General features: G+C 58.1%; 90 protein-coding genes and 4 pseudogenes (2 of these 94 only partly in view). 48 read left to right on the top strand and 46 right to left on the bottom strand.

Features of this window, described 5'->3' with window-relative positions; all coding sequences use genetic code 11:
- The 4 genes from pstA to ACA048_RS29055 all read right to left on the bottom strand — a co-directional run.
- Positions 1–1,651, bottom strand: partial view of a phosphate ABC transporter permease PstA gene (gene pstA / locus ACA048_RS29040; RefSeq protein WP_497627307.1) — the 5' portion only. It extends 20 nt beyond the left edge of the window; the window shows 1,651 of its 1,671 coding nt (coding positions 1–1,651); the start codon lies at positions 1,649–1,651; its stop codon lies off the left edge, out of view.
- Between the two features lie 15 nt (positions 1,652–1,666).
- On the bottom strand, positions 1,667–3,949 hold the full coding sequence (locus tag ACA048_RS29045) for an ABC transporter permease subunit (protein ID WP_497627308.1): 2,283 nt from the start codon (positions 3,947–3,949) through the stop codon (positions 1,667–1,669).
- Between the two features lie 223 nt (positions 3,950–4,172).
- Positions 4,173–5,174: a phosphate ABC transporter substrate-binding protein PstS gene (locus tag ACA048_RS29050; RefSeq protein WP_477795543.1), complete on the bottom strand. Its 1,002-nt coding sequence runs from the start codon at positions 5,172–5,174 to the stop codon at positions 4,173–4,175.
- A gap of 261 nt (positions 5,175–5,435) precedes the next feature.
- Entirely contained in the window at positions 5,436–6,734 is a 1,299-nt protein-coding gene (locus tag ACA048_RS29055) for an MFS transporter (protein ID WP_497627309.1), read from the bottom strand.
- Positions 6,735–7,097: 363 nt separating this feature from the next.
- Here ACA048_RS29055 and ACA048_RS29060 point away from each other — a divergent pair, with 363 nt between their 5' ends.
- Both ACA048_RS29060 and ACA048_RS29065 read left to right on the top strand, forming a co-directional pair.
- Entirely contained in the window at positions 7,098–7,502 is a 405-nt protein-coding gene (locus ACA048_RS29060) for an acyl-CoA thioesterase (protein WP_007942704.1), read from the top strand.
- A 56-nt stretch (positions 7,503–7,558) separates the two neighbouring features.
- Positions 7,559–8,458: a D-hexose-6-phosphate mutarotase gene (locus ACA048_RS29065; RefSeq protein ID WP_497627310.1), complete on the top strand. Its 900-nt coding sequence runs from the start codon at positions 7,559–7,561 to the stop codon at positions 8,456–8,458.
- 84 nt (positions 8,459–8,542) lie between these two features.
- Here the strand turns inward: ACA048_RS29065 and ACA048_RS29070 are convergent, their stop codons facing one another.
- The 5 genes from ACA048_RS29070 to ACA048_RS29090 all read right to left on the bottom strand — a co-directional run bounded on the left by ACA048_RS29070 (position 8,543) and on the right by ACA048_RS29090 (position 12,418).
- Positions 8,543–9,079 (bottom strand): DUF3299 domain-containing protein, encoded by a 537-nt coding sequence (locus ACA048_RS29070; RefSeq protein ID WP_497627311.1) that lies wholly within the window; start codon positions 9,077–9,079, stop codon positions 8,543–8,545.
- 88 nt (positions 9,080–9,167) lie between these two features.
- Entirely contained in the window at positions 9,168–9,413 is a 246-nt protein-coding gene (locus ACA048_RS29075) for a GlsB/YeaQ/YmgE family stress response membrane protein (RefSeq protein ID WP_497627312.1), read from the bottom strand.
- Between the two features lie 267 nt (positions 9,414–9,680).
- Positions 9,681–10,763, bottom strand: coding sequence for a 5-(carboxyamino)imidazole ribonucleotide synthase (locus tag ACA048_RS29080; RefSeq protein ID WP_497627313.1), 1,083 nt, complete (start codon positions 10,761–10,763; stop codon positions 9,681–9,683).
- 11 nt (positions 10,764–10,774) lie between these two features.
- Positions 10,775–11,266 carry a 5-(carboxyamino)imidazole ribonucleotide mutase gene (gene purE / locus ACA048_RS29085; RefSeq protein WP_497627314.1) on the bottom strand — a complete coding sequence of 164 codons (492 nt, stop codon included), beginning with the start codon at positions 11,264–11,266 and terminating at the stop codon, positions 10,775–10,777.
- A 234-nt stretch (positions 11,267–11,500) separates the two neighbouring features.
- Positions 11,501–12,418: a LysR substrate-binding domain-containing protein gene (locus ACA048_RS29090; protein ID WP_497627315.1), complete on the bottom strand. Its 918-nt coding sequence runs from the start codon at positions 12,416–12,418 to the stop codon at positions 11,501–11,503.
- Positions 12,419–12,598: 180 nt separating this feature from the next.
- Here ACA048_RS29090 and aspA point away from each other — a divergent pair, with 180 nt between their 5' ends.
- The 7 genes from aspA (at position 12,599) to ACA048_RS29125 (ending at position 25,254) form a co-directional block, all read left to right on the top strand.
- Positions 12,599–14,023, top strand: a complete 1,425-nt coding sequence (aspA, locus tag ACA048_RS29095; RefSeq protein WP_027926288.1) for an aspartate ammonia-lyase — start codon at positions 12,599–12,601, stop codon at positions 14,021–14,023.
- Between the two features lie 475 nt (positions 14,024–14,498).
- Complete coding sequence (locus ACA048_RS29100) at positions 14,499–15,950, top strand: alanine/glycine:cation symporter family protein (protein ID WP_497627316.1); 1,452 nt, start codon at positions 14,499–14,501, stop codon at positions 15,948–15,950.
- A gap of 92 nt (positions 15,951–16,042) precedes the next feature.
- Positions 16,043–17,047, top strand: coding sequence for an asparaginase (locus ACA048_RS29105; RefSeq protein WP_497627317.1), 1,005 nt, complete (start codon positions 16,043–16,045; stop codon positions 17,045–17,047).
- Between the two features lie 167 nt (positions 17,048–17,214).
- A complete protein-coding gene (locus ACA048_RS29110) occupies positions 17,215–18,213 on the top strand; it encodes an AraC family transcriptional regulator (RefSeq protein ID WP_497627318.1) in 999 nt (332 codons plus the stop codon).
- A gap of 176 nt (positions 18,214–18,389) precedes the next feature.
- Complete coding sequence (locus ACA048_RS29115; RefSeq protein WP_497627319.1) at positions 18,390–19,421, top strand: histone deacetylase family protein; 1,032 nt, start codon at positions 18,390–18,392, stop codon at positions 19,419–19,421.
- Positions 19,422–19,433: 12 nt separating this feature from the next.
- Positions 19,434–20,549 carry a polyamine ABC transporter substrate-binding protein gene (locus ACA048_RS29120; RefSeq protein WP_497627320.1) on the top strand — a complete coding sequence of 372 codons (1,116 nt, stop codon included), beginning with the start codon at positions 19,434–19,436 and terminating at the stop codon, positions 20,547–20,549.
- Between the two features lie 154 nt (positions 20,550–20,703).
- On the top strand, positions 20,704–25,254 hold the full coding sequence (locus ACA048_RS29125; protein WP_497627321.1) for a dermonecrotic toxin domain-containing protein: 4,551 nt from the start codon (positions 20,704–20,706) through the stop codon (positions 25,252–25,254).
- 5 nt (positions 25,255–25,259) lie between these two features.
- On the opposite strand, the gene pdxR is transcribed toward ACA048_RS29125, so the two are convergent.
- A complete protein-coding gene (gene pdxR, locus ACA048_RS29130; RefSeq protein WP_497627322.1) occupies positions 25,260–26,807 on the bottom strand; it encodes a MocR-like pyridoxine biosynthesis transcription factor PdxR in 1,548 nt (515 codons plus the stop codon).
- Between the two features lie 90 nt (positions 26,808–26,897).
- Here pdxR and ACA048_RS29135 point away from each other — a divergent pair, with 90 nt between their 5' ends.
- Genes ACA048_RS29135 through ACA048_RS29145 form a run of 3 tightly spaced genes read left to right on the top strand, consistent with a single transcriptional unit; the run spans position 26,898 to position 28,666 of the window.
- Positions 26,898–27,521, top strand: a complete 624-nt coding sequence (locus ACA048_RS29135) for an FMN-binding negative transcriptional regulator (RefSeq protein WP_497627323.1) — start codon at positions 26,898–26,900, stop codon at positions 27,519–27,521.
- A 9-nt stretch (positions 27,522–27,530) separates the two neighbouring features.
- Positions 27,531–27,977 carry a GNAT family N-acetyltransferase gene (locus ACA048_RS29140; RefSeq protein WP_497627324.1) on the top strand — a complete coding sequence of 149 codons (447 nt, stop codon included), beginning with the start codon at positions 27,531–27,533 and terminating at the stop codon, positions 27,975–27,977.
- A gap of 17 nt (positions 27,978–27,994) precedes the next feature.
- Complete coding sequence (locus ACA048_RS29145) at positions 27,995–28,666, top strand: GNAT family N-acetyltransferase (RefSeq protein WP_497627325.1); 672 nt, start codon at positions 27,995–27,997, stop codon at positions 28,664–28,666.
- A gap of 65 nt (positions 28,667–28,731) precedes the next feature.
- Here the strand turns inward: ACA048_RS29145 and ACA048_RS29150 are convergent, their stop codons facing one another.
- Positions 28,732–29,010, bottom strand: a complete 279-nt coding sequence (locus tag ACA048_RS29150; RefSeq protein ID WP_497627326.1) for a helix-turn-helix domain-containing protein — start codon at positions 29,008–29,010, stop codon at positions 28,732–28,734.
- Positions 29,007–29,585: pseudogene (locus ACA048_RS29155) on the bottom strand (HipA domain-containing protein); the annotation flags it as partial. The pseudogene ACA048_RS29155 and the gene ACA048_RS29150, both read right to left, overlap by 4 nt.
- 273 nt (positions 29,586–29,858) lie before the next feature.
- Here ACA048_RS29155 and ACA048_RS29160 point away from each other — a divergent pair.
- A pseudogene (locus ACA048_RS29160) lies at positions 29,859–32,368 on the top strand (autotransporter family protein).
- 76 nt (positions 32,369–32,444) lie between these two features.
- Here ACA048_RS29160 and oadA read toward each other — a convergent pair.
- Together oadA and ACA048_RS29170 are read right to left on the bottom strand one after the other, a co-directional pair.
- Positions 32,445–34,253 carry a sodium-extruding oxaloacetate decarboxylase subunit alpha gene (gene oadA, locus ACA048_RS29165; protein ID WP_497627327.1) on the bottom strand — a complete coding sequence of 603 codons (1,809 nt, stop codon included), beginning with the start codon at positions 34,251–34,253 and terminating at the stop codon, positions 32,445–32,447.
- 11 nt (positions 34,254–34,264) lie between these two features.
- Positions 34,265–35,680, bottom strand: a complete 1,416-nt coding sequence (locus tag ACA048_RS29170) for an acetyl-CoA carboxylase biotin carboxylase subunit (RefSeq protein ID WP_046030798.1) — start codon at positions 35,678–35,680, stop codon at positions 34,265–34,267.
- A 192-nt stretch (positions 35,681–35,872) separates the two neighbouring features.
- On the opposite strand from ACA048_RS29170, the gene ACA048_RS29175 reads away from it, so the two are divergent.
- Positions 35,873–36,835, top strand: coding sequence for a LysR family transcriptional regulator (locus ACA048_RS29175; protein ID WP_497627328.1), 963 nt, complete (start codon positions 35,873–35,875; stop codon positions 36,833–36,835).
- Here ACA048_RS29175 and ACA048_RS29180 read toward each other — a convergent pair.
- From ACA048_RS29180 to ACA048_RS29190, 3 genes are all read right to left on the bottom strand, one after another.
- Positions 36,777–36,986 (bottom strand): PA3496 family putative envelope integrity protein, encoded by a 210-nt coding sequence (locus ACA048_RS29180; protein WP_497627329.1) that lies wholly within the window; start codon positions 36,984–36,986, stop codon positions 36,777–36,779. The genes ACA048_RS29175 and ACA048_RS29180 overlap by 59 nt on opposite strands.
- A 204-nt stretch (positions 36,987–37,190) precedes the next feature.
- Positions 37,191–38,057 carry a transcriptional regulator HexR gene (gene hexR, locus ACA048_RS29185; protein WP_497627330.1) on the bottom strand — a complete coding sequence of 289 codons (867 nt, stop codon included), beginning with the start codon at positions 38,055–38,057 and terminating at the stop codon, positions 37,191–37,193.
- Positions 38,058–38,192: 135 nt separating this feature from the next.
- Positions 38,193–41,063, bottom strand: a complete 2,871-nt coding sequence (locus ACA048_RS29190) for an EAL domain-containing protein (protein ID WP_497627331.1) — start codon at positions 41,061–41,063, stop codon at positions 38,193–38,195.
- Positions 41,064–41,321: 258 nt separating this feature from the next.
- Here ACA048_RS29190 and uvrD point away from each other — a divergent pair, with 258 nt between their 5' ends.
- The 4 genes from uvrD (at position 41,322) to ACA048_RS29210 (ending at position 45,822) form a co-directional block, all read left to right on the top strand.
- The gene (gene uvrD / locus ACA048_RS29195; RefSeq protein ID WP_497627332.1) at positions 41,322–43,505 is read left to right on the top strand and encodes a DNA helicase II; all 2,184 of its coding nucleotides are present in this window, start codon (positions 41,322–41,324) and stop codon (positions 43,503–43,505) included.
- A gap of 147 nt (positions 43,506–43,652) precedes the next feature.
- Positions 43,653–44,093: an EamA family transporter gene (locus ACA048_RS29200; protein WP_497627333.1), complete on the top strand. Its 441-nt coding sequence runs from the start codon at positions 43,653–43,655 to the stop codon at positions 44,091–44,093.
- A 177-nt stretch (positions 44,094–44,270) separates the two neighbouring features.
- On the top strand, positions 44,271–45,143 hold the full coding sequence (locus tag ACA048_RS29205; protein ID WP_497627334.1) for a Tim44 domain-containing protein: 873 nt from the start codon (positions 44,271–44,273) through the stop codon (positions 45,141–45,143).
- Between the two features lie 271 nt (positions 45,144–45,414).
- Positions 45,415–45,822, top strand: a complete 408-nt coding sequence (locus ACA048_RS29210) for an SMI1/KNR4 family protein (protein WP_007943369.1) — start codon at positions 45,415–45,417, stop codon at positions 45,820–45,822.
- A 21-nt stretch (positions 45,823–45,843) separates the two neighbouring features.
- Here ACA048_RS29210 and ACA048_RS29215 read toward each other — a convergent pair whose 3' ends face one another.
- Positions 45,844–47,607, bottom strand: coding sequence for a cation:proton antiporter (locus ACA048_RS29215; RefSeq protein ID WP_497627335.1), 1,764 nt, complete (start codon positions 47,605–47,607; stop codon positions 45,844–45,846).
- Positions 47,608–47,808: 201 nt separating this feature from the next.
- Here ACA048_RS29215 and ACA048_RS29220 point away from each other — a divergent pair, with 201 nt between their 5' ends.
- On the top strand, positions 47,809–48,291 hold the full coding sequence (locus tag ACA048_RS29220; protein WP_027926265.1) for an acyl-CoA thioesterase: 483 nt from the start codon (positions 47,809–47,811) through the stop codon (positions 48,289–48,291).
- A gap of 124 nt (positions 48,292–48,415) precedes the next feature.
- Here the strand turns inward: ACA048_RS29220 and pdxY are convergent, their stop codons facing one another.
- Entirely contained in the window at positions 48,416–49,288 is an 873-nt protein-coding gene (pdxY, locus tag ACA048_RS29225; protein WP_497627336.1) for a pyridoxal kinase PdxY, read from the bottom strand.
- A 120-nt stretch (positions 49,289–49,408) separates the two neighbouring features.
- On the opposite strand from pdxY, the gene ACA048_RS29230 reads away from it, so the two are divergent.
- Positions 49,409–49,822 (top strand): DUF3301 domain-containing protein, encoded by a 414-nt coding sequence (locus tag ACA048_RS29230; protein ID WP_123433186.1) that lies wholly within the window; start codon positions 49,409–49,411, stop codon positions 49,820–49,822.
- Here the strand turns inward: ACA048_RS29230 and ACA048_RS29235 are convergent.
- Entirely contained in the window at positions 49,819–50,784 is a 966-nt protein-coding gene (locus ACA048_RS29235) for a CobW family GTP-binding protein (RefSeq protein WP_497627337.1), read from the bottom strand. The two genes, ACA048_RS29230 and ACA048_RS29235, sit on opposite strands and share 4 nt — an antisense overlap.
- 27 nt (positions 50,785–50,811) lie before the next feature.
- Between ACA048_RS29235 and ACA048_RS29240 the strand changes: the two genes are divergently transcribed.
- Positions 50,812–51,168, top strand: coding sequence for an NADH:ubiquinone oxidoreductase (locus ACA048_RS29240; RefSeq protein WP_497627338.1), 357 nt, complete (start codon positions 50,812–50,814; stop codon positions 51,166–51,168).
- Between the two features lie 4 nt (positions 51,169–51,172).
- Here ACA048_RS29240 and ACA048_RS29245 read toward each other — a convergent pair whose 3' ends face one another.
- Both ACA048_RS29245 and zigA read right to left on the bottom strand, forming a co-directional pair.
- Complete coding sequence (locus ACA048_RS29245; protein WP_497627339.1) at positions 51,173–51,823, bottom strand: DUF1826 domain-containing protein; 651 nt, start codon at positions 51,821–51,823, stop codon at positions 51,173–51,175.
- Positions 51,823–53,031 carry a zinc metallochaperone GTPase ZigA gene (gene zigA / locus ACA048_RS29250; RefSeq protein ID WP_497627340.1) on the bottom strand — a complete coding sequence of 403 codons (1,209 nt, stop codon included), beginning with the start codon at positions 53,029–53,031 and terminating at the stop codon, positions 51,823–51,825. The genes ACA048_RS29245 and zigA overlap by 1 nt, the downstream gene beginning before the upstream one ends.
- A 100-nt stretch (positions 53,032–53,131) precedes the next feature.
- Here zigA and folE2 point away from each other — a divergent pair, with 100 nt between their 5' ends.
- A complete protein-coding gene (folE2, locus tag ACA048_RS29255; RefSeq protein WP_497627341.1) occupies positions 53,132–54,034 on the top strand; it encodes a GTP cyclohydrolase FolE2 in 903 nt (300 codons plus the stop codon).
- Positions 54,035–54,094: 60 nt separating this feature from the next.
- Here the strand turns inward: folE2 and ACA048_RS29260 are convergent, their stop codons facing one another.
- The gene (locus ACA048_RS29260) at positions 54,095–54,616 is read right to left on the bottom strand and encodes a DUF3617 domain-containing protein (RefSeq protein WP_497627342.1); all 522 of its coding nucleotides are present in this window, start codon (positions 54,614–54,616) and stop codon (positions 54,095–54,097) included.
- Between the two features lie 131 nt (positions 54,617–54,747).
- On the opposite strand from ACA048_RS29260, the gene cls reads away from it, so the two are divergent.
- Positions 54,748–56,187 (top strand): cardiolipin synthase, encoded by a 1,440-nt coding sequence (gene cls, locus ACA048_RS29265; protein ID WP_497627343.1) that lies wholly within the window; start codon positions 54,748–54,750, stop codon positions 56,185–56,187.
- Here the strand turns inward: cls and cfaB are convergent.
- From cfaB to hflK (ACA048_RS29290), 5 genes are all read right to left on the bottom strand, one after another.
- Positions 56,184–57,371 carry a C17 cyclopropane fatty acid synthase CfaB gene (gene cfaB / locus ACA048_RS29270; protein ID WP_497627344.1) on the bottom strand — a complete coding sequence of 396 codons (1,188 nt, stop codon included), beginning with the start codon at positions 57,369–57,371 and terminating at the stop codon, positions 56,184–56,186. The genes cls and cfaB overlap by 4 nt on opposite strands.
- A 286-nt stretch (positions 57,372–57,657) precedes the next feature.
- Positions 57,658–59,568 (bottom strand): cation-translocating P-type ATPase, encoded by a 1,911-nt coding sequence (locus ACA048_RS29275; RefSeq protein ID WP_497627345.1) that lies wholly within the window; start codon positions 59,566–59,568, stop codon positions 57,658–57,660.
- Positions 59,565–60,623 (bottom strand): protease modulator HflK, encoded by a 1,059-nt coding sequence (gene hflK, locus ACA048_RS29280; RefSeq protein WP_497627346.1) that lies wholly within the window; start codon positions 60,621–60,623, stop codon positions 59,565–59,567. The genes ACA048_RS29275 and hflK (ACA048_RS29280) overlap by 4 nt, the downstream gene beginning before the upstream one ends.
- Positions 60,620–61,660, bottom strand: a complete 1,041-nt coding sequence (gene hflC, locus ACA048_RS29285) for a protease modulator HflC (protein WP_497627347.1) — start codon at positions 61,658–61,660, stop codon at positions 60,620–60,622. Before hflC ends, hflK (ACA048_RS29280) begins: the two co-directional genes overlap by 4 nt.
- Entirely contained in the window at positions 61,657–63,612 is a 1,956-nt protein-coding gene (gene hflK, locus ACA048_RS29290; RefSeq protein WP_497627348.1) for a protease modulator HflK, read from the bottom strand. Before hflK (ACA048_RS29290) ends, hflC begins: the two co-directional genes overlap by 4 nt.
- A 215-nt stretch (positions 63,613–63,827) precedes the next feature.
- Here hflK (ACA048_RS29290) and lpdA point away from each other — a divergent pair, with 215 nt between their 5' ends.
- Positions 63,828–65,228 (top strand): dihydrolipoyl dehydrogenase, encoded by a 1,401-nt coding sequence (lpdA, locus tag ACA048_RS29295; protein WP_497627349.1) that lies wholly within the window; start codon positions 63,828–63,830, stop codon positions 65,226–65,228.
- A 107-nt stretch (positions 65,229–65,335) separates the two neighbouring features.
- On the opposite strand, the gene ACA048_RS29300 is transcribed toward lpdA, so the two are convergent.
- Entirely contained in the window at positions 65,336–65,809 is a 474-nt protein-coding gene (locus ACA048_RS29300; protein ID WP_027926238.1) for an Lrp/AsnC family transcriptional regulator, read from the bottom strand.
- A 145-nt stretch (positions 65,810–65,954) separates the two neighbouring features.
- Here ACA048_RS29300 and ACA048_RS29305 point away from each other — a divergent pair, with 145 nt between their 5' ends.
- Positions 65,955–66,584 (top strand): LysE family translocator, encoded by a 630-nt coding sequence (locus tag ACA048_RS29305; protein ID WP_497627350.1) that lies wholly within the window; start codon positions 65,955–65,957, stop codon positions 66,582–66,584.
- A gap of 3 nt (positions 66,585–66,587) precedes the next feature.
- Here ACA048_RS29305 and ACA048_RS29310 read toward each other — a convergent pair whose 3' ends face one another.
- The 7 genes from ACA048_RS29310 to ACA048_RS29340 form a co-directional block, all read right to left on the bottom strand.
- Positions 66,588–68,705 (bottom strand): hypothetical protein, encoded by a 2,118-nt coding sequence (locus ACA048_RS29310; protein WP_497627351.1) that lies wholly within the window; start codon positions 68,703–68,705, stop codon positions 66,588–66,590.
- A complete protein-coding gene (locus ACA048_RS29315; RefSeq protein ID WP_497627352.1) occupies positions 68,692–69,888 on the bottom strand; it encodes a DUF3142 domain-containing protein in 1,197 nt (398 codons plus the stop codon). Before ACA048_RS29315 ends, ACA048_RS29310 begins: the two co-directional genes overlap by 14 nt.
- Positions 69,889–69,953: 65 nt before the next feature.
- Positions 69,954–70,790 carry a class I SAM-dependent methyltransferase gene (locus ACA048_RS29320; protein ID WP_497627353.1) on the bottom strand — a complete coding sequence of 279 codons (837 nt, stop codon included), beginning with the start codon at positions 70,788–70,790 and terminating at the stop codon, positions 69,954–69,956.
- The gene (locus tag ACA048_RS29325; RefSeq protein ID WP_497627354.1) at positions 70,784–71,938 is read right to left on the bottom strand and encodes an acyltransferase family protein; all 1,155 of its coding nucleotides are present in this window, start codon (positions 71,936–71,938) and stop codon (positions 70,784–70,786) included. The genes ACA048_RS29320 and ACA048_RS29325 overlap by 7 nt, the downstream gene beginning before the upstream one ends.
- A complete protein-coding gene (locus tag ACA048_RS29330) occupies positions 71,935–72,825 on the bottom strand; it encodes a class I SAM-dependent methyltransferase (RefSeq protein WP_497627355.1) in 891 nt (296 codons plus the stop codon). The genes ACA048_RS29325 and ACA048_RS29330 overlap by 4 nt, the downstream gene beginning before the upstream one ends.
- Positions 72,822–74,126, bottom strand: a complete 1,305-nt coding sequence (locus ACA048_RS29335; RefSeq protein WP_497627356.1) for a glycosyltransferase — start codon at positions 74,124–74,126, stop codon at positions 72,822–72,824. The genes ACA048_RS29330 and ACA048_RS29335 overlap by 4 nt, the downstream gene beginning before the upstream one ends.
- The gene (locus ACA048_RS29340) at positions 74,120–75,700 is read right to left on the bottom strand and encodes a glycosyltransferase (protein WP_497627357.1); all 1,581 of its coding nucleotides are present in this window, start codon (positions 75,698–75,700) and stop codon (positions 74,120–74,122) included. Before ACA048_RS29340 ends, ACA048_RS29335 begins: the two co-directional genes overlap by 7 nt.
- A gap of 429 nt (positions 75,701–76,129) precedes the next feature.
- On the opposite strand from ACA048_RS29340, the gene ACA048_RS29345 reads away from it, so the two are divergent.
- From ACA048_RS29345 to ACA048_RS29380, 8 genes are read left to right on the top strand one after another with little or no spacing between them, the layout of a single operon-like run.
- Positions 76,130–77,044, top strand: a complete 915-nt coding sequence (locus ACA048_RS29345) for a GDP-mannose 4,6-dehydratase (RefSeq protein WP_497627358.1) — start codon at positions 76,130–76,132, stop codon at positions 77,042–77,044.
- Entirely contained in the window at positions 77,041–78,012 is a 972-nt protein-coding gene (gene gmd / locus ACA048_RS29350; RefSeq protein ID WP_497627359.1) for a GDP-mannose 4,6-dehydratase, read from the top strand. The genes ACA048_RS29345 and gmd overlap by 4 nt, the downstream gene beginning before the upstream one ends.
- 3 nt (positions 78,013–78,015) lie before the next feature.
- On the top strand, positions 78,016–79,458 hold the full coding sequence (locus tag ACA048_RS29355; protein ID WP_497627360.1) for a mannose-1-phosphate guanylyltransferase/mannose-6-phosphate isomerase: 1,443 nt from the start codon (positions 78,016–78,018) through the stop codon (positions 79,456–79,458).
- Positions 79,459–80,256: an ABC transporter permease gene (locus ACA048_RS29360; protein ID WP_497627361.1), complete on the top strand. Its 798-nt coding sequence runs from the start codon at positions 79,459–79,461 to the stop codon at positions 80,254–80,256.
- Complete coding sequence (locus tag ACA048_RS29365) at positions 80,256–81,509, top strand: ABC transporter ATP-binding protein (RefSeq protein WP_497627362.1); 1,254 nt, start codon at positions 80,256–80,258, stop codon at positions 81,507–81,509. The genes ACA048_RS29360 and ACA048_RS29365 overlap by 1 nt, the downstream gene beginning before the upstream one ends.
- Complete coding sequence (locus tag ACA048_RS29370) at positions 81,506–82,873, top strand: glycosyltransferase family 4 protein (protein ID WP_497627363.1); 1,368 nt, start codon at positions 81,506–81,508, stop codon at positions 82,871–82,873. Before ACA048_RS29365 ends, ACA048_RS29370 begins: the two co-directional genes overlap by 4 nt.
- Complete coding sequence (locus tag ACA048_RS29375) at positions 82,857–83,987, top strand: glycosyltransferase family 4 protein (RefSeq protein WP_497627364.1); 1,131 nt, start codon at positions 82,857–82,859, stop codon at positions 83,985–83,987. The genes ACA048_RS29370 and ACA048_RS29375 overlap by 17 nt, the downstream gene beginning before the upstream one ends.
- Positions 83,988–85,118: a glycosyltransferase family 4 protein gene (locus ACA048_RS29380; protein ID WP_497627365.1), complete on the top strand. Its 1,131-nt coding sequence runs from the start codon at positions 83,988–83,990 to the stop codon at positions 85,116–85,118.
- Positions 85,119–85,192: 74 nt separating this feature from the next.
- Here the strand turns inward: ACA048_RS29380 and ACA048_RS29385 are convergent, their stop codons facing one another.
- From ACA048_RS29385 to ACA048_RS29400, 4 genes are all read right to left on the bottom strand, one after another.
- Positions 85,193–87,223 carry a 2Fe-2S iron-sulfur cluster-binding protein gene (locus ACA048_RS29385; protein WP_497627366.1) on the bottom strand — a complete coding sequence of 677 codons (2,031 nt, stop codon included), beginning with the start codon at positions 87,221–87,223 and terminating at the stop codon, positions 85,193–85,195.
- A 62-nt stretch (positions 87,224–87,285) separates the two neighbouring features.
- A complete protein-coding gene (locus tag ACA048_RS29390) occupies positions 87,286–87,912 on the bottom strand; it encodes a glutathione S-transferase family protein (RefSeq protein ID WP_497627367.1) in 627 nt (208 codons plus the stop codon).
- A 129-nt stretch (positions 87,913–88,041) separates the two neighbouring features.
- Positions 88,042–88,944 (bottom strand): LysR family transcriptional regulator, encoded by a 903-nt coding sequence (locus ACA048_RS29395; protein ID WP_497627368.1) that lies wholly within the window; start codon positions 88,942–88,944, stop codon positions 88,042–88,044.
- A gap of 71 nt (positions 88,945–89,015) precedes the next feature.
- Entirely contained in the window at positions 89,016–89,351 is a 336-nt protein-coding gene (locus tag ACA048_RS29400) for a hypothetical protein (protein WP_497627369.1), read from the bottom strand.
- A 415-nt stretch (positions 89,352–89,766) separates the two neighbouring features.
- Between ACA048_RS29400 and ACA048_RS29405 the strand changes: the two genes are divergently transcribed.
- From ACA048_RS29405 to ACA048_RS29425, 5 genes are read left to right on the top strand one after another with little or no spacing between them, the layout of a single operon-like run.
- Positions 89,767–91,239, top strand: coding sequence for a c-type cytochrome (locus tag ACA048_RS29405; RefSeq protein WP_497627370.1), 1,473 nt, complete (start codon positions 89,767–89,769; stop codon positions 91,237–91,239).
- Between the two features lie 49 nt (positions 91,240–91,288).
- Positions 91,289–93,064, top strand: a complete 1,776-nt coding sequence (gene ctaD / locus ACA048_RS29410; protein ID WP_497627371.1) for a cytochrome c oxidase subunit I — start codon at positions 91,289–91,291, stop codon at positions 93,062–93,064.
- On the top strand, positions 93,061–93,753 hold the full coding sequence (locus ACA048_RS29415) for a cytochrome c oxidase subunit 3 (protein ID WP_497627372.1): 693 nt from the start codon (positions 93,061–93,063) through the stop codon (positions 93,751–93,753). The genes ctaD and ACA048_RS29415 overlap by 4 nt, the downstream gene beginning before the upstream one ends.
- A gap of 6 nt (positions 93,754–93,759) precedes the next feature.
- Positions 93,760–94,473: a heme-copper oxidase subunit III family protein gene (locus ACA048_RS29420; RefSeq protein WP_497627373.1), complete on the top strand. Its 714-nt coding sequence runs from the start codon at positions 93,760–93,762 to the stop codon at positions 94,471–94,473.
- Between the two features lie 13 nt (positions 94,474–94,486).
- Entirely contained in the window at positions 94,487–94,804 is a 318-nt protein-coding gene (locus tag ACA048_RS29425) for a cytochrome C oxidase subunit IV family protein (RefSeq protein ID WP_497627374.1), read from the top strand.
- 32 nt (positions 94,805–94,836) lie between these two features.
- Here the strand turns inward: ACA048_RS29425 and ACA048_RS29430 are convergent, their stop codons facing one another.
- From ACA048_RS29430 to ACA048_RS29440, 3 genes and pseudogenes are all read right to left on the bottom strand, one after another.
- Positions 94,837–95,397: a magnesium transporter gene (locus ACA048_RS29430; protein WP_497627375.1), complete on the bottom strand. Its 561-nt coding sequence runs from the start codon at positions 95,395–95,397 to the stop codon at positions 94,837–94,839.
- Positions 95,398–96,203: 806 nt separating this feature from the next.
- Positions 96,204–96,677, bottom strand: a complete 474-nt coding sequence (locus tag ACA048_RS29435; protein ID WP_497627376.1) for a GNAT family N-acetyltransferase — start codon at positions 96,675–96,677, stop codon at positions 96,204–96,206.
- Positions 96,678–97,003: 326 nt separating this feature from the next.
- A pseudogene (locus ACA048_RS29440) lies at positions 97,004–98,590 on the bottom strand (ABC transporter ATP-binding protein); the annotation flags it as partial.
- A 468-nt stretch (positions 98,591–99,058) separates the two neighbouring features.
- Between ACA048_RS29440 and ACA048_RS29445 the strand changes: the two are divergent.
- Entirely contained in the window at positions 99,059–99,913 is an 855-nt protein-coding gene (locus ACA048_RS29445) for a hypothetical protein (protein WP_497627377.1), read from the top strand.
- Positions 99,914–100,343: 430 nt separating this feature from the next.
- On the opposite strand, the gene ACA048_RS29450 is transcribed toward ACA048_RS29445, so the two are convergent.
- Complete coding sequence (locus ACA048_RS29450) at positions 100,344–101,846, bottom strand: UvrD-helicase domain-containing protein (protein WP_497627378.1); 1,503 nt, start codon at positions 101,844–101,846, stop codon at positions 100,344–100,346.
- Positions 101,847–101,992: 146 nt separating this feature from the next.
- Between ACA048_RS29450 and ACA048_RS29455 the strand changes: the two are divergent.
- The 8 genes and pseudogenes from ACA048_RS29455 to ACA048_RS29490 all read left to right on the top strand — a co-directional run.
- Positions 101,993–102,193: pseudogene (locus tag ACA048_RS29455) on the top strand (SAM-dependent methyltransferase); the annotation flags it as partial.
- Positions 102,194–102,327: 134 nt separating this feature from the next.
- Positions 102,328–102,987 (top strand): hypothetical protein, encoded by a 660-nt coding sequence (locus ACA048_RS29460; RefSeq protein WP_497627379.1) that lies wholly within the window; start codon positions 102,328–102,330, stop codon positions 102,985–102,987.
- An 85-nt stretch (positions 102,988–103,072) separates the two neighbouring features.
- A complete protein-coding gene (locus ACA048_RS29465; RefSeq protein ID WP_497627380.1) occupies positions 103,073–103,384 on the top strand; it encodes a hypothetical protein in 312 nt (103 codons plus the stop codon).
- A 662-nt stretch (positions 103,385–104,046) separates the two neighbouring features.
- Entirely contained in the window at positions 104,047–104,562 is a 516-nt protein-coding gene (locus ACA048_RS29470; RefSeq protein ID WP_497627381.1) for an Hcp family type VI secretion system effector, read from the top strand.
- Positions 104,563–104,693: 131 nt separating this feature from the next.
- The gene (locus tag ACA048_RS29475; RefSeq protein WP_497627382.1) at positions 104,694–106,736 is read left to right on the top strand and encodes a type VI secretion system Vgr family protein; all 2,043 of its coding nucleotides are present in this window, start codon (positions 104,694–104,696) and stop codon (positions 106,734–106,736) included.
- Positions 106,726–107,463, top strand: a complete 738-nt coding sequence (locus ACA048_RS29480; protein ID WP_497627383.1) for a DUF4123 domain-containing protein — start codon at positions 106,726–106,728, stop codon at positions 107,461–107,463. Before ACA048_RS29475 ends, ACA048_RS29480 begins: the two co-directional genes overlap by 11 nt.
- A complete protein-coding gene (locus ACA048_RS29485; RefSeq protein ID WP_497627384.1) occupies positions 107,463–112,181 on the top strand; it encodes an RHS repeat-associated core domain-containing protein in 4,719 nt (1,572 codons plus the stop codon). The genes ACA048_RS29480 and ACA048_RS29485 overlap by 1 nt, the downstream gene beginning before the upstream one ends.
- Before the next feature lie 14 nt (positions 112,182–112,195).
- Positions 112,196–112,531, top strand: a complete 336-nt coding sequence (locus tag ACA048_RS29490; protein ID WP_497627385.1) for a DUF7716 domain-containing protein — start codon at positions 112,196–112,198, stop codon at positions 112,529–112,531.
- 100 nt (positions 112,532–112,631) lie between these two features.
- On the opposite strand, the gene ACA048_RS29495 is transcribed toward ACA048_RS29490, so the two are convergent.
- Positions 112,632–113,300: a TniQ family protein gene (locus tag ACA048_RS29495; protein ID WP_497627386.1), complete on the bottom strand. Its 669-nt coding sequence runs from the start codon at positions 113,298–113,300 to the stop codon at positions 112,632–112,634.
- A 380-nt stretch (positions 113,301–113,680) separates the two neighbouring features.
- Positions 113,681–113,908, bottom strand: a complete 228-nt coding sequence (locus ACA048_RS29500; RefSeq protein ID WP_497627387.1) for a BPSL0761 family protein — start codon at positions 113,906–113,908, stop codon at positions 113,681–113,683.
- Between the two features lie 721 nt (positions 113,909–114,629).
- Here ACA048_RS29500 and ACA048_RS29505 point away from each other — a divergent pair.
- Positions 114,630–115,343, top strand: the 5' portion of a protein-coding gene (locus ACA048_RS29505) for an HNH endonuclease (protein WP_497627388.1). 69 nt of this gene lie beyond the right edge of the window; 714 of the gene's 783 nt are visible here — the first part of the coding sequence; it begins with the start codon at positions 114,630–114,632; the stop codon falls past the right edge of the window.

The raw sequence follows: 115,343 nt of genomic DNA on the forward strand, positions 1-115,343 counted from the left end.
ATTTCTCGCGCAGGTGGTTTCGGATGTATACAGCCGACAGGTTGAGCGTGGCGATCACCAGCACCAACAACAGCGCCGTGGCGTACACCAGCGGCCGTGCGGCTTCGACGTTCGGGCTCTGGAAGCCGACGTCATAAATGTGGAAGCCCAGGTGCATGATCTTCTGATCGAGGTGAAGGTACGGGTAGTTGCCGTCCAGCGGCAGCGACGGCGCCAGTTTCACCACACCCACCAGCATCAACGGCGCTACTTCACCGGCGGCGCGCGCCACGGCGAGGATCATGCCGGTCATCATCGCCGGGCTGGCCATCGGCAGCACGATCTTCCACAAGGTTTCAGCCTTGGTCGCGCCGAGGGCCAACGAACCTTCACGCACGGTGCGAGGAATCCGCGCCAGACCTTCTTCGGTGGCCACGATCACCACCGGCACCGCCAGCAATGCCAGGGTCAGCGAGGCCCAGAGCAGACCCGGCGTACCGAAGGTCGGCGCCGGCAATGCTTCAGGGAAGAACAACCGGTCAACCGAGCCGCCCAGCACGTAGACGAAGAAGCCCAGACCGAACACGCCGTAAACGATGGCCGGTACACCTGCCAGGTTGTTCACGGCAATCCGGATAATCCGGGTCAACGCGTTCTGCTTGGCGTATTCACGCAGGTAGACCGCCGCCAGCACGCCGAATGGCGTCACGATCATCGCCATGATCAGCGTCATCATCACGGTGCCGAAAATCGCCGGGAAGATCCCGCCTTCGGTGTTCGCTTCACGCGGGTCGTCGCTGAGGAATTCCCAGATCTTGCTGAAGTAGAAGCCGATCTTGGTCATCGTGCCCATGGCATTCGGCTGGTAAGCGTGAACCACCTTGCCAATGCTGATTTCAATCTCTTTACCGTTCGCATCGCGGGCCGTGAGGCTGTCGCGGTTGAACTGGGCGTGCAAGTCATTCAGACGGGCTTCGATGTCTTGATAACGTGCATTCAGCTCAGCGCGTTCGGCATCCATGTCTGCTTGCGCAGCGGCGTCGAGGTGGCCGGCCAGTTCCAGTTTGCGGCCGTGCAGACGAATGCGCTCCAGACCCGCGTTGATTGCGCCGATGTCGACCTTTTCCAGGGTCTTGAGCTGTGCCGCAAGCTTGTTCACCCGATCAACACGCGCCTGCAGTTCCGGCCAGGCCGCTTCGCCTTCAGCGATGACTTTGCCGTCCTGTTTGACGTTGACCAGGTAACCGTAGAAGTTGCCCCATTCGCGACGCTCGATGGTCATCAACTCGGGTGGCGTCTTCTGGTTAGTCAGCCACTCGCCGACGATCCAGGTGAAGTCGTTGCCGTTCAAGTCACGGTTGCCAACCTTGATCAGCTCACGCGTCATGAACTCCGGGCCCTGATCGGGCACCGGCAGGCCAGCGCTTTTCAGGCGCTCACGCGGCACTTCTTCCTTCTGTACCACTTCACCAATGACCAGGTGATTGGCCTGGCCCGGCACGTCGTAGCTGGCGTGAATCAAATCCGCCGGCCAGAAGTGACCCAGACCGCGCACGGCAATCACGGCCAGCAGGCCAATGGTCATGATGACCGCGATGGACACCGCGCCACCGCTGATCCAGACGCCGGGGGCGCCGCTCTTGAACCATCCATTCAGGGAGTTCTGTTTCACAGACTTCTACCTTTCTTAAAGCGACGAGTATTTCTTGCGCAGACGCTGACGAATCAGTTCTGCGAGGGTGTTCATGACGAAGGTGAACAGCAGCAGCACCAGCGCCGAGAGGAACAGCACGCGGTAGTGGCTGCCGCCGACTTCCGACTCGGGCATTTCCACCGCGACGTTGGCAGCCAGTGTGCGCAGGCCTTCGAACAAGTTCATTTCCATGACCGGGGTGTTACCGGTGGCCATCAACACGATCATGGTTTCACCGACCGCACGGCCCATGCCGATCATCAACGCCGAGAAAATACCCGGGCTGGCGGTGAGAATCACCACGCGGGTCATGGTCTGCCACGGCGTGGCGCCAAGGGCCAGGGAACCGAGGGTCAAACCGCGAGGCACACTGAATACGGCGTCTTCGGCAATGGAGTAGATGTTCGGGATAACCGCGAAGCCCATGGCCAAACCAACCACCAGTGCGTTGCGCTGGTCGTAGGTGATGCCCAGGTCGTGGGAGATCCACATGCGCATGTCACCGCCGAAGAACCAGGTTTCCATGTACGGGCTCATATACAGCGACAGCCAGCCCACAAACAGAATCACTGGAATCAGGATCGCGCTTTCCCAGCCGTCCGGCACTTTCAGGCGGATCGATTCAGGCAGACGACTGAAGACGAAGCCCGCCACCAGAATGCCGATCGGCAGGAGCATCAGCAGGCTGAAGATGCCCGGCAAATGCCCTTCCACATACGGCGCAAGGAACAGGCCGGCGAAGAAGCCGAGGATCACCGTCGGCATCGCTTCCATCAGCTCGATCACCGGTTTCACCTTACGGCGCAAGCTCGGGGCCATGAAGTACGCGGTGTAAATCGCAGCAGCGACGGCCAGCGGTGCAGCCAAAAGCATGGCGTAGAACGCGGCCTTCAAGGTGCCGAAAGTCAGCGGAGACAAGCTCATCTTCGGTTCGAAGTCGGTATTGGCAGCGGTCGATTGCCAGACGTATTTAGGCTCGTCGTAGTTCTCGTACCAGACCTTGCTCCACAACGCGCTCCACGACACTTCCGGGTGCGGGTTGTCCAGCAGAAGCGGCTGAATCTTGCCGCCCGCTTCGACGATGATGCGGTTGGCGCGTGGCGACATGCCGAAAATGCCTTGGCCTTCCACGACCTGATCCACCAGCAAGGTGCGGTGAGCAGTACTGTGGAACACGCCAAGCTTGCCGGATGCGTCGAGGGCGACGAAGCCTTTGCGACGTTCTTCGGCGCTGATTTCAACAATCGGCGTGGTGCCCATCTGGAAGGTGCGAATCTGCTTCAGACGCTGCTCGCCATCGGGGTCGCGCGCCATGAACCACTGGGCCAGACCACCTTTGGAGTCGCCGAGGATCAGCGAGATACCGCCCACCAGTTGCGTACTGGCAGTGATTTGCGCATCGCCGTCTTCAAGCAGTTTGTAGCGACCGTTGAGGCTCTTGTCGCGCAGGCTGAACACGTCGGCCTGAGCACGTCCGTTAATCACGTACAGCCACTGCTGACGCGGGTCGACGAAGATGTTCTTCACCGGCTCGTTCATCTGCGGCAGGTCGATACGCTTCTGCTCGTTGGTGACTTCGCCAGTCATCATGTTTTCTTCGCTGGTCAGCGATAAAACATTGAGTTGCGAACCCGTGGCGCCGACGAGCATCAGTGTCGAATCGTTGGCATTGAGGCTGACATGCTCCAGCGCACCGCCGGCCTCGTTCAGCGTGATCGGGGTTTCGCCGTACGGGTATTCGATGGCCGGCGAGATGGTTTTCTTGCCGTCCGGGTAGCTGACTTTATACGTGTGACGGAACACCAGGGCCTGACCGTTGGACAAGCCTACCGCCACCAATGGATGTCCCGGTTGATCTTCACCGATGGAGGTCACGTGAGTGCCGGCCGGAACAAGCAGGTCGACGCGCTTGAGTTCAGCGCCACTGTCGATATCAAAGAACAGCGCCTGGCCCTTGTCGGAAACCCGCATGGCGACCTGGTTCTGTTCTTCGAGGGAGATCAACAACGGCTTGCCGGCGTCTTGCATCCAGGCTGGCGTGATGGCGTCCTTGGCAGTCAGGTCGGCACCCTGGAACAGTGGCGCAACGACGTAAGCGAGGAAGAAGAAGATCAACGTGATCGCGCCGAGAACGGCGAGGCCGCCCACGAGGACGTACCAGCGAGTCAGGCGATCTTTGAGCGCGCGAATGCGGCGCTTGCGTTGTAGCTCAGGCGTATTGAAATCAATTCGCTTGGGGGGATTCGTAGTCATGGTGGAATTGGCCAGATCATTCATGCGCACACCCTAGCGATCCTGTATGACAGAAAGATGACAATGCAGTGACGCAACAAATCCGCCGCCAGCGGGGACTGGCAGCAGACCGGAAATTTGGGGAGGCCGGGTCACCTGCGTGATGACCCTGACCTTGTAGGAGCAAGGCTTGCCCGCGATGGGAGCGACACGGTTTCAAAGGTGAAACGCGGCGCCCCCATCGCGAGCAAGCTCAGTTCCTACTGTGTTACTTTTTTGCGACTTCAGCGCCGCCTTCCGCAAGACCCAGGTCAGCCAGTGCTTTGGCAGCAACTTTGGCCGGCAGTGGGATGTAACCGTCTTTCACCACAACTTCCTGGCCCTGTTTGGACAGAACCAGTTTCACGAACTCGGCTTCCAGCGGCGCCAGAGGCTTGTTCGGGGCTTTGTTGACGTAGACGTAGAGGAAACGCGACAGCGGGTATTTGCCGTTCAGTGCGTTTTCTTCGGTGTCTTCGATGAAGTCAGTGCTGCCTTTCTTGGCCAGAGCCACAGTCTTCACGCTAGCGGTTTTGTAGCCGATGCCCGAATAACCGATGCCGTTCAGCGAGGAGCTGATCGACTGTACGACCGAAGCCGAACCTGGTTGTTCGTTGACGTTTGGCTTGTAGTCGCCTTTGCACAGGGCTTCTTCTTTGAAGTAGCCGTAGGTGCCGGATACCGAGTTACGGCCGAACAGTTGAACCGGCTTGTTGGCCAGGTCACCGGTCACGCCCAGGTCACCCCAGGTTTTGACGTCGGTTTTAGCGCCGCACAGACGAGTGGACGAGAAGATCGCGTCGACTTGTTCCATGGTCAGGTGCTGGATCGGGTTGTCTTTGTGCACGAACACAGCCAAGGCGTCCACGGCAACCGGGATAGCGGTTGGCTTGTAGCCGTACTTCTGCTCGAAGGCAGCCAGTTCGGTGTCCTTCATCTTGCGGCTCATCGGGCCCAGGTTAGAGGTGCCTTCAGTCAGCGCAGGTGGCGCAGTGGCGGAGCCAGCGGCCTGAATCTGGATGTTTACGTTCGGGTATTCTTTTTTGTAGTTCTCAGCCCAGAGGGTCATGAGGTTGGCCAGAGTATCGGAGCCGACGCTGGACAGGTTGCCCGACACACCAGTGGTCTTGGTGTAGCTCGGGATAGCAGGGTCAACAGCGGCGAACGCGTTGGCAGTCGCAACGCCAGCAGCGACAAAAGTCATTGCCGCCATCAAACGCTTCAGTTTCATGCCTTACTCCTAGCAGATAGGGTGTGTTAAGTCGGGGCCAAGTATCAGCAGGCCGTGTGAACACTCTATGGCTGAAATATGACAATTGGATGAAAGGCCATTATTCGATGTTTTGAAGGGATACCGCGTTATCGTTCTTCGCGGGTAAGCCCGCTCCCCCATTGGCTCTGCGCCCGAACACAGAATATGTGTCCAATTGAGTCAACTGTAGGAGCCGGCTTGCCGGCGAAAGCGTCAGTGCAGTCAATACAAAGAGCCGGCTTAACGCCCCTTCTTCCAGAGATAACCACCCACCACAATCCCGACCCCGCAAATGATCGCCACATAGTAGGCAGGCCCCATCGGGCTCTCCTTCAGCAGCAACGTCACCACCATCGGCGTCAAACCACCGAAAATCGCATAGGCCAGGTTGTAGGAGAACGACAGCCCGCTAAACCGCACCACTGCCGGGAAGGCTTTCACCATGACATACGGCACCGCGCCGATAGTGCCCACCAGCAAACCGGTCAAGGCGTACATCGGAAACAGCCAGTCCGGGTGATTGAACAGGCTGTGATAGAACGTCCATGAACTCAGCAGCAACGCGGCACTGCCAAACACAAACACGCGACCCGCACCAAAACGGTCAGCCAAAGCGCCGGACGCCACGCACCCAAGGCTCAGGAATACAATCGCCACGCTATTGGCCTGCAACGCGGTGGTCGGCGCGAAGTGGTAAACCGTCTGCAACACGGTCGGGGTCATCAGGATGACCACAATGATGCCGGCGGACAGCAGCCAGGTCAGCAGCATGGAAATCAGGATCGCCCCGCGATGGTCGCGCAGTACGGCGCGCAGCGGTACTTCTTCGGCCAGGGCTTTGCGCAGTTGCAGCTCGGCGAACACTGGGGTTTCGTGCAGCCAGCGGCGCAGGTAGACCGAGAACAGGCCAAACACGCCGCCCAGCAGGAACGGGATCCGCCAGGCGTAATCGGACACTTCCACCGGGGTATAAATGCTGTTGATCGCCGTGGCCACCAGCGAACCCAACAAGATGCCCGCCGTCAGACCGCTGGTCAGGGTGCCGCAGGCGTAGCCGATATGCCGTTGCGGGACGTGTTCGGAAACGAAGACCCACGCGCCCGGAACTTCACCGCCAATCGCCGCGCCCTGAATCACCCGCATCAGCAACAACAGAATCGGTGCCCACATGCCGATCTGCGCGTAAGTCGGCAGCAAACCCATGATCAGGGTCGGCACCGCCATCATGAAAATGCTCAGGGTGAACATCTTCTTGCGCCCCAACAGGTCCCCGAAGTGCGCCATGACGATGCCGCCCAACGGCCGCGCCAGGTAGCCGGCAGCGAAAATGCCAAAAGTCTGCATGAGGCGCAGCCACTCGGGCATATCCGCCGGGAAGAACAGTTTGCCGACCACCGTGGCGAAGAACACAAAGATGATGAAGTCGTAAAACTCCAGCGCACCGCCCAAGGCAGACAGCGATAAAGTCTTGTAATCGTTGCGGGTCAACGGACGTGCGGGCTGGTTCGGCTGCGCGATGCTCGAGGGCGCTGTGGTCATGGCAAGGGCTTCTCTTATAGTCGGATCTGCAACCCCAACAACGCTGGCGGAGGCTTGGGCAGGTCCGGCACGATAGCAAATTGTTCGAAAAAGCACATAGAGGTGCGTTTTTGACGGTCAAAATGAGAACCGGATGGTCGTCTCGGAGTCTACCGACCGATATACTGGCGATCTTGCAACACTTTGAAAGGATTGCTGTGCGAAGACGCTGCTGGCTCTACCAGTCGATTTCGCAGAGTTTCCCTTTAGGCGCCTTACGAGAAACGTGACGAACGTAGTATGTTCGGGCTGAATCGTTTTTCTTGAAAGCGGCTATTCACCTGAAGTACCAATGAAGAGTCACGGGTCAGAGGCCCCCCCGGCATGATAGAGCTCGAACAAGAAGATCCAATCCCGCAAGGCGACCTGGCCCTGCAAATCACCGCGCTCCCTCGCGAGACCAACGGCTTTGGCGATATTTTCGGCGGCTGGCTGGTGGCGCAAATGGATTTGGCCGGCACCGCCATGGCCAGCAAAGTCGCTGGCGGGCGCGTTGCCACCGTTGCGATCGACCGTATGGCGTTCCTGGTTCCAGTCGCGGTAGGCGCCCAGCTCTCCTTTTATACCCAGGCGCTGGAAATCGGCCGCAGCTCAATCAAGATGATGGTTGAGGTCTGGAGCGACGACCCGCTGTCCAGCGAGTGGCGTAAAGTGACTGAAGCCGTGTTTGTGTTCGTCGCCATCGACGGTAGCGGTCGCACCCGTTCGGTTCCGCCGCGCGCGCGTTAAACGCTGCGGGCGTTTTACGGTCCATTGCATCATTGTTCCCGATCGAGAGTTGTCCCATGAACACGCCCAACGTTGAAGCCGTGAAACTGGATGAACTGAACTGCTGGCGCATCCGCCACGGTCAGGCCGAATTGCTGGTCGCCCAGCAAGGCGCGCACATCCTCAGTTATCAATTGGCCGGCCAACCGCCGCTGATCTGGCTCAACGACGAGGCGGTGTTCAAGGCCGGCAAAAGCATCCGCGCCGGCGTGCCAGTGTGCTGGCCGTGGTTCGGCAACCTTGCACGCAATCCGCAGAGCGTTCAGGCGATGCGTGTCAGCGACGAAGCGCCAAGCGCCCACGGTTTTGTCCGGGCGATGGATTGGGAGCTGGGCGGCATCGAAGCCGAAGGCGAAAGCCTCAAGGTGGAATTTGTCCTGCCCTACCCTGAAGGTGGCTTTGCGGGCTGGCCGCATCAGGTGGATTTGAAGCTGAGCATTCGTCTGGATGAGCAACTGCATATCAGCCTGACCAGCCATAACCAGGGCACTGACACCGTCACCCTCAGCCAGGCGCTGCACAGCTATTTCGCAGTCAGCGATGTGCGCAATGTGCACGTTGAAGGGCTGGATGGCTTGAGCTACATCGAGACGCTGGATGACTGGAAAACCGTCACCCAGACCGGTGATTTGCAGTTTACCGGCGAGACCGATCGCATCTACCTTAATACGCCGACAACGCTGAGCATCGTCGATCCAGCGTGGGAGCGGCGCATCGAGCTGACCAGCAGCGGATCGCGCGCGGCGGTGATCTGGAACCCGTGGATCGAGCGTGCAGCGGCGTTCAGCGATATGGCTGACGATGGCTGGCAGCGCATGCTGTGCATTGAAACGGCGAATGTGATGGGTGATGTGGTGACATTGGCGCCAGGTGCCAGTCATACCCTCGGCGTCAGCATCGGCAGCAAATCCCTCTAAAAGCTTCGCGGGCAAGCCTCGCTCCTACAGGACGGTGAGTAATTGTAGGAGTGAGGCTTGCCCGCGATTGGTTTTACCTGACGCTTACAAATCCGATTCTTTTACTACCCGAACCTTCGCCGCATCCAGCGCATACGCCGCATCGGCCAGGTCGTTGTTGACCTTCTCGATCTTCAACGTGCCGGTCACCCACAGCGGCGTGTAGATGTCATCCAGCTTCAACCCCTTCGGATACCGCACCAGCACCAACTGATTGGGCGGCGGTGGCGGCACGTGGATGCACGCGCCGGGATACGGCACAAGGAAGAACAGCGTACTGCGGCCTTTCGCGTCGGACTCCAGCGGAACCGGATAACCACCGATGCGGATGTTCTTGTCGTTCATCGACGGCACGGTTTTGGTCGAGTACATCACCGCCGGCAAGCCCTTGCTCTGCTTCATGCCACCCTTTGCGGTAAAGGTGCCATCGCCTTCGGGCGTGTTGTGGTCGATTTCGGGCATGGCTTCCAGGGCTTTTTGGTCCGACTTGGGCATCAGTTCGAGCCAGTCGGTTTCCGGCAGTTCGCCGGCATGGGCCAAACCACTGCCCAGTAAAAGGAGAGTCAACAGAAGACGGCGCATTGAGGTGCTCGGTAAAGGAAGGGCGAAAAATCGCCGAGCATTCTAGCCCTCTCTGCATGCGGCGCAGAGGGGGCTTTGTCGCTTCGGATCAGTTCTTTTTGATCAGGCCGTAGATCACCAGCAACACCACGGCGCCCACCAGCGCGCCGATAAAGCCCGCGCCTTCGCCCGCATGGTAGATGCCCAGAGCCTGGCCGCCATAAGTGGCCGCCAGCGAACCGCCGATACCGAGCAGGATGGTCAAGATCCAGCCCATGTTGTCATCGCCCGGTTTCAGGAACCGAGCCAGCAGGCCGACGATCAAGCCGATAAAGATGGTTCCAATAATTCCCATGGCATTTCCCTCTGATTGATTTGGCGTGTCCTGTCTCACCAATAATGTTTCTCTTTTGACGAGTGGCTGTTGTTGCCAGGCAAGGCGCCGCGACGAGTCATAGCTGGCTATGGCGAGGAGCGGCAACGCAGCATGGCGACAACAGACGCCGTCAAAAAGGAACAGTATTGGTGAGACAGGACACCTAGCCCAAAGCCTAGTCAGACTTTGGCATCCTGCCATGAGAGAACGGCGGCACCTGAATGGTTCCGCCGCTGCCACATGAAACTATTCGGCGATGAGCGCTTCGACCTTGAGGATCTGCTGCTCTAGCGTGGCCTTGTCAGCGCAGCGCAAGTTGGCGTGACCGACCTTGCGACCGGCCTTGAACGCCTTGCCGTAGTGGTGCAGATGGCAATCGGCAATCGCGATCACCTTCTCAACCGGCGGTACAACGCCGATGAAGTTGAGCATCGCGCTTTCGCCGACCTTGGCCGTCGAACCCAACGGCAAACCGGCAACGGCCCGCAGGTGGTTTTCGAACTGGCTGCACTCGGCGCCTTCGGTGGTCCAGTGGCCGGAGTTGTGCACGCGCGGGGCGATTTCGTTGGCCTTGAGGCCACCGTCGACTTCAAAGAACTCGAACGCCATGACGCCGACATAATTCAGCTGCTTGAGCACGCGGCTGGAATAGTCCTCCGCCAGGGCTTGCAGCGGGTGGTCGGTGCTGGCCACGGACAACTTGAGGATGCCGCTGTCGTGGGTGTTGTGAACCAGCGGATAGAACCGGGTTTCACCATCACGAGCGCGCACGGCGATCAGCGACACTTCACCGGTGAACGGCACGAAGCCTTCCAGCAGGCAGGCAACGCTGCCCAACTCGGCGAAAGTGCCGACCACATCTTCAGGTTTGCGCAGGACTTTCTGGCCCTTGCCGTCGTAACCCAAGGTGCGGGTTTTCAGCACGGCCGGCAGACCGATGGAGGCGACTGCGGCGTCCAGATCGGCTTGCGACTGAATGTCGGCGAACGCCGGGGTCGGAATCCCCAGGTCCTTGAACATGCTCTTTTCGAACCAGCGATCACGAGCGATGCGCAGGGCTTCGGCGCTCGGGTAAACCGGAACGAATTGCGACAGAAACGCCACGGTTTCGGCCGGGACGCTTTCGAACTCGAAGGTCACCAGATCGACTTCATCGGCCAGTTGACGCAGGTGGTCCTGATCGCCGTAATCGGCCCGCAGGTGTTCGCCCAACGCGGCTGCGCAAGCATCCGGCGCGGGGTCCAGGAAAGCGAAACTCATACCCAGCGGGGTGCCCGCCAGCGCCAACATGCGACCCAACTGGCCGCCACCGATTACACCGATCTTCATCGTCAACAACCTCAGGCGATGCGTGGGTCTGGATTGTCCAGCACGCTGTCTGTCTGCTCAGCGCGGAACGTTTTCAGCACGTCGTGGAACTGCGGGTACTTGGCGCCCAGGATGCTCGCCGACAGCAGCGCGGCGTTGATCGCGCCAGCCTTGCCGATGGCCAGGGTCGCAACCGGGATGCCAGCCGGCATCTGCACGATGGAAAGCAGCGAATCGACGCCGGACAGCATCGCCGACTGCACCGGCACGCCCAGCACCGGCAGGTGGGTCTTGGCCGCACACATGCCAGGCAAGTGGGCCGCGCCACCGGCCCCGGCGATGATGACCTCGATGCCACGCGCCTCGGCTTCTTCAGCGTACTGGAACAGCAGGTCCGGGGTACGGTGGGCAGAGACCACTTTCACCTCGTAAGGGATGCCGAGCTTTTCCAGCATATCGGCGGTGTGGCTAAGGGTGGACCAATCGGACTTGGAGCCCATGATCACGCCAACCAGTGCACTCATCGTCGTGCCTCTTCTCTCTGGGCGCCCGCAGGCGCGTCAAAAAACAACAAGCCACGCAGGATGCGTGGCTTGATTGTACGAATTATGGCCGGGCGAACCGGCCGAAGGCCGCGCAGTATACCGTAATGACGCAGATAAACAGCCCCCGTTGCGACCATCTGTCATACGGCGCAAAGCCCCGGTTTTATTGACTTAAAGGTCAAACAAATACAACACAATTCCCCTTCAGCGGTCTCAAGTGCCCGTCGTGCCCTGGGCTGCACCGCCTTCAAGCTTGCGCCACAGTAATCGCACGTTGGCCTTGCGCACCAGCGCGCAGCGATACAGGCGAATTTCCAGCGGCACATGCCATTGCGGGCCACCACAGACCACCAGTTCTCCGCGAGCCAGCTCGGCGCGAACGCTCAGTTGTGGCACCCAGGCAATGCCCAAGCCTTCCAGCGCCATGCTTTTCAGGCTGTCGGCCATGGCTGTTTCGTAAATGGTGGTGAAGCGCAGTGCACGCTGGCGCAGCAGCATGTTCACCGAACGTCCGAGAAACGCGCCGGCGCTGTAGGCGAGCAAAGGCACGCTGGCTTCGCCCTCCAGATCAAACAGCGGCTTACCCTCGGCATCAGCGGCGCACACCGGCAGCATCTCAGTGTGGCCAAGGTGCAGAGACGGAAAGATTTCCGGGTCCATCTGCAACGCTGCATCGGGATCGTAAAACGCCAACATCAAATCGCAACCGCCCTCGCGCAAGGCATGCACCGCGTCACCGACGTTAGTTGCCACCAAACGCGTCGCGATATTCAGGCCTTCGTTGCGCAACTGCGCGATCCAGCGGGGAAAGAAACCCAGCGCCAATGAGTGAGCGGCAGCGACTTGCATCACTTCGCCCTGCCCGCCTTCCAGGTGATGAAGATGGCGCAGCACTTCACCCAGCTGTTCGACCACGGTCCGCGCCGTCACCAGAAACAATTGCCCCGCCGCCGTCAGCTCGACGGGCGTGCGCGAGCGATTGACCAGTTGCAGCCCCAGCGCGGCTTCAAGGCTGCGGATACGTCGGCTGAAGGCCGGCTGCGTCACGAAGCGTCGTTCCGCAGCCTGGGAGAAGCTGCGGGTGGCGGCCAGGGCGCTGAAGTCCTCAAGCCATTTACTTTCCAGATTCATCACGCCCTCCCGGACACGCACCCATTTAGGTCACACGCTCGCCGCACACACGGCGTCACACCGACATTATGCCGAATGTGCATAGGCCAGTGTTTAACAGCATTGGCCGAAATTTTTCCACAAGCCTAGCATTTGCAGTGTTCCGGCACAGACCGGGTCCATATCGAGATGATTTCTATCATGTCCTCCGCTGCATCTTTCCGCACAGAAAAAGACCTGCTTGGCGTACTCGAAGTACCTGCGCAAGCGTATTACGGCATCCAGACCCTGCGAGCGGTGAACAACTTCCGCCTCTCGGGCGTTCCGATTTCGCATTACCCGAAGCTGGTGGTCGGTTTGGCGATGGTCAAACAGGCCGCCGCTGACGCCAACCGCGAACTGGGTCACCTGAGCGAAGCCAAGCACGCTGCCATCAGCGAAGCCTGTGCACGTTTGATCCGCGGCGATTTCCACGAAGAGTTCGTGGTGGACATGATTCAAGGCGGCGCTGGCACGTCAACCAACATGAATGCCAACGAAGTCATCGCCAACATCGCGCTGGAGGCCATGGGTCACCAGAAAGGCGAATACCAATACCTGCACCCGAACAACGACGTGAACATGGCGCAGTCGACCAACGACGCCTACCCGACCGCGATCCGCCTGGGTCTGCTTTTGGGTCACGACGCACTGCTGGCCAGCCTCGACAGCCTGATCCAGTCGTTCGCCGCCAAAGGTGAAGAATTCAGCCACGTTCTGAAGATGGGTCGTACCCAGCTGCAAGACGCTGTGCCGATGACCTTGGGCCAGGAATTCCGTGCATTCGCCACGACCCTGGGCGAAGACCTGGCGCGCCTGAAAACACTGGCACCTGAACTGTTGACCGAAGTGAACCTGGGCGGTACCGCGATCGGTACCGGCATCAACGCCGACCCGCGTTACCAGCACTTGGCCGTTCAGCGCCTGGCACTGATCAGCGGTCAACCGCTGGTTCCGGCCGCCGACCTGATCGAAGCCACGTCTGACATGGGCGCCTTCGTACTGTTCTCCGGCATGCTCAAGCGTACCGCGGTCAAACTGTCGAAGATCTGCAACGACCTGCGTCTGCTGTCCAGCGGCCCACGCACCGGCATCAATGAAATCAACCTGCCAGCGCGTCAGCCAGGCAGCTCGATCATGCCAGGCAAGGTCAACCCGGTTATTCCGGAAGCTGTTAACCAGGTGGCGTTCCAGATCATCGGTAACGATCTGGCCCTGACCATCGCGGCCGAAGGCGGCCAGCTGCAACTGAACGTGATGGAACCGCTGATCGCGTTCAAGATCTTCGACTCGATCCGTCTGCTGCAACGCGCCATGGACATGCTGCGCGAGCACTGCATCACCGGCATCACGGCCAACGAAGAGCGCTGCCGCGAACTGGTCGAGCACTCGATCGGCCTGGTCACCGCGCTGAACCCGTACATCGGCTATGAAAACGCCACCCGCATCGCCCGTATCGCCCTCGAAAGCGGCCGTGGCGTGCTGGAACTGGTGCGCGAAGAAGGCTTGCTCGACGACGCCATGCTCGCCGACATCCTGCGCCCGGAAAACATGATTGCTCCGCGTCTGGTTCCGCTTAAAGCCTGAACCGATGCGTTACTTGTAGCACCGCTCACCAGGTCGAGGGACTAGACACCTCTCACCTTTTGAGGGCTTGGGGATTTATGCCCCAGGCCCTTTTTTTTAATTATTTGCAGGCCCGACCGTATAGGTCGTGCCTGGCTCGACTTCTGTAGGAGCACGGCTTGCCGGCGATGGGGCCCTCAAGATCGCCATCGCTGGCAAGCCATGCTCCTACAAGAGAAAGGGACCTCGCTTCGATTCTTGCACCACAATCGTGCAGACGGACGGCACTCTCATCGGTATAGTGCCGCCCCTCTTCGCATGAGCGGTCGTCGGTAACGAGGCCCAAACCCATGCGAAACCCGAACTAATAACAAACCTGCGAAACGGGACCGGGACGAACGCGCGCCTCACCTGTTGTGCCACGCGCACAGCGGTGTAACGCGATGTTTCTGGCTGCCCAACATTTGCCTACACAAAAAACAGCGAGGAATAATCCATGCTCGAAGTCATTAACGACTTCCTCTCAGGGAAAGTACTGATCGTGCTCATTGTCGGGCTCGGTAGCTACTTCACGATCCGCTCGCGTTTCGTACAATTGCGTCACTTCTTCCACATGTTCTCGGTGTTCGGCGACAGCCTTAAAAGCAGCGCCGGGCAACTCAGTTCGTTCCAGGCCCTGATGCTCAGCCTTGCCGGGCGTGTCGGTGCGGGCAACATCGCGGGTGTCGGTATTGCCGTGACCCTTGGCGGGCCAGGTGCGGTGTTCTGGATGTGGGTGACCGCGCTGGTCGGCATGTCCAGCAGCTTCTTCGAATGCTCCCTCGGCCAGCTCTACAAGCGCTGCGATTCCGACGGCACCTACCGTGGCGGCCCGTCCTACTACATTCAGCATGGCCTGCAAAAACGCTGGCTGGGCATGATCATGGCGTTCCTGTTGCTGGTGACCTTCGGGTTTGCCTTCAACGGCCTGCAATCCCACGCCGTGACTCACTCGCTGAACAACGCCTTCGGCCTCGACACCACTTACACCGGCATCGCGCTGGCGGTATTGCTGGGGCTGGTGTTCATCGGCGGGATCAAGCGCATCGCCAAGGTTGCTGACCTGTTGGTGCCGGTGAAAACCCTGGTGTACATCGGCGTGACCATCTATGTGATCGTGCTGCAATTCGATCATGTGCCGGCGATGTTGATGACCATCGTCAAAAGCGCTTTCGGTCTCGACCAGGCGTTTGGCGGCCTGATCGGCAGCGCGATTGTCATGGGCGTGAAGCGTGGCGTGTTCGCCAACGAAGCGGGCCTGGGCAGTGCACCTAACGTGGCAGCAGTCGCGTCGGTCGAGCACCCGGTGGCACAGGGTGTGGTTCAAGCGTTCAGCGTGTTCCTCGACACTTTCGTGATCTGCACCTGCACCGCGTTGCTGATCCTGCTCTCGGGCTTCTACACCCCGGGCTTCGAAGGCGACGGCATTGCCCTGACCCAAAACTCGCTGGCCGCCGTGGTCGGTGACTGGGGCCGGATGTTCATTTCCGTGGCCCTGTCGTTGTTCGTGTTCACCTCGATTCTCTACAACTACTACCTGGGCGAGAGCAACCTGCGTTTCCTGATCGGTGAAAACCGCAAGGCGCTGATCGGCTACCGCGCCCTGGTGTTGGTCTTGATCTTTTGGGGTGCCATCGAGAACTTGAGCACCGTGTTTGCCTTCGCCGACATCACCATGACCATGCTGGCGTTTGTGAACCTGATCGCGCTGTTCCTGCTGTTCAAAGTCGGCATGCGCATCCTGCGTGACTACGATGACCAGCGTGCTGCCGGGATCAAGACGCCGGTGTTCGATTCGAGCAAGTTCCCGGATCTGGACCTGGACCTGAAAGCCTGGCCGGCCAACCCGCCAGCGGCTGCCGCCAGGGCTGAAGCCGAGCCACAAGGCGTACCCGCAGCGCAACGCTGATCGGTTAAAGTGCAGAATCCCATGTGGGAGCGACGGTGCGACGATTCGACCTGCTCGCTCCCACAGGAACTCATTGTTCTCGGAGAACCTCCATGAATTCCTCGACCTACCCTGCCGCCCAACACGTCATGGTGCTTTACACCGGTGGCACCATCGGTATGCAAGCCAGCGCTCACGGCCTGGCCCCGGCGTCCGGTTTCGAAGCGCGGATGCGTGAATACCTGCACAGCCAGCCTGAGTTGGTGGTGCCGCAGTGGCGTTTTCGCGAGATGTCGCCACTGATCGACAGCGCCAACATGTCCCCGGCGTACTGGCAGCAACTGCGCGAAGCCGTGGTCGATGCGGTTGATGTGCAGGGCTGCGACAGCGTGCTGATCCTGCACGGCACGGACACCCTGGCCTACAGCGCAGCGGCCATGAGCTTTCAGTTACTCGGCCTGCACGCCCGTGTGTGTTTCACCGGTTCCATGCTGCCGGCCGGCGTGACCGACAGCGATGCGTGGGAAAACCTCGGTGGCGCGTTGGTTGCCCTCGGCCATGGCCTGGCACCGGGCGTCCATTTGTACTTCCACGGCGAACTGCTGGACCCGACCCGTTGCGCCAAGGTACGCAGTTTTGGTCGTCATCCGTTCAAGCGACTGGAACGTCAGGGTGGCGGTGTGAAAGCCCCTTCGATTCCGACACAGCTGAACTACAACCAAAGCAGGCAACTGGCGAAGGTCGCGGTGCTGCCACTGTTCCCCGGCATCGGCGCCGACATTTTGGACGGCGTGCTCGACAGCGGCATTCAGGGTCTGGTGCTGGAGTGCTACGGCAGCGGCACCGGGCCGAGTGACGACCCTGAGTTTCTCGCCAGTCTGGAACGGGCGCGGGACAAAGGTGTTGTGGTAGTCGCCGTGACGCAGTGCCACGAAGGTGGTGTTGAACTGGACGTGTACGAGGCCGGTAGCCGTTTGCGTGGCGTTGGCGTGCTTTCAGGTGGAGGCATGACTCGTGAGGCCGCGTTCGGCAAGTTGCATGCGCTACTCGGTGCCGGGCTGGATAACGCAGAAGTGCGTCGTCTCGTAGAACTCGACCTCTGCGGCGAACTCATCTGACACACCACAACCCCCTGTAGGAGCCGAGCTTGCTCGCGATAGCGGTATTTCAGTCGAGATCAATGGTGACTGACATACCGCTATCGCGAGCAAGCTCGGCTCCTACAGGTTCTTCGCTCGGCATATAACTTGCTGCGTTCCAGCCATTCCACGGCTGGAAGCCATCCATGCTCCACTCCCACCTCACCACCCTCAACGCCGTCTCCCTGGTGCTCAACGCCTTCAAGGACCAAGGCCTGTCCAGCGAAGCCTTGCTCGCCGGAAGCGGCATCAGCGCGGCGGACCTGAACCGGGCGGACACACGCATCACCACCAATCAGGAGATGCAGGTCTGTGCCAACGCTGTGGCGCTCCAGCGCGATATCGGTCTCGAATTGGGCCGGCGGATGCACGTTTCGTCCTACGGAATGCTCGGTTATGCGCTGCTCACCAGTGCCACCTTCGGTGACGCTTTGCGTTTGGCAATACGCTATCCGGCGCTGTTGGGAACACTTTTCGAGCTGAGCCTGGAAGACAACGGCGAGCGTGTCTGGTTCGTGGCGGCGGATTACCGGGAAAGCCCGGCGATGGCGGTGTTCAATGCCGAATTCTGTCTGGTGTCGTTGAAGGTCATCTGTGACGACCTGCTCGGCCACCCGTTGCCGCTGCTGGCCGCTCGCTTCGAACACACCGCGCCGGACTATCAGGCAACCTATGCCGAACACTTCGATTGCACGCTGAACTTCGAAGCGCGGGACAATGCGTTCGCCTTCGACCGGCACTGGCTCGACCAACCCTTGCCGCTTGCCGATGTCATCACCCATCAGACCATGGCCGAACGCTGCCGCAAACAGAACACCGAGTTCACCGGTCGCCAGGCCTGGTTGGGGCGAATTCGGCAATTGCTCAGCGCGCAATTGAATGCAGCACCGGGGCTAGAAGGGTTGGCCGAGCAGATGAATTGTTCGGCGCGGACATTGCGCCGACACCTCAAGGATTCGGGGTGCAGCTATCAGGAATTGCTCGATGAGCTGAGATTTGAGCAGGCCAAGCAGATGCTCTGCGAGGATCAGTTGCCGATCTACCGGATCGCCGAGGCATTGGGTTTCAGCGAGACCGCGAGCTTCCGCCATGCGTTTGTGCGCTGGAGCGGTGTGGCGCCCAGTCAATTCCGGCCACACCGATAACCCCACAGATTCAGCATTCCCCACCCCAAAAGTGGAAATACCCGCACCATCAAGGGGCGAATTTCGGTCAAACCTTTTGGCCATATCAATCCCCTTTTGGCCTTTCCTGCCGTTCTCCCAAACGCCGCCTCCCGCAAGACTGTGTTCAACCGAATCAGCCTGCGGAGAACAAGAAAATGCTGACGATCTACTCGGACGATCACCACCTGCACCACGGCCGTTGCGAATTGATAGACGGGCAACTCAAGCCCTGCTTCGAAATGCCGTCGCGCGCAGACCATGTATTGCAACGCGTAAAGAACCAAAACCTCGGCCCGGTCGAAGCGCCGCAGAATTTCGGCCTCGACCCGATCGCGCGCATCCACAGCCGTGACTACCTCGACTTCTTCAAGGGAGCATGGGCACGCTGGACCGAATTCAACACCGACGGCGACTTGCTGCCCTATACCTGGCCGGCCCGAACCCTGCGCGCCATCAAACCCACCAGCCTGCACGGCCAGCTCGGCTATTACAGCTTCGACGGCGGCGCACCGATTACCGCCGGTACCTGGCAAGCAGCGTACAGCGCGGCGCAAGTGGCGCTGACCGCCCAAGCGGAAATCCAGCGCGGCGCGCGCAGTGCCTTCGCCCTGTGCCGTCCACCGGGACACCACGCCGCCAGCGATTTGATGGGCGGTTATTGCTACCTCAACAACGCCGCCATCGCCGCCCAGGCCTTCCTCGATCAGGGCCACAAAAAGGTCGCGATCCTCGACGTCGACTACCACCACGGCAACGGCACGCAGTCGATTTTCTACGAGCGCAGCGACGTGCTGTTCACCTCGATCCACGGCCACCCGGAAGCCGAATTCCCATTCTTCCTCGGCTATGAAGACGAGCTCGGCGAAGGCCCGGGTGAAGGCTTCAACTTCAACTACCCTTTGCCCGCCGGCAGCGGTTGGGACACATGGAGTGCAGCGCTGGATCAGGCCTGCGAGGAAATCGAAAACTACGGCGCCGACATTGTCGTCGTCTCCCTGGGTGTTGATACGTTCAAGGACGATCCCATCTCCCAATTCAAACTCGACAGCCCGGATTACCTGGCCATGGGCGAGCGTATCGCGCGCCTCGGCAAGCCGACGCTGTTCGTGATGGAAGGCGGCTACGCGGTCGAAGAAATCGGCATCAATGCCGTAAACGTTCTCGAAGGTTTTGAAAGCGCCCAATGAGGAATTAGAACAATGAATCATCTCAAGCGTTTTATCGCTCCCGTGCTCTTCCCCACGATGCTGTGCGCCACGATGCTCAGTGGCGCCGTTCACGCTGAAGAGCGAACGTTGCGCGTCTACAACTGGTTCGACTACATCACCCCCAAAGCGCTGGAAGACTTCAAGGCGCAGAACACTCAGACCAAACTGGTCTACGACATTTTCGACACTAACGAAGCGCTGGAGGCCAAGCTCCTGACCGGCAACTCCGGTTACGACGCGGTGGTGCCGTCCAACGTGTTCCTCGCCAAGCAGATCGAAGCCGGTGTGTTCCAGCCGCTGGACCGCAGCAAACTGCCGAACTGGAATCACCTCGATCCGAAATTGATGAAGCTGATCGAAGCCAACGACCCGGGCAACAAATTTGCCGTGCCCTACATGTACGGCACCATCCTGATCGGCTTCAACCCGGACAAGGTCAAAGCCGTGCTGGGGGAGAACGCGCCGGTGGACAGCTGGGACCTGATCTTCAAGGAAGAGAACATCAGCAAGCTCAAGCAGTGCGGCGTCGCCCTGCTCGACTCGCCGTCGGAGATCCTGCCGCTGGCCCTGCAACACCTCGGCCTGGACCCCAACAGCAAGAAGCCGGCGGACTACGACAAGGCTGAAGCGCTGCTGATGAAGATCCGCCCGTATATCACCTACTTCCATTCTTCGAAGTACATGGCCGACATCGCCAACGGTGACATCTGCGTCGCAGTCGGTTATTCCGGCAGTTTCTCCCAGGCCGCCAACCGCGCCAAGGAAGCCAAGAACGGTGTGATCGTCGACATGCGCTTGCCCAAAGAAGGCGCGCCGATCTGGTTCGACATGCTCGCCATTCCCAAAGGTGCGAAGAACCCGGAAGACGCCTACACCTTCATCAACTATTTGCTGCAACCCCAAGTGATCGCACCGGTCAGCGACTTCGTCGGCTACCCGAACCCGAACAAGGACGCCACCGAACTGGTCGACCCGGCGATCCGCAACAACCCCAACCTGTACCCGACCGAAACGGCGATGAGCACGCTGTACACGCTGCAACCCCTGCCGCGCGATGCCGAACGTGCGCGCACCCGAGCCTGGACCAAGATCAAGTCCGGGACCTGACAGCTTGCTGAAATTGAAGACCCGCCAATGAGCGCGGGTCTTTTTTTGCCCGCGATAACTATCTACCACCTTTGGCCTTCGACAGCCCTCTACCTTGACCCGATACCGCGCGGCCCAGTGGCCAGCGTCCTCATTCGGCACAAAGGAAATGGCTATGCCCGATACCTCCTCTACCCGCTCCGAAGATGTATTGACCCAACTGGTCACTGGCCCCTCGCTCAGGGAAGTGGCGACGAACGCACTGCGCACGGCCCTCGACGCCGCGTATCCAAGCCTTGATATCGATCCGGTCCAGGCCATGGTCGTGACGCCAACCTGGACCGTCAGCGGGAACCAGGTCACGCCCGGCCTGCGCCGATTCGAGTCGCTGACCGACGCATTGGTGCGGCTCACGCTGTCGGCGCAGACCGCGACCTACATTGACGGGGAACACTTCCTGACCCTGCAACCGGGGGTAGCTCCAGCGATCCAGTTGCCCGTCAAGATCGACGACATTGGCCGGTTGATCAACCAACTGGCCCCCCTGCTGTTTGTGTCCTACCAAGAGCAACAACTTGATTACTGGAACCAGCAGACAGAAGACGAAACACCACGCTGGCATCAACTCTCGGGCTCACTGCACAACCTCTGGAACATCGAGCAGGTTTCAGGCTGGGATGAGGATCAAAAGGCCATGGCACTGGGCTTGTTCAACAACCCGGATACAGCCACCCGACAGCGCAACGACCCCTACAAATCAAGGGCCTGCCTGATCGACATCGATGAGCCGGACAAGCATCTGTGGCTGCTGGACCTGGCGGTGCTGGTGGGTACGCTGGGCAAACGCACATTGGTGATCAGCCACTCGATTACAGAGGGTTTCAAGCATTACGACTCGCTGGAATCATTGGGTGAAACGTTGTCCGAACGCATTAAGTTCCCGTCGAGTTCGCGCACGTTGCAATGGCGTCTGTATGAACCCATCGGCAGTTTTTTCGACCATCAAGCCTGCGCGCTGATCGCCCTCGAAATTGCTGCCATCGGCGAGCTTCAAGATACGATTACGAAAGGAGGACTTACGCGTCGAGCAAGGACCGCTGCCGGAAACAGCAAGGACTTTGACGAAGAGCGCTTCAGCCGGATCGAGCGCTTGTTGCCTGACTGGCTGCTCAATGCTCAACCGGCGGACCTGACCCGCTACAGCCGACACTTGATGGACCTGGCCCTGCTTCGGGAACAACACGCGGGCAAAACGTTTCGGGATGACATTCCACCGCTCCCGGCATTTACGCTGCAAGCTCTGAAAGACCAAGTGTTAAAGGATCACCCACAGGCAACTGACGCGAGGCTCGAAACTATCGAACTCAGTATCACCAGTCCGGTGATCCTGGGTGCCATCGCCGTGCCGGGCAAGACCGAAATCGTCACGCTGTCGCTGACCGATCTGGCCCTCCAGAATCTGATCGCCGTGCCTTTGGGTAACAAGACCGTTCGCCGTACCGACGGCAGTCCCGTTGAATCCTGGATGACGCCTGCCTACCTGGAAAGACTGGTCACCGAGGTCAACATAGGTGAAACCTATCCCGCGCTGATCAAACGCAAGTTGCTCGGTGACACAAAGGAAACACAACGCCGGCAAGACCTGTTCGCCAGTCATCTGCGCATCCAGCTGCCACTTCAGGCGCTGCAGCACAAAATTCGTGGCGAGGCCGGCATCGACGATCAGGGATACCGATATGTGGTAGCGGCGATGCAAGAAAAGCCCGACGACCGTTTTGTGGACGGCCTGGAAATCATCATTCGTCCGCTGGCATTCATTCCCGGAGGCCGCACAGACAACAAGGCCGACGTGGTTGCCAACATGTTCGTTATCGGCCCCCGTCTCGCCGACAGAGGGCCCTGCCTGCTCTTTCGCCCGTTGCTGGATCCCCCGCTTTTACAATATCCCCGCGAAACCAACCTGCTATATGCGATCAAACATAACCAGACGCTTCGCCAGTCAGTGCTGGCCTGGTTACCGGATGACGTGCGCTTCAACTACTCACAATACGTATTCCCCGGCCAACTGCCTTCCATCTGGACACTCTCGCAATGGCTGGTCGATCCAACGTCGGCCCTCGGCATGATGGGTGCCGTCACGCTGGGGGCAACGCCACTGGCGCAACCTTCACTGTCGACCCTGTTCACCACCAATGCCAACGCGATGATTACCCTGGCGGATCGGCAGACGGTTTCCAATGCACAAAGTCGTTGGCAGACCCTCAAACAGGGGGCATGGGCACTGTTCAACATTGCGCTGCCCTTTCTGGGCAGTACGGCTGCCAGCGCGGCCTGGATCTGGCAAATAATGAGCGACCTGGATGAAGCGAATGAAGCCAGCGAAAAAGGTGACAGTGACGACGCATGGAAGGCATTGACCGACCTGTTCCTGTCACTGGGCATGGTCCTGGCCCATTACGCCGCGACGCGCCACACAGCAAGCCGCGCCGTTGAAAAGGAGCCTTTGACGCTGGAGCAACAGCCCACGCCGAGACCGACAATCACCGTGACCCGGCTACCCGACATGACCGATCAACTCTTGCCAGCCAATCACGAGACCAGCTTGTACCCCCATGGCGCGCTTGCCCGTACGAGTCTGGGGACACTGCTGGACGGACTGGCCATTGCCAAACCTGAAGGCCTGGCAAACCCTTCGACTCAAGCCGGACCTCATCGTTTTTTGAGCCCGCTCAACAAAAAATGGTATGCCCAGGTTGGCCAGCGCTGGTTCGAAGTCATCGTCAACGACAACGATTTTGTGCAAATCATCGATAGCCGTCAGTCCCCAGCAAAGACCGGCCCCCTGCTGACCCATACAGCGACGGGACAATGGGTCGTCGACACACGTTTGAGGTTGCGCGGCGGTGGCCGAAGCCGCAAAGAATTGGTGCGGGAAAATGCACGGCGCAAAGAGGAACTGCGAAAGCAACTGGAGACCTTCGATGCGAACAAAGCAGCGCTGAAGACCGCACTTGAAACCGCAGAGAAAGCGGCAGTCCCTTCCGCACCGGGCGTTGATGATTCCAATGGTCTCAGGCTGATCGAAACGCTGGATAAACAGGTGGCCGTTTATGGCGTCTACATTGAACAGCTCAAAGCATTCAACGCGCTTAAGTCCATCATCAACTACCGCGCTGTTCTGGTCAGTTGCCTGGCTCAACAACTATTGCTGACGAAGAAGTGGTTCAACCGGCAAAACGCTGTGTTTGGCACCTGCATGCTTCGTTCGTTGGCCCTGTTTGACGGAGAGCCGAACGAATCCACTCAAACACGACGCCAGATTCATCAACAGACCAGCGACCTGGCCCAGGGGTTTATCGACAAAATCGAGTTTGCCCAGGCGCGGATGGACGAGTTGAATCGACTGGGCAAAGAAGCCGCCGAAACCGCCAGGGAATACACGCAAGAACTGCCAAGCTTTGACCTGCACGACTTGAAGCTGTTTCAGATCAGCCTCGCTCAAGAGCTCTGCCTTAATGACACCGGCACGGTCGCCACCGAGGCTGGCCATCAGGCGCTGGTGACCCTCGTCGAAGATGTTGGTCTCACCATCCAGTCGTCGCTGGACCTCGCCAAGGATGAAAATCCCTTGGCGCTACCGGATCGAATCGAAGGTTTCAGCGATCTGGTGGAGCAGTTCGCAACCATTGACCGACGTATTATCGACCTGCCCGACGAGTACCCCGGGCAACTGCTGCAACCGTCACTGGACCTGATGCGTCAGCGTATCGAAGCGTTCAACGAGCGCGCCGTGAATCACCTGTCGGGGTTGCTGCATGAGCGCAAGACCCTCGAACCGGCTCCGGGACCATCGCGACCGGTAACGGCCCCTCATCGCCTCATCAAAACGCGTTTCAAAGGCGCGGTCGTCGGCAAGTCCCGAACGCGCGCGAACTCCACCGACACCGATCTGGTCGACGTAACCTCCCCACTCACGGGGAAGGTGATCGCGACATTCCATGAGAAAACACCCGGCGTCTGGGTCGAACATGTGCCTGTCAAAACGGCGGTACCCGTCGCCAGTCCTCCAACGCTGACGGTCAGCCTGCAAAACGGTGAAGCATTACTGACACAGCTGGAATCTTTCGTACGACGTACCGAGGCCCACTCAAAAGCCGATCGACGTATTCCGTTGGAAATCGAAGAGATGTTTCATCAGCAGGCCCACCGAATGGAAGCGGCGGCGGACGCTATCGAGAAAGCCCTGACCGATAACAATGTCACCGAAGGCGGTCCGGGATCGGCTGTCACCGTCAGCAAAAAACTGACCGACGGGGCGGTCGCGCTTTACAAAAAAGGCACCGAGGTTCGCATCAGCATGACCAAGCGACAGCTGCCCACTGCGAGTCGTGTTGAATGGCTGCACAGCAAGGGCCAGGTGACCATCCACAGGATAGGCAAACCACTACCGGAGCATCGGCGTTTGAAGGGACCGCGCACAGACTTTCTGGATGAGTATGAGATTCGCGATCACGAAACCCGCAAAGTACTTTGGTATGCACACTTTCATTACCCGGCATCCGACACACCCAGACCGGCCTTCACTGCCGCGCACTTGAAGACCGTCGAACAACGCGGCTCCGGGGGAGCCTACGAAAGGCACGCCAGCGTGAACGCACTTCAGTCCATTGCCATTTACCGCGCTGAAATAAACCATCGACTGGCCGGTGCGTTGTTCTTCCTATAGGTATATCAGCGCCAGACTTTTTCCAGACGCCCGAGAGCAGCACTGATCGCGGCCTCGGGTACCGCCGCAAAACCAAGGACCAGCCCGGAACGCTGGTCCACCGGTGTCTGCGAGTCCGGCAACCAATAGCTGCTAAGCGCGTTGATTTCGACATCAACGCTGGCGGCTTTTTCCACCAGTTCGCGCTCGCGGGTTTGGGAGTCGACGGACACCGTCAGGTGTAACCCTGCCGCGACACTCGGCAGACTGCCGATGCCGGAGATGTCCTTGGGCCAACCTGCCAGCAATGTGTTACGCCGACTCAGGGCCGCGCGCCGCATGCGACGGATATGCCGCTGAAAATGCCCGGCTGCCATGAACTCGGCCATCACCGCTTGGGTGCTCACTTCGGAATGCCGGACGTCCACTGCTCGGCGTTGAGAAAATGCCTGAACCAATGCCGGCGGTAATACCAGATACCCCAGACGCAGCGCCGGGAAGGCGACTTTGCCAAAAGTCCCGACGTACAAAACCCGCCCCTGCCGGTCGAGTGCCGCCAACGGCGCCAATGGCGCGCCGCTGTAGCGGTATTCGCCATCGTAGTCGTCCTCGACGATCCAGCCTTGAGTGCGTTCGGCCCAAGCCAGCAATTCCAGACGCCGCGCCAGACTCATCACCACCCCGGTGGGGTATTGATGCGAGGGCGTGACATACGCCAGCCGGCAATCACTCAACCCGGCCAATTCGCTGCAATCAATGCCTTCACTGTCCACCGCCACGCCGTGCAAACGCGCACCCGCCACGGCGAACGCATGGCCTGCCGCCCGATACCCCGGATTTTCAATCGCCACCCCGTCACCCGGCTCCACCAGCAGCTGTGCACAAAGGCTAATCCCCTGCTGCGCGCCACTGGTGATCACTATTTGTTCAGCCGTGCATTGCATGCCGCGAGAACTGCGCAAATAAGCGGCAATGAGTCCGCGCAAACGCGCATCGCCCGCCGGATCGCCGTAACACAGTTGCTGCAAATCCGGTTTACGCCAGAAAGCCGCATTCAGCTTGGCCCAAATCTCGAAAGGAAACAGATCAAACGCCGGAACCCCGACCCGAAACGCACGCGGAGGTCCACTCGGCGGCAGGGCCAAATGGTTCTTTTCAACGCGCCCCAAGGCGCCGCTGTGGATAACTTTACTGGATGAAATCACAGGCAAATCCAGCCAATTTGTGGATAAGGCTGTGGGTAACCCTGTTGACAACCCTGTGGATACTTTTGTGGATAATTTTTTTGCTGGTATCACGGTGTGGGGGAGTTGAGCGACGTAAGTCCCATCACCCACGCGCCCTTCGATAAAGCCTTCGGCATAGAGCTGATCGTAGGCTCGCACCACGCTGTTGCGAGAAATAGCCAGTGCTGCCGCCAGGTCGCGACTGGCCGGCAATCGCGTGCCGCTGACCAACCGCCCGTCCAGCACTCGCAGGCGCAATGCCTGATAAAGCTGACGACTCAGGCCCTGACGGCGATCGAGTTCGATACCGGCAGGGTTGAACGACAGGGAAAGCGGCGCATCGGTCATGGCAATGGACCTGTGAAATTGGTCATTAATGGCTCTTACAACAGACCAATAGCCTGCCTAGGATGGAGGCATTCGCCAAGGGATATTTCCATGTACAACCCCAGCAGCTTTGCCATCAAAGATTTGGATGAACTGCGCCAGCAGATCCTCGGCACCCGCCTCGCCATGGTGGTTACCCACGGCGAACAAGGCCTGCAAGCCAGTCATCTGCCGTTATTATTCAAACCTGACGAAGGTCCGAATGGCACCCTCTACGGTCACTTCGCCCGGGCCAATCCTCAGTGGAAGGAATTACAGAACGGCGCTGAAGCGCTGGTGATCTTTGCCGGTGCCGATGCCTACGTCAGCCCGGGGTTTTACCCGAGCAAAGCCGAACACGGCAAAGTCGTGCCGACCTGGAACTACGTCGCGGTACACGCTTACGGTACAGCCGACGTATTCACCGATGCCGAGCGCCTGCTCAACCTGGTCAGCGCGTTGACGGATCGTCACGAAGCCGGCCGCGCCCAGCCGTGGAAAGTCGCCGACGCTCCCGCTGACTACATCGACGCAATGCTCAAGGCGATTGTCGGGTTTGCCCTGCCGATCCAGCGCCTGGAAGGCAAACGCAAGCTCAGCCAGAACCGCAGCACCGCAGACATCGCCGGTGTGCGTGAAGGGCTCGCCGCCAGCCCCGATGTGCACGATCAGTCCCTCGCCCACTTGATGCGTTAAGGAATGAACATGAGTCAGATTGAAATCCGCCAAGTCAGCGCCGACGACCACGCCGCCTGGCTGCCGCTGTGGCAAGCCTACCTGCGCTTCTACAACACCGAGTTGCCTGACGCGGTCACCGACAGCACCTGGCAGCGCATGCTGGACTCGACTGAACCGACGCATTCGGCGTTGGCGTGGATCGATGGCAAAGCGGTCGGCATGGTGAACTTCATCTACCATCGCTCGAACTGGAGCATCGAAAACTCCTGCTATCTTCAAGACCTGCTGGTAACGCCAGAAACCCGCGGCACCGGCGTCGGCCGCAAGCTCATCGAATTCGTCTACGCCACCGCCAAAGCGGACGGTTGCGGCAAAGTCCACTGGCTGACCCACGAAAACAACGCCACCGCGATCCAGCTCTACGAGCGCATCGCCGAACGCCCCGGTTTCATCCAGTTTCGCAAAGCCCTTTAAGGTTCAAGGAGAACAATATGTCGACTTCACTCGCAGACTGGAAAGGCGCCCCGGCACCCACCGTTGAAACCATCGAAGGGCGTTTCATTCGCCTGGAAAAACTCGACCCGGCACGTCATGGTGAGGGATTGTTCAAGGCCTTGCAGGGCCCGGGTGCCGATCCGAAGCTCTGGGACTATCTGCCTTATGGGCCTTTCCCGGAACGCAGTGCATTCAATGACTGGCTGAACAACCATGCGGCCAACAGCGATCCGTATTTCTTCAGCGTGATCGACCGTGTCAGCGGTGAGGTGCAGGGCATTCTCAGCCTGATGTCGATCGTGCCGGCTCAGGGCCGAATCGAAATCGGCCACGTCACGTTTGGCGCCCCCATGCAGCGCTCGCCGAAAAGTACCGAGGCGATTTATCTGCTGGCCAAGGAGTCGTTTGCACTGGGTTATCGCCGCCTGGAGTGGAAGTGCAACAACGGCAACGCCCGCTCCAAATACGCGGCCGAGCGATTGGGCTTCAGTTTTGAAGGCGTGTTCCGTCAGCACATGGTGGTGAAGGGACAGAACCGGGATACCGCGTGGTATTCGATTCTGGACTCGGAATGGCCTGCGATTGGTGCGGGGTTTGAGCGGTGGTTGAGCGATGAGAACCAGACGGGTTCGGGGCAGGTGAAAACGTTGGTGGAGTGTCGCGGGTAAACGCCTACGGTTTTTATTCCTACCTGTGGCGAGGACTCCCTCGCCACAAATATTTTGCTTTTGGGTCAGTTCAAGTCGCGCCGGATCCGCACTACGCCCATCCTCAGACCAAACGGTCTGAAGACTGCATTCAGCGATTTCAGCGTTTGATTCCCTTCTCCATGTTCGATATGCACCAGCGTGCGCACCGAGATTTTGCACATTTTTGCGAATTGGCTCTGGTGCAAGCCTGTGACCTCGACTCGTAACCGACGAACTGCTTCGCTGATCTCAAGCGTGCCTTGAGCCAGCCCCTCTTGAATACTTTCAATCAACAAAGCCCGAGCATCAATGGAAATGGTCATTTCAGCCCCCAGCTTTTCAAGCGCTGCTCAAGATTTCTCAGCGCAATCGCTGGATGATTCATGGTGACTTCAGGAAGACCGCTAGCGGTAAGAATGTCTGGCAAAGCCAATAGGTGATCGGCGTCCTTTCGTAACCCCTCATACAGGGCTTCAGGATCTCCGATCATTGCCAAGGCATTACAGACTTCTCGCCATTTCACCTCGCCCGCTACCTCCAGGTGCTTCGGCCATTTAGTCGTGCGTGTGACCCCTTCATCGTCCATCACCGTCGGAGCCAAGTCGTAAATTGGAGCGAAGCGAAAGGAGTCGGTGTCGCGAATAATTGAGGTGTTTCGACCATGGTTATCGGAGTTGCCAAGAATTTTGTTGAGCAAGTCTCTTCGCAGATAATTGGACACCAGATCGGGGATCTGATCGACCTGCCCGGCCAGTGTCCAGAGTTGAACCAGATGCTGGATTACCTCCAGATGGTCCATGTAACTACCGGGCACCGTCACACCCGCCAGCGAGTAGATCGATTCAACCGCCAAACGCTCAACGCCCTGATCTGTCACTAGCCATCCGAATCGAGATAGCTTGGTTCTGGTGAGATAAGGAGTGACAGCCGCAATCACGGATTTTGGGGCAATCGCAGATGGGTTTCTGAATGTGCGACCGCTTCCGGTGACTCGATTTTTTGTAAGAAAAGGTCGTCGGTTCGAAGCGTTAAAAATCACTGCGCCCCAACAGTGGAAGATTTTCTGCATCGAGCTATCTGACACCGCCCGCAACCCCTCCGGAACCGCCTGACATCGGTATGCAAGGCCGATATTTAGAGTTTGACCTCCATTGAAAAGAGGTCGAACCCGATGTCCATTCAGCACACATTTCGCCCACAAAACCTGGCACTGGCCATTGCGCTTGCGTTGGGTTGTACTGAGTTTACAAACGCTCAACAACTGCCAGAACAAGCAGAGCCGACGAGCTTCGTTGAGGTAACCCAGCTTCCAGAGGCTACGCCGGCGGACCCGCTTGCCCGGCTTCAAGCCTTTACAGGCGCGGCCAGCACATTCACGTCTGAGATTGATTCGCCTCAACCCGCACTTCGGAATGTGTCCGTGAAGCCGCAAGACCGGGATGACCTCATCATCGTCAAGAACGGTGGCAGCTTCGAAGGCCGCGTCGAGGGAGGTAAAGGTACCAACGTCATCCAGCTCATCGGCACTGATGGCGGCCAGCTGGGGAACACTCGTAACTTCAATAGCCTGTACGTTTCGGCGGGATCGTGGACGCTGACCAGTACAGGAGATTTCAAAGACGAAGTTGCGGTGCTTGATAAGGGCATTCTGACCAATAACGGAAACATCAAAGGCAAGGCCAGCGCGGCCGGGCAGCTCTTCAACAATGGCGAGATAAAGGGGATTGTGACGGTTGAGAATGGCGGTCAGTTTGCAGGCAAAGGTACTGTCGGTGGTTTGGAGGTTCTGGGTCAGCTCAACATCGATAGAGTGCAAGGCGCCCCAAGGGTCAAAGGCGATTTGAACCTTTCCAGCACTGGCGTACTTGCGTACGAGGTCTCCCCCGATGGCCGTGGAGAGACTATTCAGGTCGACGGCACAGCCAGCCTCGGCGATGCAACACTGAAAATTGTTGCGCTACCGGGTGCTCATCCGCAAAGCAGTCAGTACACGATTATCGAAGCAAAAAAGGTAAAAGGTGAGTTTGGCAAAATCGTCAGCGAGCTGGCATTCATGACAGCTACGCCCCATTACAACGCGAAGACCGTGGGCCTGACCTACGCTCGAAACGGTGTGCCGATCGAGAGTGTCGCAAACACCGAAAACGGACGAGAAGTCGCACAGAGCATCTTGGAGCCGACGGAAATAACGCCAGTGCTGACGCCTTCTGACAATGCATTAACCGTCTCGCATGCACTGAATACACCTTTAATCGCCGATACCTCCCTCCCCGTCTCTGCGCCGACAAATACTGCTGAGCTTCCAGCGTCAGCCGTCCCCCCTCTGACCACCGTCCAGCCCGTTACGGCGCAAACTCCGCCAGCGGCTACCCATCCCGCCACTAACGAGCGAGAAGTCGCTCAGAACATCGTAGAGCCCATGGAAATACCGCAAGCGCCAGCGCCATCTGACAATGCATTAACCATTTCAGATGCACTGAACACACCGGTAAGCTCCGATACGTCCCTCCCCGCCACTGCGCCGATAAACACCGCTGAAATACCATCGACAGCCGTAACCCCACTCAACACCGACAAACCCGTCACGGCGGCAACCCCTCCCGCCGCTACCAATCCCGTCACTACCGCACCAAAACCATCCACCCCTACAAACGCCGCTGTCGCTGCCCTGCTCGGTAGCGACAAAACCACCGCGTCTCATGCAATTGAACAGCTGGCCGCAGGCAACAACGCCAATCTCGCGAAGGCGACGCTAAACAGCGACGGCCCCATCAGCGCAACCATGCTCTCGGCCATGCGCCAGCTCGACAGCGCAGCCGTATTTGGCAATCAGAGAAATGCACCGCGTGTAGCCGCCGGCAGTGAAAACAACGCCAGGGTCTGGCTCCAGGCGCTAGGCCTGGGCGGAACACTGGATAGCGATAACGACGCCCTTAAATTCTCAACACAAGGTCTGGTTCTGGGCGCGGACTGGGGCATCGATGAGCAATGGCGTATGGGTGTGTTGGGTGGTAAATCCGAAACGCGACTGGACAGCCGCGGCCTCGACGGCGATCTCGACAGCTGGCACGTGGGCGCCTATGCCCTGCGCCAGGACGGTCCTGTGTCGCTGCGCCTCGGTGCGACTTACAGCAATCACGACGGACACACGAAACGCCGGGTTGCCTTCAAGGGTTTCAGCGATCGCCCCGAAGGCCGCTACGACGCCAACACTCAACAGGCCTTCGCGGAGGCCGGTTACAACCTGGGTCGCGCCAATGTCAGCATTGAACCGTTCGCCGGTCTTGGCTATCAACGCTATCAGCGGGACGGCTATACCGAGAAAGGCGGTGCCGCTGCGCTGAAAGTCCACAGCCAATCCCAGAACAACCTCAACAGCACCATCGGCCTGCGACTGGCGAAGCTCAACACGCTGGAGGCATGCAACTCACACCGAGATTCACAACCGGCTGGAAACACACTTTCGGCGACGTCGACAGCAATACCCGCCAACGACTGGTCACGGGCGGGAAAGACTTCACCGTTTCCGGTGCGCCGCTGGATCGCGACAGCTTGCTGGTCGATGCAGGTCTGGATTTCGGTGTGTCAGCCAAACACACGTTGGGCGTCAGCCTTAACAGTGAATTCGGCACCGACAGCCGAAACCATGGCGTAACGGGTCAGTGGCGAATGCGCTTTTAACCCTCAAATCCCGGGCGAAAAAAAAGGGGAGCACATGCCCCCCCGAGGTTTAAAGCGTTGTATCGAGGCTGTTAAATCAGCCTTCGATCTCGATCAGGATTTCGCCCGGATTCACCCGGTCGCCCTTGGCCACGTGGATGGCGGTGACTTTGCCGGCGATGGCCGATTGAACTTCGGTTTCCATCTTCATCGCTTCGGTGATCAGCACGGCCTGGCCGGCTTTCACGGTGTCGCCTTCCTTGACCAACACATCGACGATGTTGCCCGGCATGGTGGTGCTGACATGGCCCGGCGCGGTGGCTTGCTTGCGCTTGCTGCTGCCGCCGCTGACGAATTCGTTGAGCGGTTCGAACACCACTTCTTCCGGCATGCCGTCGATGGACAGGTAGAAGTGACGCTTGCCTTCAGCCTTGACGCCGACACCGGTGATGTCGACGCGGTAGGTTTCACCGTGGACGTCGATGACGAACTCGGTCGGAACGCCTTCGCCACCGGCCGAGGCCACGCCGCCCGCTTCAGGAATTGGCAGCAGCACTTCAGGCGTCAGGGTGCCGGCAGCGCGTTCCTCGAGGAATTTGCGACCGATGTCAGGGAACATGGCGTAGGTCAGCACGTCTTCTTCGGACTTGGCCACGGTGCCAATTTCAGCACGCAGTTTGGTCATTTCCGGCTTGAGTAGATCGGCTGGACGCACGTCGATCACTTCTTCGCTACCGATCGCCTGACGACGCAGTTGTTCGTTCACGGTGCCCGGCGCCTTGCCGTAGCCACCTTGCAGGTAGAGCTTCACTTCGTTGGTGATGGTCTTGTAGCGCTCTCCGGCCAACACGTTGAAGAACGCTTGGGTACCGACGATTTGCGAGGTCGGCGTTACCAGTGGCGGGAAGCCGAGGTCTTCGCGAACGCGCGGGATTTCAGCGAGTACTTCGCTCATGCGGTTTAGCGCGCCTTGCTCTTTCAACTGGTTGGCCAGGTTGGAAATCATCCCGCCCGGTACCTGGTTGACTTGCACACGGGTGTCGACGGCGGTGAATTCGCTTTCGAACTGGTGGTACTTCTTGCGCACGGCGTAGAAGTACAGGCCGATCTCTTGCAGCAGCTCCAGGTTCAGGCCGGTGTCGAACTCGCTGCCTTTGAGGGCGGCGACCATCGACTCGGTGCCAGGGTGGCTGGTGCCCCAGGCGAAGCTGGAGATCGCGGTGTCAATGTGGTCGGCACCGTTTTCGATGGCCTTGAGTTGGCACATCGCGGCCAGGCCAGCAGTGTCATGGGAATGGATGAAGACCGGCAGCGACTGCTCGGACTTCAACGCCCTGACCAGTTCGCCGGTGGCGTATGGGGTCAGCAGGCCGGCCATGTCCTTGATCGCCACCGAGTCGCAACCCATGGCTTCCATTTGCTTGGCTTGTGCCACAAAGGCTTCGATGGTGTGCACCGGGCTGGTGGTGTACGCGATGGTGCCTTGGGCATGTTTGCCGGCCGCTTTTACCGCTTCGATGGCCACGCGCAGGTTACGCACGTCGTTCATGGCGTCAAAGATGCGGAACACGTCGATGCCGTTGACCGCAGCCTTGGCGACGAAGGCTTTGACCACGTCGTCGCTGTAATGGCGGTAGCCCAGCAGGTTCTGGCCACGCAGAAGCATTTGCAGACGCGTGTTAGGCAGCGCAGCGCGCAGTTGGCGCAAACGCTCCCACGGGTCTTCTTTGAGGAAGCGTACGCAGGCGTCGAACGTCGCGCCGCCCCAGCATTCCAGCGACCAGTAACCGACTTTGTCGAGCTTGTCGCAGATCGGCAGCATGTCTTCAGTGCGCATGCGGGTGGCGAGCAGCGATTGGTGGGCGTCGCGCAGGATGGTGTCGGTTACGAAGATCTTCTTGCTCATTGTTCTATTCCTCACAGGCCTGCGTGGGCGGCGATGGCGGCGGCGATGGCCAGGGCCAGCTCTTCGGGTTTGCGCTTGATCGAGTAGTTGGTCAGTTCAGGGTGGCTTTCAACGAAGCTGGTGTTGAACTGGCCGCTACGGAATTCCGGGTTACGCAGGATTTCCTGGTAGTACGCGGCGGTGGTCTTGACCCCTTGCAGACGCATGTCGTCGAGGGCACGCAAGCCACGGTCCATCGCCTCTTCCCAGGTCAACGCCCACACCACCAGTTTCAGGCACATGGAGTCGTAGAACGGTGGGATGGTGTAACCGGTGTAGATCGCCGTGTCGGTCCGTACGCCGGGACCGCCGGGTGCGTAGTAACGGGTGATCTTGCCGAAGCTCGGCAGGAAGTTGTTTTTCGGGTCTTCGGCGTTGATCCGGAACTGCAGCGCGAAACCGCGGTGCTGGATGTCTTCCTGCTTCACCGAAAGCGGCAGGCCGGACGCGATGCGGATCTGCTCACGCACGATGTCGATGCCGGTGATTTCTTCGGTGATGGTGTGTTCCACCTGCACCCGGGTGTTCATCTCCATGAAGTACACCTCGCCCTCGGCGAGCAGGAACTCCACGGTACCGGCGTTCTCGTAACCCACGGCCTTGGCTGCGCGCACCGACAGGTCGCCGATGTAGGCGCGCTGTTCCGGGGTCAGTTGCGGGCTCGGGGCGATCTCGATCAGTTTCTGGTTGCGGCGCTGGATCGAGCAATCACGCTCGAACAGGTGCACCACGTTGCCAAAGCTGTCACCGAGAATCTGCGCTTCGATGTGCTTAGGATTGACGATGCATTTTTCCAGGAACACTTCTGCCGAGCCGAACGCCTTGGTGGCTTCCGAAATCACGCGAGGGAACGCTTGTTCGAGTTCTTCACGGCTGTCGCAACGACGGATACCACGACCACCACCACCGGAGGTTGCCTTGAGCATCACCGGGTAACCAATACGGTCGCCTTCGACCAAGGCTTCGGCGATGTCCGCAACGTTGCCTTCGGTGCCCGGCGTGACCGGCACGCCGGCCTTGATCATGCTGCGGCGGGCTTCAGTCTTGTCGCCCATGCGGCGTATGACTTCAGCCGATGGACCAATGAACTTGATGCCGCGCTCTGCGCAGATATCGGCCAGTTCAGCGTTTTCCGAGAGGAATCCGTAGCCGGGATGCAACGCATCACAACCGGTTTCCACGGCCAGGTTCACCAATTTTCGCGCATTCAGGTAACCGGCCAGTGGCTCGGCACCGATGCTGTGGGCCTCATCCGCGCGCTTCACATGCAAGGCATGCCGGTCGGCGTCGGAATAGATCGCGACCGAGCGAATGCCCATCTCGGCGCAGGCACGCACGATTCGTACGGCAATCTCACCACGGTTGGCGATCAGGATCTTTTTTATCACTTTTGGAGGTTCCCTTGAGCCGGTGGTAACCACGACCTGCTAGACCAGGTCGACGCGTGACCAAATGTTTCAATTCAGTCGCAGGCCCACACTAGCCCCCACGAGGGATTAACAAAAATGAATAATTATTGGGTTAGGCATAAGTAAAGACTTATAGTCGTGGCATCACCCCGTGCCGAGAGCGACCAAATAATGCGTAAGTCATTGATGCGTATGACATTGCGTCAATTACAGATTTTCAATGAAGTCTGTGATTTGCGGTCCTACAGCCGGGCAGCTGACGAAATGTCGCTCACACAACCCGCCGTCAGCCTACAGATCCGTCAACTTGAGGAGCTGATTGGTCAGCCCTTGTTCGACTACGTCGGCAAAAAACTCTACATGACCGAGGCCGCAGAAGCACTCCAACGCGCCAGCCGGGATATTTTCGGGCGCCTGGAAAACCTCGATATGCAGCTTTCGGACATGCAAGGATCGCTGCAAGGCCAGCTGAAACTGGCGGTGGAATCCAGCGCCAAGTATTTCGTCCCGCACCTGTTTGCCGCGTTCAAACGTCAGCATCCGGAAGTTAACCTGCAGCTGACCGTCGTCAATCGGGGGCAAGTGATTCGACGTCTGTCGGACAACCGTGATGACCTGGTGATCATGTCGATGGTGCCGCAGGACATGGGGCTGGAGTTCCTGCCCTTCCTCAACAACCCGATTGTCGCGGTGGCGCCACCGGATCATCCGTTGTGCCACATGGGGCCTCTGCGCTTGCAAGACCTTGAGCCCTACACCCTCCTGCTACGCGAACCCGGTTCCGGGACGCGAATGGCGTGCGAAGAGTATTTCAAGGAAAAGCGCGTGCACTTCAACCAGACCCAGGAGGTCTCGTCAGCCGAAGCTCAGCGTGAATGTGTGCTGGCGGGACTGGGCGTAGCGCTGTTGACGCGTCACGCCCTGAACCTTGAGTTGGCGACCGGCGGCTTGATTGAATTGCCGGTCGAAGAGCTGCCGCTGTACCGCAGTTGGTGCCTGGTGCAGGCCAAAGCAAAGCGACTGTCACCGGTGGCCCACGCATTCCTTGCGTTTATCCGCAGCGAGCGGGTGCAGATCAGTGCGCTGGTTGAGCGTTTCGACGCGAAGTTACCGGCGCTGCGTGCCAGTAGTTGAGCTGCAGCTCAGGCAAATCACCAATCTCGGCCAGCAGCTGGCGGCGTTCGCAACGATCTTCGATGGCGCGGCGAAATTCCATGCGGCGCTGATCTTCTTGCTGACGACGGGTTTTGGCGGCGCTGTTGCGTTCTTCGTAGGGCTGGGCCATTTCGAGTCTCCCAAGGCAATTACGGGAGTTTCAAGATAGGCGCGGAGGATGACGGTTTGGCGGCGGGTGGGTTACAGGCAGATGAAAGTTGTCATGTTTGAGGGCGCGTTCGCGAGCAGGCTCGCTCCCACAGGAGAACGCGATCAAATGTGGGAGCGAGACCGGCTTGCCGGCGATTAAGGTCGGAACGACCTTACGACGACGTCAGTCGTCCAGCGCTTTCACCGACTTGGGCGACAGCCGCAAGCTGCGTAGGCTGCGTTTGACGCTCTTGAGGTGGTTGACCAGGCTCGGTCCGCGCGCCATGGCCACGCCCATCGCCAATACGTCGATCACCACCAGGTGAGCGATACGCGAGGTCAGCGGCGTGTAGATTTCGGTGTCTTCGTGAACATCGATCGCCAGGTTGACGGTCGACAGCTCCGCCAGCGGCGTCTGGCTCGGACACAAAGTGATCAGCGAGGCACCACTTTCACGCACCAGATTGGCCGTGATCAGTAGATCCTTGGAGCGCCCGGACTGTGAAATACAGATCGCTACGTCCGTCGGCTTCAACGTCACTGCCGACATCGCTTGCATGTGTGGATCGGAATACGCCGCTGCGGTCAGCAGCAAGCGGAAGAACTTGTGCTGGGCATCGGCAGCCACGGCACCCGATGCGCCAAAGCCATAGAACTCGACGCGCTGGGCCTGGGACATAAGCGTGACCGCCCGCTGCAACTCCACCGGATCGAGCTTCTCGCGAACCTCTATCAAGGTATGCAGGGTGGTGTCGAAGATTTTCAGGCTGTAGTCGGCAACGGAATCGTCTTCATGGATCGCAAACTGGCCGAAGCTCGCACCGGCCGCCAGGCTCTGCGCCAGCTTGAGTTTCAAATCCTGAAAACCGGAGCAACCAATGGCGCGGCAAAAGCGCACGATGGTCGGCTCGCTGATGCCGACGCTGTGGGCCAGGTCGGCCATGGAGCTGTGCATCACCGCCGCGGGATCAAGCAGCACGTGGTCGGCGACCTTGAGCTCCGACTTGCGTAAGAGGTGGCGTGACTGGGCGATGTGTTGCAGCAGATTCAAAGGGCTGGACTCTTTGTTATTGGCAGTTGCCGGGGATGTAGCAAGCTTGTAGTTATACTACAAGAATTGGCTTTTTGCCTGCTCAATGCGTAACTCGATGTCCCCATTTCAGGCGACGTGCGCTCCATGTAGCACCTACAAGGGGTTCGCGTCCTTACGTAACAGCTTGGCCAGATCTTCGGCGTCGACCGGACGACTGATCAAATAGCCCTGTACTTCATCGCAACGCTCGACTTTCAAAAACTCCAGCTGCTCCTGCCGCTCCACACCTTCGGCCACCACTTTCAGCGACAAACCATGCGCCATGGCAATAATCGCCCGGGTAATCGCCGCATCCTCGCTGCCCTCCCCCAGACCGCGGATAAACGCCTGATCGATCTTCACGTAGTCCACCGGGATACGTTTGAGGTAGCTCAAAGATGAATACCCGGTGCCGAAATCATCAATCGCCAGCTTCACCCCCAGATCTCGCAGCTGCTGGAAGGTCGCGATGATGTGCTCGACGCTGTCCAGCAACTGGCTTTCAGTGAGTTCCAGTTCCAGGTAGTGCGGCGCCAGGCCGGTTTCTTCCAGCACCTGACGCACCAGGCTGACCAGCTTGCCCTGACGCAGTTGATGCACCGACAGGTTGACCGACACCCGGATCGGTTCAAGCCCCTCCCGCTGCCACTCGCAGGCTTGCCAGCAGGCCTGACGCAATACGAATTCGCCAATCGGGCCGATCAGGCCGATTTCCTCGGCCAGACCGATAAAATCTCCCGGCGGCACCCGGCCCATGGTCGGATGATCCCAGCGCACCAGCGCTTCGGCGGCGTTCAGTCGACCCGTGGCGAGGCAGAGTTTGGGTTGGTAAAAGACTTTCAGCTGCTGTTCTTCAATGGCTTTGCGCAGCTGGTTTTCCAGCTGCAAACGCTCAAGGGTGCTGGCTTGCAGGCTTTCGGTATAAAACTGGAAGTTATCGCCACCCAAGTGTTTGGCGTGTTGCATGGCTATGTTCGACTGACTGACCAGCGCGGTAATTTCCCGCGCGTTGTCCGGCAACATGCTAATGCCCATGGACGCACTTATCACTAGTTCATGACCATCAACGGTGACCGGCAAACGCAGCTTGCTCGACAAACGTGTCGCCACTCGCGCCAGGCTCGACAGGCTTGCGTAGGCATCGAACAACACCGCAAACTCATCCCCGGAAAGCCTTGCGATCGTGTCGGCCTCTGGCAGTGTGTTGACCAGGCGTCGAGACATTTTCTGCAGCAGTTGGTCGGCGACGTCATGACCCAGGCTGTCATTGAGTAATTTGAAACGGTCCAGATTGATGTGCAGCAACGCCAGGCTACGCCCGCCCTGACGCACCCGCTGATGGGCCTCGCGCAGCCGTTCCCGGAACAACGAACGGTTCGCCAGGCCCGTCAGCTCGTCGTAGTGGGTCAGATAACGCATGCGCTCTTCGGATTCGCGACGGGCCGACAGATCGGCGAAAAAGCCGACAATATGACTGACGTTTCCTCTCGTATCGCGCACCGCATTCAATTGCAGCCATTGTGGATAGAGCTCGCCGTTTTTACGGGTCTCCACCAACTCGCCTTGCCAGGTTCCGTGCTGCTCCAGCGCCCGATGAATTGCACCATAGTGTCGGCGCGCATCGCGACTGCACGGCAATTCGACGACGTTGCGGCCCAGCATGTCGTCAATGTCATAGCCGGTGACTCGGCTGAAGGCCTGATTGACCGCGATCAACGCGTAATCGGGGTCGAAAATCACGATGCCTTCGCTGGCGGCTTCAAACACGGTCGCCGCCAGTTGGCGCTGGTCTTCCTGACGCTTTGTTGCGCTGATGTCACGACGGGTGCCGACCATGCGGATCACCCGACCATTCTTGCTGCGTTCAACAGCCCGGCCGCGATCCTCAATCCAGACCCAGTGGCCGTCGCCATGCCGCACGCGGTACTCGATCTGGTAGTCCTCGCTGCGGCCTTTCAAATGCTCGACCAACGTTCTCTTCAGCACCGGCACGTCTTCCGGGTGTAGACGAGGTTTGAGGTGACGAAGCATGGCCGTCACGTACTCCGGTGCCAGGCCGAACAATTCCTGGATCTGCGTGTGATGGACTTCATCGGTTTGCAGGTTCCAGTCCCACAGCCCAAGTTCGCTGGCATTCAACGCCAACGCCAGCCGCGCTTCACTCTTGCTCAGGGCCTGGTTCGCGGCGTCCAGCTCCAGGCTGCGCTGGGCAACACGGTTTTCCAGTTCGACTTGGGCTTCACGCAGTTGGTCTTCGGCGCAGCGGCGCTGGTCGATTTCCTTGGCCAGTTCGTGATTGAGATGATCGCTACGGCTTTGCGCTTGCTGCAAGTGCTCGATCAATGCCTGATTCTGGAAGCGTCGCAGCAATCCGCGGTCGATCAGGCGGTTGATCTGCCAGGCGATCACATTCAGCGCCCCCAACAAAATCAACCCGAACCAACCCCAGCCTTGACCCTGTGCGTCGCCGCCCCAGAATAAATAGATGATGGCCGGCAACAGGCAGGGCAAGGTAAAAGACAGAAACGCCGGCAGGCTGACCGCGTACGCAACACTGGCAGAAAGGGCCGCGGCGCCGATCAGGCCGAACACCCACGCTTGCTGCATGAAATTGTCGGCGGGCACCAACGCAATACCGGCGCCGGCCAGCGTCAGGCCGGTGAGGCCAGAGCCGAGCAAAAACATCCGACGCCAGATCGGATGCGCCTGCCGGTCAGGAATCGCCGAATCGAAGGCCGCGACCTGAATCACCCGTAACGCCACCAGCGACAACAGCCACACCAGCCAGACGCTGACCAGGAAATGGCGCTGCGGATTCCAGAGCAAACGGGCGCAGACCAGACCATTGATCAACATGAATAACGTGGGCAGCAGCGAGCCCTGATAAAGCAGGCGCGTGCGTTCGACCGCCATTTCCATGGCGTACTGTTTGCGGATAACCCGAGGCTCCACCGCGGGGCCCGACAGGTCGATGCTGTGGGTCATAGGCAATGTTCTTGTTCTTATAATGATGAGCATGAGCCCGAAACGTCGACGGAGCATACACAAGCCAATGCCCTTACCAAACTGCCCCGGATCACAAATTCGACAATATTTCAGCCCCCCGCCGCCCCTCCAAAACCGTTGGAGCGCGGCCCGTCAACGCCCGCGGCCAGTGACTGACCGGTCGTCTTTCGTGGATCTTTCATCGGTTAATGCAAAGCTCGGTTTGCCCGGTGTGTCGGCGCACCCTAGAATGCCCCGATGCGCGATGATCTCTCCCTTCTGCTGAACTCCCTCAACGATGCCCAACGCCAGGCCGTAGCTGCCCGCGTGGGTCGTCAGTTGGTCCTGGCCGGTGCTGGTTCCGGTAAAACCCGAGTGCTGGTGCACCGTATCGCCTGGTTGATCCAGGTCGAAAACGCTTCGCCCCACTCGATCCTGTCGGTGACCTTCACCAACAAGGCCGCGGCCGAGATGCGTCAGCGCATCGAGCAGCTGATGGGGCTCAACCCGGCCGGCATGTGGGTTGGCACCTTCCACGGCCTGGCGCACCGCTTGCTGCGTGCGCACTGGCAGGAAGCCGGCCTGAGCCAGACCTTCCAGATTCTCGACAGTGACGACCAGCAACGCTTGGTCAAGCGGGTGATCCGCGAGCTGGGCCTGGACGAGCAACGCTGGCCGGCCCGTCAGGCCCAGTGGTTCATCAATGGGCAGAAAGACGAAGGTCTGCGTCCGCAACACATTCAAGCCAGTGGCGATATGTTCCTGGCGACCATGCGCAGCATTTATGAGGCCTACGAGGCTGCTTGCCTGCGCGCCGGCGTGATCGATTTCTCTGAATTGCTGCTGCGTGCCCTCGATTTGTGGCGCGATCACCCGGGCTTGCTGGCTCATTATCAGAAACGCTTCCGCCACATCCTGGTAGACGAATTCCAGGACACCAACGCCGTGCAGTACGCCTGGCTGCGTTTGCTGGCCAAGGGCGGCGACAGCCTGATGGTGGTGGGCGACGACGATCAGTCGATTTACGGCTGGCGTGGCGCGAAAATCGAGAACATCTATCAGTACTCCGACGACTTCCCGGATGCCGAGACCATTCGTCTGGAGCAGAACTACCGCTCCACGGCCGGGATCCTCAAGGCCGCCAACGCCCTGATTGCCAACAACACCGGGCGCATGGGCAAAGAGCTGTGGACCGATGGCGGCGAAGGCGAAGCGATCAACCTGTACGCCGCGTTCAACGAACACGATGAAGCACGCTATGTAGTGGAAACCATTGAAAGCGCGCTGAAAACCGGCTTGGCCCGTAGCGATATCGCTATTTTGTACCGCTCTAACGCCCAATCACGCGTTTTGGAAGAAGCCTTGCTTCGCGAGCGCATTCCGTACCGCATCTATGGCGGTCAGCGCTTCTTCGAGCGGGCAGAAATCAAAAACGCCATGGCTTACCTGCGCTTGCTGGAAGGCCGTGGCAATGATGCGGCGCTGGAGCGGGTGATCAACGTCCCGGCCCGTGGCATTGGTGAGAAAACCGTCGAAGCGATCCGCGATCACGCCCGTCACAGCGATGTGTCGATGTGGGAAGCCATGCGTCTGCTGGTGGCTAATAAAGGCCTGACCGGTCGCGCTGCTGGCGCGCTCGGCGCCTTTATCGAGCTGATCGAGAACCTCGCCGCCAAGTGCATTGAAATGCCCCTGCACCTGATGACCCAGACGGTCATCGAGCAATCAGGGCTGATTGCCTATCACCAGGCGGAAAAAGGCGAGAAAGGCCAGGCTCGGGTAGAAAACCTTGAGGAACTGGTCAGCGCGGCGCGTAACTTCGAAAACACTGAAGAAGACGAAGACCTGACGCCGCTGGCGGCATTCCTTGGCCATGCGTCGCTGGAAGCCGGGGATACCCAGGCCGAAGAGCACGAAGACAGCATTCAGCTGATGACCTTGCACAGTGCCAAGGGCCTGGAATTCCCTTACGTGTTCCTGGTGGGCATGGAAGAAGGTCTGTTCCCGCACAAGATGAGCCTGGAAGAGCCCGGCCGTCTTGAGGAGGAACGCCGTTTGGCCTACGTGGGCATCACCCGTGCCATGAATAATCTGGTGATGACCTATGCTGAGACCCGACGCCTGTACGGCAGCGAAACCTACAACAAGGTGTCGCGTTTCGTACGGGAAGTGCCCAAAGGCCTGATTCAGGAAGTGCGGCTGTCCAATAGCGTCAGCCGTCCGTTCGGTGGCAATCAATCGATGAGCGGCAGTAACTTGTTCAGCGGCAGCGAGATTCCGGAAACCGGCTTCAGCCTGGGTCAGACTGTAAGGCACTCGATCTTTGGTGACGGTGTGATCCTGAATTTCGAAGGTGCCGGGGCTCAGGCGCGGGTACAGGTGAACTTCAGCGAAGGCAGCAAGTGGCTGATGCTGGGCTACGCGAAACTGGAAGCTATTTAAGGGCTAACTGATCAGCTTTTCTGTGGGAGCGAGCCTGCTCGCGAATGCAAGCAACTCGGTATATCTGTTTAACCGCGGTCTGGCTATCGCGAGCAGGCTCACTCCCACAGGGCTTTGTGTTGAATCTACCTCAACAGGCGCGAAATAATGGGCTCAGGCTTCTTTTCTTCCTGGACATTCTGGGCCCTGCTTTCGGCTGCATTCGCCGCCATGACCGCGATCTTCGCCAAAGTCGGCATCGAAAACGTCAACTCGGACTTCGCCACGCTGCTGCGCACTGTCGTGGTACTGGTCAGTCTGGCCTTGATTTTGTACGCCACGGGCCAATATCAGTCATTAGGATCGATCTCGGCCAGGAGCTATCTGTTCCTGCTGCTGTCGGGACTGGCCACCGGTGCCTCGTGGATCTGCTACTTCCGCGCGCTGAAACTGGGGCCGGCCTCGTTGGTCGCTCCGGTAGACAAGCTCAGCGTGGTGCTGGTGGCGGTGCTCGGCGTGGTCCTGCTGGGCGAAAAACTCGACCTGCGCCATTGGGGCGGAATCGGTCTGATCACGGCCGGTGTGGTCTTGCTGGCGCTGCGACGCTAGGCATCTTTCTTACAGAACTATCCATTCGTCCTACGGACCAAAGTAAAAGGCCTTATTGCGCTGACTGAAGCTGAACGCAACCTGTCAGGCAAAAGCCCGAAACACTCTGCCGCTAGCCAGTAACACTTCAGCTGTGCAACATGGCGCGCGTGCCATCCACAAATGGGATTACCCTTTATGAAACGTTTTCTTAGCATCGCCATGGCGTTGTGCATCGGCCTGACGATGAGCCTCGACGCCAACGCCAAGCGCTTTGGTGGCGGCAAGAGCTCCGGCGCTGCGCCGACTCACCAGACCAGCCAAATGGCTCCTTCTTCTGCCGCAGGTGGCGCTGCTGCCACTGCGGGCGCGGCCGGTGCCGCTGGCGCTGCGGCCAAGGCTGGCGGTGCTTCACGCTGGCTCGGCCCTCTGGCCGGCATCGCTGCCGGCGGCCTGCTGGCCTCCATGTTCATGGGCGACGGCTTCCAGGGCATGCAGATCTTCGACATCCTGATCATGGCGGTCATCGCCTTCCTGGTCTTCCGCTTCATCGCCGCTCGTCGTCGCAAGCAACAGGAGCACATGGCTCCAGCTGGCCACGCGCCGATGCAGCGTGAAGTGTTCGAGAACAAACCGGCTGGCGGTTCGATCTTCGGGGGCTCGGCAGCACCTGTCGCCGCTCGTCCGGTAATCAACGCACCAGCCTGGTTCAACGAACAGAACTTCATCGAAGCGGCCCGCAACCACTTCCAGTCCCTGCAACAACACTGGGACGCTAACGAAATGGACAAGATCGCCGAGTTCGTGACCCCGCAGCTGCTCGAGTTCCTCAAGCGCGAACGCGCCGATCTGGGCGAAAGTTTCCAGTCCACCTACATTGATAACCTCAATGTTCAACTGGACGGCGTGGATGATCGTGCCGACAAGACCATCGCCACCCTGACCTTCAGTGGTGTGTCGAAGACTTCGCGCTTCGACCAGGGCGAAGTGTTCAGCGAAAGCTGGAACATGGAACGTCCACAGGGCGAAAACCAGCCTTGGCTGGTGGCCGGTATCCGCCAGAACGGCTGATCCGACCCGGTTCTGTTTGGAAGGTGCCGAGCTAAGATCAGACAAGGCAAAAACAGGTGAGAAAGCGGAGTTGACGTTAGTCAATGAGCATTTCGAACCTGTTTTTAACGCAGTATGATCGACGCGCAGGCACGTTCCAGACAGAACCTAGCATGCTGTAATGAAAACCCCGGCCTATGCCGGGGTTTTCTATTTCGCGGTTGCATCTATAGCGAGCTACTGTATAAACCGCCCCAACTAAACCGCGCCATCAAGCAAGAGGATCCCGGACGTGGAAGAAATCATTGAACAACTGCGTGAAGCCAACGAACCGGTACCGGTCCCCTTGGAGCTGCCTGACGAAGATCAGATCGTGGAAATCGAAGAACAACTGTTCATCGACATTCCGTTCGTCTTCAGAGAATTTTTGCTGACCGTCAGCGACGTGGTCTACGGCAGCCTGGAGCCGGTGACCGTCACCGACCCGCAATCCCACACCTACCTGCCGGACGTTGCCGCCAACGCCTGGGACGCTGGCGTCGATCGCAGCATGATCCCGATCTGCCAGGACGGTGATGACTACTACCTCGTCGAAGAAGACGGCACCGTGGTGCTGTGGCAAGCGGAAGAAGAATTGATCGCCGAAGAAACCTGGGAATCGGTTTGGCACTGGGCGCGGGATGTCTGGCTGGAAAGCTGAAGCGCCTGCTGCTCCGCGTGGTCAATGCCCGGACGATTCCTTGTGGTTGTCCAGGGTTTCGAGCAAAGCCACCTGCATCCGCGTGTGCACGCGGATGAACCAGCGCCAAAGCAATGCCGCTACGGCGGCAGCGACCACGATGATCAATACCAGCAACTTGTTGGTCGGCAGAATACTGGCCGACAAGGCTGCCAGTAGCAGGAAGATCACCAACAGCGAGAGGATCGGAATCACTTCGGCGATTACCCGACGCACTCGCTGTGTGTGACGCCCGGCCATTTCCGGCTTCACGCCCATCTCGGCCAACAGCAGCGACAACGCCTTGAGCTTGCGATAGGCGGCGATCAAAAACGGCAGCGACACTAGCAGCGCCCCTCCCCAGATCAATGCTTTCTGCCAGCTCGGGTCGCTGATCCAGTCTTGAAAATAGACGGATACGCGCTCGGCGAAGAACGCCCCCGAGAAGAAAATCGCAATCACCAGCGCCAGATTGACCCCTACCTGCAACAAGATCCGCCGAATCATCGACGCCAGCAGCGCGCCCTCGCCCTGCGGCTGAATGCTGCGCAGCCACTCGCCGTACATACCCAACACCCTGCCCAGCCGTTGCGGCATCACCGCGGCCAGCTTGATCGACAGCGGATCGGCCGCGCGGATCAGATACGGTGTCAGCAGCGTGGTGATCACCGAAACAGCCACAGCGACCGGATAGAGGAAGTTGCTGGTGACCTGCAGCGTCATGCCCAACGCGGCGATGATGAAAGAAAATTCGCCAATCTGCGAAAGCCCCATCCCCACGCGCAGTGAGGTGCGTCCGTCATTGCCGGCGATAAACGCCCCGAGGCCGCAGGACAGAATTTTTCCAAGCACCACCGCCACGGTGATCACTGCGATTGGCCAGGCGTATTGCAGCAGGATCATCGGATCCAGCATCAGGCCGATGGCGACGAAGAAAATGGCGCTGAACAAGTCGCGAACCGGCTCGATCAGACGCTCTATTTTCAACAGTTGCCGAGACTCGGCCATGATCGCGCCAATCAAGAACGCGCCGAGCACCATGCTGTATTCCAGCTTGACCACCAGCAGACAGAAACCGAAACACAGGCCGAGCACGGTGATCAGCAGCATCTCGTTGCTTTCGAATTTGGCCACGTACGCCAGCAGCCGGGGCACCAGTAAAATCCCGATGACCAGCGCGACAATCATGAACAGCGAAAGCTTGCCGACCGTGGAAAACACTTCGCCTGAGCTGACCGTGCCGCTGACCGCGATGCTCGACAGCAACGCGATGATGCCGATACCGAGGATGTCCTCGACGATCAGCACACCGAAGATCAATTGCGCGAAGCGCTCGTTCTTCATCTTCAGGTCGTTGAGTGCCTTGACGATGATGGTGGTCGAGGAAATCGCCAGGATCGCGCCGAGGAATAACGAATCCATAGTGTTCCAGTCAAACCAGCGACCAATCTCGTAACCGATCCAGATCATCAGTACGATTTCCAGGAACGCCGCGATAAACGCCGTGGCGCCGACCTTGAATAACTTGCGCAGGCTGAACTCCAGGCCGAGGCAGAACATCAGGAAAATAACCCCGAGTTCCGCGAGGGTCTTGATGGTGTCTTCGTCGTGAATCAGGCTGAACGGCGGAGTGTGCGGACCGATGATGAAACCGGCGACGATGTAGCCCAGCACCACAGGCTGTTTGAAGCGATGGAACAACACAGTCACCATGCCCGCGATCAACATGATCACCGCCAAATCCTGAATGAAACTGATGGCATGCATGGCGTGGAGCTCCTCAAGGGGACTTTTGGAGGTTAACACCACGACTTCCGTCGCAAAGGCGGTGCAATATATGGAAACAGATCGGCCCACGCGTGACGGCAGCCACCCGCCCGGCGTCCCGATAACTGTTGGTTTTGAAAAGCTGACAAGGCACCCGCAGAGGTGCGCCCCTGAAATTCTGCCTTGAACCGTGAGAACGCTATGGAACCCGGAAACGCACAACTGTCGATGACGGTATTGATGACCCCTGACATGGCCAATTTCTCTGGCAATGTCCACGGCGGCACCTTGCTCAAATACCTCGACGAAGTCGCGTATGCATGCGCCAGCCGTTATGCCGGTCGCTACGTGGTGACCCTGTCGGTGGACCAGGTTATTTTCCGCGAGCCGATTCATGTCGGCGAATTGGTGACCTTTCTGGCTTCGGTCAACTACACCGGTAACACTTCCATGGAGGTGGGCATCAAGGTTGTGACAGAGAACATCCGCGAGCGCTCGGTGCGCCACACCAATAGCTGCTTTTTCACCATGGTGGCGGTGGATGACAACCGCAAACCCGCTGTCGTCCCGCCGCTGCAACCACATAACAGCGAAGAAAAACGCCGCTTCATTCAGGCACAGCAGCGTCGGCAGATTCGTCAGGAGCTGGAAAAGCGGTATCAGGAAATCAAGGGTGATGCCTGAGCTATTGAGTCAGTTTGAAGGTGTTCTTTAGATAGTCTTCGCGAGCAAGCCCGCTCCTACACTTGAACTGTGTCGTTCACAAACTCAGTGTGCGAGCCTGCTCGCGAATGCGGTCAACGCGGAGTCAGAGGCTGATCGCCGTCGCCTCAAACCGCACTCGCGGGTGAGCAATCCGGTCCTGCGCCCGCACCAGTTCCAGCTCATAGCTGGCACAGGCCTGAGTCTCCAACAGGACTTCATGCACCGCTGCCGCCGCAAACTCGAAAGCAGCGACCAGACTGTCGCCCAACAACACACGCGCCAGGAACAACCCGGACGTCAGGTCGCCCACGCCCACCGGCTGACGCGGAAACGCCAGCAGCGGGCGACGCAGATGCCAGCTGCCTTCAGCGGTCACCAGCAACATCTCGAAGCCATCCGCCGGTTTACCGGGATAGTCCAGATGCTTGACCAGCACCGCCTTCGGCCCGCGCGCCAACAGTGCTCGCGCCATGGCCAGACAATCGAATAATGACTGTGGTTTACGTCCCGAAAAGCTGTCCAGTTCCAACTGGTTCGGGCACATGAAGTCGGCCACTGACGCAGCTTCTTCCAGCAGGAAATCGCTGACTTCGGCCGGTACGCTACAACCTTTCTCCGGATGGCCCATCACCGGGTCACACAAATACAGTGCTTTGGGATTCATCGACTTGATGCGCGCCACGCCGGTCAGGATCGCCCGGCCCTGCGCGGCACTGCCGAGGTAGCCGGACAGCACCGCATCGCAGTTGCCCAGCTCGCCGATTGCGGCAATGCCTTCGACCAACTCAGGGATCTGGTGCGGCGCCAGCACTTCACCCGTCCACTGCCCATACTGGGTGTGGTTGGAGAACTGCACGGTATTGAGCGGCCAGACATTCACCCCGACCCGCTGCATCGGGAAAACCGCGGCGCTGTTGCCAGCGTGGCCGAACACCACGTGGGACTGAATGGCGAGCAGATGGGGCGTACGTTTCATGCGGTGAGTTTTCCGTAAAACGATTGAAATTCGAGCCGCGCAGTATGCGACGAAACGCAGCCTGTACGACAGACCGGCGACGCAGTTAAGCTGACACCATCTAGCTGGAGCAACCTGTTGATGCTGACCCTCGGAAATATCTTCGTGCTGATGCTGCTCGCCACCGGTGGCGCGTGGCTGTGGCACAACCACGGCTTGCGCGAGCGCGCGCTGGAGCGGGTCAAACAGCATTGTGCCAAGCTTGGCATCGAGTTGCTGGACGGCAACGTGGCCTTGAAAAAGATCGCGTTCATCAAAGACGCCAACGGCCGGCGGCGCCTGGCCCGCGTGTACAACTTTGAATTCACCGTGACCGGTGAAACCCGCCACAACGGCACCATCACCCAATTCGGCGCCCACAGCGCGCAGATCGAACTGGCGCCCTACCCGATGCCGTTTGACGACACGCCTGCAGTCGTCGATGTGGTGAAGCCCCGCGCCGAGGTGATCGAGTTGAGCCAGTGGCGGCAAGAACACACCAAGTGGCGCCCTTAACCCGACCGACAGTCCGCCAGAACGCTTTGCAGTGAATCAACCTCCTGCGATTCACTGAAAATCAGCTCTATCCGCGAATCCTGGCGCCATTCGCTGGGCTTCCATTCCAGTTCCGAGTTATCCAACGCATTGGCCGAAAGCCAACCGTCGACGCTGTGGATAACCAGCTTCGCCCGCCGCCAGGAAAGGCTTTCGAGCCATTGGCCAATGAGCGCCGCATCGAACGTCTGGCTCGGATGCCAACGCCAGCCGATGCTCCAGCCACCCTCTTGCTCCTGACTCAAGCAAATCGGCAGCGCGGGATCGGTCCAGATGGCCGGCAGCTGAGCCAACCCCTTGGGCACGACGAAGTTATCCACACCCGTTTCAGCCCGAGCCTGCAGCCCCGGCAAGTTGCTCAATGGCAACTGAGCGTGCTGCGTCCAGTACAGAAGACGAGACAGTAATTGCGCGGCGATTCGCTGGCGATCATCGACGTCGAGATCTTCTGCCTTGTTCAACACCAACAAGCCGGCGCTGTTCAATGTCTCCCGTTGCGCCTCAGGCAGCGGTTTGCCAGCAGCGAGCGCTTGGGCATCCAGCACCAGTACGCAGGGTTGTACCGCCAGTACACCGACCCACGGAGCCTCCCTCAACTGCTCAAGCAAGCGGGCCGGATGTCCGAGGCCGGAGGGTTCAATGAACAGCCGATCCGGCTTCGCCTTGCGCAGCAACCGCCCGAGCCCGATCTGAAACGGCGCACCATTGACGCAACACAAACACCCGCCGGCCACTTCACCCAGTGCGATACCATCGGCATTCGAGGTCAGCAGCGCAGCGTCGAGGCCGATCTGCCCGAATTCGTTGATCAGCACTGCCCAGCGCTCGCCCACCGGCCGCTGCGTCAACAGGTGCTTGATCAGGCTGGTTTTGCCGGCGCCCAAAGGACCCGCAATGACGTGAGTGGGAATGTTCTGCAACATGGTCGGCATTTTCTGAGGAGGTAAAAGATGCGGTGGATGGGATTGTCGTTTCTGCTGGCGCTGTGTTCCAGCGAGGTGTTTGCCCAAGCTTGCATGGTACATACCACATCAGCGAGATTGAACGTAAAAGTCTGCCAGCAAAACCGCAACATTCCGGAAAAGCTCTTCGCCGACGGCTTCTGCCGGCCCAATCTGGCCGGGCAAACTGTCGATGTGCAGTACGTCGACCAATGCCCAACCGGCGCATTCGGTGTATGCAGCAACGCTCAAGTCGCCAATATGCCTTACCGCCAGGATATTCACTATTACGGCGTGGCCACCGATGCTGCCTATTTGAAGCCCTTTTGCGAAACACAGAGCCAGGGCAACTGGCTTAAGCCTTGAGGCGTTAGCCGAGCCAATCGAGGGTCAGGATCAAGCGACGCTCACCCGATGCCGGTTGCGGTGAACGGTGGATCAGGCCAAACCCTTCGTTGCCGTGCCACTTCTCGCCTTTGAACAGCGCCACGTCCCCGCTGGCGATTTGCTCGATCATCGAATCCTGTAGAGGTTCGGCCTCGGGTTTGCCCAACTGGCGACGATCCATAACGTCCTCTCGCAGCCACTGACTGCCGATGCCAGAATACGTCGTGATCAATCGCACCGGCACCTGATCGACGTGGAAACGCGGGCACATGGCCTTGTCCAGCGCCCGCAAACGCAGGCCGATGCGCTTGGCGCCCAGCAAACAGGCAAACGCGCTGACCAGCCAGGACACGTCTGCAATGAACCCTTCATACCCTTGCAGGCCGCTGAAGCTTGAGGCTAATCCCTGCAAATTGGGTTCGACGTCATCGCTTGGCAGTTCCAGGACCAGAGACTCGGCCAGCGGCGCGTTCAGAGACAGCAGCAACTGGCCGAAATCGACGATATGCACCGCAAGTTGGCGCTGCCAAATGGCGAGGTTTACGTCGTCATCAAGGATTCGGGCCAGCGTTTGCGGCGTTTCGCCTTGAACGGGATGAACGACCGAACGCCGCTTCAGACTCGGCGCCAACATCAGGCCGCGGCCTCTTCATGCCACGGGCCGAACGGGTCTGGCAGCAATCTCCAACCTTCGACACCCAAGGCCATTTCGGCCTCGCTCAGCAGACAATCGTCCAGTTCGGCGGTGAGTTGTGCGAAATCGATGTTCTGGCCGATGAACACCAATTCCTGACGGCAATCACCGGTGGCGGCGGTCCAGTTCTCCATGATCCCGGCGGTGCTTTCTTCGTCCTGCGGCCACTGGGTTTTCGGTACAAAACGCCACCAGCGCCCCGCGAAACCATGACGCATCAAGCCACCCGCCTGGGACCAGCTACCGGCGTCCATGGGTTTGCTGGCCAGCCAGAAAAAACCTTTGGAACGCAGCAGTTTTCCATTCACCCAAGGGCGGTCGATGAAGCTGAAAAAGCGTTGCGGATGAAAGGGTCGGCGGGCCCGGTAAGCGGTCGAGGCGATGCCAAATTCCTGGGTTTCCGGCACGTGCTCGCCACGCAATTCCTGCAACCAGCCCGGCGCCTGAGCGGCTTTTTCAAAGTCGAAGCGACCGGTATTGAGGATTTTTTCCAGGGGTACTTCGCCCATGACCATGGGGATGATGTCTGCCTGCGCGTTGAGGCGTTGAAGAATCGCGATCATTTCCTGACGCTCGCCGCTACTGATCAAGTCGATCTTGCTGATCAGGATGACGTCAGCGAATTCGATCTGCTCGATCAACAGATCAGTGATCGAGCGCTCGTCGTCCTCACCCAACGTTTGGCCACGGGAAGCGAGGCTTTCGGCGGCCTGATAGTCGAGCAGGAAGTTCACGCCATCCACCACGGTGACCATGGTGTCGAGCCGCGCGATGTCGGCCAGGCTTTGCCCTTCTTCATCCCGGAAGGTGAAGGTTTCCGCCACGGGCAGCGGTTCGGAGATGCCGGTGGATTCGATCAACAAGTAATCAAAGCGACCATCCCTCGCGAGTTTGCTGACTTCGTCGAGCAGGTCTTCACGCAAGGTGCAGCAAATGCAGCCGTTGCTCATTTCGATGAGTTTCTCTTCTGCGCGGTTCAGACTGACATCACGCTGGACTTCATTGCCATCGATGTTGATCTCACTCATATCGTTGACGATCACGGCGACCCGCAGGTTGTCGCGATTACGCAGGACGTAGTTGAGCAACGTACTTTTTCCGGCGCCGAGAAAGCCCGACAGGACGGTCACGGGGAGACGATTGGGCATCAGGTATTCCTCACAGGGATGCCCGGTCGCAGAGTCGGGCTTGATTTAATGTTATAGTATAACAACACAATCAAACCACCTCTTTACGATGGACCTGCTTATGAACGCGCTGACTCTGCCGGATATTGCTGCGCAAGCCTCTCGCCAAGCACTGCCACTCGACTGGGTGGGCATGTGCGGCATTGCTCTTCCTGTTTTATTCGATGGTCAACGAATGAGTGCAAGGGCTGATGTTGGAGTGAGCCTCGATGATGGAGAGGCACGCGGGATTCATATGTCACGGTTGTATCTGGCGTTGGAAATGCTCGAGCAGGAAAACCTCAGTCCCACCCTGTTGCGACGAGTTTTGCAACGTTTTCTCGATACTCACGAAGAACTCTCTACCAGCGCGTACCTAAAAATCCACGGCGATTTATTGTTGAAGCGGCCGGCGCTAATCAGCCCATTGGCCGGTTGGAAAGCCTATCCAGTGAGCATCGAAGCGCGTCTGAAAAACGCAATGTTCCACGTGGAACTGAAAATCGACGTTGCTTATTCCTCGACATGTCCATGCTCAGCAGCACTGTCCCGGCAATTGATTCAGCAGCAATTCGTTGATGACTTCGCTAACAAGACGCTGCAACACGCGGACGTTTTGGCATGGCTTGGTTCCACAAAAGGTATCGTCGCGACGCCCCATAGCCAACGCAGCACCGCGCATTTGTGCTTGCGGCTGGACAATCATCGGGATGACCTGCCGCTGATTGCACTCATCAACGAGGCCGAAGCAGCGCTCGGCACCCCCGTACAAACCGCGGTAAAGCGTGCAGATGAACAGGCTTTTGCTTTGGCCAATGGTCAGAACCTGATGTTCTGCGAAGACGCTGCGCGACGTCTGAACGTCGCCCTGAAACGCTCCCCAAATATCCACGCCTTTCACATTCGCGTGGTCCACGCTGAAAGCCTTCACGCTCACGATGCCATCGCCGAAAGCCGGTGGAACTGGGAGGCGGCGTGTGAGTAGCTGAATCAAACCCGCCCCCACACGCTGATGTAGGAAACGGGTGTACGGCGAAGGAAGGTCTTAGACTCTAGGCTTTACCGTTCCGCAATCCTGCCCCAGCCACACGGCGCGGCTTTCGAGACTACCCTTTTGCTGGATGCCGGTGGCATTGAAGGTGCCGTTGACCTTGGTCGTGAACTCGCGGTCACTGAGGAATGTGGCAACTCCGGTGCCTTGCGCTTTGGGACAGCTGAAACGGAATTTCCACTGGTTGCCGGTGCGGTCGGTGACTTCCTGCTTGCAGCCCGATTGCGGGTCCGTCAGTGGAATGTCGTCTGTCTGCACCTGCTCCGGCGTCAGGCAAGCCCGAATCCCTTTGCCGCCCATGGTGATGCCCTGCTTCTCCAGTTGCGCGCGCTGTTCCGGGGTCATCTGGCTCTGCAACTGACCGAGGATCAGTTGTAAGTCCGGCAGGTTCTGGTCATCGACCTTCATGTTGCTTGTGGTCAATTCCCACAACCCGGGTTGCAGCATCTGTGCGTGAGCTGCCACAGGAAGTGACAAACCAATAGCCATGGCCAAACCCAGCAGACGAACGTTCATCGAGTAACTCCTGATCAGTAGTGGCCGTTAGACGCCAACCTTCGGCTTCGGTTCATGGGCCAATTAAATAGCGACATTTTGCACGGAACATGGTCTGTTAAGCACTGAATCTTCAGGAGCAGGGCTGCCCCATGGATTACTTCGGACCACACATTTTTGGCTACACCATTGCACTGCTTCACTCTCTGGGCACGATCGCGGCCATCCACGCCGTGCTCAACGTGCGCACCGCTCAGGGATCAATCGCCTGGGCGCTTTCGTTGGTGTTTATGCCCTACCTCACACTCATTCCGTATCTAATCTTCGGCAGCAGTACCTTCGATGGTTACATCAAGGCTCGGCGCCAGGCCAACGAAGAGATGCGTAAAGCCGTCTCCGAACTCAACTGGCGCCCTTGGGTCGAAGAGGCACTGACCGCTCGTGCCTCCAATGCCTACGCGTCGTTGCGGGCGATGCCCAAGCTTGGCCGAATGCCGTGCCTGGCAAACAACGAAGTACGCTTGTTGATCAATGGTCAGGCCACGTTTGATTCGATTTTCGAAGCCATCAGCGGTGCGAAAGAAGCCGTACTGATTCAGTTTTTTATCATCCACGACGATCGTCTTGGCCAGCGTCTGCACAATCTGCTGCTGAAAAAAGCCGCCGAAGGCGTCGCGGTTTACCTGCTTTACGACCGCATTGGCAGCCACGCCCTGCCCAAAAGTTACGTGCAACCGTTACGCGATGCCGGCGTTGAAGTCAAAGCGTTCGCCACCCGCAGTGGATGGCTCAACCGCTTCCAGGTCAACTTCCGCAACCATCGCAAGATCGTGGTGGTCGATGGTGTGCTGGGTTTCGTGGGCGGGCATAACGTGGGCGACGAATACATGGGCGAGAAACCACCGCTGGCGCCGTGGCGAGACACCCATGTTCGAGTGCGGGGACCGGTGGTGGCCTGTATGCAGGAGTCATTTGCCGAAGACTGGTTTTGGGCTGCGCGATCATTGCCGCCATTGATCCTGCCGGACGTGTATCCCGACGACGGCGTGCTTTGCCAATTTTTGGCGAGCGGCCCGGCGGATTCCTACGAAACCTGTTCGTTATTCTTCGTCGAAGCCATCCATGCAGCGACTGAGCGAGTGTGGATCACCACCCCCTATTTCATTCCCGACGAAGCGGTATTCGCGGCACTCAGGCTGGCGGCGTTGCGGGGTGTTGATGTGCGACTGTTGCTGCCTTCTCGTCCAGACCACCGCATCGTCTACGCCGCCTCCAGCCTGTATGCCTTCGAAGCTGTAAGCGCCGGTGTTCGAGTATTCCGTTATGAACCCGGTTTCCTGCACCAGAAAGTGGTGTTGATCGACAGTGAAATCAGCGCCATCGGCAGTGCCAACATGGACAACCGCTCGTTCCGACTCAACTTCGAAGTGATGTTGTTGACGGTCGACAGCGTGTTTGCCGCGGAGGTGGAACAGATGCTCAACGATGACTTCGCTCAGGCGCATGAAATCGCCAAAGAAGAAAGCCGGGAGACCCGCCGCGTGCAGCAATTCGGCATGCGGGTCGCCCGGCTTATTTCACCGATTCTTTAAGGGGTGTAGATATCGTCGCGCGTCCAGGGCAACTCATGACTGCCATCGGGGTGGGCTTTAACCGCGAGGATCTGGTGCAAGTTGATCCAGCCCCTGGCAAATGCATAAGCGCACCCCGCCAGGTACAGCCGCCAGATCCGCAAGGTTTGCTCGGGGACTTGCCTGGACGCCGTTTCCAGATTGTCCTCCAGGCGTTCGCTCCAGTGATCCAGGGTACGCGCGTAATGCAGGCGCAAGCTTTCCACGTCAACGATCTCCAGCCCCACGTCACTGATTTCGGCAGCGATCATCGAGAGGTGCGGCAGCTCGCCGTTGGGGAACACATAGTGCCCAATGAAGTCGCCAGCACCACGCCCAACCGGCCGACCGTCAATGTGTTTGGCGGTGATCCCGTGGTTCATTACCAGACCGCCCTCTTTCACCGCGCCGAACAAGGTTTTGCAGTATTCAGCCAGGTTGGCGTGGCCCACGTGTTCGAACATGCCGACACTGACCACTTTGTCGAAGCGTCCGTCCTGCGGCAGGTCGCGGTAGTCGAGCAGTTGTAGTTCGACCAAATCCTCCAGACCTTCCTCCTTAACTCGCTCACGGGCCAGGGCGAGTTGCTCCTTGCTCAGCGTAATGCCAAACACCTTCGCACCGAACTCCCGCGCCGCATACCGCGCCAGTCCGCCCCAACCGCAACCGACGTCCAGCAAATATTCACCCGGCTGCAACCTCAATTTACGACACAGGAGACGGAATTTGGCCTGCTGGGCCTGCTCCAGGGTTTCACTGCCGGTCTCGAAATACGCGCAGGAATACGCCATGTCGCTGTCGAGCCATAGCTGATAAAACGCGTTGGAAAGGTCGTAATGGTAGGAGATGGCTTTGGCGTCGGCTTCCTTGTCGTGGAGGACACGAACGGGTTGATTGTCGTCATTCTCGTCCAGCATCGCCTGGCTCCATTCATCGCAGACGCGGATAACCTCGCTGATGGAGCCTTCCAGCTCAAGCTTGCCCTCGACAAACGCCGCTCCGAGCGCGTCCAGGCTTGGATGGGTGAACTGGGAAACCATTTGTGGATCCTTGACCACAATCGTGACGCTGGGCGTCGGTCCCAAATTGAATTCATGGCCGTCCCAGAGTCGCAGGCGAAGCGGTAAATGCAGATTCTGTAAGGCCGGTGGAAGGTGCGCGAGCATGGACAATCCCCTTGTTTCAGACGTCTGATGTGAGGGTAGACCATCTCTGAAAATTAGCTGGCTATCGAATTAATAGCCGTTTTCTAAAATCAGCGAAGCTGCAACCAGCGTGAATCCACTGCTTAAGCCAGGTCACAGTTGAAGTGGTGCGCCCTCTCCATAGATGACTGTCAATTCAGAGCACAGTTCAGCAAAGTTCCAGTCCAGCTGTTCAGTCGCGCCGCGGCCACTGGAGCGCTCTGCCCCAACGGCGTTACACAGGCCTGCAACAAAGCTTTCGATTTGCTTAACTGTCTTCTTTGAGCTTGAGCAAAGGTTCCTGAAACCGCAGCAAACGTCCGGCGTTGCCCAGTACCAGCAACGTGCTCAAGTTATGCAGCAACGCTGCAATCATTGCCCCTGCCGCGCCGAGCCAGCCAAACGCAGCGAAGGCAACAATCGCCAGTGTCCAGCCCAAGCCAATGATCACATTGACCTGCAAGGTCTGACGGCATTGACGACTCAAGCGCACACAGGTGCCAAGCCGACGCAGGTCGCTGCCGATCAACACGATGTCAGCCGAGGCCAGCGCAATGTCTGCCCCGCCCGCGCCCATTGCGACACCCACGACACCGGCCTTGAGCGCCAGTGAGTCGTTGATCCCGTCCCCGACCACCATCGGCCGGAAGCCGCTGCCAATTTCCTTAAGCACGCGATTGAGCTTGTCCTCCGGCAACGCCTGCGCTTCAACATCGCTGATGCCGACATCGCGCGCGAGCGTGCGCGCGACGCTCTGCCGATCTCCAGTGAGCAGCAATTGCCGACCCAGGCCAAGCTCTCGCAGCTCACTCAAAGCAAATCGCGCCTCGGGTTTGACGCTGTCGGCCAGCAATAGCCAGGCGAGAAACTCACCGTTAAGCGCCAACCCTGCTATCGGGCCGTCATGTTCCGGAACCGCCGACGTAATAATGCCCAATTGCGTGAACAACTCCGGGCGACCAAGTGCGGCCTCGCCCTGCTCGGTCATGGCCACCACGCCCAAGCCCTGGCGCTCGTGGATGTCCGACAGCAGCAAAAAATGCTCCTGCGTGACCAGCCCAGCGAGCGCACGACTGACTGGATGACTGCTGGCCGAACCAAGACTGGCGGCCAGTTTCAGGACGTGACTGCGGTCTTCCAGCGGACTGTCGATGGACTGCAAGCGCAAGGTGCCGAACGTCAGCGTGCCGGTTTTATCCACCACCAACGACGTCAGGTCTGCCAGCTCTTCAAGAAACGCCGAACTGCGGATCAGAATGCCGTGCCGCGCCGCCACCGCCACCCCGGCAATGGCTGTCGCTGGCGCCGACAACACCAGTGCGCAAGGACACGCTGCGACCAACACCGCGAGCATCGCCTGAGCATCATTGGTGACGAACCACGTCACTGCGGCCAGCAGCAACACCAGCACCATGTAGCTGCCGGCATAACGCTCCAGCAAGCGAGTAATCGGTGGCTTGGAGCGCTCGGCGCTTTGCATCAGCGCGATGACTTTGCCCAGGGTCGATTCATTGCCGGTGCGGGTCACTTCAATGCGAAGCAGGCCATCGAGGTTGATCGCCCCTCCGAACACCGGCATGCCAACGCCGGCTTCCATCGGCACCGACTCACCGGTTATTGAAGCGGTATCGAGGCTCGCCTGACCGGACAACACCCGGCCATCCGCCGGTACGCGATCACCCGCGCGCACCTCGACCAGGTCACCGGCCTTGAGGGTGCTGTTGTCGACTTCGAGGATCGAGCCATCCGCCTGAACCTTTCGTGCATGGCTGCGGGTGAGTTTGCCGAGTGCATGAATCGCTTCCTGAGAACCGATCACGCTGCGCTCTTCCAGGACGTGGCCGAAAATCATGATGATCGGCAACAACGCGGCAGTCAGCAAATCGCCGGTGGCCCAGGCGCCGAGCATGGCGAGCGCGATCAACTGGTCGGTGATCCCGTGCAAGCTCGGGTAACGCAGGCTGTACCACGCCGAACGCATCACCGGCACGGCCACCAACAGCGACGCAAACCCGAGCAGCAATTGGCTGATGCCGGTCTGCTCCGGCGACAGCCCGCGCCAGATCAAACCGAGCCCGAGCAGACCCAGTGCGAGCATGGCCAGCGTCAATTGGCGAGCGGCGCTGCGCTGTTCGGCTGAGGACAACATGCTCGGTGCGGGGGTGGTGTGCGCGGTCATTGGGCAGCTCCCTGAATGATCAGGCGGGAATCGTCTTTCGGATTTACCGTGGTTACTGAGCCGGCCTGGCCGAGAATCTTCGGCATCCGCTCGCGGTAAATACGCAGCAGCATTTGCGGGTCGGTGCCCTGCTGTTGCGCCTTGGCCAGGCTCAGTACGGTGGCGGTGTCGGCAGACGCTTTTGCCAGTCGTTCGCTGGCTTGGGCATGGGCCACTTGCAGCGTTCGATCCGCTTGTTCGTTGGCGGCCTGGGTCGCCTTCTCGGCTTCGGTGCGCGCGTTCGCCACGGCTTTGTCGGCCTGCTGACTCGCGGTCAATACTGCGTTGAAGGCGTTCACGGCAGGACCGGGCAGACTCGATTGCACATCGACTCGGGCGACTTCAATACCCAGCCCCTGCCCTGTTGCTGTCAGCTCGGCTAAACGTTGATTGATGCTTTGCACCAGATCACCGCGCAGACGTTCACGGCGTTCAGCAGCCTGATTGTCGGCGCCAATCAGCTCCGGACGCGCCACCAGAATAGTGTCCAGATCTCGCGCCGCGGTCAGGGCCACAGCGCTGCGGGTGACCAGTCGATCCAGCGCTGGCAGCACATGTTCACCTTGCAGCACGAAGGCATACGGCTCGGTGACTTTGTAGAAAACCCGCACATCGAGTTGCACCACGCCGGCATCACCCGTCAGCAAATAGCCGGAACCGGCGAGTGCATCACTGAGCGGCGTGGCAAACGTGGCAGCTCGATCAGCCTGCAAGGCGACATCACTGCGCAGAAGGTTTTCCACTCGACGTTCGATAATGCGATCTGCCGCCGGCAGTAAAACCACCTGCTCAAAAGGTCGCGGCCATGCCAACAACAAACCGGCGTTCTGGATGCGATCCAGCGCACCGAAATGCAAAACCACCGCGCGATTCTGTGGATCAATTTGCCGCACATTGGAGAACGCCCAGGCTAACGCGGCCAGAACGGTCACCGCGTAAAGCGCGAGAAAAGCCAGGCGCCCGGCCTGAATCCAAGGGCTACTTAACTCATGTGTTCCACGTGGAACTAAACTCATGGCTGCGACCCGGACTTGTTTTCGAGGGTCGGCGGTCCGTCAACCAATACCCGGAATGGCGCAGCATCCGTGCGCAATATCAGTTTGGTGCCCGGTGAAACGATGGTGCCCAAGGTGTCGAGTGAGCGCAGCAAGTTGTACAACTGCGGAGAACCGGCATACGCACGGCCGTAAATTTGCGCCGCTTCGACCCGCGATTGAGCTTCGATATCAGCGGCTTTCACCATTGCATCGGCTTGCACGATCCGCGCATCCCGCTCGGCGGCCGACCGGATTTGTGCAGCTTCACGCTTGCCGATTGCTGTGCGTTCGGTGGCGATTGTTTCACGCTCGGCGCGCATGCGATCCACAGTGGCAGTCAAGGTTACCGACGGCAGAGTCAGACGCTCGATGCCGACTTGCAGAACGCGAACGCCATAGGTGGTGAGCAACTGCTGATCGATCTGATGGCGAAGTTGCGCCTCAAAGTCGGCAATGTGAACTTGATTGGCGTCGGTGTTGACCAGGTTCGCCAAGTCAAAACTGGCGGCTGTGGTTTCCAGCGCAGAGCCGACAAATGTGCGGATCTGCCGCGCCGCTTCATCCGGCTGATTCTGCACTGCACGCATGAAGCGTTGTACGTTGTCCGAATCGCCCTGCACCTGCCACGCCACGTAAGCCTGAACAATGATGCGCAATCCATCGCGGGTGCCGACATCCTGCAATCCACTGGAGGTGGTGCGCAGACGCAAGTCGACAGGGATGGCCGCTTCAAACGGTGCCGGCCAGCGCCAGCCAAGACCCGGTTCCAGCAAAACCCGCGATGGATTGCCGAAGCGTGTGATGACCGTGGCCTCCCCCGAGCGCACTTGAACCAGGCTAGCGGTTGCGATGGCAAAGGCCACGAGCAATGCTGCCCAGCCCATGCGCCGCCAGGGAAACGGGCCGGCTTCTTGTGGATCACCGTGGTGATGATGGTGGTGACCATGGTGATGCCCGCCATGACCGTGATCGTGGCCGGCGTGGTCATCGTGATCGTGTGTATGCGACTGGCTCAATGGGTAGCTCCTGGCTGGGCGCTCGTACGCGGCGACGCAGGATCAGCCGGCAGCGTGAAAGTACGAAGGTCGATGGTTGGCGCACTGCTGCCGCCCAGACGATGATCAAGAATCAGCAGCTTGGTGTTGGCCAGGCCCAGGCTCAGTTGGCTGAGATATTGTTCCAGCACAAAAGCCTGCCCTGCGCTGGCGTAGGCTTTCTGCTCCGCGCTGAATTTCAGGTCCGCCGCCTGTGCCGTGGCGTTGATTTCATGGGCGCTGGCGGTCGCTTGATCGCGCGCAATGCTCGCTTGCAGTTGCGCCAAATTGGTCGCCTCGGCGGCGGCACCGCGTTCTCGCGAGATCAATGCTTGAGCACCGATCTGCGCGGCCTGCACACCGTGATAGGCATTGGCGGCGCCGGCCGGTGGATGAATCGCCTCCACCACGGTGGCAAGAATTTCCACGCCACTGTCGAGTTTCTGCAGGTCAGCCTGCACGGCACGGCCGATCTCTTCAGCGAGCCCTACCCGGTCTTCGCCGAGCAACCCATCAAGGGTTCGCGAGGCGAAGTCATGCACCAGAATCCGGCTGGCGGTGCTGCGAATCAGCGTCGGTACATCGGCAATGTTGTAGGTCGCCGCCAACGCCGCTTGATCGGTCAGGCCGATGCGATAGACGAAACGCACGTCCATGTTGACGATCTGGAAGCTCTGCTTGTCGGCGCGGCTGCTGGCGATGACCTGGGATTTGTCGTTCACATGACTGGCGTCCCACAGCCGATTGGCAATCGCCGGTGCCGGGCCTTCGGCGGGCTCGGGCACAACCGGTGCCGACGCTTCACCAACGCTGGTGGCCAACTCGTGAACCACACCGTTTTCAACATTCAGTACGCGACCCAAAGGCCACGGTAGACCGGCGTGCAAACCAGGACCAAACACTTCCACCGGTTTGCCGAAACGCTCGTAGATACCCCGCCCCTGCAACGGTATTTCGTGAATGCCGGTGAGTGACCAGCCGACGACGGCAACCACCGCCAGCACCGGCAAAAACGCCCGGCGCATGTAAGTGAAGGCCCAGATTTGCCGCAAGTCGATGCCGAAGCGGTTGTGCAATTCGTGCTGCAAGGCGAGCAGCGGCTGCGGCGGCCAGCGCAGCATGTCAGCGACAAAACTGCGCGCCAGCAATGCAGGTTCGAGTTGTTCGCGCTGTGGACTGAACAGCGACAACACTGCACGCAGCAGTAACTCGACTGCGACCAACCCCGGCAGCAAACCGATCAGCACCGCCAATCGCACCGGCCACACCGACGTTTCACTGGCGAACAACAGGCACAATGCGCCAAGCACCAGGCAAATGATTGCCACCCGAGTCAGTTGCGCCAGTGCACCGGCCTCCGGCCATTGGGCGACGTTTTCTTGGGCCAGTTGCCGCTCAGCGACCAGCAAACCGAACGCCAGCAGCAACGCGAGGGCCGCGCCGACACTGGCCGATAACCCCAGCGCTGCGGGCGGTAGCGCGAGGTTCCAGAACTGACTGATGCTGAATAGCGTCAGCAGCGCCCAGCCGCCGAGCCAGAGCGTTGGCGCGCCGATCTGGCCAAGCATGCGTACCGAGCGCCGACTGAGCCCATCCAGCAATCGCTCATACCAACCTTCAGGCGCAACAATTTCGTCAACGACGACCACGGGCGGCGTCGGGTTCATTGTCTGTGCACGCCACCGCGTAACCCACCAGGCGGATTGCAGACCGGCAACCAGCACCAGCAAAGCGGCGCTCTGATTTACCAGCAATGCGCCCCACAGCGACTGTGGCGCAAACAATCCGACAAATAACGCCAACACCAGCCCGAGCGCTGCCAAAGCACTCAGGCCAATGGTGAACTGACGCAATCGTCGCCCCTGAAAGACCGCCTGTTGAAAGCGCGGCAACCCGGCTACTTGCGCGCCATCGACTTCGAGATCGACTTGCATACCACCCCAGTGTTTATTCAACGCGGACACCGCATTTCGTTACGGTATAACAAAAGGGGTGAAATTTTTGTTCTAAATCCCTCAATCCAAAGACGCTGAACCTGTCGCGTCGCTGAAGCCTTGACCGAAACAGCGCGAAACGCACATATTACGTTCGTAATTTTAGCCAGCTACTACTTTTAACCAGCCCGATCCCTCACTTCAGGAGTCCATCCATGAGCAACTACGACGTCGTGATTCTGGGCGGTGGCCCCGGCGGTTATAACGCAGCGATCCGTGCAGGCCAGCTGGGTTTGAAAGCGGCATGCGTCGAAGGTCGCGCGACCCTCGGAGGCACCTGCCTGAACGTCGGTTGCATGCCGTCCAAGGCGCTGTTACATGCCTCCGAACTCTACGACGCGGCCATGGGTTCGGAATTCGCCAACCTGGGCATCGAGGTCAAACCCATCCTCAACCTTGCTCAGATGATGAAACAAAAGGATGAAAGCGTTACCGGGCTGACCAAGGGCATCGAGTTTCTGTTTCGCAAAAACAAAGTCGACTGGATCAAGGGCTGGGGCCACATCGACGGGCCGGGCAAAGTCACAGTCACCGACAGTGCCGGCGGCAAGACCGAGTTGAGCGCCAAAGACATCATCATCGCCACCGGCTCCGAACCCACTCCCCTGCCGGGCGTCGACATCGACAATCAACGTATCCTCGATTCCACCGGCGCGCTGTCGCTGACCGAAGTGCCAAAACATCTGGTGGTGATTGGGGCCGGCGTCATCGGTCTGGAGCTGGGCTCGGTGTGGCGGCGCCTGGGTGCTCAAGTCACGGTAGTCGAGTTTCTCGACCGCATCTGTCCGGGTGTGGACGTTGAGGCCGGCAAAACACTTCAGCGTTCATTGAGTAAACAAGGCATCACTTTCAAGTTGAGTTCGAAAGTCACCCGCGCCACGTCATCGGCGACCGGTGTTCAGCTCAGCATTGAACCGGCGGCGGGCGGCACCGCCGAGTTGCTGGAGGCCGATTACGTGCTGGTGTCGATCGGTCGCAGGCCTTACACCCAAGGCCTTGGGCTGGAAAACGTCGGCCTCGCCACAGACAAGCGTGGGATGCTCGCCAACAAGGGCCACCGCACCGAAGCGGCGGGCGTGTGGGTGATCGGCGACGTCACGTCCGGGCCGATGCTCGCCCACAAGGCAGAAGACGAAGCCATGGCCTGCGTGGAACAGATCGTCGGCAAGGCCGGCGAAGTGAATTACAACCTGATTCCCAGTGTGGTCTACACCAAACCGGAGCTGGCCAGCGTCGGCAAGACCGAAGAGCAGCTCAAGGCCGAAGGTCGCGCGTACAAGGTCGGCAAATTCCCATTCACCGCCAACAGCCGGGCCAAGATCAACCACGAGACCGAAGGCTTCGCCAAAGTGTTGGCCGATGAACGCACCGACGAAATTCTTGGCGTCCACCTGGTGGGCCCGAGCGTCAGTGAAATGATTGGCGAGTATTGCGTGGCAATGGAGTTCAGCGCCTCGGCCGAGGACATTGCGCTGACGTGTCATCCGCACCCGACGCGGTCGGAGGCGTTGCGTCAGGCGGCGATGAATGTGGAGGGGATGGCGACGCAGATGTAGAGGCCCGCAAGACCGCTTTCGCGAGCAGGCTCGCTCCCACAGTTGATTTGTGGTGTTAACCAAACCAGTGTGGGAGCCGAGCTTGCTCGCGATGGAGTCGACTCGGTCTAAAGCGGCAAATGCCCCAACGGCAACGCCCCTGGCGTCTTCACCGTATGAATCGCAAAGTTGCTGCGTATATCGCTCACACCCGGCAATTTCAGCAGCCGTTCCGTGAGAAAGCGGTCGTACCCGCGCAAGTCCGGCACCACCACTTGAAGTAAAAAATCCGATTCCCCGGACACCAGAAACGCCGAAATCACTTCCGGCAGCGCCGTCACGGCCACGCGGAAGGCTTCAGCCTGCTCGTCGTTGTGACGTTCGACTTTGACCCCGACAAACACCGTCAGCCCAAGCCCCACCTCGTCACGATCCAGATTGGCCTGATAGCCGCGAATCACCCCGGCCTCCTCCAGCATCCGCACCCGACGCAAACAGGGCGAGGCGGACAGACCGATTTCGTCGGCCAATTGCACATTGCTCAGTCGACCATCCCGTTGCAGGGCCGCTAGGATTTTGCGGTCGTAGGCGTCCAGTTTCATGGCTTGGCAGATCCTGATGGTTCTATCGTCTTAAAGCAGCAGGTTATGCCAATTTCCCCTGCTTTAGAAGCTGACTACGCAACCACCTGCCCTGCCCTTGCGCCCTAGACTGGTCCTACCGAATCGACAACGAAAGGGGCGCAAGATGGCAGGAATCGGACTGTTTTTCATGGCATTGGCGGTGGTGTATTTGTTGCCCGGACCGGACATGATCCTGCTGCTGCAAACCGGCGCCCGTCAGGGTAAAGCGGCGGCATTGGCAACCGCGATAGGCCTGGGCATTGCCCGAGGTTGTCACGTTGCATTGGCCGCGCTGGGGTTGGCGGTGTTGTTCAAGGCCGCGCCGTGGACCTTCGATGTGGTGCGTCTGGCCGGGGCCGCGTACCTGTTGTGGATCGGTATTCAATGCCTGCGCACCACAATGCTGCCGAACCTGAACGGCCCTGACGCCACCACCGTAAAACCGCGCTGGGCAGCGTCGATCCAGCGCGGCCTGTTCACCAATCTGCTCAACCCCAAGGCGTTGCTGTTCTGTTCGGTGCTGCTGCCACAGTTCATCGATCCACACGCCGGATCAGTCCTCACGCAATTCGCAATCCTGGGCATGCTGCTGGTCGGTGTCGGCTTCCTCTTCGACAGCGCCTATGCACTGGTCGGCGCAGCTCTGGGCCGTTGGCTGCAACGCAGTCCTTCGGCCCAGCGCCTCCAGCAATGGCTGTTTGGCAGCCTGTTGATCGGCTTCGCGGTGCGGCTGACCTTCGTGCAACAGGCGTAAGCCTTACTGCGCCCGACGGCGGCGACGATTGATCAACAGCAGCGCCACTGCCGTCACGCCAATGACACCGCCGATCTGCAACGGCCACTTGTACGGCCGCAACACTGTACGCGTCGCGTCAGTCGCTTGGGTCACATAACGTTTGCTGGCATTTTCGAAATCGGGGTAAGGGCACTGGTGACCAAAATCCACCGCCCAATCCACATAAGGCCCTTCTTTCACGTAGCGCTGGTACAGAGCGCTTTGGTCTTCAAGGCTGCTGTTCCAGCCCGCCGCCGAGCACAGCACCGCCGCAAAGGCCTGACTGGTGTGCGGCAAGTTATCGGCGGCGCGACTGGCCAATGCTGTGGCCACAAAGCGATAGTGATAGCGCTCATCGGGTTTGGCGGCACTGGCTTGCTGACGCTGAACTTCACCTTCGGCGACTAATGGTCCGACTTTCAGCGCAGTGTTTTCGAGGCTGTAATTGCCGCCAAACGTGGCGTAGTCGGGAGCCATTTCGTAGCCGAGAATGTCCATCCCCCACTCGCGCGCCGTCCATGCGGCATTGAACAGGGCAGCGGCGCGTTTGGTCGGCCACCACGCGGCGTCCGCCAGCTGACGCTGTTGCGCATACAACCGTGCTTTTTTCTGAAGATCAGGATTGTCGAAGTACACCAGTGCTTCGTCATAACGCTCTTCGCGCAGCAATCGGCGCCCGAGCAGATTGCGCAATTTTGCTGCCACCGGAAGCGGTACGTAGTTGTCGCGATCCTGCTGGCTCAACGGCGGTGGTGCGGGCACCTGCGTATCGACGTAATGCTTGAGTTCATCGACGGTCAGTACCCGTTCGGCCACCGTCGCGGCATCGAGCCAATAGATGCTCCGGCTGCGATACAGCTGATCGAATGCTTGCAGATAGTCCCCGCGTTGCAGCGCAAGAATCGCACTTTCACCCTCGACCCGGCACTTGGGCTGAAGCGTTTCGTAGTCGTAGTCCGGCGTGCGGCGATCACCCCACGATTCATTCTGCGGGAACGCCTGAGCCGCCTTGGCATACGCCGCAGCCGCTGCGTTTTTATCGCCCTCGCGCAACGCCAGTTTCGCTCGCAACCACCACGCCAGGCCGCCGTCACCGGCGTGCTCGAGGAAGGCCTTGGCGCTGGCGTAATCACCTTGTTGATAGTTCATCGCGGCCAATCGATCCGCGTTATCCAGGCTGCCGCGCGTGCTGCTTTGCAGCAGTTTGATCAGTTTCAATTCGTTCGCTGGTTGTTCACCGAATGACCAGCCCAGGCGGCTGATCAAGGACGCGGTGGCCAGTTGTTGCACCGGTTTACCCTTGAGCAACGCGGTCAGTTGATCGTCAGGCATCGCCAACAGATCCGCCATCAACAGCTTCAACGAGGTGTAACCGACGGCTGAACCGTGGAGGTTTTGCGCGGCGTAGAGTTCGATGGCGCTGTCCCAGTCGCCGGCGGTACGGGCCGCGCGAGCTTCTTCGCCGAGGCTGGCGACACCCAGTTCCAGTGGGTCGCTGAAGCCGTCGATGCTCAGCTGACGGGTCTGCTCGAACGCCTTGCGCGACTGCGCCAGCAGATCGGGCGACGCGTCCGCCTCGGCGCTCATGGCAAACAGCGCCCGACCCAGCGAGTACGCCGCCCAGGTGCTGCGCAAGGCGCGTTGATCGGCCGGCAACGCCAGTACTTTCCGGAAATATTCGGCGGCCAATCCAAGATCGCCCGCACTGAACGCCGCAGCACCCGCCAGATACAGATTGAGCTCGGCCGGCAAGCTCGCACCTTGCGCTTCGACCTGAAGCGCATCTGTCAGGCTGCGCAGTTGTTTCACCAGCGCTTGCTGTTCCGCCGTCAGTCCTGCCTGCTCGGCGGTGTCTCGCTGTTCTACGTAGTCAGCCGCCTCCATGCCGTTGGGGGACTGCGCAACATGCTTGAGCCCCGCGATGGCATGCCCGAGACGATTGATCTCAAACTGGAAGTTACCTTCGGGCAGCTCCGCCAGCGACTGTCCACGGTTGTCCAGCAAGCGCATCGGGAAGTCCGGTCCGCAAGCCAGCGCCGAACCCAGCGGCAAGCTGAGGCTTAAACAGAGCAGATGGCGGGGCCAGTTACGGGAGAACATTTGAACCTCCTTGATCAATTTTTGTGCAGCGCGCCCAACCGACCGCTCGCTGTCCACCGGCCGCTATTGGGCCGTCGCTAAGGCGGGTGAAGGTAAGCAGATCCGGGCTCTGTTGCAACGCATAACCGGCCAGCGCATCGGCGCCATCACAGCCCTGTACGGCCAGGGTCACACGTTCGGGCCAAGCAGTATCGAGGTTGCCTTGGTTGCTGACGCTGATGTCATAGAGGCCGTCTTGCGCACTTAGTTTCACACTCAAGCGACTGTCGAGCGTGTCACCGCGAGCCACCGCGCCCAGCGTTGTCAGGCTCCAGGCCCGGCGGTCGCCCGCCAACGGCAGGCGAAACCAGATAAGGCCGGCCAGATGAGCGGGCGAATCGGCGCGCAATTCAGCGGCAAGCGTGCTCAGTTGCCGCGGATCAGCCAGCAGTTCCCGGCGCTCGCCGCCCCGCCCCACCGGCACCTCGCTTTCCACAACCAGTGCGCCACTGGCGCTTGGCAACAGGGCCACACCATAGGCCGGCAGCGCCAGATAGAAAGGCTTCGTCGTGAGGCGACTCCAGTTTCTGGCCCACTTTCGCGCCTGATCGGGGTCGAACAGCCCGCGCCGTGGATCGCTCACCGCATGTACCTGCAACACGCTGCTATCGACGGTCGATAACAGCGCCGGTAGTTCGGGACTGTCCAGCCACGCCGGTAACGCCGTTATGCTCAGCGGTAAAGTCGCCGGTAAAACTGCACGCAGGTGCGCCAGAAAAATTCGATAGGCCGGTAGCCGGGCGTTGCCCGCATCGTGGTCAATTTCCACACCGGACAATGTCAGTCCCTGCACTTGCCAGTCGCTGAGCACCTGTTGGATCTGCGCCGTCACTTCGTCCTGGTCCAACGACTTGAGCTGACCATCCAGACGAATCACCGCAATCAGCGGCCGACCATCGCGTTTAAGCAACCCCGGATCGATCCGCGCCCGACGCCAGCCGGCCTGAGGAAACGCCTGCAAGGCCAGCACCCGTAACGTCGAAAAGTCCGCACGACTGTCGCGCAGGGCGGCGTCATGGGCCGGCGTCCATTGCCGTTGCCAGACGTAGAGTTGCTGATCGAGCGGTGGCGCGTCTTGTTGCTCGCAGCCGCTGAGCAGCACCAGCGCCGTCAGCAAGGCAATCAGTCGAGTGAAATGAACCATGAAATGCCTTATCCCTGAAAAGCAAAAAGGGCCGTTCAAGGCCCTTTATCGCGCAGCTCGCTACCTTAATCAGCCATCGGCTTGCGGGCAATGATCACCTGACTTTTTGCCACGACCGCGTCCAGTGCCTGTTTGATCTGCGCACCGCGAGGCGAATCCAGAACGGCCTTCCACGTGCAGGCCCAGTGATTGAGCAGTGGGTGATCGGCGTTGCTCAAATCGACCTTGGCTTCCCAGAACAGCAGCATCCACATCGACCAGTAAAAGCCGTACTGACTGTGGCTGAGCACTTCCAGACCGGCGTCAGTGACCATCGCCTTGAACTGCTCTTCGCTAATGATGCGAATGTGATTGGGCTTCTGGAAATACACCGGTGCGGCGATGTCCTTTTGCAGGTCTTCGGAGCTGGGGTGCGGGACGCTGAGCAAATACAGTGCGCCCGGCTTGCCGACCCGTACTAGCTCGGCGAGGAACTGCGCCGGATCGTCTACATGTTCGATGACTTCGGTGGATACCACCCGCGTGGCCGTGGCGTCGGCAATCGGCAGCGGGTTGCAGTCAGTGACGTGACATTCGACGTCGCGCGCCGGCGTATCGCTCAGGCGCTGACGGGTGGCTTCTACTTTGGCCGCGTCAATGTCGGCGACGATGATTTTCGCCCCGCGCCTGCCGCAAAATTGCACGTTGCCGCCATCACCGCAGCCCACATCAATCAAGGTGTCATCTGCTGACACCGGGAAGCCTGTGAACAGCTCGCCGGTCTCCTGATTGAACCAGCCACTGAGCATCGCATCGTGCAGCCCGAGCATGTAAGGATCGACTTTGTCTACCACTGGGGCGGCGGGTGGCGCAGGAACCGGTGCGGGCGTTGTCGCCGTAAGTTTCTTTAACAGTCTCAGCATGAGGTGGCTCCAGAGGATGGGGCGACAGTTCGGGATGTACCGAGGCGCTGGACCAGCGCAGCGCCACGGTTGCGCATGGGCATTTCGATCAATCGGTAATTCAGTTCACTGAGCAGCACAATCAACCCGAAAGCGATCAGCAGCGTGACCGCCGGATGCCCGGCCGGACTCGGCAGGCCGGCACTCTGCAAACGGAAGATCACTTCGCGCACCAGCTGATAGGCCGGAATGTGGATCAGGTAAATGCCGTAGGAACGGCTGCCGATCCACGCCATCAGCCGCTGCAATCCACCGGAGGGCAAAAGGTAATCGCGGTTATAGGAAGCAATCCAGACCAGCACCGCGCTGAGGAGTGCGATCGAGCCGATGCGATAGTTCGTGAAGGTGAAACGGTCCGTAGCCATAAAGCTCAACAGCAATCCGACCACAATCAGTGACGACACCCCCGCCCATGGCCGGCGCAGAAACGTCGGCTGCCAACGGCTGTAACTCGGCTGCACACTCCACATCGCCAACAGTATCCCAAGGGCCAGAGCGTCGGTACGAACCACCATCAGCAGCGGCGTGCGCAGCGTGAACAGCTGCACCGCGACCAGCGCCAGCAACGCCCACACCAGATGTTTGCGGCATACAAGAATCAGCAGCGGGAACAGCAGATAAAACTGCTCCTCCAGCGACAGGCTCCAATACACGAAACTGCTGCCGTATTCGTAATGAAAGAAGGCCTCGGCAAAACGGAAATTGGCGTACTGAAGCACCCCCGCGAGCGTCGCCTGGAGGTTGGCGGACAAGGTGCCGAACGCGCCGGAGCGGTTAAAACACACACACGCCAGCAACATCAGCGCCAGCCACAACCAGGCTGATGGCAACAGGCGAAACGCTCGTCGCAGCCAGAAGTTGCGTGTCTGCTCCCAGTATTCCTGACGCGTGCTACAGCCTTGCAGCACAGGAATCAGACTACGGGCAATCACGAAGCCGGAGATCGCGAAAAACAGATCGACGCCCCACCACGGCTGCGCCCAGGTGTGGATTTTTTCAAGCAGCGGCACGGGATCAGTGAACAGGCTGCCTTGCAAGTGATGGAACAACACACCGAGCACTGCTATGGCACGCAGCACTTCGATATCCATGATTCGTTTGCTGCTCATGGCTCACCTCGGTTATCCAGAGGTTTGCGCGCGATGATCACCTGACTCTTGGGCATGAAACGATCGAGCATCTGCTTGATCGCCAGCCCGTCGGGTTGCGCCAAGAGGTCTTGCCAGGTCCGGGCCCAGCTCTCCATCAGGGGTGGGTACGGCGCATGAATGCGGTCACGCACTGCGCCGCCCAAATCCCGCCCGGCAGCCCGCTCACTGGCCCAGAAGAAGATCATGCCCATCACCCAGAAAAAACCGGTGGCCTGACGATGCACGATCACAAGACCTGCGTCCTCCACCAGAGCGGCAAAACGCTGCTCTGTGAAAATCTGGACGTGATTGGGTGACTGGTAGTAGTTGGCCGGGGCGATACCTTGTTGCAAATGCTCGCCGACCGGCGCCGGCACACTGAGCAAATACAACGCGCCGGGGCGACCCATGCGCACCAGTTCGGCCATGAAGGGCTCGGGCTGATCGATGTGTTCCAGCACCTCCATGCACACCACTTTGCTCGCGCAACCGTCGGCCAACGGCAAGGGCAGGCTGTTGCTGACCAGGCCCAGATTCTGCTGGCTGCTTTGTGCTTCAACCTGGCGAGCGAGGTCGCGCACCTTGTCGTGTTCGCTGTCGGTGAAGATCACGGATGCGCCCTGGCGTACAGCAAACAACGTCGCGGCGCCCTCGCCACAACCGACGTCGAGCAAGGTATCGTCCGCGGTGATGGCAAAGCCCTTGAGCAGTTCGCCGCTATCGTTGAGAAACCAGCCATCAAGCACAGCATCGTGCAGGCCGACATCTCGAGGCGAGACATTCGGCTGCAGCGGTTCAGGGACAGGGACTGGTAACGGTGCGGATTGCGCGGCAGGCAGCAGACGTCTCAGCATTCTGCGGATCATGCTCCGGCGGCCTCAATGTCAGACACATCGCGACGCTCGAACAGCTGCTCGAGAAAGTCCTGCAACCGCTGTTCGGCCACGGCCTGACTGCAAAATGCGTGCAGGCTGTTGACCGCCTGCACCGACATTTGCGCGTACCGCAGCGGATCGTTTGTCGTCACCTCGTAACTGGCCTTATAGGCCGCGCACAAAGACGTCCAATTGGTGGCGTAGCGCAACGTGCGGTAGGCTCCGCGCGGATCGTGCGGCCACGCGGTGAGTTCATCGGTGGACTCGATCAGGAACGCGTTGTCGGCACTCAAATAGTCGATCATCGCCGTAGTCAGCGGCGCCACTGCCGGTTTGCCGCAGGACATGAACTCCATCAGCGGCAGGCACTGGCCTTCGCCGTAGGATGTGTTGACCACATAACGGGTCGCCTGCACCAGACGCTCGTAATCGGCGTCCGCGAGGTAACCGTAGATCAACACGATGCGGCATCGGAAGGTCTGGTTTTTGTACAGGTGATGAAGGATATCGCTCAGTGCTTCTTCGGCATCGTGGTGGGTGAGTTTCAGCACAAGTGTCGCGTCTTCGATCTCACGGAACGTCATGCAGAAGGCGCTGATCATGTCCTCCCAGTTCTTGCGTCCGTCGCTGGGATTGAATACCGAGGTGTACACCACGCCCTCGAGCAACAACTCTTGCTCACTGATTGGCGCCTCGAAGTCGAACCCCTTATTGCTGAGCACATCGGCAGAGGCGAAGGCATTCAGGGCAAGCTGACGACTGTCCGCCACCAGGCCTTTGATCTTCAATCGCACTGAGTCCGTCAGTGGTTGCCCCCCCAATTGCGCACCGCGAGCCGAAAAACGATCCCACACGGGCGCCGGCACCGCGACGATTGGGTAATCAGCGCCCATCGCCTCACGCACCGAGTTGACTGTATAGCTAGAGTGGGTGATCGCCGCCCCGCAGGCATTCAGCACCGTGCGCCAGTCGTTGCGCGGTTCCCCGGCAAACGGCTCATTGGGAATCGTGCTGAACTCCCAGGCAAACACCGGCAGGGTTGGACAGGCCAGGTACACGGGCGTGCGGTGCGGCGGCGAGAAGGACAGGAACACGCAAGACTCGCCACGGGCCAGACAGTCCGCGTACAGCACATCGACTTCACGTTCCGGGTCCATGACTTCGATCACCCGGCCGAGGCGTTCAAGCACCGCACGATACTCCTTGAGCACGAAGTAATAGCTGTACTCCGAACGGCCAAGGTTTTGGGCAATGGTGTGCTGGTTGGTTTCCGAATGGATGATGATCAGCATGAGGCGTTATCCGTCATCGGGGCGGCATTGCCGGCCTGTGGCGCAAGTTCGAAAAAGTCCGCAATGCGCTTTTGCAGCGCAGGGGACGCGCAGTAATCATGCATGCGTTCGACGGCGGCAAGGGACATGCGCTGATATTCCTGTGGCTGCGTCTTGGCCATCCGATAGCTATTTTCATAGGCGCTTTTCAACGATCCCCAGTCCGGCCGATGGCGCAAAGTACGGAACAGGATTCGGCTGTCCTGAGGCCAGGTACTCGGCTCTTCACTGGACTTGACCACGAACGCTACTGAATCGTCGATATAGTCTTGCATCGCTGTGTGATCGGGCGCGATCACCGGTTTGCCGCAGGCCATGAACTCCATCAGCGGCAAGCACAGGCCTTCGCAGTGCGAGGCATTGACGTAGAAACTGGCGGCTTCGTAAAGCTGCGTATATTGCCGATCATCCAGATAACCGTGGACCATCACCACCCGACAGGCGAAGGGTGCCAGTTGCGCCAGTGGAGTCATCAACTTGGCATAACAAGTCGCCAGATCGTTCTGGGTAATTTTCAGCACCAGTGTGGCGTCGGGTGTATCACGGAACGCCCAGCAGAAAGCGGTGAGAATCTGAAGCCAATTCTTGCGGCCATCCGTGGGATTGAGCACGGCAACATAGACCACGCCGTCTACGGTAGTTTCTACCAGCGATGAAGTGTCCGGCAGATCCCGCGGCGGCGGTTGAGCCACCATCGGTGCAGCGTGTGGACCGGCGATGTCAGGCAGACGTTGGCCGAGCCAGTCGTGCACGTTGTCCGAGAGCAGATCCCGAATCCCTTCCCAATACCAGTTATGAAGAAACTTCACCCGTGGCACCGGTACTTCTTGCTCGCGACCCAAATCCAGCGCCCACAGACGCAGGTAATGGCGGGCGATAACGTAACGTCGTTTCAGGGTCAGCGGCGGCGGACGCCGGGCCTCGCGTTCGGCCTCAAGTTCAGCTTCCTGTTCCGGCGTCAGCGGTTCGGGTAACAGGTTATCGGGGCTCAGGCTCAAGTGGCGGGAATCAAAGATGCAACCCTTGACCGCCAGGGTCACCCCGGCATTGATCGGTGCACTGACCTGTCGCTCACGAATGGCCGCGAAGTTTTCCCACAACGGCGTGGGTAACACCAGCACCGGGAAGTCTTCGCCCATGGCCCGGCGAATAGCCTTGGCGGTGTGGCTTGAGAGCGTGATCACCCGGCCCTGACGCGCGAGCATTTGCGTCCAGTCCTGACGCGGGTCGTTGTCCCACTGCTCATCGGGGATCGAATCGAACTCCCAGGCGACCACACAAATCGTCGGGCACTCAAGCGTGTTCGGGGTTTTCTGCGGCGGGGTGAACGACAGAAACAGACTATCTTCGCCGGCGGCCAGCAATTGTCGATAGAGGGGATCAACCTCCGCTATGGAGGACACCACATGAACTCGCCCAAGGCTCTCGAGTACAGAGCGATAGGCTTTGAGCACAAAGTAATAACTGTATTCAGGACGACCGAGGCTCTGGCTGATGGTGCTGTCGTTGACGTCTGAGTAAAGAATGAAATTCATGGCATCCCACGATGAAACCGCCATCCCGGCAGCCCCACTCTATGACGGCAAAGCCATGGTTCGAGTCGGCGTTCGCCAGACGTCGTCCATCGTCTTTTTCCCCGTCTTCGTTATTGTTTTAATGGTCCGATTCGCGGAGTGTGGGAACAACCTACACAACCGCCGCTTGATCGTGACGAGGGGCATTCTAAACACATCCGCCGAGGATTCGTGAACCGCCCGGCGAGAATAAAGCGGGTGACTCTAATGAGAACTGGTGGGTCACGGTTGGACCTGTTGAAATTGCCGAGCAATTGGCACAGATTGGCTACCAAATAACTACAACAGAGTATTTCGCCCGTCTTTCGACCAAGGAATCCAACCGGTCTGTCAGACATCTCCGCAAAACCTGTGGGGAATGGACGAAATGAACGACCAAGGGGCTGCTGTTTGAAAAAGCGTCTGTTCGTGACGGGTCTCAGTGGATTCGTCGGACAACACATCCAATCTCGCCTGAACGCTGATGCCTCGGATTGGGCGCTTCTGCCTGCCCCTTCCCGTTACGATCTCGCTGAGCCAGGCAGTCTCGAAAACCTGTGGCCCGAGATGCCCGACGCGGTCATTCACCTGGCAGGCCAGACCTTCGTTCCTGAAGCCTTCCGCGATCCGGCGCGAACGCTCGGCATTAACTTGCTCGGCACGCTGAACCTGCTTCAAGCCCTGAAGGCCCGAGGCTTCAACGGTACTTTTCTGTACGTCAGCTCTGGCGACGTGTACGGCCAGGTCAGCGAAACCGATCTTCCCATCACCGAACACCAGCCACCCTGCCCGCGCAATCCCTATGCCGTGAGCAAATTGTCGGCGGAATTCCTGAGCCTGCAATGGGGGCTGAGCGAAGACTGGCCAGTCATGGTCGCCCGCCCGTTCAATCACATTGGCACCGGCCAGAGCGAAAGTTTCGTCATCGCCAGCGCTGCCCGGCAGATCAGCCGAATCAAACAAGGCTTGCAAGCGCCGCAACTGGAAGTCGGCGACGTCGATGTCACACGCGACTTCCTGGATGTAAACGATGTAATTTCGGCTTACCTGGCGCTGCTGGAAAAGGGCGTGCCGGGACAGGTCTACAACATCTGCTCGGGGCACGAGCAGAGCATTCGCAGTTTGATCGAACAACTGGGGGACCTCGCCCAGGTCGACATGCAATTGATTCAAGACCCCACACGCCTTCGCCGCGCAGATCAGCGTCGCGTTTGTGGTAGCTCTGCCAAGCTGGTCCAGGCCACGGGATGGGCGCCTGAAATCACAACACAACAATCCCTGCGGGCGATCCTGTCCGACTGGGAGACACGAGTACGACAAGAATGACAAAAAGTGCACTGATCACAGGGATCACCGGCCAGGACGGCGCTTATCTGGCCAAACTGCTGCTCGACAAAGGTTATAAAGTCCACGGGTTAGTGGCACGGCGCAGCAGCGATTCGCGCTGGCGCCTGCGTGAGATGGGCGTCGAGGGCGACATCGTTTACCTGGACGGCGACATGGCCGATGCCTGCTCGGTGCAGCGCGCGGTCATCAAGTCGGCCCCGGACGAGGTCTATAACCTGGCCGCGCAAAGCTTCGTCGCCGCCTCCTGGGACCAGCCGGTCACCACCGGCATCGTTGACGGCCTGGGCGTGACTCACCTGCTCGAAGCCATTCGTCAATTCAGTCCGCATACGCGTTTTTATCAAGCATCCACCAGCGAAATGTTTGGCCTGATCCAGGCCGAGCAGCAGGACGAAAACACCCCGTTCTACCCGCGCAGCCCGTACGGCGTGGCCAAGCTGTATGGCCACTGGATCACTGTGAATTACCGCGAAAGTTTCAACCTGCACGCCAGCAGCGGGATCCTGTTCAACCACGAATCCCCCCTGCGTGGCATTGAGTTCGTGACCCGCAAAGTCACCGACGCCGCCGCCCGCATCAAGCAGGGCAAACAGCAGGAACTGCTTCTGGGCAATATCGACGCCAAGCGCGACTGGGGATTTGCCGGCGACTACGTCGAAGCGATGTGGCTGATGCTGCAACAAGACAAGCCCGATGACTTCGTGGTCGCCACCGGCGTGACCACCACCGTGCGCGAAATGTGCCGGATCGCTTTCGACCACGTCGACCTGAACTATCGCGATTTTGTGAAAATCGACCCAGCGTTTTTCCGCCCGGCCGAAGTGGAAGTCTTGCTGGGCAACCCGGCCAAAGCCCAGCGCGTACTTGGCTGGAAGCCAAAGACCGATCTGGATACCTTGATCCGCATGATGATGGATGCGGACATGAAACGCGTCGCCAAGGAGTAGGCCATGCTGATTCCCGTGATTCTCTCCGGCGGTGCCGGTACTCGCTTGTGGCCGGTGTCCCGTGAGGGCCATCCCAAACCCTTCATGACCTTGCCCGATGGTGAGTCGTTGCTGGGCAAAACCTACCGCCGTGCCGCCGGTTTGCTCGATGGTTGGGGCGATATCGTCACGGTGACCAATCGCGACTACTACTTCCAGAGCAAGGATCACTATCAGGAGGCGCACCTCGGTCGCCATCGCGGGCACTTTCTGCTTGAGCCGACCGGTCGCAATACGGCCCCGGCCATTGCGGCGGCTGCGCTGTCGCTGAAAGCCCTGCACGGCGACGAAGCGATCATGGTGGTGATGCCTGCCGACCATTTGATTCTCAACGTAGACGCCTTGAAGACCGCCGTGGAACACGCCGTGAATCTGGCCAAAGATGGTTTTCTGGTGACGTTTGGCGTGGTGCCGACCGCTCCGGAAACCGGATTCGGCTACATCGAAACCGGCGCAGCGCTGGACCATAAAGGGGCGGCCAAGGTGCGGCGCTTCGTCGAAAAACCCGACCTGCAAACCGCGACGCATTACCTGGAAAGCGGCAACTTCCTGTGGAACTCCGGAATGTTCTGCTTCTCGATCGCCGCCGTGTTGGCCGAGTTGGAAATACACGCCCCCGAGTTACTCGAGCAGGCGAAAACCTGCATGGCGGCCAGTAACCCGGTGGAAACCGTCGGGTTCCTGCAACAGGAGTTGTCCCCAGGGTTGTTCGCGGAAATGACTGACATTTCCATCGACTACGCCCTGATGGAGCGCTCCGAAAAGGTGGTTGTGGTGCCCGCCGCTTTCGACTGGAGCGACATCGGCTCGTGGGGCGCGGTGGCCGCGCTGGTGCCGGCAGATGCGCAAAACAACCGCGCCAGCGGCGACGCGGTGTTCATCGACAGTCACAACAACTTTGTCCAGAGTGAAGACCGTCTAGTGGCGGCCGTGGGTGTGGATAACCTGATCATCATCGACACCGCCGACGCGGTGTTGGTGGCCCACGCTGATCGCGCCCAGGACGTGCGCCGGGTGGCCAAACAGCTCAAGGACAAGCAGCACGAAGCCTATCGCCTGCACCGTACGGTCAGCCGACCTTGGGGCACCTATACCGTGCTCGAAGAAGGCCCGCGCTTTAAAATCAAACGCATCGTGGTCAAACCCGGTGGCAAGTTGTCGCTGCAAATGCACCACCATCGCAATGAACATTGGGTAGTGGTCGAAGGCATGGCCAAGGTGACCAACAACGGTACCGGCACCCACCTGGTGGCCAAGAACGAATCGACGTTCATTGCCGCCGGTCACAAACATCGCCTGGAAAACCCCGGCGTGATCGACCTGGTGATCATCGAAGTGCAAAGCGGCGAATACCTGGGGGAGGACGATATCGTCCGCTTCGAAGACCATTACGGCAGGACGGTTTGAATGCTGCTTTCTCTGTACCGCTCGCTGTGCAGCTATCGAGGGTTCATCCTCGGTAGCGTCCAGCGTGAGTTTCAGTCGCGTTATCGCAATTCGCTGTTCGGTGCGTTGTGGCCGGTGCTTAATCCCCTGTCGATGATCATCGTCTACACGGTGATTTTTTCCCACATCATGCGCGCACGGCTGCCGGGTCTGGATGACAGCATGGCCTACAGCGTTTACCTGTGTGCCGGCCTGCTCGCTTGGGGACTGTTTGCGGAAATCACTCTGCGCAGCCAGAACATGTTTCTGGAAAACGCCAATCTGCTGAAGAAAATCAGCTTCCCGCGGATTTGCCTGCCGATCATTGTGCTGTTTAACGCAGGCATCAACTTCGCAATCATCATGGGCCTGTTCATGGGCTTTCTGCTGATCACCGGACGGTGGCCGGGCACGGCGATGCTGGCGCTGATACCGTTGATGGCCTTGCAAATGATGTTCTGCGCCGGGCTGGGAATGGTGCTCGGCGTGCTGAATGTGTTCTTCCGCGATGTCGGACAACTCTTCGGTATCTGCCTGCAATTCTGGTTCTGGCTGACGCCCATTGTGTACCCGATGAGCATCCTGCCGGACTGGGTTCAGCGCCTGCTGCAACTCAACCCCCTGACCAACCTGATCGTCAGTTATCAAAACATGTTTCTGTATGGGCAATGGCCGGTATGGAGTTCGCTGCTGCCGATTTTAATCGCTGGCCTGGTGCTCTGTTTGATCGGACTGCGGCTGTTTCGCAAGCGGGTCGGCGAAATGGTGGATGAACTCTGATGGGGCATATTCGCGTAACTGGCCTGGGCAAGGCCTACAAGCAATACCCGACTCGCTGGAGTCGACTGGCCGAGTGGCTGATCCCGTTTTCCCCCCTGCGCCATCACCAGCACTGGGTGCTGCAAGATGTCGAATTCGAGATTGCTCCCGGGGACGCGGTGGGTATCATCGGGGTCAACGGTGCTGGCAAAAGCACCTTGTTGAAGATGATCACCGGCACCACTCAGCCAACGTGCGGCAAGATTGAACTCGAAGGTCGCGTGGCGGCGCTGCTGGAACTTGGCATGGGGTTTCACCCGGATTTTACCGGCCGTCAGAATGCAATCATGGCCGGGCAACTACTGGGTATGGAGGTTGATGAGATTGAAACATTGATGCCCGAGATCGAGCATTTCGCGGAAATCGGCGACGCCATCGATCACCCCGTGCGCACCTATTCCAGCGGCATGCAGATGCGCCTGGCCTTCAGTGTGGCCACTGCTCGCCGCCCGGACATCTTGATCGTCGACGAAGCGTTGTCGGTGGGCGATGCCTACTTTCAGCACAAAAGCTTCGAACGTATACGCAGCTTCCGCAAAGCCGGCACGACATTGCTGATCGTGTCCCACGACCGCTCGGCGATCCAGTCGATCTGCGATTCGGCGATCCTGCTCAAGGACGGACGAATGGCCATGCACGGCAAACCCGAAGCGGTCCTGGACTATTACAACGCTCTGATGGCCGAACGTGAAGGCCAGGTCGTTCGTCAGGAAACGCTCACCGGCGGAGAAGTGCAAACCATTTCCGGCACCGGTGAAGCCGGAATTCTCAGCGTGCGCCTGCTGGACGAAAACGACCGATCCATCGACGCCGCCGAAGTCGGTCAGCCAGTGGTGCTGGAGGTAAAGGTTGAAGTCCGCCAGGACATCGAACGGCTGGTGCTGGGTTTCATGATCAAGGATCGCCTGGGCCAAGCCATGTACGGCATCAATACTCATCGACAAGACAAGGCTCTGACCGACCTGCAGGCCGGCGAGCGCGTGACTTACCGCTTTGCTTTCGTCATGGGCCTGGGCAAGGGCAACTATTCCGTGGCGCTGAGTCTGTCTCGACTGGATTCGCACCTGGACCGCAATTTCGAGTGGCGCGATTACGGGTTGGTGTTTCATGTGATTAATAACCGGCACGAAGACTTTGTCGGTTGCTCGTGGCTGGGGGCGAAAACCACCATCAATCGCGCGAACACGTCGATCACCTCGGAGAGCACGCCATGACGCGTCTTCTGGTGGAATGCACCCACGTTTTTCAACACCCCAAGGTCAATTCGGGCATTCAGCGAGTGGTGCGCAACGTCATCAATCAGCTGCCGGAAAGTGTGGACGGGGTTGAGTGCATCCCGGTGGTGATGCTCAAGGGCAAACTTTATCGCGTGCTGAAACTGGGTTCGTCGAACATTCCGTTTTTCGAGGGCCTGATGACCTTCGGCGGGCGACTGGAACGACTGGCTCATCGTTTCTGGCAATTGCACCAGCGTCTCGACAAACGCTGCACATCGCGCCTCGCACGGCGTGCGTTGTACGTGGCTTACCGCCTGACAGCACTGGCCTGCTTCAGTGTGCCGCTGCGTCTGATCGACCAGGTCAATCAGTATCAACTGCCCAAACGTTGTTCGCCGTTGCAGCACCAACCGGGGGATCAATTGGTGCTGCTGGACTCGTCCTGGCATACCGATTTTTTCCCGTTTGCCGAACAGCTCAAACGTGACGGCGTGGGCATCGTTGCAGTCATCTACGACCTCATTCCCCTGACTCACCCGCAGTTCTACGACAACCGGTTGGTGCAGGTTTTCAACGAATGGTTCGACTGGATCACGAAAACCGCCGATGGCTACGTGGCGATTTCTGCCACGGTGCGCGATCAGGTCCGCGGGGAATTGCAGCACCGCCTGGGTTCTGCGAAGGCCAATGAGTTGTGGTTCGATTATTTCCACCTCGGTTCCGAGCTCGATCTGAGCGAAGCCAGCGCCACCGTGGAGCCGCGCCTTGTACGGATGTTCAAGGCGTCGGAACCGGTGTTTTTGATGGTCAGCACCATCGAGCCGCGCAAGAACCACGACTACCTGCTGGACGCCTTTGAACTCGCCTGGGCGGCGGGCTCCAACGCCCGATTGTGCATTGCCGGTCGGATCGGCTGGAAATGTGACGCACTGCTCGCCCGGGTACGCAATCACCCGCAACTGAACCAGCGTCTGTTCATGTTCAACGACCTGAGCGATACCAGCCTCGAACATGCCTACAGCCACGCCAGCTCGCTGGTGTTTGCGTCCTATGTCGAAGGCTTCGGCCTGCCACTGGTGGAAGCCATGCAGCGCGGATTGCCGGCCATGGGCAGCGATATTCCGGTCTTTCGCGAAATCGGTGGTGAATTCATGGCGTACTTTGATCTGGCCGAGCCACACAGTCTGGCCGACCTGGTCGTCCGTTTCGAGCGCAGCGGTCAGTTCCCGGCTACCCGCGACGTAGCCGACTGGCGCTGGATCGGCTGGCGTGAAGCCAGTGCGCAATTGGCCGAACGAACCCTGCGCAATCTTGAACAAGCGCCGGTCATGCCAGAGAGGCAATATGCGAATTGCCCTTAATGCCCGGATCCTCCAGGCGCCGCGTACCGGCATCGGCCACTACGTCGCCGAACTGGCGAACGCCCTTGCGAGTGAGCCCGATGTTGAACTGGCGCTGTTTCATGGCTGGGGTTGGAGCTCCGTGCTGCCTGAAGCGGCCATGCCCGGTTATTCCCGACTGACACCGCTGTTGCGGCAAATTCCGGGGGCCTATCAGGCCCGGCGCTGGCTGGAACAGAAACGCTTCGATCAAGGTCGCGCGCAAACCATCGACCTCTACCACGAACCGAGCTTGTGGCCGCTGTCGTTCGACGGCCCGACGGTCATCACCCTGCATGACCTGACACACCTGCACTACCCCGACACGCAGCCGCCCGCGCGCTTGCGAGAAATCGAACGGCGGCTGGCCGACGGCGTGCGCCAGGCAAGCCTGATTCTCACCGACTCGCAGTACATTGCTGACGAAGCTCAGGCGCATTTCGGGCTACCGGCCGAACGCTTTGTCGTTGCTCCACTGGGCGTAGCCGCGCGTTTCCACCCAAGGGCACCTGAGGCCATCGACGCCGTCCTCAAGGCCCATGGCGTCGAGCCACGGGAATACTTCCTCTGTGTCGGCACCCTGGAGCCGCGCAAGAATCTGACCTTGGCCCTGCGCGCCCACGCCCGACTGCCTGAATCGGTCCGTCAGCGTTTTCCACTGCTGATCGTCGGCATGGCCGGCTGGCAGCGCGAGCAGTTCAGTGAAGAACTGCATCAGGCTTTGGCCTGTGGTCACGTCTGTTTGCTGGGCTATCTGCCTGACGAGCAAGTGGCACAACTGTTGGCCGGCGCTCGGGCGTTGATTTTTCCGTCGCTCTACGAAGGCTTTGGCCTGCCGGTGCTGGAGGCCATGGCCAGCGGCACGCCGGTCATTCTGACTCGACGTTCGGCCATGCCCGAAGTGGCAGGCGTTGCGGGCAACTATGTTGAACCGGACGAACCCGACGGCTTACGCGATGCAATGAGCCGTCTGATCGATGATCAAGCGCATTGGCAGGTATGCCGAGAAGCCGGATTACATCAAGCAAGGCTTTTTACCTGGGGACGCTGTGCGCAGGTTACGGCCCGCGCCTACCGCCAGGCTATGGGAGGTTGAATGCGAGTTCTTCATTTTTTCAAGACGTACCTGCCTGACTCGGTCGGCGGGATCGAGCAAGTGATTTTCCAGTTGTGCGAAAGCGGCGCCCAGCAAGGCGTTGAAGGTCAGGTGCTGACACTCAGTGCCGATCCTGCCCCGCCGGTGGTTCAGCTTGGCCATCACGAAGTTCATCGGGCCAAACTCGACATTCAGTTCGCCTCCACGGGCTTCTCCTGGAGCGTCTTCAAACAGTTTCGCGAGTTGGCGGCCGAAGCCGACGTGGTCAATTATCACTTCCCATGGCCCTTCATGGACCTGGTCCATTTCGCCAGCGGCGTGAATAAACCGAGCGTGGTGACCTACCACTCGGACATCATTCGCCAGAAACACCTGCTCAAACTCTACCGGCCGCTGATGAACCGCTTTCTGGCCAGCGCCGACCGGATCGTCGCCGCGTCACCCAACTACTTGCACACCAGCGATGTGCTTCAGCAGTTTCAGGACAAGACCCGCGTGATTCCCTACGGCTTGAACAAAGCAGGTTATCCACAGCCCGACAGCGAGCGCACGGCCCTCTGGCGGCAGAAGCTTGGGGATAAGTTTTTTCTGTTTGTTGGGGTGATGCGTTATTACAAAGGTTTGCACATCCTGCTCGACGCCTTGAAGGACCTGGATTACCCCACGGTGATTGTCGGTGCCGGCCCACTGGAAGCGGAACTTCACGCCCAGGCGGCAGCTTTGGGTTTGCGCAATATTCACTTCCTCGGACGCCTGGGCGACGAAGACAAAGTGGCGCTGCTGCAACTGAGCTACGCCATCGTGTTCCCGTCGCACCTGCGTTCAGAAGCGTTCGGTATTTCGCTGCTGGAAGGCGCGATGTATGGCAAACCGATGATCTCCAGCGAGATCGGCACCGGCACCAGCTACATCAACATTCACAACGAAACCGGGCTGGTCGTTCCTCCAAGTAATCCACAGGCCTTGCGTGAAGCAATGCGCACGCTGTGGGAAAACCCGACGCGTGCGGCGCAAATGGGCGTGAAGGCTGAGGCGCGTTATCGGAAATTATTCACGGCGGACGAAATGGGCCGCAAGTGGACGGAGTTGTACGAAGAACTGCTGGAAGAAAAATCACTGTCCTACGCATAACTGCTTTTCTGTGGGAGTGAGCCGCCCGGAGCAGGCTCACTCCTACAGGGGACTTTCTGTGTTCTCCGGATTGATTACAGATCCAGCACCAACGGCTGCGAATCCTGCGCCGGCACCGCACAACAAATCAGCACTTCTCCTGCGCCGGGTACTTCTGCCGGTACCTGTGGATAACTCACCGTGCCGCTGATCAGACGGGTTTTGCAGGTCCCGCAGGACCCGCCGCGGCAACTGAACTCTGGGCGCAAACCACGGCTTTCGGCCAATTCCAGCAAACTCCCGCTATCGGGCTTCCAGCGCGCTTCTTTGGCCGAGCGCTCAAACACCACCGCCACCGATGTCGTGGCGGCCGGTGGCTGCTCGATGACCACTGCATCCGGGTCAGGTATCCGGCGCAACGTCGACGGGCCAAAGGTCTCGGCGTGAATCCTCGAATCACGGATGTCCATATCACGCAGGCTGTCGTACATCGCCTGGGTAAAACTGCCTGGACCGCAGAGGACAAAATCCAGCTGATCGTAGTCTTCCACCTCAAGCGTGGTCTTGAGCAGGCCCGCGTCGATCCGCCCGGTCAGGTCATAATCTTCGCCCTCGCGCGCATCGGGCTCCGGCTGACTGAGCAAACGCACGACTCGCACCGCGTCGCCGAGCCCGTCGAGCAAGCGGTTCAGTTCCGCGCGAAACGGTTGATCGGCCAAGGTGCGCGAACTCTGGAAGAACCAGGTCGGGCGGATGCTCCGCGTGCGCAAGCCTTGATAAACCACCTCGCGCACCATCGACAGCAGCGGCGTAATGCCCACGCCCGCGGCCAGCAACACCAGCGGTCGCCGCTCATGGGGTGCCACCGTGAAATGCCCTTGAGGCGCGCGGGCTTCCAGTACATCACCGACACGAATCCGCTCATGCAGGTGCGATGACACCAACCCGTCACGCTTCACACTGATCCGGAAAAAATCATCAGACGGCGCGCTCGACAGGCTGTACGTGCGGATATGCACGTCACCGGCAATGTTGAATCGCAGGGGTAAATGCTGCCCGGCCTGAAACACCGGCAACCCGACGCCATCGGTGGGCTCCAGGTAGATCGAACGGATATTTTGGCTTTCCGCCTCGATACGCACCACCCGCAGCGACCGCCAACGATCCCCCAAGGCCTGGGCTTGCAAACGCGCAGTAGCCTGCGCCCAGGTGCCCGTCAGCAGACTGGTGGGCGACACGCCGTCAAAGCGCCAGCGCAATGCCAGCGCCGCGGGCCGGCGCACCACGTGCTCGACCTCAAAGGTCCACAGCCGCTCGGCGCCTTGAAAGGCTTCGATTTGCGGGCCGTCGAGGATGATCTCGGTGCGCCCACTGAGGTGCAGCAGGTCACCTGAATTGAAATCGATGAACAACAAACCGGCGCGAGGATTGATCAGCAGATTGCCCAGCGTGTTGAAATGCAGGTTGCCGGCGAAGTCCGGAATGGTCAGGCGATTGCCCTCTACCTGGACGAAACCGGCCTGCCCGCCACGGTGAGAAACATCCACCGAACGCAGGCCATCGACGTCCACATAGCTGGCGACAAAGAACGTGTCCGCCTGGACGATCATGGCTCTGGCCGCGTCATCCAGTTCATTCAGGTGCTGTGCAACGCGGCTCGCGGGGTCCGCCAATGGCACCGAGCGAAACTGGCGCAATTGAATGTATTGCGGGCAGTTGCCGAACGATTGCTCCACCGTCACGCCGAATCCTCTGGCTGTCACCGCGTCGACTCGACCATTGAGGCGGTTGCGACGTCGGGTGTGCAACTCGATACCGAGCAGACCGATGGCGGCGCCGTCTTGCAGTTGCGCGGGGTCATCGGCACTCGGCAAACAGTCGAACTGCAACAGTGAAGGGTCGGGAGAATGAGCGAAGCCCGGCGGCCCTTCAAGAATGCTGGCCCAGGGGTTGCCATGGGCATCTACGGCGCCGTACAGCATGAACGGCAATTGCTGATAGAACGTGCGGTGCTGATCCGGCATTTGATTGCGAATCACCCTACGACCGAACGCCTCCATTCGCTCGGCAACACCCACATGAGCTTGCAGCAGTTTCTCACCGGTGTGCCAAGGTGAATGTTCCATAACGGTTCTCCCCTGCGCCCATCGCGCACAGTGAACAGCCCGAGCAGGTCGGGCCGTGAGCATCAGGCAGTTTTTTGCAAACCGGCCACGGTGCGCGGCATGCCGACGAACCCGGGCAAAGCCTCAATCCGTGCCAGCCAGGCGCGGATGTTGGCGTAGTCGTCCAACGCGACATTGCCTTCCGGCGCATGGGCGATGTAGCTGTAGGCGGCCACATCGGCGATGGTTGGCTCGGCGCCAGCCAAGTACGGCGTTGTAGCCAGTTCCTGATTGATCACTTTGAGCACGGCGTGGGAATAAGCGATGACCTCTTCAGCGTTGTAAGGCCCACCAAACACCGTGATCAGCCGGGCCCGGGCCGGGCCAAAGGCAATTGGCCCGGCGGCAACGGACAACCACCGCTGAACCTTGGCTGCTCCGACTGGATCAGCCGGCAGCCAGCGACCGTTTCCATATTTCTGCGCCAGATACACCAGGATCGCATTGGAGTCGGCCAATACCACGCCTTGGTCATCAATGACGGGCACCTGACCGAACGAATTGAGTGCCAGAAAGTCCGGTTGCTTGTGCTCGCCCTTGGCCAAATCGACAAAGATCAGCTCGGTCGGCAGTTGCAGCAGCGACAGCATCAGCTCCACACGGTGAGCATGGCCGGAACGAGGGAAGTTGTAGAGTTTGATCGCTTGCATGGTCGACTCCGCTGGGTGATGGCGCCGTTCAGGAGGAATCAGCACCGAAGGCGCTATCTTCCACCCACAACCAAAACAACAGAATAACCAGCAAACGCAATCCATTATTTCATCCAGCGCAATAACTCATTAATCGCGCAGGGATGGATGTTCTCTTAATGTCTTCACTGTGAAATCAACAAAACTGAGGACTCGCACCGGCGCCTTGCGGCCACCCTGATAGACCACATGAATGGGTAACGCAGGTAGCTCGAAGTCAGCCAGCACGATTTCCAACTCACCGGCGGCAACGTTGCTGGCCACTTGATAAGACAGGACCCGGGTGAATCCCAGGCCCAGGCATGCCGCTGTAATGGCCGCCTGATTGGCGGTGACCACCAGACGCGGTTCCGGGCGAACACTCAGAAGCTCGCCCCCGTCAAGGAATGGCCAGGTTCTGAGCTGCCCAATGGACGACGTTGCAACGATCGGGGCAGCACTGAGCTCGTTTGGGTGCCGTGGCCTGCCACGCGCCGCCAAAAACGTCGGGGAAGCACAGACCACCCGCCGCACCTCACCCACACGAATCGCATGTTGATTGCTGTCAGGCAACTCACCGATGCGCACCGCCACATCAATGCCCTCCTCGACCATGCTCACGACCCGGTCAACCAGTAAGGCATTGATGCTGACTTCAGGAAATTGAGAGAGATAACCGACCATAACCGGCGTGACAAACAGCTCGCCGAACAACACCGGCGCGGTGATCGTCAGTTGCCCACGAGGCTGGGCATGACTGCCGGCCGCCGAATCCTCCGCTTCCTGCACTTCGGCAAGAATCCTCCGACAATCCTCCAGATAACGCTGCCCCGCCTCGCTCAAATGCACGCTGCGGGTGGTACGCGTGAGCAACAGAGTGCCAATGCGTTTCTCCAGCGCTGCCACCGCCCGGGTGACACTGGCCGCCGACATGCCCAAACGCCGCGCCGCCGCAGAGAAACCTTGTTCCTGGGCCACGGCGGCGAAGACCTGCATTTCCTGGAATCGGTCCATGGGGCATGTCCTTTATTCAGATAAAAAAATCGCAGCTGTAGGCTGCGATTTTTAGTATCACGAAGTGGTTTCTAAAGCTGCTGATCAATCAAAACCGCGTTGGTATAGATCAAGCTTCCATCGCTCGCTCGATGCCCGACCAAATGGTACTGACCGCGCTCGAGGTGCAAGTAGACGCGCATTTGGCAGTCGGACAAGGGGCCATATCCCTCTGGCACTTTCAAATCCAGTGTAGCCATGTCGACATCGACCATGACTTCACGCTCATTGGTCTTCTGCAGGCGTTCTTCAGCGTCCTCCAGGCGCTTACGGAGGGGGACATCGACGTAAAAATGGATTTCACCCACGGGGGTGGATTTTTTGTCTCTGCTGGGTTTGCACCAGCCTTCGATCGTCAGGGCACTCATGACGAAACCTCCGTTGTGGACTGCTGGACCCTGTAGCTCTGTTCTCTTCGCAATGACAGCCGCTTTTGGCCAGTTCCGCCATCCGTCATCGGATCTGAGTATAGCTGGCGATCGGGTTTCGCTTGCTGTAACTGCGTAGGCGAAGGTCATCTGTATTGAACCTATACCCATTTAGTCCCAAAAGACGTAATGCTGAATATCTACAGTTACATGTAGCGAATAGCTTTAAACAATTAACTTAATGTTCGAATTGGAATATTGGTTCGACTTCTCGGGAAAAGCGCCTGTTCCGACCATGCACTATACTTCTGGCTGATTTTACCACCGGAATGGATGGTACTTGTCTGCCCTGCTTGGACGTCAGTGGCGATGCTTTTGCATCACCAGTGAGCAACAGGAATAGGATGAAGAGAAAATGGCAATAGCAATTGTCTTGATACTAATCGTTATTGCATCAGTGCTGTTTCATATACTAGCGCCTTGGCAGGCGGCACCGGCAGCTTCCAACTGGGGGTCCATAGACACCACCCTGTTCATCACCCTGATCATTAGCGGAATATTTTTCATTGCCGTCACGGTATTTATGGCAGTAGCGGTGATGCGGTATCGTCACAAGGAGGGTTCCAGGGCGGCTTACCAGCCAGAAAATAAAAAGTTGGAAGTATGGTTAATTATCGTTACCTCGGTGGGTATTGCCGGGATGTTGGCGCCAGGTCTGGTTGTTTACAACGATTTCATCCGGGTGCCGAAAAATGCTTACGAACTTGAAGTGGTCGCCCAGCAGTGGCAGTGGGCCTTTCGTTTTCCCGGTCAAGACGGAAAGCTGGGCAGATCGGATATCAAGTTTATTGATCCCGCCAATCCCCTCGGCCTTGATCCCAAGGACCCTGTAGGGCAGGACGATGTGCTTGTATTAAATAATGAAGTTCGCCTTCCGCTCAATCGGCCGGTTAAAGTTTTATTGCGCTCTAAAGATGTTCTGCACGATTTCTATGTACCGCAAATTCGCAGCAAGATGGACATGGTGCCAGGGATGGTGTCGTACTTTTGGTTTACGCCGACTAAAACCGGAAAATATGAAACCCTTTGCGCTGAATATTGTGGCGTAGGTCATTACAACATGCGCGGTCATATGATCGTGGAAGAGCAAGGCGCCTTCGATCAATGGCTGAACAGCCAACCGACTTTTGCCCAGACATTAACGACAGCTGCCAAACCCAGTCGGGACAGCGTGCTGGAAAAAGGTCGCCTGTTGGTCGAAAAATACGGCTGCGGTGCCTGCCATAGCCAGGATGGCAGCACCAGTCTCGGCCCGGGATGGAAGGGGTTGTACGGCCGCACTGAACAGCTTGCCGATGGCACCAGTGTGCTGGTCGATGAGGCCTACTTGAAGGAGTCGATCCTCAATCCGAAGGCCCGACTGGTACAGGGCTACCCGCCGGTCATGGTGGCCTATACTCTCAATGACGATGAAATGGGTGCTCTCGTCGCCCTGATCAAATCGCTGGGTGCTGCGCGGCAAGAAAATGAACCTTCTGCCAGCGACGCGTCGGGCCCAGGTGACAACTTGGCGACGCAGGGTCAGCGGCTGGCCGGGTCGCTCGGCTGTCTGGCGTGCCACAGTGTCGATGGCAGTAAGGGTGTCGGCCCCAGCTGGCAGGGCGTGTATGGCAAGACAGAAACCCTGGCCGACGGTACGAGTATCAAGGTCGATGAGGGTTATATAAAAGATTCGGTTCTTAATCCCAGCGCCAAAATCGTCAAAGGCTATGCAGCCGTCATGCCGGCCTTTGCTCCGAGTGATCAGGAGTTGAACGCACTGATCGCTTTTATCAAATCCAAATCGAATACCGACGCCGATGCGAGCAAGGCGGAGCCAGGGAAGTAGCCGTAAAGCAGCCAGGAATGCACCGAAACTTCGACAGGAGGATGACGTGATGGCCTATGCGGAGCAAGCCGAAACAGAAGCACTGCACGAGCCTAAAAGCTTCCTGACCAAATATATCTGGAGTCAGGACCACAAGGTCATAGCTATTCAATATTCCTTGACGGCTCTGTTCGTGGGCGTTATCGCCGTGGTGTTGTCAGGCTTGATGCGCATTCAGATTGGCTTCCCCGGTAGTTTGGCGTTCATGGATGCCAGTACTTACTATCAGGCGATGACCATGCACGGCATGATCATGGTCATTTACTTGCTGACAGCCTTGTTTCTGGGTGGCTTCGGCAACTATCTGATCCCGCTGATGGTGGGCGCCCGCGACATGGTCTTCCCCTATGTCAACATGCTGAGTTACTGGTTCTACCTGCTAGCGGTAGTGGTGTTGCTCTCCAGTTTCTTTGTCCCGGGCGGCCCCACCGGTGCGGGCTGGACGCTCTATCCGCCACAGTCCATTTCTCAGGGGACACCGGGGGTCGAGTGGGGCATCGTCCTGATGCTCGTCTCACTGGCGATTTTTATTGTCGCAGCCACCATGGGCGGGTTGAACTACGTAACCACGGTGTTGCAGGCGCGCACGCACGGCATGACATTGTTTCGCATGCCGCTCTCCGTATGGGGAATTTTCATGGCCTCGATTATGGCCTTGTTGGCTTTCCCGGCGTTATTTGTCAGTGCGGTAATGATGCTGTTTGACAAGCTGTTGGGCACCAGCTTCTTTATGCCGGCGATGATCTCGCTGGGGCAGCAGCTCGATCACCAGGGTGGCAGCCCAATATTATTCCAGCACTTGTTCTGGTTCTTCGGCCACCCGGAGGTCTACATCGTTGCTCTCCCTGCGTTTGGTTTGGTCTCCGACTTGATCAGCACGCATGCGCGTAAAAATATCTTCGGCTACCGAATGATGGTGTGGGCCATTATTGCGATTGGCGTACTCAGCTTTGTGGTCTGGGCGCACCATATGTATGTCAGCGGAATGAACCCGTACTTCGGCTTTTTTTTCGCCGTCACCACCTTGATCATCGCGGTGCCAACCGCACTGAAAGTCTACAACTGGGTGCTGACCCTGTGGCGGGGCGACATCCATCTGACCGTGCCGATGCTGTTTGCCCTGGCCTTTATCGTCACCTTCCTGGTCGGCGGTCTGACCGGGTTGTTTCTCGGCAATGTGATCGTGGATATTCCGCTCTCGGACACCTATTTCGTCGTAGCCCATTTTCATATGGTCATGGGGGTTGCACCGGTACTGGTGGTGTTCGGCGGCATTTATCACTGGTTCCCGAAAGTAACCGGGCGCATGTTTAACGACACCCTGGGCAAGCTGCATTTCTGGATTACCTTTCTGGGCACCTACGCCATCTTCTTCCCCATGCACTACCTGGGATTCCAGGGCATGCCACGCCGCTACTACGCCTATGAAAACTACGCGTTCATCCCGCAGTCGGCGCAAGATTTGAATGCCTTCATTACGGTGGTCGCATTGACCGTTGGCGTTTCCCAGCTGCTGTTCTTGTTCAACATGGCCTGGAGTGTATTTAAGGGCCAGCCCGCAGGCAGTAATCCCTGGGGCGCGGCCAGTCTGGAATGGCAAACGCCCAACACCCCGCCGATCCACGGTAACTGGGGAGCGAAGCTGCCGGTCGTGCATCGCTGGGCCTATGACTACAGTGTGCCGGGGATAGAACAGGATTTCGTTCCGCAAACGGTCTCCGCCGAGGAGCTGGAGCACATGCGGCAACTGAATGCCGGAACCAAGTCAGCGGACGTTAATCCATGAGCAGGTTGCTATTGAGAAACGCCGACGGCGCTGACCCCGGCGGCAGCTGGAATCGCGATCCTGGGGATGTTCAGTCCGCCGAGGGTGCCAATAGAAACCAAACCGCAAGAGTGGGCCTGCGCTTATTTCTGGTCGTGGTGAGTTCGTTATTCTTTCTGTTCCTGATCGCCTTTATTGCCCGTTCACAAATGGCCGACTGGCTGCCCCTGACAGAGCCCTTGGCGCCGTTAGCCAATCTCTGGCAGTTATGGCTGAATTCGGCTTTTCTGGTATTCAGTTGCATCGCACTGCAGTGGTCGCGAATGGCCGCCCGACAGGCGCGACGGGGCGCAACGGTCATTGGTTTTGCGTTGGGGGGCGTTTTTGCCATTGCCTTTCTGACAGGACAATTCTGGGTCTGGCAGCAGTTTGTCGCCTGGGGCTACTTTGTCGCCAGCAATCCGGCCAACAGTTTCTTCTACCTGTTGACCGGCCTGCATGGGCTCCACCTGCTGGGCGGGCTGATAGCCTGGGGCATAATCGTTGCTAAATTCCTGCATCGCGTGCCGTTGCCGCAACTCAGCGTCGGCGTAGAGCTCTGTACCATCTATTGGCACTACTTACTGGGTCTTTGGTTCGTGCTATTCGCTTTGCTGGCCAGCACGCCGCACACCTATGAAGCAATTGCCAGATTCTGCGGCCTGAGGTGAAAAGCCATGGCATCGCACCCACTTGCCCCAAGCGAGTCCCGTTCATCCAATCCACCAGACTCTCCGCCTGCACCGGGATGGGAGGGCATCGCCAGCGATTGGTCCTCGGATCGAGAGGCCTTCAAGCAGGTCCCTTGGGGCAAGGCGATGATGTGGATATTCCTGCTCAGCGATACTTTTATATTCACCTGTTTTTTGACCGGCTACATGTCGGTACGCATGACCATCACCACGGCTTGGCCGAACCCCAGTGAAGTCTTCGCATTGACGATCGGCGGTAGAGAAATCCCACTTATTCTGATCGCCATCATGACCTTTGTGCTGATCAGTAGCAGCGGCACCATGGCCATGGCCGTTAATTTCGCCTATCGCCGTGATCGCGCGAAAACCACTGCCCTGATGCTGGCGACCGCTGCCTTGGGTGTGACCTTCGTCAGCATGCAGGCATTTGAATGGAGCAAGCTCATCGCAGAAGGGGTGCGTCCCTGGGGGAACCCCATGGGGGCGGCGCAATTTGGTGCCAGCTTTTTCATGATTACCGGTTTCCACGGACTGCATGTGTCAATCGGCGCCATCTACCTGAGCATTGTGGCTCTGAAAGTATTGCGGGGAGATTATGAGCGCTCCGGAAACTATCAGAACGTCGAGATAGCTGGGCTTTACTGGCACTTCGTGGATTTGGTGTGGGTGTTTATTTTTGCTTTCTTCTATTTATGGTAGAGGAGCACCGGTGATGGCACATGCTCAGGGTCAGCAACATCCAATCAGTTTGTACCTTAAAATTTGGGGGCTGTTATTCGTCCTCAGCACGCTGTCGTACCTTGTCGACTATTTCCACTTCCATGGTTACCTTCGGTGGTCCCTGATTATTACTTTCATGTTGTTGAAGGCAGGTTTAATTGTCGCCATCTTCATGCATATGGCCTGGGAGCGGTTGGCCATGGTCTACGCCATATTGGTGCCACCTTTGTGTTTGCTGGTGCTCGTCGGACTGATGGCCACCGAGGCGGACTATATTTTCCTCAGCCGGGTCATTTTCTTCGGCCAATAAACAGCTTCCGGATGGCCTTGAGCCTCCAGAGGCTAACCCGATATTACTCGCTTGAACTGATGCCATTTGTGCTGCCAGGCTACTGTCCAGTGGGGGGCTGCCGCTCCCGTGCCGGCGATCTTCAGCGCTGGATGATGTTCGATTACCCGGTCCAATACCGATTCCTGATTCGGTTCAACATCCACGAAGAAGATATGTTTTCCATCTTCTACCACCTGTTTAAAACTGCGGAAGTGAGTGTTCAACACCTGGAACCCAAAAAAACCGCCTTCCCAGATGCAGAAGCCCAAAATGACAATGGCAAGGAAGATAAAAGGCATCCAGCCTGCGGCGGATTCGGTCCAGCCCAGCCAATAGGCGACACCCAGGACCAGCGCTGCGAGTGGTACACCGACCACCGCACCAATCTCTCCAGAGTGAACAGCATCTTGTTCCATTAACGAGTTCACCTCGTGGAGGTGATGTTGTTCAACATCAGCAATTTTTTCACTGAGCACGTGAATCTGTTCGGAATTGATGCCGCTGGCCTCCAACTCATTTTCAACGGCTTCGAGATCGTCAAGATTGTCACTGATGTAATAGTGTCGATTCATGCCACACCTCCCATCTCGCGTTTGCTGTGGACCTCCTCTGTCCTGCAGCCTTTAACCAAGATTTGCAGTCACTTCATGCAACCCGAAAGAAGTATAGCAGCCGCTAGAATGCGGAGAAGGAAGCGCCAAGATCCAAAGGCTGCACAAGGGGCTCGGGCGCTCCGACGAATTCTGTATCGAAGTGCCATGGGAGGGAAACGCTGGAAGAGGGGGGAACCCCATGCTGTCGGGTCGCAGCGCAGGATCATCGGAGCAGTGTCACAACCTGACTGCAGATTGTGAACCTCAATAATGATTGCGGTTGCTTCCCCTACGCAGGGAAGCAACCGTGACAATCTTTATTTCGTTGTGACAAGGTTTATCGGAAACCATCTTCTGAATTTAGAGAATAAAAACTGTCGCAGCCTGGCCCCAGTTTACGGTGCCTGTATCCCAGCTGAGAGGAAACGCAAAACTGTCGCAGAAGCCCAAACTCTGCTACGGACTCAAGCGCTAGAGAATTAAAACTGTCGCAGCCAGCAAAGACGCTGCTTTAGGGGTATCTGACGGCGACCCTATTAATGCCAACACCGAATTGACCCACGTGCTGACGCAAGACTAACCCACCTCCATATCGGTACAAATCCAGTAAGGGCAATGGTTTTCGAGGCGTCAGACCGGGTCAGCAATATCTCGGCAACTGGGTCAATTCGACTTCGGCGCCAACACACACAGTCTGTTCGGGTGCCGTTTTTGCGTTTGGGGCATGATGAATCTTCAGAAAACTGCGATCACATCATTTGATGCTCCAATTCCTGAGCATCAAATCAGACCAGTAACAGCCCCTTCACCATAGGAACACACGCCAGCTGAAGCCCCGAAGGAGAATGGTAAATCGCAGGTTCCTCACCAACGAAACCGTAGCGTCGGTAAAAGTCAGCTGCATTCAAAGTAGCATCAAGCTTGACTTCTTCCAGGCCCAAATCTCGTGCCAGACATTCGAGGTGATCCAGGACTCTCCTGCCGATACCTCGTTGCATAAAGCCAGGATGCACAAAGATCGCGCCGATTTCGCCGTTCTCGAGGTCAAGCATTCCTGTCGCCACAGGCTCTCCCTCAATACAGCCCAGATAGAAGTGCTTCTCCATCAGTGTGTAATATCCATCCTCGGCCGCACCGGCCGTCCAGGCCAATAGCTGCGTCTCGGTATAGGCGCCGATGCATTGATGCCGTATCGCTAGAAGGCGAATGTCGAATGCTGTCTGGGAATCGCTGTGGCCGGCTCGTCTAATCTCGAACATTTCACTCTCCGTCAACCATGTTCGGACGGAGAATTAAAAAGCCCCGTCCATCTCTGGCGGGGCTTGGGGTAACACGTCAAATTCTAAGCACGCATGACCTCATGGCCCGCCAGAGGCGGTCATAGAGGAACACATCATGTTCATTCGGTGTATGTAAATCATGGGCGGAAGTGCTGTGGATGGTCGGACAAGTCAATCCCGAAGCAACATTACGAAACCTCCGCTTTTGGCCAAGGCTGCCTAAAATCGCTGCGCCCCTCTGTTCACGTTAGCTTTTCAGTATCAGTAGCAGTTACCGAACAGACGACGTTGCTGGGGACCACACCTCAATCGATAGCGACAAACCCTTCGGTCTGGCGCCGCCACAGACGTGCATACAATCCACCTTGGGCCAGCAGTTCATTGTGGGTACCGCTTTCAGCGATACGTCCCTTTTCCAGCACAACCAAGCGGTCCATTCGGGCGATGGTGGACAACCTGTGAGCGATGGCGATAACGGTTTTACCCTGCATCAGGATTTCCAGGCTTTCCTGTATCGCGGCTTCTGCTTCCGAATCCAGCGCCGAGGTCGCTTCGTCCATGATCAGGATCGGTGCATCCTTGAGCAGCACCCGGGCTATCGCAATACGCTGGCGCTGGCCGCCGGAGAGTTTCACCCCGCGTTCGCCGACCAGGGCATCAAACCCAGTGCGACCCTGCCCGTCAGACAGCTGCGGGATGAACTCGTCGGCGCGAGCCTTGCGCACCGCCTCTTGTATCTCCTCGTCGGTGGCGCCCGGTTTACCGTAAATCAAATTGTCGCGGATCGAGCGGTGCAGCAGGGAGGTATCCTGGGTGATCATGCCGATGCGTTCGCGCAGGCTGTCCTGTTTGACCTGCGCGATGTTCTGATTGTCGATCAGGATTCGTCCGCCCTGGAGGTCGTAGAGACGCAGCAGTAAGTTGACCAGCGTCGACTTACCCGCCCCGGATAGGCCAATCAGACCGATTTTTTCACCCGGTTTGATGACCAGGTTCAGGTCGTCGATCACACCACTGCGCTTGCCATAGTGGAATTTGACGTGTTCGAAACGTACTTCGCCGCTGGCCACAGCAAGACGCTGAGCTTGCTTATCGTCAGTCACACTCAATGGCTGGGAAATGGTTTGCAGGCCATCTTCGACCATGCCGATATTTTCAAAGATGCCGTTGACCACCCACATGATCCAGCCGGACATATTTACGATGCGGATCACCAGGCCAGTGGCCAGGGCAATGGCCCCTACCGAGACCAGCGACTGCGTCCACAACCACAGCGCAAGGCCAGTGGTGGCGACGATCAGCAGACCGTTCATGCCGGTGATGACCACATCCATGCTGGTTACCAAACGGCCAGCAAGCTGAGCCTTTTCAGTCTGCTCGGCGATGGCTTCGCGGGCGTAGTTCTGCTCGACGTGTGTGTGGGCAAACAACTTGAGGGTGGTGATGTTGGTGTAGCCGTCAACGATTCGTCCCATGAGTTTCGAGCGGGCGTCAGACGACACCACCGAACGTTCCTTGACTCTGGGTACGAAGTAATACAAAGCGCCAACGTAGCAGGCGATCCATACCAGCAACGGAATCATCAGGTGCCAGTCGGCTCCGGCGAACAGCACCAGAGCGCTGACGGTATAGATCAGGACATACCACAACGCGTCTACGGCCTGGACAGTGGACTCTCGCAGCGCGTTGCCGGTCTGCATGATGCGCTGGGCCACTCGCCCTGCGAAATCATTCTGGAAGAAGTTCAGACTTTGTTTGAGTACATAGCGATGGTTTTGCCAACGAATCAGACTGGTCATGCCGGGGCCGATGGTCTGGTTCACCAATAGACCATGCAGGGCGACGAACAAGGGTCGAAAGATCAATGCAACCACCGCCATCCAGGCCAGATCCAAGCCATGGGTCTTGAAGATATCGACGTTCGAAAAAACCCCGAAATAGAGCCTTCGTCACATCAAATTGCCATTAGCCAAGTGTGGTATTCGTCATGCCAGACACACGGCCTGATCGCGGCTATGGCGCCGCACTACGACTATCCTTACGCTCCTAACCTGTGCGGCTATTTCGAAGATTGCCTATTTATTGGCTGAGAGCGGGGTAGTTGGGACAGTCGACCAGATCAACCGAGAGCTACTTGAATTTACTGCCCCGTTTCAGGACTGAAATTGGTTCAAGAGCGTGCTTAGCCGATAGTGTTCTAGTTTTGAGGTTTGCTCCGAGATTGTGGGTCAACACGACATTAGCGATAAGCGCTCAGCCTTGCATCGGCTAGCGGATAAACCCGGCATCGGCGCCAACAATTCTAAGGGTCTGCCGATCAATAATTTTTCGAATAATCATACGAAAGCGAGGGAAATTTCATGTTCCAGACAGATCGCCGAGCCAGCCCTGAGATTCAACTATCATGGGAGGGAATAGCCCAACTCCCTACGAAAGTACGAGAAATTTGCTTACGGCACGGTGTTGGTATCAGAAACCAAACGGATCTTGCCGCATATTCGGACATCTGCGAAAAAGTCACAGCTGAAAAAAATGCGGCAGAACCTTTCGACCCCAAACTTTGCCAGGCTCAGCGGGTTCTTTCCGCCATCGTCGCCTGTGGCGATGAGAGTGAGCTCAAGGAACCACTCAGCCGGATGGCATCCAATACCTTGGATCCGACATCAAAGACACCGTCGCCAGGGAAGGACGCGCTGTTCGAACTCGAAACTCTTCAGTACGCGCGGCATCGGAGACTCGGAGCGCGTCTGGGCGAGCCTGACGTCATCATCGATGCTCCATTTGGTGACTACTTTGTAGCATGTAAAACAATCAACTCTCCTGAAAATTTTGAAAAACAATTGAGCCGCGGTTGCCGACAATTAGACCGACTGGGCCCTGGTTGCGTGGCTTTTAATTTTGAACCCCAGATATCAACGAAGGAGCCAATCGTTGTCGATACAAGTCGAAAGCTGCAGCTTCATCTTGATGCGCTGTTAATTGATTTGTATGAAAAACACCGTCGACACATTGATAAACGCCTTGAGGATGATCGCTTGGATGGCGTCATGCTCCAGATTTCCTGTTACGCAAACATTCGTGAAAGTACTTCCGCGCTAGACGTATTCACCCACACAGTGTTTTATTCTCGTTCGAACCTGCAGCAAGCCGAGGCCCGTGAGCGCTTTGAAGGGTTCAAGCAATCCATGCAGGGTCCGTTATCCTCCTTCAGGTAATAGAGTGTAGCGTCACGCCGCAGAATGATCTGCATTCGCTGCCAGGTTTGAAACCACGTCCGACTTTTCCAACAGAGTCGGTCGAGTTCAGTCTTTCACTACCGGCATTAACGCTTAGCCCTCAGCCCGTTACTTGTCCTTGAGCTCGCTGCCGTTACGTTTGTATCCATCTGACGGCGAACACGCCAGTGCCCTGCGGCGTCCTGTCGGCAATCCAATGGGCTCCTCAAGCGTAGTCTGGGCAGCAATACGTAAAAAGCACCCGTTTGTCTTAGCTCGGGGAGCGAAGATTGCCCGCGCTTAGCGGTTGATGGCCCAATGGCTTACAGAGCTCGGCTTGAGTTTAGCCTTACGCACGTGCTGAGGGATCTGCTCTCACACTCGTTGCTTCGGTGATTGCAGGTAAACTCTACGCAGCAAGCGTCGAGGATCAAACCAAACCAGCCTCCAAAGTTTTCTCATCCACAATGTCATCTGGTTGGAATATTTCTGTCGCCTTAATTTTTTCCAGAGCATCTTCAATGTTATGCACGAACATGACGACAGCGAGATCCTGAGTAGCGCGAGAACAGCACACGTAAAAAAGTCGTCGAGTGCGCTCTATCACGCTGTCATTTCCCTCTGCGATATTCTCTAGATCTTTTTCTGAAAGCTCGGCAATGCCGAAGTACTTTTCATAGGAAAACAGCTTCTGTCCCTGCCCTTCTTCATCGTCTATCAGTACAAGAACGCGTTTGAACTCAGCACCTTTAACACCCTGCTGGGTAGCAAACGGAGAAAGGTCCTCTAGGTAGTGACGATAGCCGACCAGCTCTCCGACCCCACAACTTAAAAAGGCCAACACTGCCGGTGCTTCAGGATCATCATCGTCATCAGCATAATCTGGCCCCACGTACTTGGCCCATAATTCATCCAACTGCAGTAACCTCTCACCCAGCGAGTAAGAAAGGACGTCACGCAAAGTCGCGTTACTCGAAAAAATGAGCCTAGCCAGCTCCGTAGTGCTGGCTTGCAGTGCCCGCAGCACCGCTACCGGATCGGCACCTGACAGAGTGCTTGGCTCCAATAAAGGACATTGGGATCGAAGGAGGATCATGACGTCCAGGCTCCTACCCTCTGTCACAGCCATTGCCAAAGGCAGCAGATAATTCAGGAATGGTCGCAGCGGCCATGAGGAACCGTCCTTGAGACCATCTTTGATCGAAGACGGTGCTTTGTTGTCATTCAAAGCCGAGTAGAGATTCGGGAAATCTAGCCTGGCTGCAGCCATCCTATGCACGACCACTAGCACGCGGACATCCGCTACAGGGTCATCACTCACCCAATGATCGTCATTATTAACTCGCCGGTTCCACTCCCGAACCTTGGCCAGCTTCAAACTGCGATATTCATCCGCTTTCAGCAGGAATATCCGTGCTGATCCCGCTACCGATAAATGGTGGCCATCGACCCATTTCATCCTTCCCCTTGTCTGTGGCTTTTCACCAGGCTTCCGGATCGCATTCACTACACCGAGAACCCGCTGCGGGCACCTGAAGTTTTCAGGCTTGGTGATTTGCTTCCAACCCGCGCTCGCGTCAATATTACCGACACCTTCGAGGTAGATTTTCTGCATCGGATCACCGAAGAATCCGAGGCAAAACTCGACCGGAGTCGTTTCTGCAATCCTGCGAAACGCTGACACGACATCGGGCCGGGTATCTTGGCTTTCATCAATGAGGAGGACCGGGTATTTACTGGCAATGACGTCCCGTAGCAGTTGGCTCCGTTCGATTAACTCGACGGCTGCCAAAATCACATCAAAGTGGCCTAACACACCTCTGCCAAAATCGCTCCCGGCACTATAGGTAAAATGCGTTAGATCCCCTACGGTCTCCAGATAACATCGATAGCGCGCAATTTCTCGCACGAGACGTTCACGAGTAATTCGCATGCCCCCCGAGAGGGTCCATGCGCAGCCAAAAAATCTCAGTATCCATCCGACGATGCGTATTGCTGCTCCTTTCTTGCTGGTTAACTTGGGTGTGATCGGCGGACAGCAACATATGACTTCACCGCTATCCCCTAGCAGTCCGTGTAGCGTGGGGTCAACGCTGACGGCAACAGGGCGCCAGTGCGGAGGAGGTGAGGGCAAAGTTTGGCAAGATTCTTCAGGGCGCGGATCCGCCGCATTCCGAGGCTGCGGTTCAGGCGTTGATGCATGAGGCGGGGTTTGGCGAAGCTACGCGATTTTTTAGCAACCTGTTCTGGGGAGCGCGGCTAACCTATAGAAAGGTCTGAACGAAAGCTGTTGGTGTTATCCTTCCGCCGCCGCGCATGGCAAGGATCCGGATTATCAGCGCTGAATTTTGGATTCGTCCTGCAGTTCGCCACAGTTTCAGGACGGGATTTTCAAGGAAGAACAAGGATGATTCATGAGCGAAAAGGCAAGCGCACCCATCCCCGTTATACCCAAACGCCCCCCAGATAAATGGAACCGCGACGGGTCTGCTGGCAGGCGCGTTAAAGTCGTTATGACGCGCTCCATGAGATCGTTGGGTCGTGTTCTTTGGGAAACTGTTAAATACCTAGCTGGAGTTTTAATTAAACTCGTGCTGGGTATCGCTGCAATTGTGACTTTTGTTGTAGTTTTTATCTACGCAACGGCTGATTCGATGAGCTCCGATATGGTGCCTCGGCTAGATACTCTGGTCGCCACTGCCAATGATTATAAGGTTGCTTATTTCCAGGATCAGGACTGGTGTGAAGCTCTGCTTGCCGAGGCGGGTAACTATGCCAGCTCGCCTGCCTCTACTTGCGGCGATGGCGACAAAGCCAAACCCTTCGACGGGCACGGAAGCGAGATTTTTACCAAGATCAGAGATGCAGCGAAAAAGGCCAGCATAACCCCCATTAGAATCAGTGTCCGATCCGAGAAAGGCATTGTGTCGTTCGCACAAGTCGATCTTTCGTGCTTCTACTGTTATGCCTCTTATATCTATTCACCGCAGGCTGTATACCAGCCCGATAAGGCGGAAAAAGCCAGTGTCACTGATATGAGTGGGGGTTGGTACTATGTAGATACAGGTATTTGATCGTTCCGCTCAGCAAAGGTGGAGTTTAGCTTTAAAGTATATTGAATCGTTTTGTTAGTTATTCAGGGGATGAGGAGTGAAAAGTATGAAGCTTACTGCTGGAATGCGGAATTTTTTGTTATGGGTTTTTATTCTTCTATTTATAGTTGCCACCGATACCTTGATTTATCTTTCGATGTTGCTGGATTTTAATGATGCCCCGCAGCTTATATTTGTCTTCAGTTTGTATCTCCTTGTCTACCTTACAGCTTTGATTCTAATGGTGGCAGCGTGGCAGTCTTTACATAAGCTTCTCGCGGTAAAACCGTTGCCCGCTCAGAAAATCAAGCTTACATATGAGTTGACGTTTGAAGAGCATGAAAAAATCAAAGCGTTTTTGAGCGAAATCAGAAACTGAATGCACGGCACCGGTGGGGGTAATTTCAAGAGCTTGGGTGTCTGTTGAAGTCCAGCTTCAATATTGACGAACTCCCATTCCAATCAGACGCGCATTCTTATCGATAGCGACGTCTACCCCTTCGTTCGAGCTAACTCGGACCAGCGTAGCGCTATCGGCTCGGCTCAAAAACTAAGCGCCATGATGACTGTGCATGAACTCTTTCATATCCGGGAGGAGGATTCCGCAGTGGAGACCTAATGCACCGAGTTGCTCGAGCACTACCTGGGACAGTTTTCAGCCGGCAGGACAGCCTTTACTAGGTCAATTCTCGGTCAGCGGCAACAGCTTGGCTACACCATCATCACCCACTGATGTCTGATGGCCATTATGCGCAAGAAGTTGCGCACTTTTTCAAAAAAAAGCCCTCCGACGCTCGATGAGCGTCAAGCGGGCCGTGGCCTCCAGCCAAGTGCGCAAGAAGTTGCGCAGTACTGCGCAAGAAGTTGCGCACTTTACCGGTTGATTTCACTTCAAATCGGTTCAGTCGACTGAGCAACCGCGCTGAAGCCCCGGTTTATATAGCCCTCAACATTTCTGGCACGGACCTTGATTACAGTCAGGCACCCACCGGGCGATACACGCCTCCCGGGCACCCTAAATTTTTAGCAAGGAGCACCTCCATGGCTACACCAGCGTACATGTCCGTCATGGGCGAGAAACAAGGGCTGATCACTGCCGGCGCGTTCACCGCCGACTCGGTTGGCAACACTTACCAAGAAGGTCACGAAGACCAGGTCATGGTTCAGGCTTTCAGCCACGACGTGATCATCCCGCGTGACCCACAATCCGGCCAGCCAACCGGTCAGCGCGTTCACAAGCCAGTCGTAATCACCAAGGTCTACGACAAGGCTTCGCCACTGCTGCAAGCTGCTCTGACTTCCGGCGAGCGCATGAGCGAAATCGTTATCCAGTGGTACCGCACTTCGGCTCAAGGTACCCAAGAGCACTACTACACCACCAAACTGGAAGACGCGATCATCGTCGCCATCAACAACAAAATGCACAACTGCCAGGATCCGTCGAACTCGCACTTCACGCACCTGGAAGAAGTGCAATTCACCTACCGCAAAATCACCTGGACCCACGAAGTATCCGGTACTTCGGGTTCCGATGACTGGCGTCTGCCGGTCGCCTAAGTCAGGCCGACCGTCACAAGCATCGGCCAGCTCTGCTGGTCGATGTTGTTTCCGCCCTTCCAGAATTTCGCGTCCGTTGACCCGGTTTCCGGGTGTCAGCGCATGCCGCAGCACTGCACGAGGAACAAGGGATGTTCGCGCCGGCCAATCAGACTCACTTTGCCCTGACCATCGAAGGTCTTTCCAGCGACTTTCAGGTCTTTTCCCTGCAAGGCCGGGAAGCCATCAGCCAGCCTTTTGTGTTTGAGGTGGAGCTGGTCAGTGAACAGCCGTCCCTGGACCTCGAGACCCTGCTGCACAAACCGGCCTTTTTGCAGCTCTCGCCTGACGGCAGCGGCATCCATGGCCAGATCTATCGCGCCGCCCAGGGTGATTCCGGCAAACGCCTGACCCGCTACGCGGTGACCCTGCGCCCGCAACTGTCCTACCTCGCGCATCGCATCAACCAGCGCATCTTCCAGAACCTCAGCGTGCCGAAAATCATCGGTATGGTCCTTGAAGAGCACGGCATCCAAAGCAATGCCTATGAATTCAAAGTCGGGGCGATCTATCCCGAGCGCATTTACTGCGTTCAGTACGATGAATCGGACCTGCAATTCATCCAGCGCCTGTGCGAAGAAGAAGGTATCCATTACCACTTCCAGCACAGCGCCACGGCCCACAAACTGGTGTTCGGCGATGACCAGACGGTGTTCCCGAAACTCGCACCCGTGGCCTACCAGCAAGACTCCGGCATGGTCGCCAACGACCCGGTAATCAAGCGCTTCGACCTGCGCCTGGAAACCCGCACCAGCCGCACCACCCGCCGCGACTACGACTTCGAAAAACCGCGCATCACCCTCGAAAGCGAAAATCGCGGCGACGCCCTGCCCGACCTCGAAGACTACGACTACCCTGGCCGCTTCATCGACCGCGAACGCGGCAAGCACCTGGCCAAACGCGCCCTCGAACGTCACCGCAGCGACTTCCAGCTCGCCGAAGGTAAAAGCGATCAGCCGTTGCTGGTCAGCGGCCACTTCCTGGCCCTGACCCAACACCCTAAAGCCAAGTGGAACGACCTGTGGCTGCTGACCGAAATTCTCCATGAAGGCAAACAGCCGCAAGTGCTTGAGGAGTCGGTCACCAGCGACACGACCAACCTCAAGGGCGATTTCCATCAGGGCTACCGCAACCGCTTTCAAGCCACGCCGTGGGACGTGCCGAACCGCCCGCCGCTGACGCAGAAGAAGCCGCGCATCCTCGGCAGCCAAAGCGCCGTGGTCACCGGGCCCAAGGGCGAAGAGATCCACTGCGACCAGTACGGCCGCGTCAAAGTGCAATTCCACTGGGACCGCGAAGGCCAGGCCGACGACAAGACCAGTTGCTGGCTGCGCGTCTCCTCCGCCTGGGCCGGCGCCCACTACGGCGGCATCGCCATCCCGCGGATCGGCATGGAAGTCCTCGTCACCTTCCTCGAAGGCGACCCCGACCAGCCGCTGATCAGCGGCTGCCTGTACCACAAGGAAAACGTCGTCCCCTATCCACTGCCGGCGAACAAAACCCGCAGCACCTTCAAAACCCTGAGCTCCAAGGGCGGTGGCGGCTTCAACGAACTGCGCATCGAAGACAAAAAAGGCCAGGAACAAATCTTCCTGCACGCCCAGCGTGACTGGGACGAAAACGTCGAACACGACCAGAAAATCCGCGTCGGCAACGAACGCCACGACACCGTCGAGAAAAACAGCTACAGCGAATTCAAGGCCGAAGAACACCACACCGTCTACGCCGACCGCAAAGTCGAAGCCCGGGCGAATGACCATCTGACCGTGGGCGTGAATCAGCACATCAAGATTGGCACCGGGCAGTTCATTGAAGCGGGTCAGGAGATTCACCTGAGCAGCGGCATGAAAGTCGTGCTCGAAGCGGGGAGCGAACTGACGCTCAAGGGCGGCGGCAGTTTTATCAAGATCGATGCCAGCGGCGTGACCCTGAGCGGGCCGGTGGTCAACATGAATTCCGGGGGGAGTCCGGGTAGCGGGACCGGGGCGGCACCACTGATGCCCGGCGTGTTGAAACAGGCAGATGCTGACAAGGCTGGCGCGGTTTTGACTCCTGCTCAGGTCAATACCCTCAAACGTAACGCGCCATTCTGTGAAGAGTGCGAGAAGTGTAAGGCAGGTGCTTGTGCGATCTGATCTGTTGACTCCGCAGGCGTGGCTTGCTGACAAACCGTTGCAAGCAGACGAACGCCTGTACCTGATCGTCAGCGCCGCCAGCGATGCTGAAGCGCTCAAGACGCTTTATCAGAATGAACCCATGACCCAAGCGACGCCGATCTGGGGCGGAACGCCCTACGCGGGCTGGCAACAGGTTATGCCCTACCTCGTCGAGTTGAAACCCAACTCCGGCTTTCTGCAGTGGATTGCCGAAACGGACACGCAAGACTGGGGTTGGATGGCAGTTTCAACCAGCACACCGGAGGTAGTGTTCGAACACCTTCGCAGCCTGACCCAAGTGCGTATGCCCGACGGGACTGAGGTGTTTTTCCGGTTTTGGGACGGGCGGCATATCTTCCCGATTCTGGAAGGACTCGGCGATGCCGCCGGTGAAGTGCTGCCGGTGTTTGATCGGTATTTGATTAACGGGAAGCGTCTGGAAGTTGGGCCACGGGTTGTGCCGCCAGCGAAGGATTGGCCGTGGTGGGAAGTGCCCAAGACGTTACTCGATGGCTTGGCCCAGAAAAACCCGTCAACCCTGATTGGCAACCTGATGCAATGGCTGGAAGAGGAACGTCCAGACATCTACGCCGCCTACCCCGAGAGCAATCTGAAGCTGAAAATCGCACGTTTCGTGCGCCGGCCCGACGCTCCAAAAAATCTCAATGAAGCACTGTTAAACCACCTGATTCTGGAGCAAGGCTGATGGATCGCGTTGCCTACGTTGACAACCAACTGAGTACGTTCAAGGACAGTCTGAAGCTGTACCAGGAACAAACCAAAACCTGGTACGCCAAGACAGCCGACGCTGTCAGCAGAAAGGGGGATTTACCGTCTCTGCTGGGCATGGAGCGGGTAATCAAAGTCGGTAACACCAGCAAAGCTGTCAGTGTTACTGATGGCGACTTCAGCTCGTACGTAGCCAAGTGTCCGCTCAAGGGCCCGTTGCTGATCGAGAGCAAGTTCGAATCGGTCTACGACATTCCTTTGGGCGGCATTGAAGTTGAAATCGTCGCGGTGGATGGCGGTGCGGTCAGCAAAGTCAAACTGGATGCTCAAGGCAAAGCCAGCTGGACCGGTGGAGTGCCGGGTAAGTCTTACAAAATACGCGTTCACAATGAAGTGACACCTTCGCAGCTCGACGCCCTGTTCAAATCCTATGACGGTTTAAGTGCGGACTTGGAAGGCTTCCTGCGCAAAGAATGGGCCGGCTTTAAGCCCCAATGGAAAACTCAGTCAGCTTCAGCCACAGCCATGGCGATTGGTAGCGGTATTTTGGAAGGCGGCTGGGAAGCCATCAAAGGTGTCTGGGACGGGATTACTCTGGTCCTCGACATACTTCAGAATCCGATGAAATTTGCCGCAGACTTAGGAGCAGGTGCCCAAGAACTGGTCAAACTGGCCAAAGAAGCACCGGACGTAATGAAAAAAGCCATGTTGCTCGCCAGCGACGAGGCGGCCCTGTTTCTAATGGTACGCAGTGCGGCAATCTGGCTTGCCGGTTTACCACCGACCCAGATGGCCGGCAAGGCGGCGAAAATGACCACGGCGGCGGTCGTTGGGATTCTGATCGACATCGTAATTTCGGTGGTGCTGACCGTCGCAGCAGAAGGTACCGGTCTCATTTACCTGGCTGCCCGCTTAAAGAAATACGGCGAAATTGTTATCAAGGCCGTGACCGGCTTCGTGAAATCCCTGTTCAACATCATCAAAAGCTTCATGGGGTACGTGGAAAAGTACGTGGTGGTCGCCGCCCGTGGAGTGACAGCTCAAGTCAAAAAAGGGAAGGCGCTGCTGCGTTTTGATGGCAGAAAAAACACCAAGCTTGCTGGCAAAAAAGCCAGACCCGATGCCTCCAAAGGTGGCAAGAACGGTAACAATCAGAACGTTGACTCAGACAGCAAGACCCAAAAGAAAGGCTGCCCGGTCTCGATGGTCACGGGTGAAGAACTGTTGACCCTGACTGATGGCCAACTCGATGGGCTATTGCCCTTCGAATGGACACGCCTGTACCGCACCAGCGCTGCAGAAATCGACTGCGGCCTGGGTTACGGCTGGAGTCATGCGCTGGCGCAACGTATTGAAATCAACAGCGAGGACGTCCTCTGGACTGACCATGAAAATCGCTCGATGGCGTTTCCATTGCCCAGCGAACAACGCCCGACCATTACCAACACATTGTCACGCGCAGCCATTTTTTTGGGCGACGACCCGACTGAATTGATCCTCGCGCAAGCCGGTGTTTGCTCCCGTTTTTACCACTTCCGCTACGACAGCAAGGGCGCCACGCTGATAGCCATCAGCGACAGCTATGGCAACCGGTTGCACATCACCCGTGACATTCATGGCCGGATTAAACGCCTCGATAATGGTGCCGGTCGCGCCCTTCTCTTGCGTTACGACCGCAAGCACATCGTCGCCGTCGATTATCAGCAGTTCTTGGCGGCAGACAATCTGGAAGACGCCTGGAACACCGTCCAGACGTTGGTCACGTACAGCTATGACGCGCAGCATCGCCTGATTGAAGCGAAGAACGCCGCCGGTGAAACCGAACGCTATGCCTACGACGATCAGAACGTGATTCTTGAGCGGCAACTGGCGGGTGGGGCGAGTTTTTATTGGGAGTGGGAACTTGCGGGCAAAGCAGCACGTTGTATCCATCACTGGGCGAACTTCTCTCAGATGGATCAACGCTACGTCTGGGATGACAAAGGCAGTGTCACCTCCACCGAGGCCGATGGCAGTGAAGAGGTCTATACCCACGACGAACAGGCGCGACTGATCAGCAGAGTCGATCCTGATGGTGCTGAACACCTCAAGGCCTACGACGACAAGGGCCGTCTGATTGCAGAAAAAGATCCACTGGGCGCCGTGACCGAGTACCACTATGACGAGGTGGGTGACTTGGTAGAGGTAGTTCCGCCGGAGGACGAGCCCACGTCATATGAGTACAGTAATGGTTTGGTGAGTGAAATCCATCGCGGCAAAACCACATGGAAGTATCAGCGCAACAACCAGGGTGACATCACCCAGCAAATCGACCCAGATGGCAACGCGACCCTCTACAACTACGACCGCCAAGGCCGTCTGCTGGAAATCCGGCACCCCGATGGCAGCCGCCATCAACTGGGCTGGAACAACCTCGGTCAATTGCTGGAAGAACGCCTGCCCGACGGCGGCCAGCGCAAATACCGCTATGACGCACTGGGTCGGCAGATAACTCGTCAGGAAGAAACCGGCGCGATCACCCACTACCAATGGGATGCCGTCAGTCGCCTGACGCAAGTCACCCTGCCCGGCGGCGCCAGCCGTGCGTTCACTTACAACCCGTACGGCCGCGTCACCGCAGAGCGCGATGAACTGGGCCGCGTGACGCGTTACGAATACGCCGATGGTCTGCACCTGGTCAGCCGTCGGATCAATCCGGACGGTAGCCAATTGCGTTATCGCTACGACAACTCGAGATTGCTGCTGACAGAGATCGAGAACGAACGTGGCGAGCACTACCACCTCGACTACCACGCCAACGGCCTGATCCAACAGGAAACCGGTTTCGACGGGCGCCGCACCGCCTACGAATACGACCTCAACGGCCAACTGCTGAAGAAAACCGAGTTCGGCGACGATGGCAGTGAACTTGTCACTGAATATCAGCGCGACGCTGCTGGCCGCTTACTGGTCAAAACCCTGGCCGATGGCGAGGAGATCCATTACAGCTATGACGCCCTTGGCCGTCTGGTCAACGTCGACGACGGCAACTGGCCGCTGGCGTATGAATACGATCTACAAGACCGCCTGATCACCGAACACCAAGGCTGGGGCACCCTGCGCTACGAGTACGACAGCGTCGGACAACTCAGCCACTGCCGCCTCCCGGACGGCAGCAAACTCGATTACCGCCACCAGCGCGGCGGCCAACTAAGCAGCATCGACCTCAACGGCTCGCGCCTGACCACTCATCAGTTCAACGCCGGCCTCGAGCAAAAACGCCAACAGGGTCTGTTACTCAGCGAGTATCAGCACGACGAACAAGGCCGTCTGCAAGCACACAGCGTCAGCCAAAAAGATAGAAACCTGTTCCACCGTCGCTACGCCTACGACGCCAACGGCAACCTCGCCGGCATCGATGACAGCCGCAAAGGCAATCGCAGCTACCACTACGACCCGCTCGACCGCCTGATCAACGTCCGTGGCAGCACCCCGGAAAGCTTCGCCCACGACCCTGCCGGCAACTTGCTGGGCCAAGGCGACCAACCCACAGCGAACCTGGCCAACGTCACAGGCAACCGTCTGCTGATGCAGGGCGACCGCCACTACGACTACGACGCCTACGGCAACCTGATCCGCGAACGTCGTGGTACCGGGCAGAAACTCGTCACCGAATACCGTTACGACTGCCAGCACCGCTTGATCGGCGCCAGCCTGCCGGGGGGTAGCGTTGCGTCCTATAAGTACGACGCCTTCGGCCGGCGCATCGAAAAAACCGTCGACGGCAGCACCACCGAGTTCCTGTGGCAAGGCGAACGCCTGATCGCCGAAAGCGCTGACAACCGCTATCGCACTTACATCTATGAACCGGGTAGTTTCCGCCCGCTGGCAATGCTCGATGGCGAAGGCCCGCTGAGAGCAGCGCCGTTCTACTACCAACTCGACCACCTGGGCACACCGCAAGAACTCACCGACTACAGCGGCGAGATCATGTGGTCGGCGAAATATCGCGCCTATGGCAACCTTGCGGCACTCAATGTTGCTGAAATGGACAACCCGTTGCGTTTCCAGGGTCAGTATTTCGATGCTGAAACGGGGTTACACTACAACCGCCATCGCTACTACAATCCGGGGACTGGACGGTTTCTGACGCCGGATCCGATCAAGCTGGCGGGTGGGTTGAATAACTACCAGTACGTTCCTAACCCTACGGGGTGGGTGGATCCGTTGGGGTTGGATACTTGTCCTGGTGCGGATGGGTGTAAGCCAGACTTCGAAGCCGATAACGCGACAACAAAACCGGCGGTCGATGAAGGCCAACCCGACGCTCCTGATGCAGGACGAAAAGCTCATCAATTCAACTCATTCCACGAATACAAAGTCCCTGAAAACCTGTACCTAAAGAGTGACAAGGTACAATTCAACAGAGCTAACAAGGACTTAATAAACAAGCTCAATGGCGATCCAGCATTTCGAAAAAATATGTATAGTCGAAACCCTGAACTAAAAACTTGGGTGGATGATCCCAAACGGAACATGGGCTCCAGCCCGACAGGCTACACTTGGCACCACAACGAGAAGCCCGGCGTGCTGCAGCTTGTTCATAGAGCAGACCATGGCGGCGAACACTCCGTATATCACCCAACCGGCAAAGGTGGACGAGACATATGGGGTGGGGGCCGAGAGGGGCGCGAAGGGAAAATCAAAACAGAATAATTTGGAGCAATGGTATGAAGCACAATCAATCTATCAAGATAAATGACCTGATCGACTTCTTAAAGGCTCAGAAAAAAGAGCTTACCTATTGTGTTTATGGGGCTGGATCATCAGATCAAGCTACCTTACATACCGATTGCGTCATTGATGAGTATTCAGAGATCACGGATGACGATGAAGAGATTTTCCCAGAGAGAATCACTCAAAAAAATCTCGACTTCTGGTTCACCGATGAACTCTTAGAAGATGCGGTATTCAACGCGCTAAAACAAAAGGCGTCTGCTACAAATGAAGAGATACTTAAAGCCATAAAATTCTATAACGAAAACGATAGCTTTATTACTCTGTAGCAAACTGAAGATTTTAGCCATGCCCAGAATAAGCATTGCTTCTGCATCATCCACTAGCGATCTTGAGATCGCAAAATTTCTGCACCGACGTTTTAAGATGTCACTGATCGGCTCTCAAAAGAAGCTCGCCTTGATGGATTTGTTCATATAAGACGGCGAGAACCGCCTCCTCCGAAAGGTGATGGGTGAATGAAAGAAAGTCCGTAAAGATCTGAGCTTTCTTCAACTCAAAAGGATCTGTGTTCAACGTCACAGAGCTGTCCTTTAGATGTCGTCCCCCACAGGCCTTCCACATCACCCCCAGATCATGACCTCCATTGAAAAACTGCTTGTCACAAGCCGGGCAACGTTTGACTAACTCTACATTGTGCTCCGCACAGACTTTCAGTTTAAAACAATGAGCACGCCGCCAGAAAGAAAATCCTAAGCGTTCAATATCTTCTGCAACACAAACCGGGCAAAAACCTGATGGCCTTCTATTTGAATCATAGCAACTTGAATAACTTATATACTCGTTCCCAGAGTAAGAGATATCTTGGATATTTTTAAAAATTGCCGTGAAAGGAAAGTTAGTATGCCTATGCAGCATCTTGTTCAAGCCGTAACAGCCAAACCATCCCAGTGCTTCGGCAATTTTCGAAACATCTGCCCGTGAGGGGTTTTTTGGAAACTTCCGAAACACTTCCGTGGAAGAGTGTTTTCCTTTTATAAAAAGAGTTCTTTCCACAAAGGAACGCATAGTCTCCTCTGGCTGAATCGCTAGGATCATTTTGGGCTTTCAAACCTAGAGCTACGCCCAGAGCGGGGAGGAGCGGAGGAAAGCGTCGCTAGCTACCAAACCGGGGGCGTGGGAGCCAGCGACAGACTTTATTTAGTTTCGACAGACTTTATTTCGTAGTTTCACTTTGATGTGTAGGAATAAAAACTGTCACGAGCAAGCCAGCTTTTCGCGGCTTGTAACGATGCGACTTGCTGTTTAAAAACTGTCTCAACGTACGAAATCGTCCCGGTGGGAAACGCGCCAAGGATTAAAAACTGTCTCAAGGGTTCATGCAGACGACTCAGAGATCTGAGCCATCAGCCTATGGCATCCCGCCCCGGCTCACCTTCCGGAACTTGTGCTAATCAAGAGCCGTACGTAGAGATCGGTCATGTTTCAGTCGAGGAACTGAAGATAGGACTTATAAGCGGGCCGAAGCGCTCAGGCTGCTCCTCAAGGCGCCCGGCTTGTCTGAGATCGCTTTTTAGAGGGTAGTGCCTCAGGAGGAATTTTGCGTCGTGTTGTACCTTTTCGGGTAGCGACTTATCACGCGAGAGCTCAATCAGAAAATCTCGGGTCTGCAGCACCGCTCGTGTACGCTCGCTAGGCATCGTCATCTATTCCCTCCAATTCGCTTCTCTAGGTGAATACATGTCTGAGCCATAGTTTAGCCTTGGTTCAGAGGCACCTACGGAGAAAATAACGAGCCCCCGAAGCCCGGCGAGGAACTCTACTGGCCGGAAGTGCGGCGGCGCCGGTACCGCGACAGGCTACAAGATCTTAGGGATGGCCTACTTGTATGGTGAGGGCATGGATATTAACGAGCGTGGCGCAATTCGCTGGTTTCCGAAGGGAGCTAGACCCGCCGATCCAGACAGCCAAGCTATGGGGCCTACGTATACCAGGAAGGGGAAAGGGGTCCGGATGGATCTCGTCCAGTCTGGCCGAAGGGCCGAGCGCGGCGCTGGTGCGCAAAGTCTTTGCGCTGTCGTTTTTCAACCTGGCAGTACGTGCGGTGGCAAGGCAATGCCATCGACCTGTCTCGGCCGTACGCGTTAGCGAGGCGGGTCCCTGTGGGCAAGGAAGAAAACGGGAAGCAGACGCGGAATCATGCGATCGTCACGATAAAGCCAGCATGGCAGAGGTTCAGGTCCTCGCGGGTGAAGGCTACGAACGGCGCTGTCGACCATGAGTGGTCTTCCGGTATAGACGGCTTTCTGGCAACATTTGGGTATTCAGAAGAACAGCCCAAATCACGGATTAAACAAGTGGCTGTATCGCGTTGGGCAGACGAGCAGATGCTATTGTCCTTACGATGAGATGACGAAGGATTGCATCATGTCGAAGTATAAATTCTCCAGCGTGCAACGGTACACGATATTCTTGGTACATGGCATGAAGTGCTACCTGTGCAGCGTCCCACTCGACCTCACCTCAATGGTAGTGGAGCATGTTTTGCCCGAGCACCTTCTCAAGAGTCCCACACTATTTAATACTGCTAAGTCGGCGCTTGGTCTACCCGATTCGTTCGACCTAAACTCGTTCGAAAATTGGATGCCGGCATGCAGCTCATGCAATGGGAAAAAGTCAGCGCTCCAATTTAAGCCTTCCCTTCTTATCCAGGCAGTACTGCAAAATCTCGCAAAGAAGGCCGACAAGGCTCGCCGGCTTTGCGACGAGGTCGTTGGCACCAGACGGCTGTCTCTTGCACTCGGCGCGTTGGAAAAAGCACAGGAGAGCGGCTTGAGTTTCGATGGGGAGACACGAGAGCGATTGTTGGCCCTTCTGCGATTTGCCTCAGAGCGCGAACTTGTACCTAGGGGACAACCATTTCGTTTGACGCAGTCATTTCAACTAGTGACGACCACGGTAGAGGATGCAACGCGTTGGGGAGCCACCCACTGGTCTATACCCCCTCGTGACCCGGGAGAACCAGCGCTGGTAGTGCTGTTTCGGGCGGAGCGGGGCGAGTGCGTTGAGTGTGGTTTGATCCAACGGGTCTTTCAGCCGATCAATCAGGAAGGTGGTGGTGATCCGATCTGCGGCGTATGC

It is taken from the genome of Pseudomonas sp. LBUM1659 (assembly GCF_059716045.1).

Coding starts and splice junctions, on each gene's coding strand:
- ACA048_RS29045 (WP_497627308.1), bottom strand. CDS start 3,949: ATGAATGATCTGGCCAATTCCACCATGACTACGAATCCCCCCAAGCGA.
- ACA048_RS29050 (WP_477795543.1), bottom strand. CDS start 5,174: ATGAAACTGAAGCGTTTGATGGCGGCAATGACTTTTGTCGCTGCTGGC.
- ACA048_RS29055 (WP_497627309.1), bottom strand. CDS start 6,734: ATGACCACAGCGCCCTCGAGCATCGCGCAGCCGAACCAGCCCGCACGT.
- ACA048_RS29060 (WP_007942704.1), top strand. CDS start 7,098: ATGATAGAGCTCGAACAAGAAGATCCAATCCCGCAAGGCGACCTGGCC.
- ACA048_RS29065 (WP_497627310.1), top strand. CDS start 7,559: ATGAACACGCCCAACGTTGAAGCCGTGAAACTGGATGAACTGAACTGC.
- ACA048_RS29070 (WP_497627311.1), bottom strand. CDS start 9,079: ATGCGCCGTCTTCTGTTGACTCTCCTTTTACTGGGCAGTGGTTTGGCC.
- ACA048_RS29075 (WP_497627312.1), bottom strand. CDS start 9,413: ATGGGAATTATTGGAACCATCTTTATCGGCTTGATCGTCGGCCTGCTG.
- ACA048_RS29080 (WP_497627313.1), bottom strand. CDS start 10,763: ATGAAGATCGGTGTAATCGGTGGCGGCCAGTTGGGTCGCATGTTGGCG.
- purE (WP_497627314.1), bottom strand. CDS start 11,266: ATGAGTGCACTGGTTGGCGTGATCATGGGCTCCAAGTCCGATTGGTCC.
- ACA048_RS29090 (WP_497627315.1), bottom strand. CDS start 12,418: ATGAATCTGGAAAGTAAATGGCTTGAGGACTTCAGCGCCCTGGCCGCC.
- aspA (WP_027926288.1), top strand. CDS start 12,599: ATGTCCTCCGCTGCATCTTTCCGCACAGAAAAAGACCTGCTTGGCGTA.
- ACA048_RS29100 (WP_497627316.1), top strand. CDS start 14,499: ATGCTCGAAGTCATTAACGACTTCCTCTCAGGGAAAGTACTGATCGTG.
- ACA048_RS29105 (WP_497627317.1), top strand. CDS start 16,043: ATGAATTCCTCGACCTACCCTGCCGCCCAACACGTCATGGTGCTTTAC.
- ACA048_RS29110 (WP_497627318.1), top strand. CDS start 17,215: ATGCTCCACTCCCACCTCACCACCCTCAACGCCGTCTCCCTGGTGCTC.
- ACA048_RS29115 (WP_497627319.1), top strand. CDS start 18,390: ATGCTGACGATCTACTCGGACGATCACCACCTGCACCACGGCCGTTGC.
- ACA048_RS29120 (WP_497627320.1), top strand. CDS start 19,434: ATGAATCATCTCAAGCGTTTTATCGCTCCCGTGCTCTTCCCCACGATG.
- ACA048_RS29125 (WP_497627321.1), top strand. CDS start 20,704: ATGCCCGATACCTCCTCTACCCGCTCCGAAGATGTATTGACCCAACTG.
- pdxR (WP_497627322.1), bottom strand. CDS start 26,807: ATGACCGATGCGCCGCTTTCCCTGTCGTTCAACCCTGCCGGTATCGAA.
- ACA048_RS29135 (WP_497627323.1), top strand. CDS start 26,898: ATGTACAACCCCAGCAGCTTTGCCATCAAAGATTTGGATGAACTGCGC.
- ACA048_RS29140 (WP_497627324.1), top strand. CDS start 27,531: ATGAGTCAGATTGAAATCCGCCAAGTCAGCGCCGACGACCACGCCGCC.
- ACA048_RS29145 (WP_497627325.1), top strand. CDS start 27,995: ATGTCGACTTCACTCGCAGACTGGAAAGGCGCCCCGGCACCCACCGTT.
- ACA048_RS29150 (WP_497627326.1), bottom strand. CDS start 29,010: ATGACCATTTCCATTGATGCTCGGGCTTTGTTGATTGAAAGTATTCAA.
- oadA (WP_497627327.1), bottom strand. CDS start 34,253: ATGAGCAAGAAGATCTTCGTAACCGACACCATCCTGCGCGACGCCCAC.
- ACA048_RS29175 (WP_497627328.1), top strand. CDS start 35,873: ATGCGTAAGTCATTGATGCGTATGACATTGCGTCAATTACAGATTTTC.
- ACA048_RS29180 (WP_497627329.1), bottom strand. CDS start 36,986: ATGGCCCAGCCCTACGAAGAACGCAACAGCGCCGCCAAAACCCGTCGT.
- ACA048_RS29190 (WP_497627331.1), bottom strand. CDS start 41,063: ATGACCCACAGCATCGACCTGTCGGGCCCCGCGGTGGAGCCTCGGGTT.
- uvrD (WP_497627332.1), top strand. CDS start 41,322: ATGCGCGATGATCTCTCCCTTCTGCTGAACTCCCTCAACGATGCCCAA.
- ACA048_RS29200 (WP_497627333.1), top strand. CDS start 43,653: ATGGGCTCAGGCTTCTTTTCTTCCTGGACATTCTGGGCCCTGCTTTCG.
- ACA048_RS29205 (WP_497627334.1), top strand. CDS start 44,271: ATGAAACGTTTTCTTAGCATCGCCATGGCGTTGTGCATCGGCCTGACG.
- ACA048_RS29215 (WP_497627335.1), bottom strand. CDS start 47,607: ATGCATGCCATCAGTTTCATTCAGGATTTGGCGGTGATCATGTTGATC.
- ACA048_RS29220 (WP_027926265.1), top strand. CDS start 47,809: ATGGAACCCGGAAACGCACAACTGTCGATGACGGTATTGATGACCCCT.
- pdxY (WP_497627336.1), bottom strand. CDS start 49,288: ATGAAACGTACGCCCCATCTGCTCGCCATTCAGTCCCACGTGGTGTTC.
- ACA048_RS29230 (WP_123433186.1), top strand. CDS start 49,409: ATGCTGACCCTCGGAAATATCTTCGTGCTGATGCTGCTCGCCACCGGT.
- ACA048_RS29235 (WP_497627337.1), bottom strand. CDS start 50,784: ATGTTGCAGAACATTCCCACTCACGTCATTGCGGGTCCTTTGGGCGCC.
- ACA048_RS29240 (WP_497627338.1), top strand. CDS start 50,812: ATGCGGTGGATGGGATTGTCGTTTCTGCTGGCGCTGTGTTCCAGCGAG.
- ACA048_RS29245 (WP_497627339.1), bottom strand. CDS start 51,823: ATGTTGGCGCCGAGTCTGAAGCGGCGTTCGGTCGTTCATCCCGTTCAA.
- zigA (WP_497627340.1), bottom strand. CDS start 53,031: ATGCCCAATCGTCTCCCCGTGACCGTCCTGTCGGGCTTTCTCGGCGCC.
- folE2 (WP_497627341.1), top strand. CDS start 53,132: ATGAACGCGCTGACTCTGCCGGATATTGCTGCGCAAGCCTCTCGCCAA.
- ACA048_RS29260 (WP_497627342.1), bottom strand. CDS start 54,616: ATGAACGTTCGTCTGCTGGGTTTGGCCATGGCTATTGGTTTGTCACTT.
- cls (WP_497627343.1), top strand. CDS start 54,748: ATGGATTACTTCGGACCACACATTTTTGGCTACACCATTGCACTGCTT.
- cfaB (WP_497627344.1), bottom strand. CDS start 57,371: ATGCTCGCGCACCTTCCACCGGCCTTACAGAATCTGCATTTACCGCTT.
- ACA048_RS29275 (WP_497627345.1), bottom strand. CDS start 59,568: ATGACCGCGCACACCACCCCCGCACCGAGCATGTTGTCCTCAGCCGAA.
- hflK (WP_497627346.1), bottom strand. CDS start 60,623: ATGAGTTTAGTTCCACGTGGAACACATGAGTTAAGTAGCCCTTGGATT.
- hflK (WP_497627348.1), bottom strand. CDS start 63,612: ATGCAAGTCGATCTCGAAGTCGATGGCGCGCAAGTAGCCGGGTTGCCG.
- lpdA (WP_497627349.1), top strand. CDS start 63,828: ATGAGCAACTACGACGTCGTGATTCTGGGCGGTGGCCCCGGCGGTTAT.
- ACA048_RS29300 (WP_027926238.1), bottom strand. CDS start 65,809: ATGAAACTGGACGCCTACGACCGCAAAATCCTAGCGGCCCTGCAACGG.
- ACA048_RS29305 (WP_497627350.1), top strand. CDS start 65,955: ATGGCAGGAATCGGACTGTTTTTCATGGCATTGGCGGTGGTGTATTTG.
- ACA048_RS29310 (WP_497627351.1), bottom strand. CDS start 68,705: ATGTTCTCCCGTAACTGGCCCCGCCATCTGCTCTGTTTAAGCCTCAGC.
- ACA048_RS29315 (WP_497627352.1), bottom strand. CDS start 69,888: ATGGTTCATTTCACTCGACTGATTGCCTTGCTGACGGCGCTGGTGCTG.
- ACA048_RS29320 (WP_497627353.1), bottom strand. CDS start 70,790: ATGCTGAGACTGTTAAAGAAACTTACGGCGACAACGCCCGCACCGGTT.
- ACA048_RS29325 (WP_497627354.1), bottom strand. CDS start 71,938: ATGAGCAGCAAACGAATCATGGATATCGAAGTGCTGCGTGCCATAGCA.
- ACA048_RS29330 (WP_497627355.1), bottom strand. CDS start 72,825: ATGATCCGCAGAATGCTGAGACGTCTGCTGCCTGCCGCGCAATCCGCA.
- ACA048_RS29335 (WP_497627356.1), bottom strand. CDS start 74,126: ATGCTGATCATCATCCATTCGGAAACCAACCAGCACACCATTGCCCAA.
- ACA048_RS29340 (WP_497627357.1), bottom strand. CDS start 75,700: ATGAATTTCATTCTTTACTCAGACGTCAACGACAGCACCATCAGCCAG.
- gmd (WP_497627359.1), top strand. CDS start 77,041: ATGACAAAAAGTGCACTGATCACAGGGATCACCGGCCAGGACGGCGCT.
- ACA048_RS29355 (WP_497627360.1), top strand. CDS start 78,016: ATGCTGATTCCCGTGATTCTCTCCGGCGGTGCCGGTACTCGCTTGTGG.
- ACA048_RS29360 (WP_497627361.1), top strand. CDS start 79,459: ATGCTGCTTTCTCTGTACCGCTCGCTGTGCAGCTATCGAGGGTTCATC.
- ACA048_RS29365 (WP_497627362.1), top strand. CDS start 80,256: ATGGGGCATATTCGCGTAACTGGCCTGGGCAAGGCCTACAAGCAATAC.
- ACA048_RS29370 (WP_497627363.1), top strand. CDS start 81,506: ATGACGCGTCTTCTGGTGGAATGCACCCACGTTTTTCAACACCCCAAG.
- ACA048_RS29375 (WP_497627364.1), top strand. CDS start 82,857: ATGCGAATTGCCCTTAATGCCCGGATCCTCCAGGCGCCGCGTACCGGC.
- ACA048_RS29380 (WP_497627365.1), top strand. CDS start 83,988: ATGCGAGTTCTTCATTTTTTCAAGACGTACCTGCCTGACTCGGTCGGC.
- ACA048_RS29385 (WP_497627366.1), bottom strand. CDS start 87,223: ATGGAACATTCACCTTGGCACACCGGTGAGAAACTGCTGCAAGCTCAT.
- ACA048_RS29390 (WP_497627367.1), bottom strand. CDS start 87,912: ATGCAAGCGATCAAACTCTACAACTTCCCTCGTTCCGGCCATGCTCAC.
- ACA048_RS29395 (WP_497627368.1), bottom strand. CDS start 88,944: ATGGACCGATTCCAGGAAATGCAGGTCTTCGCCGCCGTGGCCCAGGAA.
- ACA048_RS29400 (WP_497627369.1), bottom strand. CDS start 89,351: ATGAGTGCCCTGACGATCGAAGGCTGGTGCAAACCCAGCAGAGACAAA.
- ACA048_RS29405 (WP_497627370.1), top strand. CDS start 89,767: ATGGCAATAGCAATTGTCTTGATACTAATCGTTATTGCATCAGTGCTG.
- ctaD (WP_497627371.1), top strand. CDS start 91,289: ATGGCCTATGCGGAGCAAGCCGAAACAGAAGCACTGCACGAGCCTAAA.
- ACA048_RS29415 (WP_497627372.1), top strand. CDS start 93,061: ATGAGCAGGTTGCTATTGAGAAACGCCGACGGCGCTGACCCCGGCGGC.
- ACA048_RS29420 (WP_497627373.1), top strand. CDS start 93,760: ATGGCATCGCACCCACTTGCCCCAAGCGAGTCCCGTTCATCCAATCCA.
- ACA048_RS29425 (WP_497627374.1), top strand. CDS start 94,487: ATGGCACATGCTCAGGGTCAGCAACATCCAATCAGTTTGTACCTTAAA.
- ACA048_RS29430 (WP_497627375.1), bottom strand. CDS start 95,397: ATGAATCGACACTATTACATCAGTGACAATCTTGACGATCTCGAAGCC.
- ACA048_RS29435 (WP_497627376.1), bottom strand. CDS start 96,677: ATGTTCGAGATTAGACGAGCCGGCCACAGCGATTCCCAGACAGCATTC.
- ACA048_RS29445 (WP_497627377.1), top strand. CDS start 99,059: ATGTTCCAGACAGATCGCCGAGCCAGCCCTGAGATTCAACTATCATGG.
- ACA048_RS29450 (WP_497627378.1), bottom strand. CDS start 101,846: ATGCGAATTACTCGTGAACGTCTCGTGCGAGAAATTGCGCGCTATCGA.
- ACA048_RS29460 (WP_497627379.1), top strand. CDS start 102,328: ATGAGCGAAAAGGCAAGCGCACCCATCCCCGTTATACCCAAACGCCCC.
- ACA048_RS29465 (WP_497627380.1), top strand. CDS start 103,073: ATGAAGCTTACTGCTGGAATGCGGAATTTTTTGTTATGGGTTTTTATT.
- ACA048_RS29470 (WP_497627381.1), top strand. CDS start 104,047: ATGGCTACACCAGCGTACATGTCCGTCATGGGCGAGAAACAAGGGCTG.
- ACA048_RS29475 (WP_497627382.1), top strand. CDS start 104,694: ATGTTCGCGCCGGCCAATCAGACTCACTTTGCCCTGACCATCGAAGGT.
- ACA048_RS29485 (WP_497627384.1), top strand. CDS start 107,463: ATGGATCGCGTTGCCTACGTTGACAACCAACTGAGTACGTTCAAGGAC.
- ACA048_RS29490 (WP_497627385.1), top strand. CDS start 112,196: ATGAAGCACAATCAATCTATCAAGATAAATGACCTGATCGACTTCTTA.
- ACA048_RS29495 (WP_497627386.1), bottom strand. CDS start 113,300: ATGATCCTAGCGATTCAGCCAGAGGAGACTATGCGTTCCTTTGTGGAA.
- ACA048_RS29500 (WP_497627387.1), bottom strand. CDS start 113,908: ATGACGATGCCTAGCGAGCGTACACGAGCGGTGCTGCAGACCCGAGAT.